General features: G+C 68.2%; 94 protein-coding genes, 5 pseudogenes and 1 riboswitch. Of the genes and pseudogenes, 41 read left to right on the forward strand and 58 right to left on the reverse strand.

Annotated features, from left to right (window positions below; translation table 11 throughout):
* The coding region (locus tag NBG84_RS41035) for an isopeptide-forming domain-containing fimbrial protein (RefSeq protein WP_250918637.1) at positions 1-3,907 on the reverse strand (3,907 nt) is incomplete at its 3' end.
* 289 nt (positions 3,908-4,196) lie between these two features.
* Between NBG84_RS41035 and NBG84_RS08280 the strand changes: the two genes are divergently transcribed.
* On the forward strand, positions 4,197-4,499 hold the full coding sequence (locus NBG84_RS08280) for a hypothetical protein (RefSeq protein WP_250918638.1): 303 nt from the start codon (positions 4,197-4,199) through the stop codon (positions 4,497-4,499).
* A 372-nt stretch (positions 4,500-4,871) separates the two neighbouring features.
* Here NBG84_RS08280 and NBG84_RS08285 read toward each other — a convergent pair whose 3' ends face one another.
* A complete protein-coding gene (locus NBG84_RS08285) occupies positions 4,872-5,525 on the reverse strand; it encodes a DUF7691 family protein (protein ID WP_250918639.1) in 654 nt (217 codons plus the stop codon).
* Between the two features lie 93 nt (positions 5,526-5,618).
* Complete coding sequence (locus NBG84_RS08290; protein ID WP_250918640.1) at positions 5,619-6,086, reverse strand: SRPBCC family protein; 468 nt, start codon at positions 6,084-6,086, stop codon at positions 5,619-5,621.
* A gap of 621 nt (positions 6,087-6,707) precedes the next feature.
* Here NBG84_RS08290 and NBG84_RS08300 point away from each other — a divergent pair.
* Complete coding sequence (locus NBG84_RS08300; RefSeq protein WP_250918641.1) at positions 6,708-7,604, forward strand: aminoglycoside phosphotransferase family protein; 897 nt, start codon at positions 6,708-6,710, stop codon at positions 7,602-7,604.
* Positions 7,605-7,762: 158 nt separating this feature from the next.
* On the opposite strand, the gene NBG84_RS08305 is transcribed toward NBG84_RS08300, so the two are convergent.
* A complete protein-coding gene (locus NBG84_RS08305) occupies positions 7,763-8,092 on the reverse strand; it encodes a hypothetical protein (RefSeq protein ID WP_250918642.1) in 330 nt (109 codons plus the stop codon).
* Between the two features lie 432 nt (positions 8,093-8,524).
* On the opposite strand from NBG84_RS08305, the gene NBG84_RS08310 reads away from it, so the two are divergent.
* Positions 8,525-8,986, forward strand: a complete 462-nt coding sequence (locus NBG84_RS08310) for a hypothetical protein (RefSeq protein WP_250918643.1) — start codon at positions 8,525-8,527, stop codon at positions 8,984-8,986.
* Positions 8,987-9,418: 432 nt separating this feature from the next.
* On the opposite strand, the pseudogene NBG84_RS08315 reads toward NBG84_RS08310, so the two are convergent.
* The 4 genes and pseudogenes from NBG84_RS08315 to NBG84_RS08330 all read right to left on the reverse strand — a co-directional run.
* A pseudogene (locus tag NBG84_RS08315) lies at positions 9,419-9,941 on the reverse strand (VOC family protein); the annotation flags it as partial.
* Between the two features lie 586 nt (positions 9,942-10,527).
* Complete coding sequence (locus NBG84_RS08320) at positions 10,528-11,310, reverse strand: SDR family NAD(P)-dependent oxidoreductase (protein WP_250918644.1); 783 nt, start codon at positions 11,308-11,310, stop codon at positions 10,528-10,530.
* A 25-nt stretch (positions 11,311-11,335) separates the two neighbouring features.
* The gene (locus tag NBG84_RS08325; RefSeq protein WP_250918645.1) at positions 11,336-12,304 is read right to left on the reverse strand and encodes an alpha/beta hydrolase; all 969 of its coding nucleotides are present in this window, start codon (positions 12,302-12,304) and stop codon (positions 11,336-11,338) included.
* Between the two features lie 93 nt (positions 12,305-12,397).
* Complete coding sequence (locus NBG84_RS08330) at positions 12,398-12,715, reverse strand: putative quinol monooxygenase (protein ID WP_250918646.1); 318 nt, start codon at positions 12,713-12,715, stop codon at positions 12,398-12,400.
* A gap of 143 nt (positions 12,716-12,858) precedes the next feature.
* Here NBG84_RS08330 and NBG84_RS08335 point away from each other — a divergent pair, with 143 nt between their 5' ends.
* From NBG84_RS08335 to NBG84_RS08345, 3 genes are all read left to right on the forward strand, one after another.
* Positions 12,859-13,773, forward strand: a complete 915-nt coding sequence (locus NBG84_RS08335) for an AraC family transcriptional regulator (protein ID WP_250918647.1) — start codon at positions 12,859-12,861, stop codon at positions 13,771-13,773.
* 142 nt (positions 13,774-13,915) lie between these two features.
* Positions 13,916-14,137, forward strand: coding sequence for a hypothetical protein (locus NBG84_RS08340; RefSeq protein WP_250918648.1), 222 nt, complete (start codon positions 13,916-13,918; stop codon positions 14,135-14,137).
* A gap of 889 nt (positions 14,138-15,026) precedes the next feature.
* Positions 15,027-17,309, forward strand: coding sequence for an NACHT domain-containing protein (locus tag NBG84_RS08345; protein WP_250918649.1), 2,283 nt, complete (start codon positions 15,027-15,029; stop codon positions 17,307-17,309).
* Positions 17,310-17,624: 315 nt separating this feature from the next.
* Here the strand turns inward: NBG84_RS08345 and NBG84_RS40550 are convergent, their stop codons facing one another.
* A complete protein-coding gene (locus NBG84_RS40550; protein WP_285366481.1) occupies positions 17,625-17,750 on the reverse strand; it encodes a hypothetical protein in 126 nt (41 codons plus the stop codon).
* A gap of 139 nt (positions 17,751-17,889) precedes the next feature.
* Between NBG84_RS40550 and NBG84_RS08350 the strand changes: the two genes are divergently transcribed.
* Positions 17,890-18,762, forward strand: coding sequence for a hypothetical protein (locus tag NBG84_RS08350; RefSeq protein ID WP_250918650.1), 873 nt, complete (start codon positions 17,890-17,892; stop codon positions 18,760-18,762).
* Between the two features lie 361 nt (positions 18,763-19,123).
* Here NBG84_RS08350 and NBG84_RS08355 read toward each other — a convergent pair whose 3' ends face one another.
* The 13 genes and pseudogenes from NBG84_RS08355 to NBG84_RS08415 all read right to left on the reverse strand — a co-directional run bounded on the left by NBG84_RS08355 (position 19,124) and on the right by NBG84_RS08415 (position 35,058).
* Positions 19,124-19,501 carry a hypothetical protein gene (locus NBG84_RS08355; RefSeq protein ID WP_250918651.1) on the reverse strand — a complete coding sequence of 126 codons (378 nt, stop codon included), beginning with the start codon at positions 19,499-19,501 and terminating at the stop codon, positions 19,124-19,126.
* A gap of 765 nt (positions 19,502-20,266) precedes the next feature.
* Positions 20,267-20,872 (reverse strand): GOLPH3/VPS74 family protein, encoded by a 606-nt coding sequence (locus NBG84_RS08360; RefSeq protein WP_250918652.1) that lies wholly within the window; start codon positions 20,870-20,872, stop codon positions 20,267-20,269.
* Positions 20,873-21,892: 1,020 nt separating this feature from the next.
* Entirely contained in the window at positions 21,893-22,381 is a 489-nt protein-coding gene (locus NBG84_RS08365) for a S26 family signal peptidase (RefSeq protein WP_250918653.1), read from the reverse strand.
* Complete coding sequence (locus tag NBG84_RS41040; protein ID WP_250918654.1) at positions 22,378-22,701, reverse strand: ATP-binding cassette domain-containing protein; 324 nt, start codon at positions 22,699-22,701, stop codon at positions 22,378-22,380. The genes NBG84_RS08365 and NBG84_RS41040 overlap by 4 nt, the downstream gene beginning before the upstream one ends.
* Positions 22,698-24,587, reverse strand: a complete 1,890-nt coding sequence (locus NBG84_RS08375; RefSeq protein WP_250918655.1) for an ABC transporter ATP-binding protein — start codon at positions 24,585-24,587, stop codon at positions 22,698-22,700. The genes NBG84_RS41040 and NBG84_RS08375 overlap by 4 nt, the downstream gene beginning before the upstream one ends.
* Positions 24,584-25,129 carry a TlpA family protein disulfide reductase gene (locus tag NBG84_RS08380; protein WP_250918656.1) on the reverse strand — a complete coding sequence of 182 codons (546 nt, stop codon included), beginning with the start codon at positions 25,127-25,129 and terminating at the stop codon, positions 24,584-24,586. Before NBG84_RS08380 ends, NBG84_RS08375 begins: the two co-directional genes overlap by 4 nt.
* Positions 25,130-25,227: 98 nt before the next feature.
* Positions 25,228-25,758, reverse strand: a complete 531-nt coding sequence (locus tag NBG84_RS08385; RefSeq protein ID WP_250918657.1) for a MauE/DoxX family redox-associated membrane protein — start codon at positions 25,756-25,758, stop codon at positions 25,228-25,230.
* Positions 25,755-26,855: a hypothetical protein gene (locus NBG84_RS08390; protein ID WP_250918658.1), complete on the reverse strand. Its 1,101-nt coding sequence runs from the start codon at positions 26,853-26,855 to the stop codon at positions 25,755-25,757. The genes NBG84_RS08385 and NBG84_RS08390 overlap by 4 nt, the downstream gene beginning before the upstream one ends.
* A gap of 826 nt (positions 26,856-27,681) precedes the next feature.
* Positions 27,682-27,753: pseudogene (locus NBG84_RS41360) on the reverse strand (hypothetical protein); the annotation flags it as partial.
* Positions 27,754-28,419: 666 nt separating this feature from the next.
* On the reverse strand, positions 28,420-28,929 hold the full coding sequence (locus NBG84_RS08400) for a VTT domain-containing protein (RefSeq protein ID WP_250918659.1): 510 nt from the start codon (positions 28,927-28,929) through the stop codon (positions 28,420-28,422).
* Between the two features lie 59 nt (positions 28,930-28,988).
* The gene (locus NBG84_RS08405; RefSeq protein ID WP_250918660.1) at positions 28,989-29,789 is read right to left on the reverse strand and encodes an SDR family NAD(P)-dependent oxidoreductase; all 801 of its coding nucleotides are present in this window, start codon (positions 29,787-29,789) and stop codon (positions 28,989-28,991) included.
* 12 nt (positions 29,790-29,801) lie between these two features.
* Positions 29,802-30,740 (reverse strand): helix-turn-helix transcriptional regulator, encoded by a 939-nt coding sequence (locus tag NBG84_RS08410; protein ID WP_250918661.1) that lies wholly within the window; start codon positions 30,738-30,740, stop codon positions 29,802-29,804.
* Positions 30,741-31,248: 508 nt separating this feature from the next.
* On the reverse strand, positions 31,249-35,058 hold the full coding sequence (locus NBG84_RS08415) for an nSTAND1 domain-containing NTPase (protein ID WP_250918662.1): 3,810 nt from the start codon (positions 35,056-35,058) through the stop codon (positions 31,249-31,251).
* Positions 35,059-35,355: 297 nt separating this feature from the next.
* On the opposite strand from NBG84_RS08415, the gene NBG84_RS08420 reads away from it, so the two are divergent.
* A complete protein-coding gene (locus tag NBG84_RS08420; protein ID WP_250918663.1) occupies positions 35,356-35,874 on the forward strand; it encodes a DUF6630 family protein in 519 nt (172 codons plus the stop codon).
* A gap of 550 nt (positions 35,875-36,424) precedes the next feature.
* A complete protein-coding gene (locus tag NBG84_RS08425; RefSeq protein WP_250918664.1) occupies positions 36,425-38,227 on the forward strand; it encodes a cholesterol oxidase substrate-binding domain-containing protein in 1,803 nt (600 codons plus the stop codon).
* A gap of 207 nt (positions 38,228-38,434) precedes the next feature.
* Here the strand turns inward: NBG84_RS08425 and NBG84_RS08430 are convergent, their stop codons facing one another.
* Positions 38,435-38,701: a hypothetical protein gene (locus tag NBG84_RS08430; RefSeq protein WP_250918665.1), complete on the reverse strand. Its 267-nt coding sequence runs from the start codon at positions 38,699-38,701 to the stop codon at positions 38,435-38,437.
* Positions 38,702-39,134: 433 nt separating this feature from the next.
* Here NBG84_RS08430 and NBG84_RS08435 point away from each other — a divergent pair, with 433 nt between their 5' ends.
* Positions 39,135-39,569: an SGNH/GDSL hydrolase family protein gene (locus NBG84_RS08435; protein WP_250918666.1), complete on the forward strand. Its 435-nt coding sequence runs from the start codon at positions 39,135-39,137 to the stop codon at positions 39,567-39,569.
* A 74-nt stretch (positions 39,570-39,643) separates the two neighbouring features.
* Here the strand turns inward: NBG84_RS08435 and NBG84_RS08440 are convergent, their stop codons facing one another.
* The 4 genes and pseudogenes from NBG84_RS08440 to NBG84_RS08450 all read right to left on the reverse strand — a co-directional run bounded on the left by NBG84_RS08440 (position 39,644) and on the right by NBG84_RS08450 (position 41,714).
* Positions 39,644-40,015, reverse strand: a complete 372-nt coding sequence (locus NBG84_RS08440; RefSeq protein WP_250918810.1) for a hypothetical protein — start codon at positions 40,013-40,015, stop codon at positions 39,644-39,646.
* Positions 40,012-40,416, reverse strand: a complete 405-nt coding sequence (locus NBG84_RS08445; protein ID WP_250918811.1) for a hypothetical protein — start codon at positions 40,414-40,416, stop codon at positions 40,012-40,014. Before NBG84_RS08445 ends, NBG84_RS08440 begins: the two co-directional genes overlap by 4 nt.
* A gap of 100 nt (positions 40,417-40,516) precedes the next feature.
* Positions 40,517-40,600 (reverse strand): annotated as a pseudogene (locus tag NBG84_RS41365) (ABC transporter ATP-binding protein); the annotation flags it as partial.
* Between the two features lie 253 nt (positions 40,601-40,853).
* Complete coding sequence (locus NBG84_RS08450; RefSeq protein WP_425608590.1) at positions 40,854-41,714, reverse strand: NAD(P)-dependent oxidoreductase; 861 nt, start codon at positions 41,712-41,714, stop codon at positions 40,854-40,856.
* Between the two features lie 73 nt (positions 41,715-41,787).
* Here NBG84_RS08450 and NBG84_RS08455 point away from each other — a divergent pair, with 73 nt between their 5' ends.
* The gene (locus NBG84_RS08455; RefSeq protein WP_250918668.1) at positions 41,788-42,150 is read left to right on the forward strand and encodes a MerR family transcriptional regulator; all 363 of its coding nucleotides are present in this window, start codon (positions 41,788-41,790) and stop codon (positions 42,148-42,150) included.
* A 104-nt stretch (positions 42,151-42,254) separates the two neighbouring features.
* On the opposite strand, the gene NBG84_RS08460 is transcribed toward NBG84_RS08455, so the two are convergent.
* The 7 genes and pseudogenes from NBG84_RS08460 to NBG84_RS08485 all read right to left on the reverse strand — a co-directional run bounded on the left by NBG84_RS08460 (position 42,255) and on the right by NBG84_RS08485 (position 50,044).
* A complete protein-coding gene (locus tag NBG84_RS08460) occupies positions 42,255-44,567 on the reverse strand; it encodes a coiled-coil domain-containing protein (RefSeq protein ID WP_250918669.1) in 2,313 nt (770 codons plus the stop codon).
* Positions 44,568-45,228: 661 nt separating this feature from the next.
* Positions 45,229-46,284: a helix-turn-helix domain-containing protein gene (locus NBG84_RS08465; RefSeq protein ID WP_250918670.1), complete on the reverse strand. Its 1,056-nt coding sequence runs from the start codon at positions 46,282-46,284 to the stop codon at positions 45,229-45,231.
* Between the two features lie 368 nt (positions 46,285-46,652).
* Complete coding sequence (locus NBG84_RS08470) at positions 46,653-46,886, reverse strand: hypothetical protein (RefSeq protein ID WP_250918671.1); 234 nt, start codon at positions 46,884-46,886, stop codon at positions 46,653-46,655.
* Positions 46,887-47,522: 636 nt separating this feature from the next.
* Positions 47,523-48,179 (reverse strand): hypothetical protein, encoded by a 657-nt coding sequence (locus NBG84_RS08475; protein WP_250918672.1) that lies wholly within the window; start codon positions 48,177-48,179, stop codon positions 47,523-47,525.
* 72 nt (positions 48,180-48,251) lie between these two features.
* Positions 48,252-48,473: pseudogene (locus tag NBG84_RS41495) on the reverse strand (helix-turn-helix domain-containing protein); the annotation flags it as partial.
* 8 nt (positions 48,474-48,481) lie between these two features.
* Positions 48,482-48,643 carry a hypothetical protein gene (locus NBG84_RS08480; RefSeq protein ID WP_250918673.1) on the reverse strand — a complete coding sequence of 54 codons (162 nt, stop codon included), beginning with the start codon at positions 48,641-48,643 and terminating at the stop codon, positions 48,482-48,484.
* A 921-nt stretch (positions 48,644-49,564) separates the two neighbouring features.
* On the reverse strand, positions 49,565-50,044 hold the full coding sequence (locus tag NBG84_RS08485; protein WP_250918674.1) for an ArsI/CadI family heavy metal resistance metalloenzyme: 480 nt from the start codon (positions 50,042-50,044) through the stop codon (positions 49,565-49,567).
* A gap of 80 nt (positions 50,045-50,124) precedes the next feature.
* On the opposite strand from NBG84_RS08485, the gene NBG84_RS08490 reads away from it, so the two are divergent.
* The 4 genes from NBG84_RS08490 to NBG84_RS08505 all read left to right on the forward strand — a co-directional run bounded on the left by NBG84_RS08490 (position 50,125) and on the right by NBG84_RS08505 (position 54,210).
* On the forward strand, positions 50,125-50,514 hold the full coding sequence (locus NBG84_RS08490; RefSeq protein WP_250918675.1) for an ArsR/SmtB family transcription factor: 390 nt from the start codon (positions 50,125-50,127) through the stop codon (positions 50,512-50,514).
* Positions 50,511-51,623: an ACR3 family arsenite efflux transporter gene (arsB, locus tag NBG84_RS08495; protein ID WP_308312031.1), complete on the forward strand. Its 1,113-nt coding sequence runs from the start codon at positions 50,511-50,513 to the stop codon at positions 51,621-51,623. Before NBG84_RS08490 ends, arsB begins: the two co-directional genes overlap by 4 nt.
* Entirely contained in the window at positions 51,616-52,023 is a 408-nt protein-coding gene (locus tag NBG84_RS08500) for an arsenate reductase ArsC (protein WP_250918676.1), read from the forward strand. Before arsB ends, NBG84_RS08500 begins: the two co-directional genes overlap by 8 nt.
* Before the next feature lie 378 nt (positions 52,024-52,401).
* Entirely contained in the window at positions 52,402-54,210 is a 1,809-nt protein-coding gene (locus NBG84_RS08505) for a YVTN family beta-propeller repeat protein (RefSeq protein WP_250918677.1), read from the forward strand.
* 172 nt (positions 54,211-54,382) lie between these two features.
* On the opposite strand, the gene NBG84_RS08510 is transcribed toward NBG84_RS08505, so the two are convergent.
* Positions 54,383-54,844: an Lrp/AsnC family transcriptional regulator gene (locus NBG84_RS08510; protein WP_250918797.1), complete on the reverse strand. Its 462-nt coding sequence runs from the start codon at positions 54,842-54,844 to the stop codon at positions 54,383-54,385.
* A 93-nt stretch (positions 54,845-54,937) separates the two neighbouring features.
* Between NBG84_RS08510 and NBG84_RS08515 the strand changes: the two genes are divergently transcribed.
* The 3 genes from NBG84_RS08515 to NBG84_RS08525 all read left to right on the forward strand — a co-directional run bounded on the left by NBG84_RS08515 (position 54,938) and on the right by NBG84_RS08525 (position 58,111).
* On the forward strand, positions 54,938-55,411 hold the full coding sequence (locus tag NBG84_RS08515; RefSeq protein ID WP_250918678.1) for a rhodanese-like domain-containing protein: 474 nt from the start codon (positions 54,938-54,940) through the stop codon (positions 55,409-55,411).
* 382 nt (positions 55,412-55,793) lie between these two features.
* The gene (locus tag NBG84_RS08520; RefSeq protein WP_250918679.1) at positions 55,794-56,915 is read left to right on the forward strand and encodes an ABC transporter substrate-binding protein; all 1,122 of its coding nucleotides are present in this window, start codon (positions 55,794-55,796) and stop codon (positions 56,913-56,915) included.
* Positions 56,916-57,658: 743 nt separating this feature from the next.
* Positions 57,659-58,111 carry a hypothetical protein gene (locus tag NBG84_RS08525; protein ID WP_250918680.1) on the forward strand — a complete coding sequence of 151 codons (453 nt, stop codon included), beginning with the start codon at positions 57,659-57,661 and terminating at the stop codon, positions 58,109-58,111.
* A 369-nt stretch (positions 58,112-58,480) separates the two neighbouring features.
* On the opposite strand, the gene NBG84_RS08530 is transcribed toward NBG84_RS08525, so the two are convergent.
* Together NBG84_RS08530 and NBG84_RS08535 are read right to left on the reverse strand one after the other, a co-directional pair.
* Positions 58,481-59,026 carry a GNAT family N-acetyltransferase gene (locus NBG84_RS08530; protein ID WP_250918681.1) on the reverse strand — a complete coding sequence of 182 codons (546 nt, stop codon included), beginning with the start codon at positions 59,024-59,026 and terminating at the stop codon, positions 58,481-58,483.
* A 145-nt stretch (positions 59,027-59,171) separates the two neighbouring features.
* A complete protein-coding gene (locus NBG84_RS08535; RefSeq protein ID WP_250918682.1) occupies positions 59,172-59,549 on the reverse strand; it encodes a hypothetical protein in 378 nt (125 codons plus the stop codon).
* A gap of 682 nt (positions 59,550-60,231) precedes the next feature.
* On the opposite strand from NBG84_RS08535, the gene NBG84_RS08540 reads away from it, so the two are divergent.
* Positions 60,232-61,443 carry an MFS transporter gene (locus NBG84_RS08540; protein WP_250918683.1) on the forward strand — a complete coding sequence of 404 codons (1,212 nt, stop codon included), beginning with the start codon at positions 60,232-60,234 and terminating at the stop codon, positions 61,441-61,443.
* A gap of 63 nt (positions 61,444-61,506) precedes the next feature.
* Here NBG84_RS08540 and NBG84_RS08545 read toward each other — a convergent pair whose 3' ends face one another.
* The 4 genes from NBG84_RS08545 to NBG84_RS08555 all read right to left on the reverse strand — a co-directional run bounded on the left by NBG84_RS08545 (position 61,507) and on the right by NBG84_RS08555 (position 65,731).
* On the reverse strand, positions 61,507-62,601 hold the full coding sequence (locus tag NBG84_RS08545; RefSeq protein WP_250918684.1) for a winged helix DNA-binding domain-containing protein: 1,095 nt from the start codon (positions 62,599-62,601) through the stop codon (positions 61,507-61,509).
* A 367-nt stretch (positions 62,602-62,968) separates the two neighbouring features.
* Positions 62,969-63,103, reverse strand: coding sequence for a hypothetical protein (locus NBG84_RS40565; protein WP_285366482.1), 135 nt, complete (start codon positions 63,101-63,103; stop codon positions 62,969-62,971).
* Positions 63,104-63,217: 114 nt separating this feature from the next.
* Positions 63,218-64,345, reverse strand: coding sequence for a DUF2332 domain-containing protein (locus NBG84_RS08550; RefSeq protein ID WP_250918685.1), 1,128 nt, complete (start codon positions 64,343-64,345; stop codon positions 63,218-63,220).
* A 396-nt stretch (positions 64,346-64,741) separates the two neighbouring features.
* Entirely contained in the window at positions 64,742-65,731 is a 990-nt protein-coding gene (locus NBG84_RS08555) for a GlxA family transcriptional regulator (protein ID WP_250918686.1), read from the reverse strand.
* Between the two features lie 71 nt (positions 65,732-65,802).
* On the opposite strand from NBG84_RS08555, the gene NBG84_RS08560 reads away from it, so the two are divergent.
* Positions 65,803-67,101: an MFS transporter gene (locus tag NBG84_RS08560; protein WP_250918687.1), complete on the forward strand. Its 1,299-nt coding sequence runs from the start codon at positions 65,803-65,805 to the stop codon at positions 67,099-67,101.
* 290 nt (positions 67,102-67,391) lie between these two features.
* Here NBG84_RS08560 and NBG84_RS08565 read toward each other — a convergent pair whose 3' ends face one another.
* Positions 67,392-67,877: a hypothetical protein gene (locus NBG84_RS08565; protein ID WP_250918688.1), complete on the reverse strand. Its 486-nt coding sequence runs from the start codon at positions 67,875-67,877 to the stop codon at positions 67,392-67,394.
* A gap of 366 nt (positions 67,878-68,243) precedes the next feature.
* The gene (locus NBG84_RS08570; RefSeq protein WP_250918689.1) at positions 68,244-69,020 is read right to left on the reverse strand and encodes a class I SAM-dependent methyltransferase; all 777 of its coding nucleotides are present in this window, start codon (positions 69,018-69,020) and stop codon (positions 68,244-68,246) included.
* Between the two features lie 577 nt (positions 69,021-69,597).
* Positions 69,598-69,661: riboswitch (guanidine-III (ykkC-III) riboswitch) on the forward strand.
* A 17-nt stretch (positions 69,662-69,678) separates the two neighbouring features.
* On the opposite strand from NBG84_RS08570, the gene NBG84_RS08575 reads away from it, so the two are divergent.
* Positions 69,679-69,993 (forward strand): DMT family transporter, encoded by a 315-nt coding sequence (locus NBG84_RS08575; protein WP_250918690.1) that lies wholly within the window; start codon positions 69,679-69,681, stop codon positions 69,991-69,993.
* Positions 69,993-70,361: a DMT family transporter gene (locus NBG84_RS08580; protein WP_285366483.1), complete on the forward strand. Its 369-nt coding sequence runs from the start codon at positions 69,993-69,995 to the stop codon at positions 70,359-70,361. Before NBG84_RS08575 ends, NBG84_RS08580 begins: the two co-directional genes overlap by 1 nt.
* Before the next feature lie 480 nt (positions 70,362-70,841).
* Here the strand turns inward: NBG84_RS08580 and NBG84_RS08585 are convergent, their stop codons facing one another.
* Both NBG84_RS08585 and NBG84_RS08590 read right to left on the reverse strand, forming a co-directional pair.
* Complete coding sequence (locus NBG84_RS08585) at positions 70,842-71,150, reverse strand: hypothetical protein (RefSeq protein ID WP_250918692.1); 309 nt, start codon at positions 71,148-71,150, stop codon at positions 70,842-70,844.
* A 61-nt stretch (positions 71,151-71,211) separates the two neighbouring features.
* Positions 71,212-71,388 carry a hypothetical protein gene (locus NBG84_RS08590; RefSeq protein ID WP_250918693.1) on the reverse strand — a complete coding sequence of 59 codons (177 nt, stop codon included), beginning with the start codon at positions 71,386-71,388 and terminating at the stop codon, positions 71,212-71,214.
* 466 nt (positions 71,389-71,854) lie between these two features.
* Between NBG84_RS08590 and NBG84_RS08595 the strand changes: the two genes are divergently transcribed.
* Both NBG84_RS08595 and NBG84_RS08600 read left to right on the forward strand, forming a co-directional pair.
* Entirely contained in the window at positions 71,855-74,038 is a 2,184-nt protein-coding gene (locus tag NBG84_RS08595) for a WD40 repeat domain-containing protein (protein ID WP_250918694.1), read from the forward strand.
* 2 nt (positions 74,039-74,040) lie between these two features.
* Positions 74,041-76,323 (forward strand): TIR domain-containing protein, encoded by a 2,283-nt coding sequence (locus NBG84_RS08600; protein WP_250918695.1) that lies wholly within the window; start codon positions 74,041-74,043, stop codon positions 76,321-76,323.
* A gap of 314 nt (positions 76,324-76,637) precedes the next feature.
* Here the strand turns inward: NBG84_RS08600 and NBG84_RS08605 are convergent, their stop codons facing one another.
* The 4 genes from NBG84_RS08605 to NBG84_RS08625 all read right to left on the reverse strand — a co-directional run bounded on the left by NBG84_RS08605 (position 76,638) and on the right by NBG84_RS08625 (position 83,068).
* Complete coding sequence (locus NBG84_RS08605; RefSeq protein ID WP_250918696.1) at positions 76,638-79,217, reverse strand: phosphatidylinositol-specific phospholipase C domain-containing protein; 2,580 nt, start codon at positions 79,215-79,217, stop codon at positions 76,638-76,640.
* Positions 79,218-79,760: 543 nt separating this feature from the next.
* Positions 79,761-81,410: a pyruvate, phosphate dikinase gene (locus tag NBG84_RS08615; RefSeq protein WP_250918697.1), complete on the reverse strand. Its 1,650-nt coding sequence runs from the start codon at positions 81,408-81,410 to the stop codon at positions 79,761-79,763.
* A gap of 74 nt (positions 81,411-81,484) precedes the next feature.
* Entirely contained in the window at positions 81,485-82,117 is a 633-nt protein-coding gene (locus NBG84_RS08620) for a transcriptional regulator (protein ID WP_250918698.1), read from the reverse strand.
* 468 nt (positions 82,118-82,585) lie between these two features.
* On the reverse strand, positions 82,586-83,068 hold the full coding sequence (locus tag NBG84_RS08625; protein ID WP_250918699.1) for a GNAT family N-acetyltransferase: 483 nt from the start codon (positions 83,066-83,068) through the stop codon (positions 82,586-82,588).
* Between the two features lie 1,186 nt (positions 83,069-84,254).
* Here NBG84_RS08625 and NBG84_RS08630 point away from each other — a divergent pair.
* A complete protein-coding gene (locus NBG84_RS08630; protein WP_250918700.1) occupies positions 84,255-84,917 on the forward strand; it encodes a DUF1707 SHOCT-like domain-containing protein in 663 nt (220 codons plus the stop codon).
* Between the two features lie 388 nt (positions 84,918-85,305).
* On the opposite strand, the gene NBG84_RS08635 is transcribed toward NBG84_RS08630, so the two are convergent.
* Positions 85,306-85,863: a TerD family protein gene (locus NBG84_RS08635; RefSeq protein WP_250918701.1), complete on the reverse strand. Its 558-nt coding sequence runs from the start codon at positions 85,861-85,863 to the stop codon at positions 85,306-85,308.
* 337 nt (positions 85,864-86,200) lie between these two features.
* The gene (locus tag NBG84_RS08640) at positions 86,201-88,006 is read right to left on the reverse strand and encodes an MOSC domain-containing protein (protein ID WP_250918702.1); all 1,806 of its coding nucleotides are present in this window, start codon (positions 88,004-88,006) and stop codon (positions 86,201-86,203) included.
* A 736-nt stretch (positions 88,007-88,742) separates the two neighbouring features.
* Between NBG84_RS08640 and NBG84_RS08645 the strand changes: the two genes are divergently transcribed.
* The 7 genes from NBG84_RS08645 (at position 88,743) to NBG84_RS08675 (ending at position 96,127) form a co-directional block, all read left to right on the forward strand.
* Positions 88,743-90,089, forward strand: coding sequence for an ATP-grasp domain-containing protein (locus tag NBG84_RS08645; RefSeq protein WP_250918703.1), 1,347 nt, complete (start codon positions 88,743-88,745; stop codon positions 90,087-90,089).
* A 202-nt stretch (positions 90,090-90,291) separates the two neighbouring features.
* Complete coding sequence (locus NBG84_RS08650) at positions 90,292-91,767, forward strand: amidase (protein WP_250918704.1); 1,476 nt, start codon at positions 90,292-90,294, stop codon at positions 91,765-91,767.
* 73 nt (positions 91,768-91,840) lie between these two features.
* On the forward strand, positions 91,841-92,518 hold the full coding sequence (locus NBG84_RS08655; protein ID WP_250918705.1) for an HAD family hydrolase: 678 nt from the start codon (positions 91,841-91,843) through the stop codon (positions 92,516-92,518).
* 25 nt (positions 92,519-92,543) lie between these two features.
* A complete protein-coding gene (locus tag NBG84_RS08660) occupies positions 92,544-94,061 on the forward strand; it encodes an MFS transporter (RefSeq protein WP_250918706.1) in 1,518 nt (505 codons plus the stop codon).
* Positions 94,062-94,063: 2 nt separating this feature from the next.
* Positions 94,064-94,660, forward strand: a complete 597-nt coding sequence (locus NBG84_RS08665) for an RNA polymerase sigma factor (RefSeq protein ID WP_308312032.1) — start codon at positions 94,064-94,066, stop codon at positions 94,658-94,660.
* The gene (locus tag NBG84_RS08670; protein WP_250918707.1) at positions 94,657-95,487 is read left to right on the forward strand and encodes an MGMT family protein; all 831 of its coding nucleotides are present in this window, start codon (positions 94,657-94,659) and stop codon (positions 95,485-95,487) included. The genes NBG84_RS08665 and NBG84_RS08670 overlap by 4 nt, the downstream gene beginning before the upstream one ends.
* A gap of 40 nt (positions 95,488-95,527) precedes the next feature.
* On the forward strand, positions 95,528-96,127 hold the full coding sequence (locus tag NBG84_RS08675; RefSeq protein WP_250918708.1) for a methylated-DNA--[protein]-cysteine S-methyltransferase: 600 nt from the start codon (positions 95,528-95,530) through the stop codon (positions 96,125-96,127).
* Here NBG84_RS08675 and NBG84_RS08680 read toward each other — a convergent pair.
* The 6 genes from NBG84_RS08680 to NBG84_RS08705 form a co-directional block, all read right to left on the reverse strand.
* The gene (locus NBG84_RS08680) at positions 96,090-96,749 is read right to left on the reverse strand and encodes a LysE family translocator (RefSeq protein WP_250918709.1); all 660 of its coding nucleotides are present in this window, start codon (positions 96,747-96,749) and stop codon (positions 96,090-96,092) included. The two genes, NBG84_RS08675 and NBG84_RS08680, sit on opposite strands and share 38 nt — an antisense overlap.
* 109 nt (positions 96,750-96,858) lie before the next feature.
* Positions 96,859-97,236 carry a Rieske (2Fe-2S) protein gene (locus NBG84_RS08685; RefSeq protein ID WP_308312033.1) on the reverse strand — a complete coding sequence of 126 codons (378 nt, stop codon included), beginning with the start codon at positions 97,234-97,236 and terminating at the stop codon, positions 96,859-96,861.
* Positions 97,188-98,606, reverse strand: a complete 1,419-nt coding sequence (locus NBG84_RS08690) for an iron-containing redox enzyme family protein (protein WP_250918711.1) — start codon at positions 98,604-98,606, stop codon at positions 97,188-97,190. Before NBG84_RS08690 ends, NBG84_RS08685 begins: the two co-directional genes overlap by 49 nt.
* 50 nt (positions 98,607-98,656) lie before the next feature.
* Positions 98,657-99,658, reverse strand: coding sequence for a class I SAM-dependent methyltransferase (locus NBG84_RS08695; protein ID WP_250918712.1), 1,002 nt, complete (start codon positions 99,656-99,658; stop codon positions 98,657-98,659).
* Between the two features lie 408 nt (positions 99,659-100,066).
* On the reverse strand, positions 100,067-100,597 hold the full coding sequence (locus tag NBG84_RS08700) for a flavin reductase family protein (protein WP_250918713.1): 531 nt from the start codon (positions 100,595-100,597) through the stop codon (positions 100,067-100,069).
* A complete protein-coding gene (locus NBG84_RS08705; RefSeq protein WP_250918714.1) occupies positions 100,492-100,902 on the reverse strand; it encodes a hypothetical protein in 411 nt (136 codons plus the stop codon). Before NBG84_RS08705 ends, NBG84_RS08700 begins: the two co-directional genes overlap by 106 nt.
* A 447-nt stretch (positions 100,903-101,349) precedes the next feature.
* Here NBG84_RS08705 and NBG84_RS08710 point away from each other — a divergent pair.
* From NBG84_RS08710 to NBG84_RS08750, 9 genes and pseudogenes are all read left to right on the forward strand, one after another.
* Positions 101,350-102,129, forward strand: a pseudogene (locus NBG84_RS08710) (DJ-1/PfpI family protein).
* A 281-nt stretch (positions 102,130-102,410) separates the two neighbouring features.
* Entirely contained in the window at positions 102,411-103,469 is a 1,059-nt protein-coding gene (locus NBG84_RS41050) for a zinc-dependent alcohol dehydrogenase (RefSeq protein WP_250918715.1), read from the forward strand.
* A complete protein-coding gene (locus tag NBG84_RS08720; protein ID WP_250918716.1) occupies positions 103,466-104,509 on the forward strand; it encodes a DegT/DnrJ/EryC1/StrS family aminotransferase in 1,044 nt (347 codons plus the stop codon). Before NBG84_RS41050 ends, NBG84_RS08720 begins: the two co-directional genes overlap by 4 nt.
* The gene (locus tag NBG84_RS08725) at positions 104,500-105,681 is read left to right on the forward strand and encodes a hypothetical protein (protein ID WP_250918717.1); all 1,182 of its coding nucleotides are present in this window, start codon (positions 104,500-104,502) and stop codon (positions 105,679-105,681) included. Before NBG84_RS08720 ends, NBG84_RS08725 begins: the two co-directional genes overlap by 10 nt.
* Positions 105,678-106,811: an LLM class flavin-dependent oxidoreductase gene (locus NBG84_RS08730; protein WP_250918718.1), complete on the forward strand. Its 1,134-nt coding sequence runs from the start codon at positions 105,678-105,680 to the stop codon at positions 106,809-106,811. Before NBG84_RS08725 ends, NBG84_RS08730 begins: the two co-directional genes overlap by 4 nt.
* On the forward strand, positions 106,804-107,454 hold the full coding sequence (locus NBG84_RS08735) for a deaminase (protein ID WP_250918719.1): 651 nt from the start codon (positions 106,804-106,806) through the stop codon (positions 107,452-107,454). The genes NBG84_RS08730 and NBG84_RS08735 overlap by 8 nt, the downstream gene beginning before the upstream one ends.
* 443 nt (positions 107,455-107,897) lie before the next feature.
* Positions 107,898-108,530, forward strand: coding sequence for an RNA polymerase sigma factor (locus tag NBG84_RS08740; RefSeq protein ID WP_250918720.1), 633 nt, complete (start codon positions 107,898-107,900; stop codon positions 108,528-108,530).
* Positions 108,523-109,500, forward strand: coding sequence for a hypothetical protein (locus NBG84_RS08745; protein WP_250918721.1), 978 nt, complete (start codon positions 108,523-108,525; stop codon positions 109,498-109,500). The genes NBG84_RS08740 and NBG84_RS08745 overlap by 8 nt, the downstream gene beginning before the upstream one ends.
* A 120-nt stretch (positions 109,501-109,620) precedes the next feature.
* The gene (locus NBG84_RS08750; RefSeq protein WP_250918722.1) at positions 109,621-110,097 is read left to right on the forward strand and encodes a DUF5680 domain-containing protein; all 477 of its coding nucleotides are present in this window, start codon (positions 109,621-109,623) and stop codon (positions 110,095-110,097) included.
* A 143-nt stretch (positions 110,098-110,240) separates the two neighbouring features.
* Here NBG84_RS08750 and NBG84_RS08755 read toward each other — a convergent pair.
* A partial coding sequence (locus NBG84_RS08755; RefSeq protein WP_250918723.1) for a toprim domain-containing protein occupies positions 110,241-111,623 on the reverse strand: 1,383 nt, incomplete at its 5' end.

The following is a 111,623-nucleotide window of genomic DNA, read 5'->3' on the forward strand; positions in this document are numbered from 1 at the left end:
GCTCCGAGGAACCGTCGTCGATACTCGCGGAGGCCGACCCCGCGGTGAAGACCGCGTCATCGAGCACACCCGCGAGATCATCGCTGACCACCGCCGGAACACTCTCCGTGTAGTCGGCGGTACCGATGTTCTTCGCCGTGACCGTATACGTCACCGTGTCACCAGCGCTCACCCCGGCAGACGAGATACCCGACGACTTGGTCAGGGTCAGCGCACGCAAACGGTCGGTGTCCGAGGCGTTCGCGGTCAGCGTCTCCGACGCGTCAGCCGGGTCGGGGGCACTGACCCGCGCCGAGTTGACCACGGTGCCAGAAGCGCCAGGCAGCACCTTCACCCTCACCTGGACGGATACGGCGGCTTCGGCGCTGGCCTCGGTGAGGTCACCGCCCGGTGAGGGGACTCCCGCGCGCCCGAGGTCGCCGAGCGTCCAGGTGACGGTGCCACCGGGCCGATCGCCGTAGGCGTCCACCGCGCCCTGGTCAGCGACGGTGCCGCCGCCGGTCGCGGAAACGAACGCCAGCCCGGCCGGCAGGGTGTCCGTCAGTTTCGTACCGGTGATCGTCTCGGCGGGTAGCAGGTTCGCCGCTGTGAGGGTGTAGCTGTACTCGTCGCCCACGGCCACGACATCGCGGCCGTCGGTCTTCGTCAACGAAAGCCCGGTCGTCGCGACTCCGACCTGGGCGCAGCCGGTCGCCTTGTTGTTCGCGGGCGTGGGGTCGTGCATCGGGCCCTCGGCGGAACCGAGTGCGCAGGCCTGTCCCAAGGCGGTGGGCATCACGGGGACCGCGAGGTCCGTGGCGACGCCCTTCTTCAGAGGCTTCGGGTCACCGTCGTCGTCGACCGGGGTGCAGGTCAGCGTCAGCGGTCCGTCGAGCGGGGCGCTGCCCGGTTCGGCGGTGCAGCTCCAACCCTTGGGAGTGAGGCTGGTGACTGTCAGGCCGGTGGGGATCGTGACGGTGACTGTGGCGGCCGTCTCCTGCGATCCACCGCCGTTGGTGACGGTGAACGGCAGCACTCCTACGCGGCCCACCTGCAGCGGCAGTCGGTCCGGGACGCCGACGCTGAGGTCGGCCTCCTGTGTGGACGCGCACACGGGACGCGGCTCGGCGGGCAGGGTCTGGGCGCTGTCGAGGGCGACCGAGTTGCAGGCGACCGCATCGGCTTTGGTGCCGGGGGCGACGGCGGCCACGAAGATGAAGCGCGCCTCCTGGCCGGGGGTGAGGGCGCCCGTCACGCTCGCGCGGATGGCCTTCTTGCCCGCCGGGGTGGGACCCCAGTCGTCGGTGGTCCCGGTGGCGGCGGGGTGGACCTCGGCGCGCTTCGGGTTGGTGGAGGCCGAGTACTCCAACGTCAGGTTGGCGGAGACGTCGGAGACGGTGTCGAGCGTTTCGTCGAAGGTGCTGCCACGCGGAGTCGAGGCCGTTCCGGCACTGGTGCCCCGGTCGCCCTCGTGGGGGAGAACGTCGTAGGCGACGACCTTGTCGAGTGTGGTGTTACCGGTGTTCTTCAGGGTGACCCGGTAGCGGATGTCGGTGGCCGTCGGTGAGACACCCACCAGTTCGTCCGGGTCGGAGAGCCAGGTGCACTCTTGGGGGGCGCCTGGCGTCGGCAGACAGATCTCCTTGGTGGCGCTCAGCCCGTCGGCCGCGGAGACGGTGACGTTCTGGGCGGTGCCGGAGAACCATTCGTCGGTCTTGCCGTCGCCGTCGATGTCCGGGGTGTCCGCGACTGCACCTGCGTAGACCGCTTGGGCATTGGTCCAGGTGTGCCGCGAATCGCCGGCCCAGGCCGTCGCCACGCTCGTGGTTCCGGCAGCGACCAGGTGCGTCGGCTGGGCCATGACCTGCATCGTCGGCCAGGTGGTGTTCTCACCGAAGGACACATCGTTCGGCCAGTTGGCGACGACGACCTCACGCGACTGCCCGCCCACGGTCTTCGTCGTGTAGTCGAAGGACACACCGTCCGGTACGGAACCGGCCGCGAAGGACGCGGAGTCGGGGTTGATCGTCCAGCCGACCGGCGCGATGAACGCGTACTGCGGGGTGATGTCCACGCCACCAGGGATGTTCTGCGTCTCCGCACGAACCTTGAACGTCACGTTCTTGCCCGGTACGGCGTTCCCGCCGCCCTCGACCGTGGCGGGCGAGGCGAACGCGGCCGTGACGCTCGGCCTCTGCCGCGGCGTCTCCTGGAAGCGGATCGTACGGGGGGTGGGGCCCAGTGCCATCACGGCCAGTCCGCTGTCCGGCCATGACATCGTCGCCGTGGCCCTGTTGGTTCGGGTCTCCCCGATCGGAGCCGTCGCGGCGACGTTGTAGTAGAAGTAGGCGTTGAAAGGGCTGCCTCCGGTGTCACTGGGCCGGACGTTCGTCGCCTTGACGGTGCCGCTGGTGACCTTCGCCTTGGTGAACCAGGTGCCGTCGGGGGCGTTGACCGCGCCGTTGGACGTCCCCGTGGCACCGTCGTTCCGCGTCCACTCGACCTTGGCGACCGGTGTTGTGCCGGAGGGCTCGATCCTGTTGACGCGGGCGTCGGGCTGGTCGAGTTCGTCGTCCTGGATCACCGCGACGCCGTCGACGTTCGACTGGTTGTGGGCCGCCACGGTCCAGTAGAACCTGTTGTCCGCGAACGGTGCGAGGCTCGCACCCGGGGTGCAGACGCGGTTCCAGTCGTCCCGCCCGCGGGCGGGACAGGTCATCCCGGCCACGTTCGGCGGGACGTTCACCAGACGAGTCGACCCGCTGGAAGAACTACTCGTACTGTCCTTCGCCAGGCCCGCCCGGGCGAACGGCGAGTGGCACGACACCGTGTGCTGCATCACCTCGGTCGCGGTCTTGGTGGTGCGGTCCGGGTCGAGATAGGTGAGGGACACCGTCATCTCGCTGCTCACGGTCTCTTCGAAGTCGCAGCCGCTGGGGTCATTGGTGAACTTGGCCGCCGGGTAGTTCACGGTCACCTTGCGCGGGTAGGAGTTCCCGCGGGCCGACCAGTTCCGTTTGTCGATGTGGCCCCAGCCTCCCGCCGCGACCGCATCGGGAGCGTCCTTCGTCCCGTGTGACCAGGTGACGGTGTGCGCCGCGCTGTCGTACACACCGCTGCCGGTGCTCGACACATACACCGCACGCGGGTCCAGCTTCTCGACGACGGTGTAGCTGCCCGCGCCGACCCACTCCGAGGAACCCCTGACGCTGCTGCCGTCGAAACGGGTGATCGCGCCCGAGGCCATGTAGAGCTCCCAGGAGACATTGGTCCCGGGCTTGACCGACCCCGGGCTCACCTGGCTCAGGGACGGTTCGGGAACCTTGCTCGTCCAGGTCACCGGCTGTGCGTCGGCCTGGGCGGGCCCGGTGGCGGTCGTCGAGTCCATGGTCGCCGACATCAGGATCTGGAACCCGGAAGGGTAGTACTGGGCCGCGGCCACTGTTGAGTTGTTACCGGACGCGGCGATGCCGTAGACCACGAGGAACGTGCCCGATACGCCGGCACGCAGGTCACCGAGGCTGATCGTCTTTCCCGCTACGTCCGTGCCGCCGACCGACGCGTTCGGCAGCCCGGCCGGAGGCGTCCAGTTCGCATAGGCCAGCAGCCGCCCGTCCTGCAACCCGTTCGGATCGGGCTGCGACGGTGACAACTGCACGGTGGCACCGTCGCAGTCCGCCGCGGCACAGGAGTACGCCACCTTGTACGCGACCTGATTGTCGTGCGTGCCGAAGGAGGCTTGCGCCTGCGGCGCCCCGGTACGGGAGTCGACGGCCTGGACGGAAACATCGAGAACCGCTGTGCCCGCGGCGGCCTTCGCCGTCATCGCGGGTATCAGCAGTCCCGCCACCAGGGCGACGGCAGCCATGGCGGCTATGACCCCACGTCGGCGTATCACCGCCCAGACAGCGCCATTCGGATACGACACCAATTCCTCCTGGAGGATTTTCCGCACGCGGAACGATGTCCGTCATACCTCCAGGAGCGCACCGGATTCGGCGCCGATCGAGCATGCCGAAGAGCACGCTCGGACGGTCGACAGACGGTGACGCGCGAGACCCAAACAGTCCGGAACAACCCATTCCAGTACTGATGAACAGTCAGAAGGTACCCCTCAGATCCCATTACATCAACTATTACGGACATATCTGATTGATGGAAAGACTCGCTTATGCCCGAGAATCGCTCTCGCCGTCCAGCCGCCCCGTTGCGCGCACATGATCACAGGTCAGGCATCCCGCACAGTCGTCGAACTGTTCGACATCCCGCGCCACCGCTGGAGCTTCGGCGGCGTACCCACCGTGGTGAACGCACCGATCGTCTCGATGAACGTGCGTGAAACGGAGCTGAACCTGTCGGGGCTGGGCAACGCCCCCACGCGGCTGATCGCGTCTATCACCGACGCGGTAGTCGAGGTCCTCGGCGAATCCGTCCGACGGCATGTGACCGTGTACGTCGGCGGCGTTCCTGCGGGGCGCTCCGGCTTCGTCGGCGAGTTCGATCCGTCTCCAGCCAGCTGAGCATCAGCCGTGTGTCCGTGCCTGGATTCCTCGTCCGCGTGCCGGTATGCCGTGACGGCGGCTTCCGCGTCGCCCATGGGTCGCGACACCCCGGGGTGGATGGAAGCCCTCCTCTTCATCGGGCCAAGCCCGGAGCGGCCACGGGCGTTCAGGCCGGCCGACCTGGCGCAGAGTGCTCTTCAACCGCCGGTCGATCCTGCGCACCGCCATCCGCGAGTACCGCGGCAATCGCCCCGGTACTTGCGGCAAACGGCCGGGACGCCGCCTTGGGAGTCCAAGTGATCCGGCGTCGCAAGGCGCGAGATGTGAAGCGCTGGGTGATGGGACTCAGCAGAGGGAGCGGAACCAAGTGACTCGGTAGCTCCCTCCTGGTCAGCCCCTGATGGAGAAGAAGATCGTGTCCTGTTTGTACCAGTCGATGTTCTTGGTGGCGTACTCCCACTCGTGGTGCTCGAAATCCAGCTTCTCAATGAGGACTTTGGTGTCGTAGACGAATCCGTCGTCCATCCGGTCCAGAACCGCTCGGTAGGCGTCCGCGGCGGGCTTGGCCTTGGCCAGCGGGAACATACCGATGTGCGGGCCGTCCACGGGATACGGAACGTAGAAGGGGATCTCGTCGGGCGGACCGGAGAACAGATGGTCATGCAGCAGAAGATCGGCGCTCACGCCCAGGCGGCGCAATTCGTCGTCCAAGAGACCGAAAAAGGTGGAGGGCTTGGAGTACACGCCCAGTTCGCCGGGGTCGGAGCCGTTGCGGTCGATGATGTGCTGGAGGGCCTGGTAGTAGGCGGCTGCCGCATACTCGGCGTCTGAGCTGGCGTGTCCGGCTATGAGGTGGTCCAGGGCGTCCGGGATGGACAGGCCCCAGTCGACGCCCTGGCGATCGAGGTCGAGTTGGCTGGCCCGTGCGAGCTCATACATCACATCGAGGTTGCGCTGCTGATCAGATACGAGGTTCCCGGCCGCCCCGAGAAACGCCACCACGTCGGCCTTGTCGGCAGTGGAGTACGAAATGATTCGGCTCATGATCGCCATGGCGCCAGCCAGCACTGACATCAGCCCCGCCCCGCAGGTTCTCGCAGGGCCTCCGGCCTGGTTGGGCCCGCGAAAGCAACTGGGTCAGTTCGTTGCCTCGACGTACAACGCCAGATTGGCCAGTGAGGAAGCGATGCCGGCTTCGTGGTCGGCCTGGTCGATGCCGGGTGGCACGTCCGTGGCAGTGACGGCCACCTCGGTTCCGCCATCGGTGGGGGTGAGCTGCCAGGTCATCGTCATGGTGCCCGCGAATGACGGGTCGTCGGCTTCGAACACCGCTCGCTGTACCACACGCTCTGGCGGCACCAGGTCAGCGAACTCGACATCGACGATATCCGTCGCGTCTGAGGCCTTGCCGGGGTTGTCGGAGGCGTCGAGATAGGTGAGAACCATCCGGAACCCACCACCAGGCCTGGGGTCCCAATGCTCGACCCGCCCGCTCATGCCGTCCGGCGGCAACCAGACCTCAAGGGAATCCCGGTCGAGGAGAGCGCCGTAGACACTCGCTGGTGGTGCCGCGATCACCCGGCTGCCGCGGTCAGTTCTAGCCATGGCCCAACCCTAGGGCAAGAGGTTCCACAAGGGGCATCCTCATCGCCTACGAGTTCAAGGACAGGCTTCTGAGCAGTAAGGATGTGTCTTCCCGAGCCCGCCGCGGAGGGCGACCCACGACTCACTCAATGACCTGCTATCGATCGCTCGGGAGCCCCCTTCGCAACCAAGTCACATCATCTCTGGAGGACTTGGGAACCACCCGGTCGTTCCCCGCTGTTCTGCGATGCTGACGCCATGCCCGGCACCGAGCGTTCCCTGGGCCCCGTCAGCCCGGACGCCCCGATCGCGATATCGAGTCCGCTACTCACCCAATCGTGGCTGGACCTCGCTTCGTCCACTGGGCCGTGGACCCGGCCCTCGTAGCCGGGCTGCCGCCGACCGGGACCTCAGCAATCCGGGCGAGGAGGTGTTCTCGTATCTCGGCCAGTCGAGGCATCCGGGCTGGATCGGGCCGCGGCGTAGAGCATTCGGGCTGGATCGGACCGCGGCATGGAGTATTCGGGCACAGGCTTCTCTGAACCCTGTGGCCGTTCCGTCCCAAAGCCCCAGAGGAATCACAGCGAGATGCTCCGGAGAGCGAGAGACGCTCCGCCTGCTGCCTCACTACAGTGACTTCGCATGTCCCACACCGAGATCGAGATCACCGCAGACCTGGTCCGCGACCTGCTGCAGGAGCAGCATCCAGACCTTGCAAGGCTGGCCATCCGCGAAGTGGCGGGCGGCTGGGGCAACCAGATGTGGCGCCTCGGGGACGAGTTGGCCGTGCGCATGCAGCGCATGGACCCCACCCCGGATCTACAGCTGAAGGAGCGGCGGTGGCTACCCGTGCTGGCCCCGCACCTGCCGCTCCCGGTGCCGACCCCGGTGCGGTTCGGCGAACCGTCCGAGCGCTTCCCCAAGCACTGGACCGTGATGACGTGGGTTCCCGGCGAGCCGCTGGACCACGGCTCGATCAGCCGCGGCACCCACGCGGCCGACACGCTGGCGGGCTTCCTCCAGGCGCTCCATGTGGAGGCGCCCGCCGAGGCGCCGATCGCTACGGACCGCGGTGCCCATCCCAGGCACTGCACGGACGGCTTCGAGAACTTCCTCCAGGCCGTTGGCCCCGAGGACATCGCCGGCGACGTCCGAGCCGTCTGGAACGACGCCGTCGCGGCCCACGCGTGGGAGGGCCCCCCGGTGTGGGTGCACGGTGACCTCCATCCCGCGAACGTCGTCGTCTCGGACGGGACGCTATCGGGCATCGTCGACTTCGGTGACATGTTCGCCGGCGATCCGGCGTGGGACCTCGCCGCTGCATGGGTGCTGCTACCCGCGGGCACAGCTTCACGCTTCTTCGACAGGTACGCGCATGCAGACGAGGCGGCGATCCGGCGCGCCCGCGGGCTGGCCGCTATGAAAAGCCTCTTCCTGATACTCATGGGGCAGAACGGGGATCGAGGCCTTCCCGGCGGCAAGCCGAACTGGGGACCTCTGGGCCGGGCGGCACTTGATCGTGTTCTGAAGGGCGTCTGACGCAGGCACGGGGCAGTCTTGCTATGGAAAGTGGGTGCCAGCGGATCAGGGGCGAGGCCCGGATGCCGAACCCAACGCGGGGCATTGCTCGACCGGGCCCGTACACAACGACAGAGCACACCGAGCCACAAGCCGTCCAACGAGGCATCCGAACAAGCTCAGCCGAGGAAATGGCGGTTGAGGAAGAACAGGCCGGTAGCACCCAGGAGTGCGGTCAGAGTGCCGAACCCAATGAGGGCTGGTGCCCTCTCCACTTCGCGCCGGTGCTTCTTCTTCAACTCCTCATAGGTGGCGAAGCCGCCGCTCCCCGCACAGAGGTGCCCTTCCCTGGGCACCTCTTCGCCGCCGCAATCGATCGAATAGTCATAGTTGTAGTAGGTATATACGGAGACTCCCGCTATGGACAGGCCCACCGGAATCGCGGGGACACAGACAAGTACCGCGAAAAGCACTGCCAGCACGCGTGCTACGGATCGTAACGTCGACATGGGCACCACTCCTGGCAATCTCGATGCGGTAGTCCACGACGCTAGGGGCAATCTGCGCAACCCGTCCCACAGATGGTCTGTTCTCACCCTGCCGAGTGCTTGGAGCACCGCCCAGTGGCACACTCCCGCCGGAGGGAACCCCGCCAAAGAACCGAAGCAGCCGACAACAGTGCTGGCGCGCGCCGGAGCGGCGGTTGCCCCACCCACCGTCTCGCAGACCGCGAGACTCCCAAACAAGATCATCTGATGTTCAAGGACAAGCTCGGCGGTCGCCGCTACCGCTATCGAGTGAGGGACTCAGCAACCGGGCCCCACAGCCGCCGTCTTGTCACTATGGTCCGGCTTGCGGTGGGAACACCCCTCGGGTCCGGGCCCGCCCGCAGTGCACGAGCCGCGCACCGGGAAGGTGCGCCCGGCAATCGGGGAGCATGAATGTCACGACATGGTTGGGGCCGCGCTCTTGCCGCCCTCGCGGTGGTCACCGCGTCGCTGGTCACATCAACGCTGGTGACGACGCCTGCCGCGCACGCGGCCAGTAAGAAGTGGGGCAACATCTACGCCCAGAGTGGCTCCACAAGGCTCGCCACCGCGAACGGAGACTTCGCCAACAACGGGAACGTCTATGCGACGGTCGGCGGCAACTGGTGGGATCTGCGTAACGACAACCGGCCCACGTACCTGAAAGTGGAGTTCTTCTTCAAGAAGGGAGGCAAATGGAGGAGCGCCGGCACCAGCAAGTCCGACCCAACCCACGAGAAGGGTAATGGCCCCATTTCCCGTCGGTTGCGGGCTGATGCGACCGCCGCACGCGCCAATATCCAGGTGTGCGTCAGACGCACAAGTATTGCTCCCGATATCTGCTCGCCCCGAGCCACCCCGTCGTTCAACTACTGACACGACTCCCCCGACATCACACAGCGCTTCTACAGCATCTGAGTGGGCGGAAGCCGTACCCAAGGGGCGACGTCATGGTGATGGTGGTGGCTCCCCGCGCCGGTGTTCGGCCACCAGCGTCAGGTCCACCAGTGTCTTCACCGGACCGTCCGCGCACAGCAGCGCGTCCACGAGTTGGAGCAGCTCGCCCCCGGGACTTCAGGCAGTCGAACAGGTCGTCCAGGGAGTGTGACGCCTTCGCGAGCGCTTCCCCGAGACGAATGTCAGACAGCAGACTCACCCTCACGGCCTTCGTCTTGATCGTGCGTCTCGTTCGGAACACATGATCGGACGAAGGCGGTTCCCACATCCCGAAAACTCTTATGTGAGCGCCGAGTTCGACTTGCCATTCGAGGACCGAGCCGGTGGGAGTGTGCAGAAGTCAGCCGCGCCTTTCACCGGGGTGCTGCTGCGTCCACGGCGTCGGCCGCTGAGCTCGGCGTCCAGGGTCTGCTGGGCAGCGCGCACGGCCTCGGCTTACACGGGATCCTGCAACCGCTCCCACATCTGGCTTTCAGAGAGGTCCTCCACGTGGCTGGTGACCCACCAGATGTTGCCGAAGGGGTCCTTACACACGTCCTCCTCGCTGCCCGAACGCGTCATCGGCCGGGGAAGTGACGAGTCGGCCTCCGGCTTCGAGGGCCTGCGAGAACGTCTTGTCCACGTCGGCCACGAACACGTTCAGCAGACTTGGCACGGCGGGCCAGTCAGCGTGTCGGTCGAAGGCCATCACCATGGTGTCGCCGACTCGGATCTCAGCGTGCCCGATCAAGCCGTCCTCGGTCGCCGCCCGCGACAGTTCCTCCCCGCCGAACACCTGGGGGACGAAGTCGAGGAATCCTCCTGTGCCATCGGTGACCACCCAGGGCGCAATGGTCGTGCAACCCCGCGGGGCGGTGTTGGTCTGCTCAGGCATCGCGGTCCCTTCGAAGGTGTCTGCTGTCAGCAACCTAGAGGCCGTCTAGGCCAAAGTGTGTTCTGGAATCAAAGCCCTCTCAGCTAGGTCAGCTTGGAACCATGCAGACCGACTCGCACCCCTCGACGGGGTGCTTTGTGGCCAGAGGTTTCCGAGAACCAGAGGTTGGAGAACAAGCCTCAGTGCCGGTGGCGCCAGTGCGGATGCGCCCTCAACACCTCGTAGCCCCATGCAGTGCGCTGCTCTGCCACCGTGCGGCACATCGCACGACCGAGCTGTTCGGCGAACTCTGCGGTTCGGTGAGGGTTCCGTTCAGGGTGCGGCGGATGGTGGCGACCTCCCTGGCCGTGCGCATCGGGCGGCCTGTGGTGCGGCGTCTGAAGTCCGTTTGCCAGGCAACCGCCACTGAGCCGTACCCGCCCCTTCGACACAAGCCTCATCCCCCAATACGCACCTGCCACGGCACACACAGGGCTGGCCGCCACGTCTGCCGCGAACACCGCGGGGGTCCTACGCGGCCCCCGCATGAGGGAGGGCGCCCAGCCGCTCGCCAGACGCCCTGCACGGGGATCCTCGGCGATCCTTACTAGAGGTTGTAGCCGCCCGATACCTCGATGTTCTGAGCGGTGACCCAGCGGCTTTCGTCGGAGACCAGTGTGGCGATCATCGCTCCGATGTCGTCGGGTTCGCCGACCCGTCCGAGCGCGGTCTTGGCGGCGAGGGCGGGGACGACCTCGGGGAAACGGGTGAAGGCGTCGTCGGCGATCCGGGTGCGAGTCGAGCCCGGCGAGACGGCGTTGACACGGATGCCGCGTGTGCTGAACTCCTTGGCCATGTACCGGGTCAGAACGTTCAGGCCGCCCTTCATGGACGCGTAGGCCGAGTAGCCGGGTTCCAGGCCAGCCGTCGCCGCCGAGTTGCTGCTCGTGTTGACGATGGCCCCGCCGTCCGCGATCAGGGGCAGCAGCTTCTGTGTCAGGAAGTACGGGCCCTTGAGCAGGACCCCCATGAGCCTGTCGAACATCTCCTCGGTCGTGTCCTCGATCAACGATGTGTGCGCGAAGCCGGCGTTGTTGACCAGGTAGTCGAAGGTGTCGCGCTGCCAGGTGTCGCGCAGCACGTCGGCCACGGTGTCGCGGAAGGGCCCGAAGTAACCGGTCTCGCCGAGGTCCAGTGGCAGTGCGACGGCCGTGCCGCCCTCCTTCTCGATGGCGGCGACCGTCTCCAGCCCGCCTTGCGGGTTGTTGCCGTAGGTGAGGATGATTCCGGTCCCACGCTTGGCGATCTCGATAGCGGCGCTCTGTCCGATGCCGGAACTGGCTCCCGTGACGATGGCGACCTTCATGGCGTTCCTCCAGGGTGTGGTCATGGGTGTTGTGTGCGAGCCGGGAACGCTATGCGGCGAAGGCCGGCCGCAGGGCTCGGGTGAGCCAGTCGGTGCGGGTCCGGCGGGCCGTGGCCGATAGGTGGGCCTGCGGGTACAGCGCGTCGAACCCATGGAAGCCGCCGGCCCAGACGTGTAGTTCGCCCTGGCCGCCCGACGCCCAGATGCGGGTTGCGTAGTCGGTGGCCTCGTCGCGGAAGACCTCGGCGGCGCCGGTGTCGATGTAGGCGGTGGGAAGGCCCGAGAGGTCTCCGGCCAACGAGGGCGACACGTACGCGGGTACCTCGTCGTCGGCGAGGTCACCGAGGACGCAGCGCCATCCGAACTCGTTCATCTCGCGGGTCCAGACTCCGGGCCCGCCGGAGTACTGCAGGCTGGAGGTGCTGGTGTTGCGGTGGTCGAGCATGGGACAGATCAGCATCTGCGCGGCGATCGCCGGGGTGCCGAGATCGCGGGCGAGCAGGGTGACACCGGCGGCGAGTCCGCCGCCCGCGCTGGCACCTGCCACGACGATCCGGGCGGGGTCGATGCCCAGTTCGGTGGCATGCTCGGCGACCCAGAGCAGCCCTTGGTAGCAGTCGTCGACCAAGGCGGTTCCGGTGGCCTCGGGGGCGAGTCGGTAGTCCACGGAAACCACGACCGCGTTGAACTCGTCGAGCCATTCCAGCGGTATGTCGATCTGCGAGAAGCGGTCTCCCATCACCATCCCGCCGCCGTGTATCCAGTAGACGCAGGGCGCCGCGTTGACGCGCTCGGTGTTCGCGGGGCTGAAGACCGACAGAGGAATGGGGGCACCGTCCCTGGCGGGCACGGTGACTTCGCCCCGATCAACGTTGCGGTGCGCGAGAAGCGACTCGACGGGCGTCGCGGGAAGCTGGCGCAGTTGGGCGAGCACCTCGGGGGTGAGCTGGGAGATGAGGGGCATGCCGACTAGCAGCTCACGCAGTTCGGGGTCCAGCTCGGGGCGTGCCGTGGTCATGATCGCTGCCTTTCTCGGGCGGTCTCGGACAGTCGGGCGGAGTGCGCCGCCTCGGTGGCTGAGGGACGGGGTGGCGGGGAAACGACGGGCGGGCTAGAAGGCAGCCTTGCCGCGCACCGGGACGTAGTCGGTGTACTCGGACTCCTCTGCGAGCAGTCCGCCGATCTGCGCCACGATGGCCTGGGCGGCCTCCCCGGCGAAGATCCGATGGTGGTCCTCCTCGCTGGTCCAGCCCTCGGTGACATGCACGACGTCGGGTCGCGACGCGGAACGGGAGACGAGGTAGACGACGCAGTGTTCGCTCGCACCGGGGCTGCTCTCGTTCAGGCCTACGAGCAGCAGGTCGACCAGTCGGTCGCCCATTCCGGGCTTGGCGGTCAGGGTCGCGTTGAAGCCATACGTGGCGATCATGAGGGCCCTCCTCTGCGTGATGGAGTGAAGTGATTCCATTCAACCGAGGTGACCTGCGGAAACGTTAGAACGATGCTCGCTCGTACTTGCACGATCCTCTCGACCACGGGAGCTGGGGTGCCGAATGGTGCTGGAATGGAGGCATGTGCCTCGAAGAGCTCAGAGCCCTGCTGGCCCGACATGCCCGGCCCGACTGGACCACCGCCATCGACGGCGTCCTGATCTCCAAGGTCGACCGGTCGGATCCGCCGGCGCCCTCCATGTCCGGTACGGTGCTGGCGGTCATCGCCCAAGGCGCGAAACGACTCGCACTCGGCGAGCGGGTGTACGCGTACGGTCCCGGGCAGTACCTGGTCACATCCGTCGACCTGCCCGTCACCGGGCAGTTCACCCAAGCCGCCCCCGAACGGCCGGCGCTGGGGTTCGGGCTCACCCTGGAACCCTCGGCGGTAGCCGAACTACTCCTGGAGGCCGGGACCGGACACACTCCCCACCGCGGCGCGGGAGCACCGTCGGGAATCGCCGTCAGTGAGGCTTCGGCTCCACTGCTCGACGCGGTGGTACGGCTGCTGCGCCTGCTCGACGAACCCCACGACCAGACCGTACTGGCCCCACTGATCAAGCGTGAGATCCTGTGGCGCCTGATCACCGGCGAACAGGGAGCGACGGTTCGCCAGTTCGGCCTCGCAGACAGCAGCCTCACCCACGTCTCCCGGGCCGTGCGCTGGATCCGCGAGCACTACGCGCAGCCCTTCCGCGTGGAGGATGTGGCACGGCTGACCAGCATGAGCGTCTCCGCCTTCTACCGCAACTTCCAAGCGGTGACCGCGATGAGCCCCATCCAGTTCCAGAAGCAGATCCGCCTGCAGCAGGCCCGGCTGCTGCTCGCCACCCACCCGAGCGACGTCACCGGAGTCGGTCAGCGCGTCGGCTACGACAACCCCTCACAGTTCAGCCGGGAATACCACCGTCAGTTCGGCGCGCCCCCCAGCCAGGATGCCGCCCGCCTGCGCCACAGTGCGCGCACCCCCACGGACGCCCTTCCCCCAGCGGACTGAACCGTGGAGGAGGACTACGCAAGGGGCATTGAGGATCGTTCTACGGTTTCCGCAGTTCAGCGGGGTTCACTGAGGCAACCGATTCTGCCGGAGGGAAGGAACTGCCCGCCCGCCGATCCCGTCACACCGCAAGGGGCACATCATGAGGGTGACAGACCTCTTGGTCCGCGAGTTTCTGCGCGGTCCGGTCGTGACGGCTTCACCGATCCCCAGTTCGGTCCGCTGGGTCGGACGGCTCGTCGCAGCTGTGCCCGAGCGCGGTGAGCACATCGTGGTGGAGCTCGGTCCTGGCACCGGACCTGCCGCTGAGACGATCCAGCGCAAAGGGGCAGGCCCCGCGGTCGCCATATCGCGGGAGAACTGAACGAGCGGCTCGCCCTCACCGGCTGGGGCGCACCCGCGCACCGCCACCGACCCCAACGCTCTCCTCCTGGAAGCACCACCCCGCCTCCACACTCGCGACCTCGCCGACCACTCGGCCTCGACCCCACCGGCCCCTCGTCGTCCTCACGCGCGTAGTCCGCGTCCCCTCGACCGCAACCCGACCGGTCCCCTCACCCCCGAAACCGGCGACACCCTCACCCACCACCTGACACCCGCCCCGCCCCCCATCCCACCGACCGCCGTGCCGGGCGCGGGGTGAAGTACTCCGTGTTCGGCATCGAGCACGCAGCGCTCGACTCGCTTCTCGTAGCCGACAGACCGCTACATCCGGCCGTTCCCCAGCGGTCGCACTGTCCCTGCTCATACGGGCCGCGACTGGAACCCTGTTCGACGGACGCCACGAACTGACGGCGGACAGCAGCGCCTCCTCGCAGGCGGCTGTCTCGGCAGTGCAACCCCTCGTACGGTTCCCAGAGGCCCTTACCCCGAGGCGCGGGGCCCACCCCGCCACCGATCATCAGCTACGGGCTGAACAGACCGTCGTCGCCTGGGCACGGATCGAGACGGCCGTGTAGCCCTCGCTCGGACACCAGGGAGCAACTAATTCGCCGGCGGGTCTGGAGAGCCGTTTCCTGGCGCTGGTGAACTTCGTTGAGCTGATCGGGTGAACGCCCGAAGGGCCGACGACAAGGGGCGGGTGTGCGGCAGAAGTGGCCTCCGGAAGACGTGTTGGCCTGCTGGAATTTGGTGGATGGTGACTGGCACCTGGTGGCGGGCAAGTCCGTGCTCTCGGTCATCGCGCCCCCACCCCGCGCATCGGCGAACGGTGTTGCGAGTCGGCTGCCGCAGTCCCACACGGTCCGCACTTCATGAGCGGGCCGACGCGGCGCACCGGGCTGGTCTATCTGGCCCTAGCGCTAGCCGGAATGGGAGGGGCTCTGTGGTTTGCCCACAGAGGCCAATCGGGCGCCGGGGGAACAGTGGTCACCTTGCTGCCCTCGCTGGCGGGGTTGTATCTGGCCTGGGCCGGCTTCCGAGTCGCTGCCCGTGCGCAAGCCTCTGCGGAACCCGGTCTGGCGGAAGTTGCCGATCACCTCGCGGCGTCGGTGCGCAGCCAGTGGGAGGACGAGGCACGGGTACGCCGCCTCAACGACCCGTATCCACTGCCGGTTTCCTGGGCACCGGTAGATTCTGGTCTGGTTGAGGACTGGTCGCTTCTGCGGACGACGGCAGCTGGCTGGCCGGGAGGCCCGCAGTCCGACCCGCAGGCATGGGCCGCGGGCCCAGAAGAACTCGCAGGGGCGGACGCGGAGATCACCGACGTACTCCTTCGGCGGGTTCCCACCCGTCGGCTGGCCGTCCTTGGACCCCCTGGCTCGGGCAAGACCATGCTGCTGGTCCGTATGGTGCTGGCTGTGGTCGAGCAGCGTTCCGCAGGTGACGCGGTGCCCGTGTTGTTTCCCCTCGCGTCATGGAATCCTGCCGCGCAGGAGCTGGACGAATGGCTGGTCGAGCGGCTGATCCAGGACTACGTCGGCCTGGGGGAACCGGCCCCGGCATCGCTGAGCGGCATGAGCCGTGCGCAGGCGCTGCTGGATCACCACCTGATCCTGCCGATCTTGGATGGGTTTGACGAGCTGCCCGCTGCGGTCCGCGCCACGGCCCTCGACAAGGTCAACGCGGCGCTGCCCATGGGGCAGGGTGTGGTGCTCTCCAGCCGGGCCGCAGACTACCGCGACGCACTTGCCGTCTCGTCCGCCGTTCCTGTGAAACTAGCCGGAGCAGCGGGTATCGAACTCCAGCCGTTGGAGCCGGAAGTAGTGGGCGCCTACCTCCAACGGGACGCGGGCGGTGAGGGCACCGCCGCAGCCGCCCGCTGGGATCTCCTGCTGGCTGATCTCGGCAGCCAGGCGTCCTCGGCACTGGCACTCCGCACACCGCTGATGCTCTTCCTGGCCCGGACCATCTACAACCCCAGGCCTGGTGAGCACACGGCTGCCCTGCCCGATCCCGCTGAACTGCGTGACACCGGGCGCTTTCCGGACCCGTCCTCCGTGGAAGCCCATCTGTTCGACGCCTTCGTCCCGGCTGCCTACCGTCCGCACCCCCGCTACCCCTGCAGATGGACACCTCGCCAGGTGGAAAGAACGCTCGTCTGGCTGGCTCGGCACCTACAGCACACTCTGGACGGCACAACCGACATCGCCTGGTGGAAACTTCACGATGCCTCACCCTGGCTCGTTCGCCGCGTTGTCTTTGGAATCCTCTTCGGGGTGCTTTGCGGCCTTGAGTTCGGGTACGGCTACGGCTCCGGATTCGCGCTGGGATACGGCCCCTGCGACTACCCCCAACTGTGTCTTGGATACGGTTCGGGAGCCGGTTTCACAGCGGGCCTTGTGCGCGGACTCGAAAGCGCGCTGGTGGCCAGCTTCGTCTTTGCCCTGCTCCCTGGTCTTCTTCGCAAGTCCGCAGCGGTTCTGCTCTCCCGCAGGCGCGGGGGCAGAACCGCCGCCGTGCCTGCGGGAGGGCTGCGATGGTCAACGCTCCGAGCCGGATTCGGGCTGACAGGCGGGCTGGCCGTTGGGCTGGTCACTGCCCTCTACGTCGGCGAGCAATTCGCGGTACTGATGCTGGGTATCGGAGTTCCCACCGCGCTTGTCGTGGCTCTTGCCCTGGGTCTGCGATCGGAATCAGCGAGCGTTGCGACGGCTACCGGGCCCCGAACGCTGCTGGTACGGGACCGCAGTGTCTTCCACGGCCTTGTGATCACCCTCATGCTGGCGATCACAGCAGGTGCCGGGCTGACAGCTGCGCTGGGGATGGATGGAGACGGCACCGCCGCCGTCGCGTTCGATCTGGCGGCCTCACTGGGAATGGAGCCCCGTAAGACCGATGCGCTCGCCTGGGTGCTGACGATCCAGTTCTACGGGCTCGCCTTCTCGTTCTCTGTCGCTGCTACGCACACATCCTGGGGACGTTTCACCTTCACACGGTACGACTTGGCTCTGCGTCAGCGGCTTCCGCGCGACATCATGGCGTTCCTCGCCGACGCCCACGAGCGGAGGGGCGTACTCAGGCAGGTCGGAGGATTCTACGAGTTCAGGCACATCAGCCTGCAATCACGCCTTGCCGACCGACCCCGCTGCCGGTGACCCTCACCCGGCTCCCGCTACCGGTGACCTCCCATTATTCGTGAGGCGGGTGTGTTCCCCGGGCTTGAGGGGCGGGCTCAGGCGTCGCGGGTTCGCGGTGCGGCACAGGTGGCGAGGACGCAGGCGCGTTCGGAGGTCAAGCCGGGGGCGGCAGCCGATCAGGGTCGGCCAGGACTGGGGCGGGGATCTCGCGTAGGAGTTCGTCGAAGGCGGAGACCGGCCAGCTCGGTGACCCGAAAATGGTGAACCTGTTCGAATACTTGAACGGTCCGCGACGGAGACTGAGACCGCAGTGTGTGGCTGTCGCGATGGACGTCATCTGGTCGCGACAACGGCCACCCATGCGTCGCCGGTGTGATCAGCGAGCTCGACGAAGCCGATGACCAGCAGAAACAGCTCAGTGTTGGTGGCGGGAAGCCCGAGCAACCTGAGCCGTGCCAACGCCAGCCATGATGGCCCAACGCTGGCAACTATCGCGACCGGAGCGGAGCACCACGCCCGTTCGGCGGGCTTCGCCACTGTCATCCACGGCGACCAGTCACAGGATGCCGTCCATGCCCGCGGAGCGGACAGTGGGAGTGTGGACGAGGACGAGGTGGCCGACACGCTGTATGCGCTGCGCCCGGACGGGTTCACCGCCAAGCGGGCCGTGTACGTCGCTCGCGCCCGGAAGGAGGGCGACCGGGAGACGGCGCGACGGATTGCTGCACTGCGGAGACCGGTGCTCGCGGCCTGGGCGGCGAACCTCCTCGCCCGTCACGATCACGATGCGACCGAGCGGTTCCTGCAACTGGGGGAGGATCTGCGCGAGGCCCAGCGAGAGCTGGACGGCGCAGCGCTCCGAGAGCTGGGGCACGACCGTCACCGGGTCGTCGCGGCTCTGTCCCGCCAGGCCGCCGACCTCGCCCGCGATGCCGGGCAGCCGATCGCCGAAACCGTACGGCAGGAGGTGGAGCAGATCCTGCGCGCGGTCCTCGCCGACCCGGAGGCGGCAGCCGTGTGGGCGAAGGGAAGGCTGGTCACCGTTCCGCAGCCCCCGGACGGCTTCGGCTCCATCGACCCCGTCCACGCCAGTCGACGGACGAGCAGGCCCTCTGTCCCGGAGTCGGATGGCGCCCGTGCTGTACGCGCGACGGCTGGGCATCAGGAGGGCGACACGGCGGACCGGCGGCTGGCGGAAGCACGCCGGGCATCGGTCGAAGCCGAGGCGGAGGCTGAGCAGCGTCAGCAGGCACTGGAGCTCGCGCAGGCGGAACGGGAGCGGGCAGAGGAAGCCGAGACGGCGGCCAGCGCCGCCGTGGACGACCTGGAGGAGCAGATCCGCCGTGCCCGACGCGATCAGCGCACGGCCCGGACCGCTGCCCGGCGAGCAGCCACCGCCGAGCAGCAGGCCCGTTCGGCAGCGGACCGCGCCCACTCCACCGCCCGGTCGGCAGGCCGTCGATCGACTTGACCAGGCCGCCGGACGCAAGCGCTTCGGGGGCGTTCGCCGGCCGGGTCGCGTTCCTGTGGTTGCGTTCCTGTGCTCGCGCGCCGAGCGGCACGGGCTGCGGCACGACGCCGAGGAGGCGCCTCAAGCCCTCACCCGATACATAGCGGGTGACTACGCGAACCATCCGCCCAGGCAGCCGCGAGGCAGGGAAGGCCAAGGTGCCCCACGCGCCATCCGCAAAGACGTGGTGTGCTCGACCGCGGGGGCTCCCTAGCTTCCTCACCGGCGCGAAGCCCTGGCGTACGGCTGCCCGGGCGCGAGCCGCTGCGGCCACCGAGGAACAGGCCGTGGGGAGCGCAGCAGGTCGCCCTGAGCGAGTGGGTCAGATTCTGATCGTGGGGCTGTAGTAGGTGTCGGCGGTGATCTGCCATCCGAGGGCATAGTCCCTCGACCCGGCGGGGCAGGTGATCGTGCCGGAGAGGTATCCGCCACGCGCGGACAGGTTCTTCTTCAGCTCGTAGACGCGCTGGCCCGAGCTCCCCTGACACGTCACGCCGAACCGGCCCTTGACGGCCTTGTTCGTCTTGTTGACGAAGTTCACCCGAACCTTGTTCGTGGCGACCTTCTCGATGCACCGCGATATCTTCGTGCCTGAGCAGTGCCACACACCGGTGGCGGCAGCGGCTCGGGGTGCGGCCTGGGCTTCGGCGACACTGACAGAGGTCCCCATCAGCGCTATCGCGGCGACGCTCGTGGCCATCATTCGAGCTGTAGTTCTCACGTTTCCCCGTACTTTCCCAGTGTGAACAGGACGTCTCCGACTGGATGTTCCGTGCCGGAGCCGAAACCAACTTCTTCGAGCGGGACGAGTCAATCATGGCGGTCGGCCCGTTCGCGATCGTGTTTCCACACTGCGGCCGGGACTCCCTCCCGACGGCACCTGACAGGGCCACAGGGCCAGGTGACAAGGTCCAGGCTGACACAACGCCACCCATGAGGGCGTCACGGCATCCCTTCTGAGTTCGAACAACTCCGGATTTCGGCGCTGCTGAGAGTGGTGGGCATCTGCTGTCCGGGGCTCGGGTCCTACTCAACTCCCCTGCCGAGTACCGCTCCACTACGGCTGGACGTCGAGGAGGGTGAAGGAAGACGGCCGCACCTGGTCAGGTGTGCGGGCCGGTGGCCCGGGGGCTGGCCGCGGGCGTCCGGACTGGTCTGTTCGGGCGGCGCGTTGTCCGACCTCACGGATCCACCGGTCGGCGCGGAGCGATGGCCTCGGGCGCAGGGCCTCGGGCAGAGGGATGAGCCGTGTTGCCGCCGGGTACCAGCCGAAGGGGGAGTCATCGGTCGCCGGTTGGTAGTACGGACCGTCGCACGCCGAGACGCGGCGCCGGCCGGTCGCGGCGAGGGCTGGCTCGGCGGTGTCTCAGGGGACGCAGTGATCAGACTGCGTCCCGGCTGTTTCCCCTGCTTCGGGGCGGGCGACTGTTCACTCCTGCCGTCGGGCTTGGCCGCGCCCTCCGGCTCACACTCCACGCCAGACATTGGCGAAGGCCGCGCTCTCGATGGACCGCCTCTGGCGTACGGCCTCCAGTTCCATCACCGCGTTGTGGACAGCGGCCACCACGGCCGTCACCGCTTCGTCAGCGAGGCCAGGCTCATCGTCGGATCGTTCGGCCCGGATGCCCACGACCGAGGCAAGGGCGCACAGGACGGGTTCCTTCTCCTCCCAGCGGGAGACCGCCAGGCGGCGCGCGGGAGTATCGACCGGTTCCACACGTCGTGGTCCGAAGGGCGAGGCGCCGCTTCGCTTGCGGGTCAGCTCGCCGTCCTCCTCCAGGGCGGCCTGGTACGCGGCCGCCAGGTCTCGGCCCCGGCGCCATAGCCAGTCCTCGATCCGCTCGTAGGGTGCCTGCTGGATGAGTCCCGCGGCGGCCTCGGCCGCAAGCCGATCGTCCAGTGTCAGCGGCCCCTCCGGCACGATGCGGTCGTCGTCCACCGCGACCGTCCCCGCACCGATGAGATCGATCAGCTCGGCTCCCGCGAGTGCGAGCGACAGGTCACCCTGCCCCACGGAATACTTCGCTCCCGGGTCCAGGGTGATGATGAACAGGTCTCTCGCCGTGGTCATGAGCGGCTCCCCTCGGAGACATCGGCAAAGGTGCGCCCTCGCCACCCGGCTCGTATGGGGGCCCGCCCGGCGGCGGAGGGACTGTCACGATCAGTATCACCCCTCCCTCGCGGCCGAAGCCCATCACCAGGCGGTGGGAGTCTTCGCCGGCGTCCCCACACAAGGGGCCTCGCTGTTCTGGATCCCGGCCGCCCGAGAAGCCGGAACCCTTGTCATCCACCTCGACGCCCGCCGCCGCACCCTGCCTCGGCAAACTGCCGTACGACCTGCTCGACGTCTCGCACAGCCAGCGGGAGACCCCGGGAGGAGGACATGCCCAAACGACGCCGGACGAGCGACAGGGGACCTGAAACCGGGCGGTCTTGTCTTGACCCGTCCCTGGCGACAGACACCGGGATGTACCAGGGCGGACGGGCGATCTACCGGGCCCGGAGCGCCAGGGCCGGCATCCCCGTCACCGTGGCGCTGACCGGCCACAGCCACATCCAGAAACCACCATGGATCAGACCACTGGTCAAGTGGAATGCGTCAGACCGGCCCCACTCCCTCACGTGTGCCAACGCGCGCTCCACGCCTACGACCTGGGCAGACTGACCCAGACAGACATGCAGTAGAACCGTCCCTCCCCCGCACCCCGGCCGGCCGGTCACCACACCGGCCGGCGAGGGGCTGCCCCTCCTTGCCGACAAGACCGCGTTCACGGCCGCGGGCCCGGAAAAGGGCGACCGACCCGACCGCGTCATCTACAGCGCGTCGAACGTAGAACCTCTTGAACGGGCCGTCCCCGCGACGTAGCACCCAGGCCCAGAAGTACGCCCATCATCTCTGCCCCACCGCAGACGGTGGCCCGGGAACACGCCTGGTCCGGTGACTGCGGCGAGGAGTTGGGCGCAGGCTGTGAGGAGGGTCGGTGTTCCGTAGATGGGGGCCGGGGTCAAGGGGGCAGGGCTTGGTGGGGTCGGTGTGCGGCGGTGCCCGGGGCGAGGAGGGCGGTCAGGAGGTTCGCTGCGGCGCGGGGCCTCACCCACCATGCGGATTCGGGTGCATGCTCCCACCTGCGGCATCTGCCGGGGCCGCTCGGCCCAGGACGCGTACCATTACGCCCAGGACCTGGTCCACCGGGCAGGGACCGTGGTACCGGGAGTCGTCGCTGTAGATACTGTCGCCGACCACCGCGAGATGGCCTGCCGGTACTGGTTCAGCGCCGAACGCGTCACCCGCCAGCGCGACCGCCCGCTTGATGAACCACTCGGTGGCCGTCAGGTCCCCGGAGACCGGTGGCCGCTGTCGCCACGAGGTGACCACATCAGGGCAGGCGACCACCACGATGTCATCGCGCCGCAGTCCGCGCCAGCCGCGCCTGATGAGAACCCGGTCACCGTCGGACAGGGTGGGTACCATGCTGTACCCGCGCACGGTGACGGCCACGTAGCGGTGCCGTACCCACCACGCGGCGAGGGCGGCGCCCGCGCAGAGCAGCGCAGCGGGCAGGACGAGGGGCCATGTCATACGATCCTGCCGTCCGAGTCGCGGCGGGCCACCACGTCAGGGGCGTGGGTGGCCGGCATCATGGTCATGGCTGAGACCGGCTGCTCCAGCGCTCCAAGGAGGTACCTCAGGGTGGACCTGCCGGAGCCCGAAGGGCCGGTCAGGGCGACCGTCTGGCCCTCCTCGATCGCCAGGCCCACCTCGTCGCGGGCCCGCACCGGGGTTCCGCGGCCGCTCGCGTACGTCTCGCACAGGCCGCTGACCTCAACCAGGGGGTTCTGCCGGTTCGCCGTGCCCCGGCGGTTCCCCCGCGCCGCCGCCCCGTCCGCAGGGTCGCTCACACCGCCACCTCCTCGTCCTCTGCTGCGTCGTCGGTGTATCCGGATGCCTGGAGCGCGAAGAGCCGTGCGTACTCACCGCGCAGGGCGACGAGTTCGCCGTGGCTGCCGCACTCGCTGATTCTGCCGCCCGCCAGGACCACGATGCGATCCGCTCGGCGAACGGTGCCCAGCCGGTGGGAGATCAGCAGACTGGTCGTACCCGCGCGGTGGGCCCGCATCCGCTCGTGGAGGCTGTGTTCCGCGGCGGCGTCGAGGCCGGCGGTGGGCTCGTCCAGGATGATCAGATCGCGGTCATCGCGCAGCATCGCGCGAGCCAGCGCGAGGCGCTGCCACTGGCCGCCGGACAGGGCCACCCCCACCGACGGCTCGCCCGTCTCCTCGTTGTCGGCCTCGGGGAAGGTGCGGGAGAGCAGCGTGGCGTAGCCGCGCGGCAGTTCGCCGATGAAGTCGTGGGCGTCGGCGCGACGGGCCGCGTCGGCGATCCGTCCGGGGTCGCCGAGATGGCGCAGGTCCCCGATGCCGATGTTGTCCGTCGCCGACAGGTCGTAGGCCACCCGGTCCTGGAACACCGCGCTGATCCGGTCCCGCAGCCGCGCCGGGTCCATCTCGCGGATGTCCGTACCGTCCCAGCGCACGGTGCCCCGCGTCGGGTCGTACAGTCGGCAGACCAGCTTGACCAGAGTGGACTTGCCAGCACCGTTGAGGCCGACGAGGGCGACGGACTCGCCCCTAGTGATCGTCAGGCTCACCCCGCGCAGCACCCAGGGCCCGTCGTCCTGGTAGCGGAACCAGACGTCGTCGAACTCGATGCGGTCCGCGAGTGGCGACAGGGGTACCGGGTCGGGGGGCACCGGCAGATCGACGGGGAGGCGGTTCACATCCACGTAGTGACGGAATGTCAGCAGGCTCTGATAGCCGCCGGTGATGTGGGCGATCATGGTGGACAGCGCTCCCTGTACCCCTGCGGACGCGGTGAGGAAGGCCGATACGTCGCCGACGCCGAACCGCCCTGACAGCGCGCCGTTGACTATCCACACCAGTCCGCCCGCGGCGATGAGCACACTGAGCACCACGGGCGGCGACTGGGAGGCCAGTACCCGCCGCTCGTGCCGCTCCTCCGCGGCGTTGATGTCCCGTGTCTCGGAGTCCATCCGGTCGAGCAGAAAGCCCCCGGCGCCGAACAGCCGCACCTCCTTGACCGCGGAGACGTCCAGCATCAGTCCCTGGTAGAAGACCTGGCGCCGGTTGCGGGGGCTGATCCTCCACAGCAGTGCGGCCTGGCGCCGGGTGAGCGAGATCTGAACCAGCAGCACGGGCACCGCCGCGGCGACGGTGACGACCGTCAGCCACGGGGAGATCGCGGAGAGGACCGCGACCATCCCCAGGACCGCGATGGACTGTTGGACCAGGCCGGACATCGCGGTGGTGATCCCGGCGGGTGCGCTGATCGCCGAGTCCTGGGCCAGCCGCAGCCGGTCCAGGAACTGCGGGTCCTCGAACCGCGACAGACCGATGAAGCGGTTCACCTTTCCGTACAGGCGCTGCTGCGCCAGATGTGCGATGCCGCGCTGGAGCCGGGCCTGGGTGTAGTCCGCCGCGAGCGGCAGTAGGGCCATCAGCGCGGTGACCGCGCCGAGTCCCGTCGCGAGCGCCAAGGGGGAGGGTCCGGATGTGTCCCGGCCGTACTGGAGCGCGTCGAAGAGCCACTTCGTCAGCAGGGTGAGGGCGGGGGGCAGTAGCCCCTGCACCACGGTCAGCAGAAGGTGGCAGACGAAGGCGACCGGGCCGGCGCGCCAGGTCAGCCCCAGCGCGGCGCCCGCGCCGGCGACGAAGCCGCGTGGCCCACCGAGCCGGTGCGCCCCGGGCTCCCCCCGGCCCGCGTTCACGCCGGCGTGCGGTCCAGCACCGGATTGGTGCCGGCGCGGGCATAGGTGACTTTGCCGTCCGGGTCGACCAGCACCGTGGTGGGCGTGCCCATGATCGCGTACTGCGTGGACAGCGGCCCCGCGGCCTCCTCCAGCACCACCATCGCGACCCCGTCGAGCGGGGCTGCGATCTCCCGGGCCTTCTTCTCTTCCCCGGCGATCACCACCACCATCTGCGTGGCGTCCAGGCCGGCGAGCCGGGCGAACTCGGGCAGGTCGGCCGCCGCTGAGACGCAGATGGAACAGTCGGTGGACAGGAACGTCAGTGCCGCTTCCCGGCCTAGGAGGGCGTCCGAGGCCACCCGCGTCCCGTCGGTGGCGACCGCGGTGAAGGCGGGCAGCGGCTCACCCGTCGGAGGGCCGGATTCCACGGTCTCGGGATCGAACAGCCGCTTGCGCTCCTCCTCGTGGCGGCGCAGCCGCCGGATGACTGCGAGGATCAGCACCAGGTTCAGCGCGGTGACGGCTCCCACGAGCAGCAGTCCGATGGACACGTAGACCATGCCACTTCCCTTTCGTCGGGGTGAGTCGGGTATGTCGGGGCATCGCGTGCGGGGGCGGTGTGGTGCGGGTGGGACGGTGCGGGCCGCGCGCCGCTGTGTCAGGGCGCGGCCAGCAGGTCGGCGATGTCGTCGAAGAAGGCGGTCACCACGGTGATCACCACCGCCGCGGCGGCGCACAGGACCACGGCGGGCAGCGCCGGTGAGGTCCACGAGGCGGCTCCGGCTCCCCCCAACCCCAGGGCCGCGAGGCCGAGCAGAGGCGTGTTGCGCACGATGTGCCGTCGGCCCAGCCGTGCGGTGGGACGGCCGAAGCAGGCGCACGACACCTCGGCGCGGGAGACGGTGGCCACCACGGCGGCAGCGGTGAACCCCGCGGTGAGCACGACCGCGGCGATGAACCCGGGCCGTACCGTCTGCACCGGGCCGAGCAGCGCGACGGCGGTGACGCCCTCCACCGCGATCAGGGCGACGGCCGAGGGCCGGGCCAGGCGGCGGGCGCCGGGGCCGACCCGCCGCAGCAGGCCGTCCAGCATGGCCCGGGTCTCCCCGAACGACCGCGCCTTGGCGATCGCGGACACCAGGAGGACCCCGGCGAGCGCGAGCCGCGCCATGAGCACCGCGTATGTCATGCTCGCTCCTTCGCCAGCAGTCGGGCCGTGGGCTTACGCCACTGCATCGGTACGGGGACCAGTCCGGCCGCCGCGGACAGCACCGCGCCCGTGCGGACGATCCGGGCGCCCGGTACGAGCAGGTCGCCCGCTCCGGCGCCCGGCGTCAGCCATGGCGCGGTGATCTCGCCGCGACGCGTCCCGGCAACCGTGCCCAGCAGGCCGATGAGCGTCCCCTTCAGCAGTACCGGCCGGATCGTCGCCTCCTCGCCCCAGCCGACCGCCCGCAGCAGGGCGGATTCGGACGCGCGGTACATCACATCGTCCACGGGCACCGGGGACTGAGGCGCCGTCGTCATGACGACGGCGACATCGGTGGACCGGGCCCGCGCCGAGATGGTCGCGCCCAGCGGCGAACCGGCGGGTGCTCCCTGGAAGGTGAAGGCCGCCGCGACTGGCAGCAGGGTCGTAGAGACGGGCACGACGGTCTGCCGGTAGGACGGGTATGCCTGGTCAACGAGCCATTTCACCGCCACCGTCGCCGTCGAGATGAGTACGAGCGGCGGCTGTTGGAGGTACGCGGCGGGTGAGGGGGCGGGCGACAGCGCGCCCTTGCACACCTCTTGGCGCCCGCCCGGGGGATGGACCGCGAAGTGACGGTTGGTCAGGTCCCGGTGGGCGCGGTTCGCCATCGCCTCCTCCGCTGCGGGGCCGGGCCGGGCCTCTGGCGGATGCGGGGTGATGGAGAAGGTGGCCCGCTTCTCCCTGACGGACGACTGCCCCCGGCCGTACCGCCGGTGCCGGTTCGTTTCGCACGTCCCCCAAGCGCCTTTCGATAGCTGTCGCGCGAGGCCGACAAGGGTCCCGGCGCGTTGCGGCCGGTGTCCGAGCACGGCGAGCGGCGGCGCGACATCCGACCCCGGAACGCGCCGCACGGTGGCGACCTGATTGAGGGTGATGGCGTCGCGGACGTCCGAGATGGAGTTGGGCCGGATCGGCCGCAGGGGCTTCTCCGGCTTCTGCACCGCGTCGTGGCGGCGGACCAGGGTGCCCTGGCCGCGCTTGGAGACGGCGCCGGTGAGGGTCCGCCTGCTGGACTCCGTGGTGGCCGTCAGCACGTTGGCACCGCGATCGGTATCCCGGCGAGGAGAGCCATGGATCTGGCACAGTGAAGCGCCGGATGGCGCCGCATCAGGCGGAACACGGGCCCTCCTCGTCGGGTTGTGGTCAGCGGACGGAAGGACTGGTCAGCAGGTCAGGACACCGCAGTTCTTCCAGGCACCGCAGGTCACAACGGGGCAGGCGCTACCACCCACGCGGCAACACCGCTTCTGCAGCCGGGTGGCTACGCATGCGCCGACCTGGACATAGGCAGTTTGACAAGCGCCGGTCGCACAAACTCCGAGGCACGCGTTGTCGGCGGCTGAAGCCTCGGTCTCGGGGGCCAGTTTGCTCAGCAGGGTGTCGCCGAGTCGGGTCAGGAACGTCACAGGTTCGCCTCTCTCATCGGTCGTGCACCGTGGCGGTTCCGAGTGCCCGGGGGTCATCCCCATGGGTTCTCGGAACCCGGGACGGCACGTCCATCCTGAACGCGTTTTGGAGTAGACCATTCACTCCCCGTCATCACCACAGGCCAATCTGCATTGTGATCCAGGCCACATCGGCAGATTGGCGCGTACCCAACTTCCCTGTCTCAGGGGCCGGTTGTTCCTCCGGCCGTAGCTTTTCACTCTTCCGCAGGTCAGGGCCGAGATGGAGGTGTCGAGTGCGGTCTGTGCGCACTCCGGCTCGGGTCGGGGCCAGCGGCTGAACACACTCCGAATATCACGAGATACCGATGGAGCCTGCGTGATATTCACGCTGGATCCGGCCAATGGCTTCGACCGTCTGGTCGTCCGCGAGGAGAAGGGCGACGACTTGCTGGTCGTCCACCGGTAGCTCCAGCGTCTCGCGGAGTAGTCGAAGCCGCTGCCCGGCCGGGTGGCTGAGCCGGAGAGCGCCGCGTCGCCGCACCACATGACGGTTCAGACGGCGGGTGAAGTCGGGCCCGGCGACTGGGCTGAGCTCAGCCGTGGGCCATCCGGGATTCTCCAGCCCGTACCTCTGTCCCGTGGACCAACCGAATCAAGACTCGAACGGGAACCGCGTCCTCACCGGCACGGCGAGTGCTTCAACGACAGCGGGCTCGCGACCGACTGGTCCGTGGGCAACAAGGACTTCCACGCGCGCGGCACCCTCAACGAGAGTCATGGCAGGGGCAGTCAGATCTCGTTCAGGTTCTGGAGGAAGGGGCGTCTGCGTCAAACCCACCGGGTGGACGAACAACGACGGACAGAGGGCTCGGCCCTGGCACCAGAGGGATCATGGTTCGCGCAACCTCTCGCCATGGTCCCTCCAGCCGTGTCCGGTGATCGCGGACTGGAGCCTTGGACGGGGCAGCTCAGCACCTCGACTACACGATCAGAGCCAGCGCACCCGCGCTTCGGCGGCGGCCGTGGGCGGTTTGAACGGGGCGACGGCCTTCTGGGTGGCGTTGAGAAGCGGTGCCGGAGACGTTCGTGGCGCTGCGCGCCAACGTGCAGGCCCGGCCGCGGAGTGGCTCGGGCGCCGCGGAGCCCTGATCGCCGAGGGCGACCATAGCCGTACGCCTGTTGTCAACGGCCGACCGCCGACCGCCAGCGGTTACTCATCACTGGTCCCAGCGCCACCCGCGCCCCGTGCGGCGAGTGCTCGATGTGTCTCCACCTCCGTGAGCACCCGGTCCAATCGCCGAGAACGGCGCAGCAGAAGGGGGGCCCGAGCCCCGCCGAGGGCGAGGAGTGTGACGGGGACCGGCCGGCCCACCAGAACCGCCACGGCGATCGTCCAGGGCGGGACACCCACCAGCGCGCACATCACCACGGCGGCCCGGGGCGTCCAGGGCAGCAATGCGAGGACCGCCACGGCCCAGACCCCGTACTGTGTGATGAGCCCGCTGACCTCGCGCAACTCCTCTCGCTGGGGGGCCAATCCGCCGATGGTGCTCAGCAGCCATGGCCCTGCCGTCTGGAAGACCAAGGCGGTGAGGAAGGCGCCCGTGGCCGATGCGAGCACGAAGGTGAGCGCGATCATGCGCCAACGTCGCGGGTGGAGCGCCGACAGCCCCATGAGGAGCAGCTGGTTCGGCAGCACCGGCAGGGCGTAGTCACTCATGGGAAAGACGGAGAGCGTCGGGAGGAACCACGGCCTGTGCGCGGCGCCGTCGAGACGTATCAGAAGACGACCCGCGCGGCTGGTGGGGTGTGCCGCGACGACCTTCGGGGCATCAGCCATGGCGCAACGCCCGGTATCCGAGCGAAGGGGCGACCCGCATGAGGGCGGGGAGAAGGCGTGCCTTGCCGATGTAGATCTCCGTCCTGTCCCGGCGGAGGCCGTCGATCACCGCGTGTGCCGCCTGTACCGGGGTGATCTTTCCCCGGCCGCGGCCGGCCGTCATGTCGGTCGACCAGGGGGAGGATCGCGTCGATGACGCGGATGTGCGGGGCCGCGTCATCGCACTGGTAGCGCAGCGCACGGGTGAAGGTCCGCACCCCCGCCTTGGCGGCGCAGTACACCGGAGCCGAGGGTTTGGGGATGACGGCCAGCCCACTGCTGATATTGACGATCGCGGCTGAGGGGTGCTGCTTCAGATGGGGCAGGAGCCCGGTGGAAAGGGTGATGACCGCGTCGAGATTCACGGCGAGCTCACGGCGAAGGAGCGGTCGGATCCGGTGCGGGTCGGAAGTCAGGAAGTCGCTCAGGTTCTGTACGCCCGCGTTGTTGACGACGACGGACAGCCCGGGATGGCGTTGGGGCAGTTCGTCGGTGTAGGCGTCCACGGCTTCGGGGTCCGAGAGGTCGACGGTATCCGTCGACACCAGTGTGCCGTGCTCGGCCGCGAGTTCCGCGAGGCCCTTGGGGTTGCTGCCCACGGCCACGACATGGGCGCCGAATGAGACCAGTTGGCGGGTGAGCTCTCGTCCGATGCCGCGCGCGCCGCCCGTGACGAGCGCGGTTGTGCCGTTGAGTTCCATCGAGTCCTTCTCTTACGGGTGCGTGGTGCGGGTAGGCGCCTGCACCGGCGGTGACAGCCGGAACGCCGCTCGATATGCCGCCGGTGTCATGGCGGTGTGACGTTTGAAGTGGCGGGTGAAGTGAGGCTGGTCGGCGTAGCCGCAGGCGAACCCGACCACACCCACGGGGTGCCGGCTCTGCATGAGGAGTTCGGCGGCGGCCTCGGTGCGTACGGTGGCGATGAGTCCGCTGAAGCCGCCGACTCCGGTGAGCCGCCGCTGGATGCTGCGCACGGGAAGGCGCAGTTCGGTGGCGAGATCGGCAAGCGCCCATCGCCGGGCGAGATCGGCGCGGAGCATTCTGCGGGTCCGCGCTACCGTGTCCTTGCCGGTGTCCGCCGTGCGGACGCGGACGTCACGGGCCGCATCGGACCAGGTGAACCGCCACCAGCCGCTGTCATCGGTGGGTGGTGGTGCGGTGAAGGCGCCGTGTGCCATCACGGTCACGGGCCGGTCGCGGCCCACGGTGACCATCACGTCTCCCGCACCCGTCAGGGACAGCAGTGCGGTGAGCACGCCCAGTACCAGCGCGTCCTCAGCGGGCTCGGGCGGTGCGGAACGCGGCCCCACGTGCTCGGCGACCAACCGCCCGGGACCCTGCTCCACGATCTCCACACGATGGCGGGAGTGGGTGAACCGCTCCAGTCTCTGCCACCGGTGGAACAGATCGTGGGGGTCGACCGCGCTCAGGAGTGCGGAGACGGCGGGATCGGAGGTGTGCGCCGAGAGCAGCGATCCGACCCGGAGCAACGGCAGCAGACCGTACTCCCGGGCCACACCGGTCAGGAAGCGACGCTTCGCATCGAACGGCAGCAGCGCGCCGTCCCCCGTGGGGGCGACGGTGTGTATGCCCTCGGCGGCCAGTGCCCCCTGAACCAGCCCGACCAGCCGGGCGCTCGCGTACTCGTCCATGGACACCCCTTCCTCGACCACCTGGTGAACACGCTACGTCCGCGGGGCTGCGATGTCTTGAACGATCGCGCCACCGCGCACCGGTCGAGCGGGATGTTGCGGAAGGGTGCTGTGATCGCCCTCTGGCCGGCGTTCGAGGGCAGAGGTGACGTTGTGTACGCAAGGGGCGAGACGGGGCAGTGGTCCGCTCGGTGGGAGGCTTCACCATGGTGGGGTCACGGTGAGTGCGCCGGCGGCGGTGTGTGCGCCGACGCAGGCACCCTGCCCTGTCCATCGCTACCGGCGACAAACAGGCGATGAGGTCCAGCGCTACCGGCGATAGGCGGGCGACGAACTCGACGTCGGCCGCGCCTAGCCGCTTGCTACCCGGGGGAGTCCCCGAGATCCCGCACAGGTGTGTTCGTCGAAGCCGTTGCATGACGGTGCCCCAGTCGACCACGGCGGAGTGGCCCACCATGGAAAGGACAACCCCCGCTCGGGGTCATGCCTCCACCCCGGGAGCATCCGCCTAACGGCGGGGCTTTGCGCAGGTAGAGCGGTAGGAAGCCGTTCTGACATTGGCTTTCCAGTCGGTTTCGGACAGGCCGGTGGCGACCCGAGCGCATACGCGGGCGATCAGGCTGGCCGGGTCAAGCCGGTAGTTCTGTGGTGGCATCCTCCCGTAGGTGGCGTGTAGGGCGCGCGAGTCGGAGCTGAAGGAAAGCGCCGAGACGGTGCTGCCCCCGGTGGGCAGGGACATACCGAGCCTTCGGAGGGACGGCACGTCCCACAGCCGCACCGAACCCTCGGAACCGGCGGCCAGGGTGCGGTTGTCCGGTGAGAAGGCCAGTACCTCAGCGGCGTCGGACGGTTCGGCGGGGTCCGCCGGGAATTCGGACAACCGCCGTTGCTTGACCGGGTCCCACAGGGCGACCCGGCCGAATCTGTCAACCGTCGCGAGGAACTTGCCGTCGGGACTGTAGGAGAGGGCATCCACGCGTTCGTAGACCAAGGGCGTGGAGGTCATCCGACCCGATTTCACCTCCAGCAGATTTCCGCTCGCTGACAACACCACACCGTCCCCGGGCCGGGAGGCCAAAGCGCCCCACAACCCCGGGACCGTGCGGATCAGAGTGCGGGTACGAAGATCCCAGTGGTCCGCCGGCAGGGAATCCGACCGGGAAACGAACAGGGACTTGCCGTCCGGTGCGAAGGCGATGTCTACCAGGTGGTGTTGGAAACCGTAGGCTTGCACAGTCCTGCGGATGACGGCCGTGGTCCGACCGGTGCGGACATCGACGACCACCAGGGTCTCCAGGAGAGTGCCCTGCCCTGCCTGGGTCTGCGAGCCGAAGGCAGCGGCACGCCCGTCCTGGCTGAACGCCATGACCACCGGGCATTCTTGGGTCGGTGATGCGGAGGGTGGGGTGCAGGCGTGCGAGAACTCGGTCACCGGGCCGCCTTCGCCGCTGAGCTTGAATCGCAGCCTGCCCGCGCTCGTGGCGACCCGCACCGAGGCCAGGGTGCGGTTGCCCGGGCCGGGGGCGGCCACGATTCTCGTGTCGGACCAGTCGGATGTCACCGCTCCTTCGATACTGAGGGAGCGAACCGTCCTCCCCATCAGATAGCGAATCTGCCGCTGCTCGATGTCGACGACCAACTGCTCCGGACGGTCGTCGAGCACGGCGTACTGGAAGGCGGGGGGTCCCTCGTCCTTGGATATGCGCAGCAGCTGGATCGAGCCCTTGCCCTGTGTCCCCAGATAGTCGCCATCAGAGCTGTGGGCGATCCTGCGATCAGCGGTGTTGATGGTGTTGGTCAGTTGCCTTCCCGAGGCGATGTCCCACACCCGCACACCCGCAAGGCCCTCCTGAGCAAGGCGTTGGCTGCCCTTGGTGAAGCGGAGTGAGAGGTGGCAGGTCCGCACGGGGTCCTTGACGTCCCTGGGCCCACTGGCCTGGGGCGCCCAGGGCGCGTCCACCGGGCGACGGGTGGCCACCTCCCACAATCGGACCTGCCGACCCGCCTCACAGACGGCTACCAGACGGTCGTCGGCACTGACCGCGGTCATTCCCCCCGTCGGCAGAGTGGCCCCAGGTGATACCAGCTGCCAGAGCACCCTCCCGGTCTCCACCTCCCTCAGCTGCACGGTTTCCTTGAAGGGGGGTGTTTTGGAGACGGAGCTGACGACAATGGTCCGGCCGCTGGAGCCGAACTCCGCCATCCTTCCGGGTGCCTTCCAGTCCCCCACCCGGCCCGTCCGGATGTCCCACAGCACTGTGTCCTCGATTCCCACGGCGAGCAGATGCCCATCGGGGCTCATCCCCTGGACGCGTTGGGCATGGGCGCCCAGGCCCGGGAACGTACCGGTGCGGCGGTGGGTGGCGACATCCCAACGGACAACCTCCCGGGTGCCGAGCCTGAGCAGGGATCGGCCGTCGGCCGTGAGGAGGAACCGAACGTGAGGGTCCGCCGCTCCCGGGTCAGGCGCGATGAAGACGTCGTCCTCCTTCTGCGTGGCGGCGGACATCAGGGCCGCGCGGGTTTCGGGCAGGTCCGCGATCCGATGGGCTGCGAGACCGAGCCGCATCGCCGTCTTGGGATCGCTTCGGCGAATGTTCTCGGTGAGTGCGGCGATCCGGCGGGCCTCGTCCCGGACTTCTTCCCGGTTTCGGGACCGGTCCTGCTGCCAGGCGATTCCGCCGACGAGCAGGGCAAGGACCGCGATCAGCGACAGTACGGTCCGCAGCCGACGCAGACGACGCGAGGCGCGGACGGCCGCCTGCTGCTCCTGCCCACGGGCGGCGGTCCCGGCGGTGAGGAAGGCGCCTTCGAGCGGAGTGAGCTGATCCGCGTCGAGGTGTTCCTCCGCCTGGGAGAGGCGGGTGCCCCGGTAGAGGGCGCCTGGGTCGCGCTCCAGGGTGTGCCAGGTGTGTGCGGCCTCGGTGAGAGCGCGATGGATGCGCAGGCGTTCGCGGGCCTCGTCGATCCAGCCCCGCAGTCGCGGCCAGGCGGTGAGGAGGGCCTCATGGGTGAGTTCGAGGCTCTGGTCGTCGAGCGTGACGAGACGGGCCTGGGCGAGGGCCTCGATCAGGCCGTTGCTGTCACCGCTGGTGCGGAACGCGTCGAATTCGCCGCGGGTGAGGGGGCGACGGGTGTCGGGGCTGTCGTCGTGGCCGGGGGCGACCAGACGCAGCAGGAGCTGCCGGAGGGTGTTCTGCTGGGATGCGGTGAGGTGGGTGTAGAGGTTTTCGGCGGTGGTGGCGACCGCTCCGTCAAGGCCCCCGGCCTCCTCGTAGCCGGTGGTGGTGAGGATGCGCCCGCTGCGGCGGTGCCAGGTTTCCAGCAGGGCGTGGGAGAGCAGGGGCAGCGCACCGGGGCGGCCGTTGACGGTGTCGGCGAGACGGGCGGTCAACTCGCGTTCCACGATGAGTCCGGCCGCGGCGGCGGGTTTGACGATGGCGTCGCGAAGTTCGGGCGGCGTCATCGGTGGCACGGGAAGGTGCGCGTCACGCAGCGCGTCGGCGAGGTCGGGGTGTTCGACACAGTGACGGTAGAAGTCGGCACGGGCCGCACACACCACCCGTAGCCGACTGGCGGGGTCACGGGCCTCCAGCAGCATCCGGACGAAAGCATCACGCTCGTCGGGGTCCTGGCAGAGAGTGAAGACCTCCTCGAACTGGTCCACGATCACCAGCACGTCCCCGTCGGGTTCACCACCCTGGCTGGTACGGGTATCGGTGAGGAGATGACGGTGGGTGCGCGCGGGAGAGGGCCCGGGAGTGAGGATGCGAATCCCCGCAAGTGCCGGAGTCGATGCCGTTGTCCTCGGTTCGCGGAGTGCCGGTATCACCGCCGCCCGCAGTAGTGAAGTCTTCCCGCTGCCGGATGGCCCGAACACCATCGCGAAACGTTGCCGAGCGATGAGGTCAAGGACATCCGCGGTGATCTGGTCTCGACCGAAGAACAGGTCGCTGTCGCTGGATTCGTACCGGGCCAGTCCCCGGTAGGGCGACGGCTCCGTCCGGTCGGCCGCGGCGGTGTCCCGCACGGCTGCCCCTGCCGCCCGCCAGCGGGCCTCCCACTCCCCCACATCACCACCGCACGCCCGCACATAGGCCAGCGCCACCTTCAAGCTGGGCAACTCCCGGCCGGACGCCGCCAGCGACAGCGTGGTCACCGAGAAACCCGCCTCGCGCGACAACTCCCGATAGGTCGGCTGACCTGCCTCCGTCCGCAACTTCCGCAACGCATGGGCGAACTCCTGCACCGGCCCCGCCTGTGGATCCACCGGAACCTCACGACGCCCCGCCACCAGCCACTCCCCCGCGTAACTCATCTCATGTGCATGGCCGATCGCCACAGTACGGGACATCAACCCCCGCGGGAAAAGGGGCTCATAGGCCATTGTCCCCATCCCAGAACAGACACGACCGGACAGTCCAGCACCCGATTCCCTCCCTATCGGCGGGCGAACAGAGCGGTCCATCGCCTTGGCGGCCTGGTTCGAGGCGGCCGCCGGAACCTGAGTACCAGCATCAATGTCAGACCTCCGTGTCATGGTGTCCATCGATGCCGAACAGCGCGTCTGCCTCAGACCGTCCGCGGCCGCACGGCTGCTGAAGGAGTGCACACCATGCCCGGAACCGAAACCAGCCGCACTTCGTTGGCAACCGTCGCGGCGCTGCTGGCGCCCGCCGCTCCAGCCGTCGCCGAGCAGGCGCTACATGCGCACGACGACCCCACCGGATATGTCCGCGCGTACGCGGCTCGGCTGGCGGACCGGGGCATTGACGGGCCCGTCCCGGCCCTGGCCTGGATAGCGCTGGTCGACGCGCTCGACGAGCACCGACTGCTCGCGGAGTTCGACTGGAAGGAGGATCCACAGGAGATCCGGGCCCGACTGGGAGGGCTTGTGTCCCGTCCCTCCGTGGACCCCTGGGTGCTGGTCGAGGCCGATGAGATGCTCCTGCCGACGGCGGATTTCCTCCAGGCCTGCGGCCGGCACTACCGCGAGATCGGTGCCGCTCTCGCCGTCCTCGACATCGACTCGGACTGCTACCCGGTGGTGTGTCTACGCGGTTCACGGGCCGAGGAGTTGGTGGCGCTCGCGACCCGTGCGGGCTTCACCGCAGAGGTTCTCGGCGCTCAGTGAACTGAGTGGGAGATGCACCGCAGTCGGCTCAGCCGCGAGGCCGGAGAGGCGATCTCGCTGGACCTGTGGGTTTCCGAGGTCCGGGGCAGCTGGATTGGACCCAGGGTCGGGGGGCCAGAGCCGGCGGTTTCGACTTGGTCTGAGGCCGTGTGGTCGACTCACCGTGCGGACCGTTGGCCTTCTTCTGGCGCGACGCTGGGCTGTGTCCACCCCGGTCCCCCGGTGTAGAACTGCCCGAGGTGCCAGCCCACTGGTTGCTTGGGACGCCTTCCGGGCACGGGTCGGCGTACCGGACCAAGAGCGCACACCGCGATGGGCAACGAGTTCCGTCTGAACCGACGAGTTGTGTTGAACCGACCGACGCGGCTCAGGTGCGGGCGCCCCGGATCCTTGAGCCAGCCGGGATCCGAAGCCTGTTGCCGCGGAGGCGACAACCGCGGATCCTGACCCCGCTCGGTCTACGGACGGCCCGGCCCCTCGCCCACACAGCCGGATTTCAGCAGTTGGTGTACGAACCCTCAATGACGTCCTGATCGCCTACATTCAAACCATGTCTGATCAATCGGAGTCCTCCGCACGTCCTGCCGCCTCCGCCGCTTCTCCTGACCCCTCCGGCCTCTCCCGGCGCGGTGTGCTCCGCGCCGCAGCGGCCGCCGGAGCGTTAGGAATCCCGCTCGGCGCCGCGATAGCCGGGGCTTCCCCGGCCGCCGCGGCGCCCGGCATCGTTCCGAGCGCCGCACCCGGCCTTCCCGCCGGGCTCGTGCCCTACCTCTCCCCCTACGTGAACTGGGCCGGCGAGATCACCCACAGCGGTCTGTGGGCCTGCGCGCCCCGCACCGGGCAGGATCTGGCCGACCTCGCCAACTGGGCCCGTGCCAACGGCTGGCGGCTCCGCGCCCGGGGCAAGTCGCACAACTGGTCGCCCCTGACCATCACCCCCTCCACCGGGCACGACGCAAAAGTCCTCCTGCTCGACACCACCAAGCATCTGACGGCCATGGCACTCACCACCCCGCCCGCCGGCGCCCCCGGCGCGGTACGTGCGCAGGCGGGGGTGACCCTCGAAACGCTGATGGCCTTCCTCGCCGGCCACGGACTGGGCGTCACCAACACTCCTGCCCCGGGGGAGCTGACCCTGGGCGGCACGCTGGCCATCGACGCGCACGGCACCAGCGTCCCCGCGGACGGCGAGTCCGCCCGCCCCGGCCACACCTACGGAAGCCTCAGCAATCTCGTCCTGTCCCTCACCGCGGTTGTCTGGGACGCGGGGCAGGACGCCTATGTCGTGAAGACCTTCCGCCGGGGAACCGACGAGGAGTGCGAGGCGCTGGCCACCCACCTCGGGCGCGGGCTCATCGTGGAGGCCGAGATCCAGGCCGGCGAGGACATCCCGCTGCGCTGCCAAAGCCGCGTCGACCTCACCGCCGACGAGTTGTTCGCCGCACCCGGCAGCGCACTGGCCGCCCGGGGAAACACCTTCGCGGATTTCATGGCCGAGTCGGGACGGGTGGAGGCGATCTGGTTCGCCTTCACCGACCGGCCCTGGCTCAAGGTGTGGAGCCTCAGCCCGCGGCGACCACTCACCTCCAGGCGGGTGTACGCCCCGTACAACTATCCCTTCAGCGACCTCATCCCCACCCCGGTCGCCCGGCTGGCCGGACTTCTCATCGGAGGCTCCTGGTTCCTCGCGCCGGCGCTCGGCGCAGCGCAGTACACGGTGGCGGCGACCGGACTGACCGCGACCCTCGCGAAGGACCTGTGGGGTCCCTCGCACACCCTCCAGTTCTACTTGCGCCCCACAACACTCCGTGAGACGGCCAACGGATACGGGATCCTCACCCGGCGCGCCGATGTCCAGCGCGTTGTCTCCGAGTTCGCCGGCTACTACCGGCAGCAGCTCGCGGACTGGGCCGAGGCGGGCAGATTCCCGATCAACGGGCAGGTGGAGATCAGGGTCAGTGGCCTCGACCAACCCGGCGACTCCGCGGCACCGGGCGCCCGCCCGCCGCTGCTGTCCGTCGCCCGGCCACACCCCGACCACCCGGATTACGACTGCGTGGTGTGGGTGGACGTGCTGACCCAGCCGACCTCGCCCGGAGCCCACGAGTTCTACCGGGAACTGGAACGCTTCCTCATGAGCACCTTCGACGGCACATACGCCCTCGCGCGCGTCGAGTGGTCCAAGGGCTGGGGCTATACGGACACGGCGGCCTGGGCCGACCAGCAGATCATCGAGTCGGCGGTACCCGCTTCGTTCGGCGCCGGGCAGTGGGCCGAAGCCGTCTCCATCCTCGACCGGCTCGATCCCCACCGGGTGTTCGGCAACGCCTTCACGGATCGACTGGTCCGCTGATCTGAGGCCTTCACCTGCCGGGCTGGCCGTCCGGCAGGTGAAGTCCGGTATGACCGTGGTCAGCACCCGCCCGAGGCTACTCTCCGGCGCCCAGAGCGACTCCCGCCCTCCTGCGATCCGTCACCCCGACCCCCACCTCGTGACGCCGAGCCCGCTACCTTGCCGTCCAACGGGGACCGCGACTGCCGTAGCGCGGTGGAGGAACGGTCAGTTGACCTGGATCCACGCTGCGATCGCCAAGGCGAGGGGAGCTGGGAAGGCCAGGGTCCCCAGCAGCAGCATGCGGCTCAGCGTCCTCATTCGCCGTACACCGGGCAGCAACGCCACCCCGACCAACGCGGCCACCGCACCGCCAAGGCACAGCGCACACCGCAACGGCAGGCCACCCATGGGCGCCCCGGCCGCCATACCCCAGACCGTCACCATGGCTACCAGGAATGCCAGCCAGGCCAGCGAACGATCGTGGTCGACCACACCACACCGGTCAGGATCACAACGCCGTTGCGGCGAGGCTCCGGGACCGGCCGGGCTGGGCCATACAGGGTCGCGTAGGTCTGAGGATGCATCCCCCGATCCTCATGGTGAGAGGCCAACTCGGTATGAGGGCGGATACTCAGCCGTCCGCGAACACCTGCTCACCCTGCGAACCGCGACCAGATGCGCGCTGTCTGGTCCTCGTGTACGCGGCCTGACTCCGGCTGCGGCGGTCCCGCTGACGTTCACCAGGGCAGGCTCGTTGTCACCAACCGACCGTGAGGGGCGGTTGGTGACCCCGGTGAGGATGCACCAGCCGTCGAAAACCAGCCTCCACCAACCGTTTCCGCGCCGCGGCGAAGACGTTCAGCCCCCTTGGCACCGCGAACCCGCTCCCCCTCTTCCAACTCCGGCGGAGCACCCGCAGGACCCGGTGCCCAGCAAGATCCTGACCGCCGCACCAGACGTCACCGTGCTGGTGCCCACCTGGTACCCAACAGCAGGGTGGGAGTGCACCAGCGTCAACACCTTCGGCAACGCGCCACCCCGGCTGGTGGAGGACCGCCGGGCCGAGAGCCGCAGAGTCGGCCTGGTGCGCTTCGGCACTCTCGACAACGGAGACCTCGTGGACGGACTCCACCTCACCGACAGCGGCTACGCGAAGACGGCCACCGTCTTCTACGGTGGACTGGCCAGAGCGGCCACCGACAGCTGGATCACCGAGAATGTGAGCGTCCCACCCACACCGGGCGGGATCTCCTATGACCGCGACGCCGATGTCAACGCTGATGGGAGAGCCGACTACCTGGTGATCGGCGCCAACAGCACAGTCCGGTGCGGCCGGTCGAGAGCGCGCGAGCTGGCGTAGAGTCAAGGGGGCGGCCGAAGCCAGTTGCGTTGGCTTCGGCCGCCCGCTGTCGTCAGGCCGGGTAGTCCGGCCGGTCAGGCCAGGCGGCGCAGCCACCAGGAGCAGAAACCGGCCAGCAGCCCGGCGAGTGCGAGGAAGCTCACCGTCTCGATCCGCTGGAAGGCCCAGTACTGGTCGGCGGGCTGGTACTTCACCTTCACATGGAGGTCGGAGGTGGCGAAGCACTCCATGGGGTCGATCCTGGGGGCAGCGCAGCCTTCACTACCGCGGACCTCCTTGCCAGCCGAGTCGACCGCCGGACCGGGCTCGGACACGACCCAGTCGCCCGGCCTGGACACCCCCACCGTCAGATGGGCGTTGTCACCGGAACCCGACAGCTGGATCTGAATCCCGGTCCAGCCGTCTTTCGGGGCGCCGGACCCGCCGCCGGCGCCGGGCTGCCTCACGGCAAGGGAACTGAGTGCGACATCGGCGCTGTCCGGCGCCATGTAGTGCGGGCGGATCGCGAAGGGCACCAGGATCTGGACCGCGCGAGGACCATGTCCTCCAGGTTGAGCGGCTCCAGGACCCAGGAGACGTCGTGGACCGCCTGGTCGGCGCGCACGATGAACGTGCTCTGACGCTCGGTGTCGGTGGCCTGGATGACCCGCATGCCCTGCGGCAGGCTGGCGGCGTCGCGACGGGCGGTGGTGAGCCGGAAGTGGGTGGCGAGGAGCTCGTCGACGTCGCCGGCGACCTGGACGCGGGAGGCGACCAGCGAGATCAGGTGATCGCAGACCCGTTCCGGGTCGGACACCAGGTGCGAGGAGAGCACGACCGTGACACCGTGCTCGGCCGCGAACTCCATCAGGCTCTGCAGGAACTCGCGTCGGGCCTGCGGGGCCAGCGGCGACCGGCTCGTCGAGGATCAGCAGTTCGGGCCGTTTGGCCACTGCGAGGGTCAGGGCCACCTGGGCGCGCTGACCGCCGGAGAGCTTGCCTGCCTTCTGGGCCAGGTCCAGGCCGAGCTGATGTATCCGCTCCTGCGCCAATGCCCATCGAGCGATCCTGCCGGCACGGGGCTCCGGCCTCGCAGGCGATCCATGGCCCTGAGGGCCGCGGGCACCTACGGGTGCCGCTGAGTGGGTCTCAGCTCGTCAAGCGAAGGACCCACTCCGCAGCGAGCCGAAGTCCGTCGGATCCGCCTGCTCGGCCGCACCGACGCCGAAGTGATCGCGCTGGCCGAGCCGCACGGCCTCAGGCCCCTGCGGCTGCCGCGCGGGTGATCCGGCCGTCGCGGGCACGTCATGGCTCGCGGAACTGCTCCACCAGTGCCACGAATCCGCTGGCGCCGTGACCGGCGGTCGCCGCCCGCTCGGCCAGGGCCCTGAGGAGCCTCGGCAGCTCGGCGTTGACGCCGAGCGACTCGCTCTCCTCGACCACATGCGCCATCGCCGCCAGGTGGGTGTCGATGGTGCCGTCGTCGGCCGGGTAGCTGCCGCTGTCGACCTGCCGCGCGTACCCGGGCAGCCAGCCGGCCACCGTGTCGATCGCCGTCTGTGCGATGGGGAGGTACGCCGTGGCGGATACCCCGGCCGTGCCGAGGATCGCGGCACCGTTGAGGAAACCGTCGAGCATGCCCCACATAAGAACGAGCGTCGCCATCTCGTGGGTGGCCGACAGTCCGGGTTCATCGCCGAGGTGAAGGCCCGTACCGAGGCTGCCCAGCGTGGACTCGTGGGCGTCGTACAGCGGTCGCGGCCCACTGTAGGCGAGCACGGCACCGCTTGTGCCGACGGCCTCCGGGACGGCCAGGATCCCGCCGTCGAGGTAGCCGCCGCCGCTGCGCGCCACCTCCTCGGCGAGCGTCCTGGCGCGCGAGGGCGTGCCCGAGGTCAGGTTCACCACGACCCGGCCGTCGAGCGGTCCTTGCAGAACGTCCGCCGCTGCGTCGTAGTCCGACACACAGACCACCACCAGCGGGGAGGCCGCGATCGCGGCCGCCGGGGACTCGGCGAGCAGCGCGCCCCGAGCCACGAGGGCGTCGGCCTTGGCCATCGTGCGGTTCCACACGGTCGTCGGGTGTCCAGCGCTCAAGAACGCCCCGGCGAGGGCGCGGCCCATCAGCCCGAGGCCCAGAACCGTGACGGGTGTGCCAGTGTGCATCATGTGTTCCTTCTCTGATCGGTGGCACAATCGTCAACGTTCACACCGGTATGAAGGTCAAGGGGGATTTCGCGTGCTGATCGGGGAGTTGAGTCGGCGGACCGGGGTGAACACGCACCAACTGCGGTACTACGAGGCACAGGGCCTGCTGGTGCCCGACCGCGACGACAACGGCTACCGCGAGTACGCTGACGACGCCGAGCTGACCGTGACCCAGATCAGAAGGCTGCTCGACGCCGGGCTGTCGACCCAGGAGATCCGGTACCTCCAGCCGTGCGTCACCGGCGCGGCCCCCGATCTGAAGCCCTGCCCAGAGACCCTGGACCTGCTACGGGCGCGCATCGCGGGCGTTGACGAGCAGATCGACACGCTCGTCCAGTCCCGCCAGACGCTGCGGGAGTACCTGGCCGCCACTGAGCGGCGGTTGGCCGGCTAGACGCGTGATGTACATGGCGTTCAGTGCCGCGCGGGCATCCCGTACGGTCGATCCGGGCCTGCCCCGCCCCTCGTCGAAGTCGCAGGAAAGTCGCGGGCAACGTGCTAGCGACTTCGCTTGGCGCGCGAGTCATCACGCCAGAAGGCACGGGAGAACACCTTCTGGGTGTGCTTGGTCTGTGCGCTCCTCAACGTGCTTCGGAACTTCGCCTGACCGGCCGCCTGTTGGACGAGCTTGTTTGCGTCGTCCTTCAGGTCGGCTTCCGACAGTGCGATCACCCAGGTCGCCTGGTCCTCGACCGACCAGGTTTCCACCACTCTGGCGATGATGCAGGCGATGACGTCCGGGGCACGTGGCGTGATCGGATGATCAAGAGCTCGTAGTTGCTTGACCAGCAGTACAAGGTCCCCGGGGTTCTTGTCGGAGAGGCAGCCTCGCACGACAGCGTCCACCCCCTGCGGCAGACACGCCGCGTCAAGGGCGAGCAGCCAGGGCGCCATGTCCGCGCCGACCGCAGCACACGCACGGTCGTAGAGGAAGGCCTCGCGTGTGTAGGCCGCGCCCAGCTTGCTCAATTGATGGAGAAAGCTACCCGCGTGCCCGGTGGGGCGGGCGCAGAGAGTGTGTTGGACCACTACCTCCACCAGGAGCGGCAGCCCGTTCACATGGAGGCAGGTCAGAAGCTGGGCGACCTGCGTGGAACTCCCTGTCGCCGCCGCCATCGTCACCACGGCTTCGGCACCCGGATGTATCTTCCCGAGTTCATGGAAGAGGGGTGCGACCGGGATACACGGGGTGCTCATCGCGGATATCAGGGTCTGAGTGGCCTGATAGTGGTGGTCCGTGGTGTAGAAGTCGGCGATCATCGCGGCGATGTCGGTGACAGACCGACGCTGAAGCGCCTGGTCCACGACTGCCGTGGCCGCCTCGTGCCAACCGGTCCGCTCCAGGGACTGCACCAGACCCAGCACATGTGTCATGGCTCGGCTCTGGGTGGCATCGAGAACCTGCTCGGCGGCGTCGGTTCTCCCCCTGGCCGTGAACAACCTGATGGCCTCCACCACGTCCCTGGCATCGCGCTGGCCTGCTATCGCCAGGTTGAGAGCGTCAGCGTGCACGCGCTGACCAGCGTTGCGTAAGGCGATGTGCAGTTCCACCAGTCTCGGTACGCTCCGGTGTCCGACGGCCCGTGCCAGAGCCGCCACAGACGCCTCCTCAACCCGGGTGTCAAGGGTATCCACCGCCAGGGCGACGACATCCGTCACCGCGCGGACCGCGTAGGCAGCAGCAAGGAGGCTTTCCGCGAGCTCGCCCAGATGCTCCCTGTGTAGTACGAGAGCGAAACCAGCCATGTCCCGGGGGGTGTGCAACTCGACTGACGCACGCAGCAGCGTCGCCACACAGTCCTCAAGCCCCGCGCGCTGCAGTTCCACCGCCAGGGCGGCTGACTCCGCCACTGGTCGCGTCATCAGCAGCGCGGGCAAGGCTGCCTCGGTATGCGCGTGGAGCCCGGCCTGCTGCAGTCCCGCCAAGAGCGCGGCGACCTCCTCTACCCGGCGCGAGCGGCTCACCGATGAGACGAGTTCTCGGGCCATCGCCTGGTGGGTACGGGACTCCAGGTCCTCGATGACCGCGACCAGCTCCTGCACCGACGCCGTACGGTCTGCGGCTTCCAACGCGGCCATCAGCGAGGAGACGCTGCCCGAACCCTCCTCCAACTGGGTCCTGGCATCGAGATCTGCTTCGAGTCGCCGGCACTGTTCTTCCGCTCCGATCAACTCGGCTCGTGTGACCGCGAGCTCCTCCTGCAGGAACAGCATCTCCACCCGCAGGTCCCGACATTCGGCGTGCAACTGCTCGTACTCGCCCTCCCACAGGGCCACCTCGGCCCGGTGCGCTGACTGCTGCGAATCCAGCTGCATCTCCAGACGCCTGCATCGACCGACGGTTTCGGCCAACCGGCCCTCCCGATTGAGTAGCGCCTCCTCCAGCGCACGCTGTCGAGTCTGTATCCGACGAGCCTCCTCGTCCACGGCCTCAAGCTGGTCCTGGAGCTTCTGGACCTCGCTGCTACGCCGATTCGAGGCGAGTGCCGCCCGGTGTGTTTCCTTCAACGCGGCCTCTGCCTGCGCCGTGAGTGGGGCGGATGCCTCACCCACGTCGCCGATCAGAGCCGCCACGAAGTTCCACGGGGGGACCCTGTCCCCGCTGAGATAGCGTGTCACGCAACTCGCGTCGAGATGGCGACGCACACCATAGCGCCGAACACTCACTTCCAAAGCCCCGAAAAGCGCCCTCAAGTCCTCGGCAAGTGCTTGCTTCTCGGCGGGCAGGCCGCTCTTCAAGGGCGCCAACTGGGCTGCCTTGCCACGGCCGCTGGCCTGCGTGGCGCTCGTCTTGGAAGTGCTCTGGGGCATGACTCAGTATCCGCCGCGCCGCCCGCTTCGGCACCCACTTGGCTGTTGTCGCTCCAGTTGGCAACACCCGGGCCCGATGCCACCTGGAGGGGCAACACCTCAGCACCCCACACCACCCCCTCCTGCACCGATCATGGGCACCATCAATGAACGCCGTCGGGTGAACGGCCCCTTCCAACCCCCGACGAGATCAGGAGAACCAGGCATGACCGACACCAGTGACACGCCCCGCGAGCACCCGACACCATCGCCGTGGCATCGTCTCGCGACCCACGTGGTTCTCGGTGCTGCCGGAGCGACCGGCTCCGCAATTGTCACGCTGATCCTGAACTGGATACAGACCCGATAGCCCCAAAGGTGTGACAAGCCGGTCCGAAAAGGCTCCTGGCCGGCTACACCTGGAACCGTCCGCTTGCTGATGATCCAGCCGGTTCCTCACCAACGGCGCCGCTGACACACCGCACCAGGCTGGGGAGTTCCCCAGAACGGTCCCGGCCCGCGCGGAGGACCTGGTCCTCGGTGTCCGACTCGCTGCTGATCAGACCGCCCCAGTGCCGGCCCGCGCACACTTGTCTCTCCGCCCGGTCCTCAAGCCCACCTGCCAGGACTGGTGGTGGTGCGTGCCGGCGGCACGGTCGGACACACGCGCAGGTGCGTCTACTCAGCGGCCGTCGCCCGGGACCTGGTTCCGTGAGGCGGGGTGCGTACCGGTTGGCGGGCGGTTCAGAGCGATGCGGGCGCCCCCGATCCGGGGGTACAGGCAGGCGTACTGAGCGGCCTGGTCGCGGCAGCTCTGCCACCCGATCCTCGTGAGTGACATCTTGACCGCCTCCGGCGTCGACCGCTCCATGAAGACGAAATCCCGTGCCGTCAGGCCACCCCAGATGACGTGCGCCTCTTCGTCGAAGGGCACCCAAACAGAGTTGTGCGTCAGCAGAGTGACCATGGTTCGCCACTGCTGGGCGGTCATTGCCTCGGCGAGGAAGCGCACAAGCCTCCCAGCAGCTGCGGAATGCCGGAACTCGATCGTGTTCTCCAGGTGCGCCGCCGCTCTGGCGGCTTCGTCCGAACTACGTTTGTTCTGAGCGTAGGCGGCGTTGACACCGAAAACGTCTCGCCTCTGGAGTAGGGATCGGTAGATCCCGAGCTCGTGGTTGACGAGTCGACACACAACGCCCGCAGGTCGTCGCAGCAGCTTCGTGATTTCCAGGAGGGCGGGATCGTCAGGATCGACCACTGCCGGCCGGAACCGGAGATGGGCGCGACGGAAGATCCCGTCCAGGTGGCGTGCGATGCTCTTGCGTCGCCTGGCCGCCATGGGGTGGTTGTCGAGCGCCCGGTGCACCATCGCTAGGGGGATACCGAGGGCCTCGGCCAGCCGTAGCGGCAGCGTTCCGTCATCACGGGCTGGCAGTAGGGCTTGGTTCTCGATGTTGCGGTAGGTCGTTCGGCTGATACCGACGTGCCGGGCGAGCTCGGCGGCGGTGAAGCCGGCGTAGCTGCGCAGATCGCTGAGCTGGTTCTGTCCGCGGGTGGGCTGGTGGAGTTCACGGGGAGGGACACCGAAGAGTTGGGCCATCATGAGGATGCGTCCGGGCTCGGGTACCGATGTGCCAGATTCATAGGCCAGCACCCGGGCCTTGGAGGTACCCAGCAGGCGGGCCAAGTCAGCGGCACTGAGCAGCCGGCCCTCCACCTCTCTGCTGGTACGCAGCATGCGCAGAATCCCTGGTTCGAACTTTGCAGTACCTCGCGCCATTTCAGGCTCCCCCCAGCAGGTGACTGGTTGCCCACGGTACCGTTTAGGGGCAATCTGACGCATGGCTATCCACGCAGACGGGTGAAAGTTGGCATCACTGCTGGTCAACAAGCACCCGAGGTATCGTTTAGGGTCAAAATGTGTTCTGCTGCACGCGTACGGCAGGCAGTGTCGTTCCGTCAGCGAGATGCAGGCAATGCGAAGTCCCCCACATGCGGGGGTGTATCAGAAGAGCGCCGAAATGGAGATGGACCCGCGTCCAGGAGTGGAATCTAGAACGCGGGTCCCCGCCGGTTTCGGCACCAGGCGGCGGGTGAGGAGCTAACTCATCCGCCGCTGCTCTTGATCAGTTCCAGGAGCAGATCGGTGACGAGATTCGACATGATCTCGATCACCAACCGGTTCCAGAACTGCCTCGAAGCGATGCCGCGATCCGGCTCGTCGTGATCCCGCTGGTCCGCGGTCGATTCCTCCCGGGCCGCCTCCTCAGGGTTATCATCCTGATTCCACGGTTCCGGAAGTTCATCGTCCGGGTCCTGAGACCTCTCCGAGTCGGCCATCCGAATCGTCCGTCTCCCTTCCTGTTGGGTGCTCGGGCCGGCTGGCCCGCGGGAACCCACCGGATCAAGCGCCGGATGGAAGACGTGTGGGATGAGAGTACCGGGTCAGACGCTGGGCTACGGCTCGCCATAGCCCCCTTCTGTAAGGTCTTTGAATAAATTACGGCCGCAAAGTGCCAAGAACTGAGCGTAGTTGTATTCCGGGTTCGTCCAACTTGTCATTTCTGAGCGGATTCTGACAGTGAGTCTGGGTGGATATGAGGCTTTCACCCCTACCCCCTTGAGGGACCACTCAGGACGGAACCACCTCCTGTTGAGACTGTCGGCGACATCAGCACTTGCACGGTGCATGCCAGGGATCGGAAAGTACGTCAAAGATGGTCAGCCCCTCCACCCCTTCGAGTGTTTGTACTAGAGCACGGCCCCAACCCAATACCCGAATCCGCATCGGAGCCCGCCTTGCGAACTCCGAACTGAGGCCGTCAGCGACAGGAGGGGCTGTGGTTCGGTTGCGGCCCGCCGGTCGCACTATCCACCAAAAGGGATCACTCCAAGACACGGCCTAGGGGCCAATGGGAAGCTCGCTCCCTCCGCTCTCATCGTCGTGGTCGGGTCACCCGTCGATCGGAATGAGCATCACTCCGCCACATCGACAGCGCCCTGCGCGGTCAGCCGCTCACGCAGTACCGCGATACGTTGCGCGACCTCGTCGATCTCCCGCTGAACCGTGCTGGTCGCCGAGTCGGTGGCAGCCAGGTGCTGAAGCAGCTCCCGCCTTCGGGAAACACTCGCGTCATTCTCGAACCACGCGTCGAGAATGTTCCTGTCCTCGCGATGCGGACCAGGTCGACTGTCCGCGAACGCGCGGTACTTGGCCAAGTACTCAGCGCGCTGCTTCACATGGACTGCACGGGCCCTCGTCAGCTGTTTCAACCGCTGCTCGGCAGTCCGCAAGTTCGAACGAAGCTGCTCTCTCGGGTCGCCGCTGCCTACGCCGCGCCGAAGGGCCCGGTCGTACTGAGCGGTCTGATGGGCGCGTTCCCAAGCGCTCTCCCACACACCGGTCTCGACTCCATCAGTCACACTGCATGCCCGAACGAAGGCAATCAGCAGATCTCTGCTGGGAATTGACTGTCCTCTCAGCAACCGGCTGACACTACTGCGGGGCAGACCCCCGAATCGGCCGACGGCTGTCGCCTCCAGTTGGCGAAGTGACGGGCTGCCAGCTCTCCGGTACAGCTCCAGTACCGCGGCACGCAACTGGGCGAAGCTACGGATGTAGTCGGGCAACATCGCCACTGTCCCTTCGTCATCCGCCTTCCTGTATGTGGTGTACCGAGCTCTGCGCCATAAGGCCGCCGCCTTTCGGGGGTCGCCGCCGCAGCCTTGAGCGAACGCCTCCACGACGGTTGAGCTGGGCAGTCTTTCTCCACTCGCCGCGCGGGAGAGCGAGGATGTGCTGTATCCAGTGTGTGCGGCAAGCTGTGCGTAGGTCATCCCAGAGCGCTTGCGCTGGGAACGAAGCCACAGCGCCAGTTCGCGGACAGGCCTGCTCTGGGTGCGCACAGGAGCCTCTCGGCGCCCCATGGCGGGGATCAGCGGCTGTAGTGCGCGGCACCAGTGGTTGTGACGCGTTGGGCGATGGGAATCACTGCCGCGACCACGGCTACGAAACTCCCGGGAGTCAGCGGCACACCAAATCCCGCGACGGCGACGACGATCGTGGTCAACACGGTGATCGGGACGTAGGTGGGCATACCGGCGAACGGCCAGATGCCACTGGGATCCGCGCATCGGGCAACCACAACGGGCCTCTCCTCGTACATATGGCAATGCCTCTCATGGGGCTAAGGACTCCAACTACATGGCTCAACAGGGCGATTGCCGTCGCTCCTGGTGCGTCGTCAGTCTGTCACCACGGCCAACCACCGCATAGCCTGACCAAGTCGACCGCGCCGGATTGGTGCCTCCGCGTCCCGCGACGAGGGCCGAAGGAAATAAACGACTGGAGTCCTGTCAGAAGGGCCACCTGCGGCAATGCCAAAGATTGATGCTTGGCTGTCCCGAATCTCTCTTCCGAGCCAGCCGCGCTTGCTTGAAGACTGTTCAACCGCTGAGCATCAGGTGGACGCCTCCTGGACCTCATGCTCCAGCGCCCGGGGCGCTACGGACTCCAAACAGGGCATCGGGTCGATCGCGTTGCCGCGCGGCCGCCCGAACACGTGGTACGCGCCGAGCGAACTCGGCGGGTACCCGTTCCGTCGGGGCTCCTGTCTCGGTCTACGCGCCGTTGCGGGTGTTCCAGGTCGAGGCAGCGCAGAAAGAGGCCTGCCAGCGCACATCGACGCCCCCGGAGGTCAAGCAGGTGGCAGGCGATCACAGCCATGCCTCCTGAGTGGCCGAGACCACCCAGGAGGCATGATGTCCGCGGGCGTCCACCCAGGCACTGACCCGAAGTGAGGAACAACGGTCACAGCTGGGTCGGGTGCGCGGGGGTAGTCGGGTGGGTGCCGGCGTGGCCTCCCGTGGCGCACGGCCGGTCGGCAACTCGCCGTCGGCGAACGGCGGCCGCAGCGCTACCGCCGCTCTCGACGCCTCCTCCCCACGGTCGCCGGTCTCGCTGCTGCCCGTGACCGGGCGCGATCAGGCTCCCCGGTCACGGCGCCAACCATCCTCGGTCAGCTTCCGCAGGCGCGGGACGCGGCGGCCGGAACCGGTAGGCCCGGTTCCTGGGGGGCGTTGGTGCAGCGGGCGCTGTCGCCGTCAAGTGCGGGTGCCTTGCCCATCTGGTCGGCGTCCGCCTTGACGACATAGACCTCCCAGGGCTCCCGGCCGGGGCCGGTCACCCAGACCTTGTCCTGGACGGCGTAGCAGCAGGAGGTGTCGTTCTCCTCGAAGGTGGCGAGCCCGGCGCCCTGCAGCCGGTCGGCGGCGGCAGTGACCTGGTCGGTGGAGGTGACCTCGACGCCGAGGTGGTCCAGGCGGGTGTCCTGGCCTTTCTCACCCTCGATGAGGACGAGCTTCAAAGGGGGCTCGACGATGGCGAAGTTCGCATAGCCGGGCCGGAGCTTGTTGGGTTCGACGCCGAACAGTTGGGTGTAGAAGGTCACCGAGGCTTCGAGATCGGCGACGTTGAGGGCGAGCTGGATACGGGACATGACTGTCTCCCCGATCGACCTATATTGAAATCTGTCGATACAACCTTGCGTCTTGATTCGAAAAACGTCAACATAGAAGCATGTCGAAACAAGAGCTTCCGGTGATCGACCAGGACACCGCGGCGGAGGGCTGCCGCCCTGGACTGCTGTCGGCGCCACTCGACGAGGACCAGGCGGCCGTACTGGCGAAGGTCTTCAAGGCCCTTGGTGATCCGGTGCGGCTGCGGCTGCTGTCGATGATCGCCTCCCGCGCGGGCGGCGAGGTCTGCGTCTGCGACCTCACTCCGGCGTTCGACCTGTCCCAGCCAACGATCTCCCACCACCTCAAGCTCCTGCGCGAGGCCGGGCTGATCGCCTCCGAACGGCGCGGGACCTGGGTGTACTACCGGCTGCTGCCCGAGATGACCGACAGGCTGGCGGGCATCCTCACCCGTCCCGCCGCACTGGTCGTCCCCGAGCCGGCCGCGTGAGCGCTCCTGCGGTGGCAGGGGCGCCGGTGCCAGCACGGCTCTCCTTCCTCGACCGCTACCTCGCCTTGTGGATCCTCGCCGCGATGGCCGCGGGCCTCGGCCTCGGACGCCTCAGTCCGGGGCTCGGCGACTCGCTGGCCAAGGTGACCGTGGCCGGGGTGTCGCTGCCGATCGCGCTCGGGCTGCTCGTGATGATGTACCCGGTCCTGGCCAAGGTCCGCTACGACCGCCTCGACACCGTCACGCGCGATCGTCGCCTGCTCATCTCCTCGCTGGTGCTGAACTGGATCGTGGGCCCGGCGCTGATGTTCGCCCTCGCTTGGATCTTCCTGCCGGACCTGCACGAGTATCGGACCGGGCTGATCATCGTTGGGCTCGCCCGCTGCATCGCCATGGTCATCATCTGGAACGACCTCGCCTGCGGTGACCGCGAGGCCGCCGCCGTCCTCGTCGCTCTGAACTCCGTCTTCCAGGTGCTGGCCTTCGGCCTGCTCGGCTGGTTCTACCTCGACCTCCTGCCCGGCTGGCTCGGCCTGGCGACCACTGGACTGAACGCCTCCTTCTGGGAGATCGCCCGCGCCGTCCTCATCTTCCTCGGCATCCCGCTCGCCGCCGGGTTCCTCACCCGCCGCGTCAGCGAGAAGACCCGGGGACGCGACTGGTACGAGTCCTCGTTCCTTCCCCGGATCGGACCGTTCGCCCTGTACGGACTGCTGTTCACCATCGTGGTGCTCTTCGCCCTCCAGGGCGAGGCCATCACCTCCCAGCCATGGGACGTCGCCCGCATCGCCCTCCCTCTGCTCGTGTACTTCGCCCTCATGTGGGCCGGGTCCATGGCGCTGGGCCGCGCGGTCGGACTGGACTACCCGAGGGCGACGACACTGGCGTTCACCGCCGCGGGCAACAACTTCGAACTCGCCATCGCGGTCGCCATCGCCACCTTCGGCGCGACCTCCGGGCAGGCTCTCGCAGGCGTGGTCGGGCCGCTGATCGAGGTCCCGGTCCTGATCGGCCTGGTCTATGTCGCCCTCCGCGCCCGCCGCCACTTCCCCCAAGCCGCCACAGCTGCCGATCCAGCCGTCCCCTCCAAAGGCCCCGCCCATGTCTGAGCCCAAGCCCTCGGTGCTGTTCGTCTGCGTCCACAACGCAGGCCGCTCCCAGATGGCCGCCGCCTTCCTCACTCACCTGGCCGGAGACCGGATCGAGGTCCGCTCCGCCGGATCCGCCCCCGCCGACACCGTCAACGCGGCCGTCATCGAGGCGATGGCCGAGACCGGCATCGACATCACCGCCGAGACTCCGAAGATCCTCACCACCGAGGCGGTGCAGGCGTCCGACGTGGTCATCACCATGGGCTGCGGCGACACCTGCCCCGTCTTCCCCGGCAAGCAGTACCTCGACTGGAAGCTGGCGGACCCGGCCGGACAGGGAGTCGACGCCGTCCGACCGATCCGCGACGAGATCGAGGAGCGCGTCCGGCGCCTACTCACCGAGCTCCAGCCGCACTGACACCCCATGCACACCATCGTTCAGATGTACGCACATTCCGACGGGACGCTTCGGAACATCGTGGCGAGGTGGCCGGAATCATGCGGGCCCGCGGGGATAAGTACCGATGTCAACGATTCCGCCCCGGCGCGCGCCGTGACGGTGCCATGCTGAACGCGCTGACGCGGGGCGTTGCGCCGCGTTGGCTGTCGGGCATGTTCAAACCGTTGCGGACCCGTCCTGGGGCGCTGATCAGGGCGGGGCCGTGTGGCCCCAACCCCGGTCATCTTCCCTCTCCGGACTGGTCCGTGGCTGTGTGGCCGCCCCGCCACGGTTTCCCGAGGGGCTGGCCGGTCCCCACCGTCGCGGCGCGGACCAGGGAAGGGGAACACCACCATCATGTCTTCAAGCTCCGCCTTACACCCGGCGTCGCGTGTCGGGCTGCGCCGGCGGTTGACCGCGCTGCTGGCCGCTGGTGCGCTGGTCTGGACCGGGCTCGTGGCAGTGGCCGCCCCGGCCGCGACCGCCACCACAGCGCTCGCAGCCGCTCCGGTGGCGTACATCGCCAACAGCGAGTCGAACAACGTGTCGGTGGTGGATACGGCCACCAACGCGGTCACCGCGACCGTACCCGTCGGCAACAGCCCGTCCGGGGTGGTGGTGACTCCGGACGGCGGCAAGGTCTATGTCACCAACCGCGGCTCCAGTTCGGTGTCGGTGATCGACACGGCCACCAACACCGTCTCCGCGACCGTACCCGTCGGCAACAGCCCGTTCGGAGTGGTGGTGACTCCGAACGGCGGCAAGGTCTACGCCACCAACTACCTCTCCAACTCGGTGTCGGTGATCGACACTGCCACCGACACCGTCACCGCGACCGTACCCGTCGGCGCACAGCCGAACAGCGCCGCATCCGCTCCGGGCGGGGACCACGTCTACGTCAGCAACAGCAACAGCAACAGCGCCTCGGTATCGGTGATCGACACCACCACCGACACCATCGCCGCCAGCATCCCGGTCGACAAACCCAACGGCGTCGCGGTGACTCCTGACGGCACCCGCCTTTACGTCAGCTCGCAGAACGCGGGTGTGGCCGCCGTGATCGACATCGCCACCAGCACCGTCACCACCACCATCCCCGTCGAGAACACTCCCTTCGGCGTCGCGGTGTCCCCGGACGGATCCCGCGCCTACGTGACCAACATCGGCGGCAACAGCACCTCCGTGATCGACACCGCCACCAACACCACCGTGGCCACCGTCCCCGTCGGCTCCACCCCGATCGGCGTCGCGGTAACCCCCGACGGCGGCGAGGTCTACGTCACCAACAGCAACAGCGGCACCGCATCGGTGATCGACACCGCCACCAGCACCGTCACCGCGACCGTACCCGTCGGCAGTGGACCGTACGCCGTGGCGTTCACCCCGGCAGCCACCGCGCCCTCCGCGGACCTGTCCGCGACCGTGACCGACTCGGCCGACCCCGTCAGCCAGGGCGACACCTTCACCTACACCGCCACGGTCACCAACCACGGGCCCGACCCGGCCACCGCGGCAACCGCCGCTCTCGCCCTGTCCGGCGTCGCCCGCACCATCATCTCCGCAAGCTCCTCGCTGGGGTCGTGCACCGTCGCGGCACCGACCGTCGACTGCGCCTTGGGCGCTCTTGCCGTCGGCGCCTCGGCCACCGTCACCGTCACCGTGAAGCCGACCGCGACGGGCACCCTCACCGCCACGGCCACCGGTGCGGCCACCGAAACCGACCCTGACCCGGCCGACAACACCGCGACTCAGTCCACCACCGTCAACGCCCCGCCGACCGCGGACATCGACGTCGACGTCACCGCCCAGCCGAGCCTGGGCATCCTGGTCCCCTATCTCACCTACACCCTGACCGCCCGTGGCCTGGGCCCGAACGCGGTCACCACGGCCACCGTCACCGCCACCCTGCAGCCCGGCGCCACCGCCAGCAACCTGTCCCCCGGATGCAGCACCACGGCCGGAAGCGTCACCTGCGCCTACGGCACCATCGCGAACGGAGCCAGCGCGAGCAAGTCGTTCCGCGTACCGCTGCACCTGCTGTCCCTGGGCCCCGTGAAAGTCACCGGCACACGGACCGCCTCCTCCCCCGTCGACCCCAACCCGGCCAACGACAGCGCCTCCGCCACCTGCAACGTCCTCTCCTTCGTACTGGCCACCTGCCTCTGACCACCCCGGCCCCGGCGGGCAGCCCAACCCGCCGGGGCACCACCCGCCCGCGTTGGCTGAGTCGGCCATGGATGTCTCGCCGCGGCCCATAGTTGCTCGGTGGCATGCGCCATCTGACGGGAGCTGTGACGAGAACAGGGCCGAGTTGGGCGATACGGTCGGTCGCCGTCGTTCAGTCGTTGAGGGCCGTGGCGGTGACGGCGCGGTTCTTCAGGGGGCTGGAGTAGACGACGGTGGTGGTGACGGAACCGAGGCCGGCGATGCGGCCGGTGGTCTCTTCGAGGTGGCGCATGGAGCTGGCGACGACTTTGAGGATGAAGCAGTCGTCGCCGGTGACGTGGTGGGCCTCGATGATCTGTGGGGTGATGGCGATGAGGTCGTGGAAGGGTTTGTAGTTGCTGGTGGGGTAGCGCAGGCGGACAAAGGCCAGGATGTCGAGTCCCAGTCGCTCGGGGTCGACGACGGCGGAGTAGCCGGCGATGATGCCGGCCTCCTCCAGGCGGCGGACTCGTTCGGTGACGGCGCTGGGGGACATGGACACCGCTCGGGCAAGCTCGGCGTAACTGGCCCTGCCATCACTCTGCAGGGCTTCTAGGATGCGCATGTCGGTACTGTCCGGCGAATAGGCGGCCATTCGGCGAATCTGCCAGGGAATCGCCGCCGAATCAAGCTGGTTACCGGTGATCATCACTTCCGGTGTGTACTGGTCGGTCATAGCGTTGCGGACATGCAGAACAACGCAACGAGCGCGGCACTGACGGTGCCGCCCGCGCACCCCGACGCCGCCGTCACCTTCTTCGAGGGACGGCTCTCGTTCCAGGCCGACGTCTCCGACGTGCGCGCCTCCCTGCTGTCCGGGCATGCGGGGTTCGCCCTGATCGACTCCCGCGGCGTTGCGGGCTGGCAGCAAGCGCGCATCCCCGGGGCCCTGCACCTGCCCACCGCCGACATTCCCACCCGGGCGGCCGCTCTGCTGGACCCCGCCCTCCCCGTGATCACCTACTGCTGGGGACCGGGATGCGACGGTGCCACCCGCTCGGCCCTCGCCCTGGCCCGGCTCGGCTACCGCGTCAAGGAGATGATCGGCGGCATCGAGTACTGGATCCGCGAAGGGTTCCCCGTACGGACTCCGGACGGTGTCGAGCAGCGGAAGGCCGATCCACTGACCGCGCCGCCCGGCGCCATCACCTGCGCATGCTGACCCGCACCACATCAGTGGGGGTGTCAGCCGTCCCGCCGCCCGGGGCGGCCTTCCCGCTCTGGCCGACCTGTGCGCGGCCCCATGCCCTTTTCGAGAGGTCCGGCCCCGCCCCGAACGACCCGATTACCCGCCTGGAACCTGCCCTGTTCACCGGGCGCTCGGCTGTGGTGCCCGGAGGCGGAGTCGGGCGCCACTCCAAGACCCGCTGTCTCCCGCCCGATCGCGGGGTGTTGGCGACAGTGGTGGACGCATTGCCCCGCGTGACTGTCCAGGTGCACCAGCTACGGCAAGACCCAAGGAACCCGCACCACCGGGCTTTGCCACCCCGAGACCCCGGCCAACCGCTGACGCAACGTCACAGGACGAAGAGAGACACCCACAGATGAATACGCCACCATCGGCACCTGTTGCGGAGCGGACTGATGGATCATCCATCCGGATCGGGGCTCTCGTTCCGCTGACCCGGCCTGGCTGGGTCGAGGCGGGCCGGCACCTGCTCGCCGGATTGGAGTTGGGCGTTCGCGAGGTCAATGAGGTCGGCGGGATCGGCGGCACACCACTGGAGCTGGTGGTCCGAGACACCGCGGCTGATCCGCGGCGGGCCGCGGCGGCCGTGGACGAACTGACCGGCCTGGGGGTGGCAGCCCTGGCAGCGGAGTATCACAGCGTCGTCGCGCGTGCCGCTGCCGGCCGGGCCGATGCCCTCGGCCTGCCGTTCCTCTGCTCATCAGCAGTTCTCGACGCACTCACCGAGCAGCCCACGCGATGGGTGGCGCGCCTGTCCCCGCCGCAGTCCCACGGCTGGCGGGTCTACGCTGACTTCGTCCTCGGCACGGGCCACCGTCGCATCGCCGTAGCAGCCCAGCCGGGTGTCTACTGGGCAACCGGTAGTCGCATTCTGCGCGACCACTTCGCCGCACGCGGTGGCACCGTCATCGAACTCGACATGAGGGCGCTCACCCCCGCGGACGTGTGCGACGAACTTGCCGACAAGCGGGCGACGGCCCTTCTTCTTCTGGTCGGCCACCCGGATCCGGCAGTACCGATCGTCAAGTCCGTCCGCGGCGACCGGCGCCTCGCCGAGATCCTGATCGGTGCTCCCGCAGGGCAACCGGAGTTCACCGAATGGGCAGCGTCGTTGGGCGACGACGGCGCCGGGGTCCCGTTCCTTCGCTATCTACCCGAACACCTCACCCCACTCGGTGCGCGCATCAAGCGGACCCTCATCGAGCAACTTGGCGAAGCGCCCTCCTTCGTCGCCTTCGAGGGCTTCGACACGGTCACCGTGCTCGCCGATGTGCTGCGGTCTCACGGCACGGACCGGGCCCGCATCGCCGCGTCCTGGCCGCGCGTCGCAGTCGTGGGCACCCGTGGGCAGATCCAGTTCTCCCGCACGCCAGGCAGCAGCGTTTGGCAAGCGGCTGGGGCCCCGATCCAAGTCGTTGATCGAGATCCGGCGGCACCCGATCGCTTTCGGGTCCTTCACACCGTTCACACCGGCTGAGAACGCACGATCGTCCGACGGCCCCGGAAGCATCGAGGACCGGGCCGAGGGCGGCGATCTGGTCCCTCGCACCCGCACGGTTACGCCTGCCGGATCTGACCCTGGCCGCCATGGCGGACCGCGCGGGCCAGGCAGTGGGACATCTGCTGCCAAGAGCGCCGGCACGACCTCGTTGCCCTTGGTGGAGAAGAAGGCGCCGCACCACGGTTCGCCCTGCCGCGTTTCTCGTCGGGGAAGACGTCCGGCGGCGTGCCGCATCGAGCCGGTGGTCGAGCCTCTGCTCGCCGGTCGGCAACCTGGCGTATCGATCCGTATGCCGCCGTACGCAATCGGTCGGCGCAGTCGCCGGTATGGTCACCCGGATCGTGCGAGGCGAGCACGGCCGCCGCTAGTCTGACCTCGGGCAGGGGGTTGATGAGTGCCGTCGGCTCCCGTGCGCATCGGGCCAGCGCGGCCATAGCGTCCGCCTGCACCGCTGGGACAGGGGTAGCGGCCACACCCCATCGAGCCGCGCCACGGAGGCCTGCTGCTCCGCGGGAAGCAGCTCGGCCACGGCCGCGACCACCCGCCCCAGATGTGTTGTTGTTGCCGGCGGGCCCACGGTGAGGTGAGGGCCGCCAGGGAGACAGGGCTTTTGATGGTCATGAACGAGGCGGCCAGGGGCCGCGTGGTGGGAGAGCCTACCGGTCGGGATCCGCGACGAGATCGACGGCTACGTCCTCCAGGACGCCCTCCTCGGGGCGATGCGTGTCATCGTCGCCATCGGCCTTGTCCCCCATGGCATAGGTGTCGGCACAGCCCAGTTGATTGCCAACGACCGCTGTCTTCACTACGGGGACCGGATCGCCCGCAAGCCGGAGAGCCCACTCGACCTGGAGTCCCTGGCCTGCCGGGCCGGCGGGTGCGCCGGCCGCATTGTGGCGATCGAGGCGGTCTGGGACGGCGACACCGTCCACGACTGGTTTGTGCAGCTGCTGGCCATCACCGCTGACCCCGCGGGGCAGGTTCAGATGGCCACCGTCTACAGGTCCACTGCCACTCGATACCTCGGCGAGGACACGGACCACCACCCGCGTCTCCCGGCAGCGGTGGCCGCGGAGCGGGCCGGCGGCGCCCTGGCCGCGCACCTCTCGGTCCCTTTCCACTTCGCCAGCCCGGATGACCCCGACGACCAGGCCCCCCGCTGGCAGTCCTGAGCAACGACAAGGGCCGCTTTACGGACGCCACGCTGCCGAACGAGCGTGACCACTCGAACCGTCGGCGGATTCCGCGTCACGCCCGTTACCGACCGAACTCAGCAACCACAGCCGCGCTCAAGCTCCTTCACCACAACGCTGACATAGTTCATTCGGCCATGTCCGTGTGAGGATCGGGTTCTGCCTCACTTCCATGACGCGGTTACGGACAGCCTGGTCTTTGTAGCCATGCGATGACGGCTCGGATGGGCCCGAAGTCGCGGCTTCGGTGGAGAGACGGCCCAGGGACGCGCGGACCCTTCCGTGCCCCGGACGACACCGAGGACGACGAGGACCGGCGGCCGGCACACCCCCCTTCCGGCCACGAGCTCAACCAGGTGCGACCGAGGGCCATACGCCGAGCCACTGCTCGGCGCCGTAGGCCTCGAACAGCTCCACCTCGGTGAACCCCAGCTTTGCCGCGAGACGCATCGAACGCTTGTTGGCGGTCTGGGTGCGCAGCACCACCGGCTCACCGGGAAAGGCGTCGGCGAACCAGTCGAGCGCCGCCGCGCACGCCTCGGCGCCGAATCCGTGTCCCCACGCCTGGGGTAGGAAGAGGTAGCCGAGCTCGGCCTGCCCGGTTTCCGGACGGGCATGCCCCTGACCCTCAGCGTCGATCCGGTCGAGCTTGACCATGCCGATCATCGATGCGTCGTGTTCGATCACGAAAAGGCCAGGCCGCCGCCGGGCTATCTCGGGCACCTCGCGCTCCAACCCAGCACGCGGTTGAGGGCCACCGAGGTAGGTATGCACCTCCGGCGAGGTGAGCAGGGCGATGAACGCCGCACGATCTCGGGCCTCGGGCTCGCGAAGCACGAGCCGCTCGGTCGTGATGGGGGCAGGTGGCCAGGTGACGGGTCCGAGTTCAGTCATGGCGGGAACCTATCGGGCCCTCCGGGCAACGCGCGCTGACACAACTCGTGAACAGGGCACCGGCTCTTCAACGGACACGGCACGCTGACCTCCGCCCAGGCATACCTCGCGGTCTTCCAGGACGACCTGTGCGGACCCGGGTCTGTCACCAGATGAGGACTCCCCCGCCCATTGCGCTCGCCCGCCTGGTGGCAGCCTCGATGATCGCCAACCGCTCGGAGATCGTGTCCCGGTGTTCTTCGGTCGTTCGCACGGGTTCCGTATCCGCGGCGATCCTCTCCAGGTTCTCGCGGAGCAGCAGGCACTCGCGCAGGAACGCGGGGACCTGCCCGGGTTCGACCTGTAGGTCCCCTTCAGCCAGGATCGGCAGGAAGACGGCTCCGAGCGAGCGCACCACTTCCGCGCCCCACACACGAGTGCGCCAACTCTCGAAGCCCGCGCAGTCCGAGCATCCGTCCGGAACGTCCTGCACCTGACGTTCACCGTCCGCACCGACAACAAAGACATCTACCGACAAGCTCATCAGCGCAGTGGATCACAACATGACCGGGTGCTCCAAGGGGTTTCACCGCCACAGCGCCGGAGTCAGCGCGGTCGGCACACCGCGCCCAAGCCGGTGGAGTGCGGGGAATCCCGCCCGACCGCGAACCCGGCCGACCACAACATCGTCGCGCTAGCCGGGAAGGGCCGCGTCCGTACGGAAGTAGCTGGTCACCGGGTCCGAGAGCTTGGATGTGACGCCGTGATGGAGCATCCCGTACGTCCGCCTTCCCCGGGTACTGAGGGGGCCGCGTCAGGACCTGCTCGACGTCAGTTCGCCAAGCGCGGCGGGCGCGGCTCGTCACCGATCACCTCGCGCAGCGGGTCGTGTTGCGGGGCGAGTGCGACCCGTTGCCGGACCGGTTGCCTCGGGGATGGAGCCATAGCGGCATACGCGCCAGGTCTCGGAGTTCACACCTGAACCGTGGCCATATGTACGCATGCGAGAACCCGTCGGTGTTGCCCATGATCCCCAGACCGCCCGGCCCGCGGACTGCTAGGTTCTCCAGGTGTTCATCGTGATGTTCCTCTGACGGTCCTGGGTCTCTCCCGCCCGGGTTCTGATCCGCTGAGGGTGTGTTCTGTCATGCCCTCCGGACCTCGACAACCGTCAGACTTCGGCTGCCGCGCCTACGACGCCGGTCGCACATCATCGGAGCTCCTTCGTGCTCGCAGTGCTTCTCCTTCCTGGCGCGCTTCGCGCCTTCCTCCCCGCCCTGGTCGGTCGGTCCGCTCTCGCGATGGGCGGTCTCGCTCTCCTCCTCGCCGTCCAAGACCGCACGGGTTCGTATACGCAAGCCGGTTTCGCAACAGCGGCGTTCGGAACAGCCAATGTCATCGCCGCCCCCTGGCGCGCCCGCGCCGTCGATCGATTCGGTCAACGAATCGCGCTCACCACGATGGCGTCAGGCCAAGCTTCAGGGTTCGCCGCCCTCGCGCTCATCACGGAAGCCAAGGGAGCTGCGGATTCCTGGTTCCTCATTCTCAGCGTGGTGGTCGGCCTGGCATCGCCACCCCTGGGGGCTGCGATGCGAATGATCTGGGCGTCCCTCACAACAGCTGGTGACCAGCGAACGAGAGCGTTCAGCATCGACGCGGTGTGCGAAGAGCTCCTCTTCGTCGGTGGCCCCGTCATCATCACCGCGGTCATCATGGCCAGTTCTCCCAGCGTCGGGCTCTGGGTGACCGCGGCGGCGGTTTCCGTCGGCACCGTGGCGATGACGTCCAGCGCTTCGTCGGGGGCGCTTCGTGGAACAGGAAAGGGCGTCGCACGAGGTGATCGCCCGCTGCGGCAGCCGGGTTTCGCACGGGTACTGATCGTCCTCCTGGGTGTCGGTGGTCTACTGGGCGTTGTGGAGATCGCGGCTCCGGCAGTCGCCGCGCAGTGTGATGCTGTCGCGGCTACGGGCTGGCTCCTGGCGGCCTTCGCGGGCGGGAGTGCTCTCGGAGGATTTCTCTATGGGCAGCTGAACCTCAAGGCGGGAATCGGCGGGAGACTGTTCGCCCTCTGCGCCAGCATGGGGCTCGCCGCGGTACTCGTGTCCCAGTTGGACACACTCGGTCTCTTCGCCGCGGGCCTCGCACTCGTCGGCCTCTTCCTCGCCCCGTCTCTGATCACCGGCTACCTCATCGCCGACACCATTGTCCCGGCGACCAGCCGTACGGAGGCGTCGACATGGATCAACACTGCCGTAAACCTCGGCGCATCGCTTGCGTCCGCAGCGGCTGGAATGGTCATCGACGACTCGGGCGCCTGGCTCGCCCTCTTGCTCATGGGAGCGATCGCTCTCGCGCTCGCCTCAGCCGTACCGTTCACGCGGCTGCGCAAGATCGAGCCGGCTGCGGTTCATTCTCCCGAGTGCTGCGAGCACGGCTGACCGACCCGGTCGTAACACGTCGAAGCAGGCGCGTGTTTCGCGATCGAGCCGCCACGACGGGCATCAGTCAGCGGTGTCGAGTTGGATGTGCTCGATGCCTTCCTCCAGGAAGGTGGTCAGGGCCTGGGCTTCAGCGCGGACGTCGTCCTCTTCCTGGACGGTCAGGGGCCGGAGAGGGCTGATGCGGAGCCGGTGGTCGCGTACGGTCCAGGTCGCGCTCACCCGTCCGTCGACGAGCATGGTCCGGTGACCTGCGACGGAGAGACCGAGGTGCGGGGTGTCGATGATCCGGCTGCGGTCGTGGTAGCCGAGGATGGCGTTGTCGAAGGCCGGGAGGAACCGGACCGGGGCGGGGGTGTCGGGGTGGGGGCGGGGTGCGTCGGGCAGATCGAGCAGTTCGCGGCCGCGTTCGTCACGAAAGGCGACGAGTTCCTCTCGGACGGCCTTGATGGCGGCGGGAAGGCCGGCGAGACCGCACCAGGCGCGTAGGTCCGCACTGGCGGCGGGCCCGTAGGCAGCGAGGTAGCGGCGCAGCAGTTGCTGCCCTACGGGGTCGCTGTCGTCGGCTGGCAGAGGGGCGATGTCCCGTTCCAGCCAGGTCGTCAAGGGCAGATTGCGGACGCCGGCCTTGCGGTGCCACAAGCCCCGGGGCGGGAGTTGGGCCATGGGGATGAGCCCGGCGACGAGCAGCTCGCCCAGAGCCCGACGTGGGGGTCCTGGCCAGCGGTCTTCAAGAGCGTCTACGAGCTCGCCCATGGTGCGGGGCCTCTGGTCGGCCACGATGACGCGGCCGGCGGTGGCGACCTCGTCCAGGTCGATGCCGTCCAGTTCGCGCCGGTAGGTTCCCAGGACGCGCTGGCGCAGCATGACGTCGTGGCGGGCCCGCCAGGCGAGTGCGTCGTCGGCGGTGACGAGGTGGACGGTGCGGCGCATCAGATGGGTGCGTACCACCGCGCGCCCGGTCAGTGCGTCGTCCAGTTGCTCGGGCTTGAAGGACGATAGGCGCGACCACAGCCCGATGAACGGTTCCTGGGGCTCTTGCGCCTGGAGCCCGCACAGGTGAGCCACTGTCTCCGGCACCGATGTGTCGCTGCGCTTGAGCAGGTGTTGGCGGGCGAGGGAGGCACGGTTGAGGGCACGCGTGTCAAGGACGGTCATGGCGTTCTCTGGTTTCGGCTCGTTTGCGGGACGGGGGCGGCGCAGCTCTGTGCGGGTGGGCCGGGGGCGACGCACCCCGCGAGTTCAGTTGCGTGGTGGTCGTCACGGACATGGTCTGCTCCTTGCCTTGATGTGTCGACGATGGCCGCTGATGGTCCCCATCCCCCAGTCTCCCGGGCTGCCGGGCTGCCGGGCTGCCGGGTTCCCACCATCACCGAGATATAGGACAGATTCGGTCCGCAACTGCGGAGGTGGGAGGACCGCGACGCGGCCTTCGCCGACTTGCCTTGCTCTTCTGGCGTGCACCTGAGCGAGGGCGGTTCCCTGCTGACATTCGAGGTTCATCGATCCGACTACCGGGGCGCGGCTACCACGTCGGGCAGATCGCCGCCGCCGCGACGCCATCGAAGGAGGCGCGCACATTCTCGTAGCGGTCCATGTCCTGGGCGAGATCGAGGCCTACCAGCGGGGACGGCGCGCGGAGTTGTTCCACAGGGCTCACGCCGCCGGCCCGGTGGAAAACCGGCGGTCGCGGACGGAGCTCATCAACCCCGACAACCGGGTGCGGGTTCCGGCCCCACCCCGCCCAGCTCACTGACTTCACCAGTCGGGAGCCCTACTTCCCTGGCTGGGAATCCGCCAGCCACGCCAGCAAGCGGCCCTGCGACCAGCAGCGGCCCATGGCCTGGGCGTGCAGAGCCGACCGGTCGAGCACCGCCAGGCCGATGATGCTGTGGCCGGAGGCGCGGCGATCGCCGAGTGTCGGGATCGAGGGGGCGACTCCGACCCCCTCCGCTGACACCCACGCCACCGCCCGGCCGGCCGCCGCTTCGTCGAGGCGGTGCAGGAAGCGCAGACGGCTTTCGAGCGGTAGGCGGGACAGCGCCCACGTCGTGGTGACGACAGGCAGAGCGTCCGCGGGCACCTGGGTGAACGCGTCGGGCATCACCTCGATGGCGTCACCCCGCAGCAGCGTTGGAGGGGCCGTCGCTGCCAGCGCGATCTCCGCTTCCAGCCTCGCGGCCCGCTCCGGTTGCCCCGGCCACAGGCAGGCTCGCAACCATCGGGCGTCATCCGCGTCGGTCACGTCGATCGGATCGAGGTCGATGCCCACCCGAGTGACGACCTCGGGCATCGCCCCCGTCGGGAGGGGCAGGCTCCCCACGATCGAAGACGACAGCTGCACTGGGGACGAAGGATCGCCCAGCAGTTGTCCGTTGCTGTACGTGATACCCACGCGATCGACATGGAGATTGAGCCCGGCCGAACAGCCCACGTCGATCAGCCCAACCGAATTCGCGCCTACCCGGCGCGCGGCCTCGGCGATGGCCGGATACAGCACGGCGTAGCGACCGGTCTCGTTGGTCCGCGTCTGCCGGCGCACGGCGATGGCCACGACCGAGTCGGTCATTCTCCGCAATGTGTCGATCGCCGCGCCAGCGGCGGCGTAGCCGTCCGCGGCGGCATAGGCCGCGGCGAGATCCGGGGCGCGTCCGGCGAGGGCGAGGTCGTGCAGCGCGGCGAGGATCACCGTGGGGTGCCGCTTGCGCGCCGGGGCCGACTCGATGGCGCCCAGCGCCTGTTCGGACTCGCTCAGGGCGACGGCGATCCGCTCGTACAGCGGCGATGTTCCAGCGGCGTCGATCTCACCGAAGCGTCGGTACACCTGAGCGAGCGTGCGGACCCTGCCCACGGATACGGCGCCTCCTGCGGTCGGGCCTGAAATCCCGATGATTGTAGCCATGGGAACGAAGCCTTTGACGCTTCACCTGGCACAAGAGCGCCGAGGAGTTCGTCGACCGACCCGCCCGCTACTGCCCGCTCCCTCAAAACCAATGGCGAACGCTCCAACCTGACAGGACACCGCATTCGAGATCAGATGCGTCGAAGGACTCAACGCCGATAGGGGGAGGCGTCGTCCCACTCGTGGACGGCGCAGGTCAGAGTGTTACCGGCTCCCCATCATGGTCGTTCGACTCTTCTGGTCCCAACGGATCGACTCGCCGTACGCACAGGCACGTCGGCCGGAACAGCGAGTCCTCCATGGGCCCGCCTGCTGCTCCCACCGCGCAGCCGTGACAGTGACAGTGACAGTGACCGAGGGAGTGTGGGCCCCGGGACCGAGTCGAAACGCGAGCACCTACCCGGCCTTGTCAGCGCGGAAGGCACGCCGGTAGGCGGCGGGTGTGGTGCGCAGTGCCTCGTGGAAGCGCCGGCGCAGGTTGACGGCTGAGGACAGGCCGACCCGGTGCGCGATGGTCTCCACCGGCAGGTCGGTCTCCTCAAGCAGCGCCCGGGTGGCGGCGATCCGCCGGTCCAGCAGCCAGCGTCCCGGGCTGATGCCCAGTTGCTCGGTGAAGCGCCGGGTCAGCGTGCGGGCCGAGACCTGGGAGCGGACCGCCATCTCGGCGACGCTGACCGGCTGGTCCAGCCGCCCGGTCAGCCACTCGAGCAGCGGGGCCAGCGAGTCGGCGACCGGCCCGGATGTGGGCAGCTCGGCGTACTGCAGTTGACAGCCCTCGCGGTGCGGCGGCATCACCATCTGCCGGGCGATCCGCATCGCGTACGCGGCGCCCTGATCGGCGCTCACCAGGTGCAGGCAGAGGTCCACGCCGGCCGCCGATCCGGCGCTGGTGGCGACATCGCCGTGATCCACGTAGAGCACCGCGGGGTCGACCCTGACCCGCGGGAACCGAGCGGCCAACTCGGCGGCCCTGGCCCAGTGGGTGGCGGCCCGCCGGCCGTCCAGCAGCCCGGCGGCGGCGAGCACGAAGGCACCCGAGCAGATGCCGACGATCCGCACGCCACGTCGGTGCGCCTCACGGACCACCGCGACCACCGCCGGCGCCACCTCGGTGCCGGGCGCCTGCTGCCAGCCGGGGACCAGCACGGTGTCAGCCCGATCCAAGGCGTCCAAGCCCGTGGTGACCAGCAGGTCGTAGCCAGCCTGGGTACGCACCGGACCGGGGTGTTCGGTGCAGACCTCGAACGCGTAGCGGGCGGGGATCGCCGGGCCGTGGTCACCGAACACCTCGGTCGCGCAGGCCAGGGGGAAGGTCGACTGCGGGGGCTGAAGCAGGGCCACCACCCGGTGCGGCGTCCGGGACTTGGGCAGCGAACGAAGCGTCATGGCGCGAAAGTACCCCATCATGTCGTTCAGGACACTGGGGTGACTGTTTGGTCCAAACCAGTATCGGTGCTGTGACCACCGCACCGACGCACACCCAGATGGCCCCGACCGATCCGCCTACGGCCCGTCCCCCGTTGTGGGACCGGCGCTTCACGCTGTTCTTCATCGCCCGCACGATCTCGCTGTTCGGCGACGCGATGATGCCGGTGGCCGCCGCGCTCGCCGTCGGCGCGCTGTACGGAATCTCCGGGGTCGGCTTCGTCCTCGGTACCTGGACCGGGACATTCGTCGTCCTGGTCCTGTTCGGCGGGGTGTTCGCCGACCGGTTCGGCGCGCGTCGGATGATGGTCATCGCGGACCTGGTGCGGGTTCTCAGCCAGGGTGTGCTGGCGGCCGCGTTCTTCGCCGGACCACCGCCGTTCTGGCTGCTGTTGACCATGGCCGCCCTGGCCGGTGCGGCCGTCGCGATGTTCCTGCCGGGGGCGAACGGGATGGTCCCACTGGTCGCCAGCGAGCCGCAGCGCGCCAACGCCACGCTCAAGGTGGCCGACGCGCTCGCCCACCTCATCGGCCCGGCCTTCGCCGGGCTGCTGATCGCGCTGACCAGCGCCGGGACCGTGTACGCGATCGACGCTGCCACCTTCGCTCTCAGCGCCCTCTGCCTGGCGCTGATCCGGCTCGCCCCAGCGGACGCGCCCACGGACACCGCGGCCGACGCCGACGCCGACAGTTCACTCCGCCGCGACCTGCGCCAGGGTTGGCGTGAGTTCCGCGCCCGCACCTGGATGTGGGCGGTGATCCTGATCTGGGTGGGCTACGGCGTACTGGTCTTCGGTCCGCTGATACCGCTCAGCTCAGCGCTGATCGGCGCCAGACTGGGCCCGGACGCCTACGGCCTCGCGGTTTCCTTCCTCGGCATCGGAGCCGTGCTCGGCGGCCTGCTGGCGCTGCGGCTGCGCCCGGCCCGGCCGCTGGCCGCCGGCACGGCGGCGATGGCGCTGTACACCGCCCTGCCGCTCTCCGTGGCGCTCGGCGCCGACCTGCCGGTGCTGCTGGCGAGCCACGTCCTCGGCGGTGGCGCCTTGGCGTTCTGGTCGGTGATGTGGGCCACCAGCGTGCAAACCCACACCCCACCCGCGGTGCTCAACCGCGTGTCCGCGTATGAGCTGGCCGGCTCGGTCTCCGGCATCGCGCTCGGCCAGATACTGGTGGGCCCCGCCATCTCGATGGCCTCCCCGGACCGGCTACTGCTGGTGTCAGCCGGCGCCTGCATGGCGGGCTGCCTGGCACTACTCGCGATCCCAGCGATCCGCACCCTGCGCCCCGCCGCCCCCACGCAGGGCGCCAAGCCGGGGCACCTGACGGGCTGAAGACAGCGACCTCTGATGTCGTTGTGACGCGGTTGCCTGAGGCCTTCATCATGAAGTCGGAGTTCGAGGCTATGCGGGTTCGCGATGCTCCTGCTGGCCGCGGGCGGATGGCTCTGGCCCGATTCGACGCTGGAGCACCTGGAGCGCTGGCTTGTGGTGTGGGGGTACGCGCCTGGCAGGAGGCCCCGGACAGCGGCGGAGACCGACGGCGGTCCGGTCAGGTACGGAAGCCGCCGCCCACTGGTCCGAGCTTGCGGGCGGCGGCGATGGTCACGCTGAGCCGCGCGGTACTACGGGTTCATCGGGTCACCGGTCCCCAGGTCCAGCCACCACACGCCATCGTCGCGTGTCAGATCCAACCGCTGTTGTCTCCCTCCGGCGAACTGGAGGGAAACAGCGGCCTGATTGGGTACGACCGGATCGAACACGACTGCTTCCACTGGCGCGTCGGCATGGGTGCCGTACCGGGATATCAGTTCCTTGGCCGCCTGCTCCTTGCCGGTGTACCACGGCGTACCCAGGCGGGCGATGTCCACGGGGTCACCGGACTCCAGACGCTGGACGTACGCCTTGATGACCAACTCGGCCTCGCGGGCGACTTCGTCCACGTCGGGGTACGTGGACTTCTCGGCGCGCACCGTCACGTCCACCTCGGGTGTGTCACGCAGTGAGTAGGGGGCGGGAGCGCGGAGCAGCCACCAAGCGGTGGCCCCTCCCCCGATACAGAGGGTGAGGACCACGGCCACGATCCACACCCGTCTGGGGAGCTTGGACACGAGTACCATCCTGGCTTGATGCGGACGATGTCAGCCCAGGTGCTCTTCACTCCTTCGCACATGGGTGTCAAAGCGATGGTTCAGCCGGTTCCTGTGGTGTGCGCCCAAGCGCCTGATTCCGCTGTCCGTAGCTCAGGTCAACAGCGGCTGAGGATGGCCAGCACACCCCGCTGGAGCGTCACGGTGGCGGGCGAGCGAACGGCCACGGGTCCATGGCCGGGAGGAGCCATCGAACAGTCCTCCCGCACAGGCCGCGAACGGCCCGAATTCGGAGCCCGCGTGATCAATCTCGACGGTATCGCACTGTCCATGGGATAGGCACCGCCTACAGGTCGCCCGCCGACGGCGAGACGGTGGGATTGTGGTCTACCTGCGGGTGGCTTCGAAGGTCCACACGTCGTCGGACGCAAGCGGCGCGGCACCCGGTCGGTAACCACCATGCACAACGATATCGATGAATCCGGCCCGCTCCAACAGGGCGGTGAACTCGGCCAGTCCGAACCACAGCAGGGAGAAGACCTGAAGCTCGGTCCGCTCCAGCACTCCGTCCTTCCACGACTCGTAGCGGAGCCAGCGGGTCGCACGCTGGGAGACCGGGTCCGCCTCCTTGCGCCACGTCGTGAGGGTGAGCAGCCTCTCGCCGCGCCACCAGTGCCGGACCGGGTCGGTACCGGTGTCGGTCGCGAACGACGGCGGCTCGATGTCGACGATCAGCCGACCGCCAGGGGCCAGGCTGTCGTGCAGGGCGTACAGCGCCGTCATCGCGCTGGCCCGGTCAGGCAGCAGCGCGAACGAGCCGGTAGGGATCACGATCGCCGCATACGCGCCCGGGTCCCGGTGCGTGACCATGTCCGCTTCGAAGACGTCGGCGGTGAGGCCGCGCTCCGCGCAGTTGGCCCGGCACTGCTCCAGCATCGAAGCCGAGGTGTCGTAGCCGCGCACCGTCAGTCCCTGTTCCAGCAGGGGGATCATCATCCGCCCGGTCCCCACGGCTGGCTCCAGGATCGGCCCGGACACGTCTCGCAGCCGGTCCGTGTAGAACTCGACATCCCCGAAAGAGGTCCCGACCGGCTTGTCCACCTCGTAGACCAGCGAGGCAAGAGGTCCATAACTCCATGCAGCGCTGTCGAAACCGGTGTCCATGAAACCCCTTCGGAGAGTGCGGCCCTTCTGCCGGGATCATTCTCCCCAGAGCGGGATGAACACCTATACCCGCCCCCAGTGAAACGCAGGGGCAGCAGAAGCGCCCCACCACGGCGTTGGCCTCGACGACACGGCATCGTCAACAGGCCCCCAGCGACACCCACTCGCCAAGCGGGCTCGTCGCCGGGGCGACTCTGTCCACGAGGCCCGTGAGACCTGTCCGAAGGCGGTCGCCACGACCCGAAGAGCGGTGATACTCGGGCCAGAAAGGGAAGGGCGTCAGCACCCGGTTCCGCCGACAGCAATCGGTCAGCTCCACGCACCCTACGTCGACGCCCCGCACCGGGGTCGAGCTCTCACCCGAGGGCCGACCCTCGTGGGCAGCGCCGTTCCCCATCGGGACGGTGGCCGGTCCTGCCCGACCCCCTGCGGGCGCCCTCGACGGCCGACCTGTCACCGACCTGCCGGGGCTGACGCGCCCGATCGGCGAGTCCCTCGCGGGACCACCGTGACCAGGAGCACGGGTCCTCTCCTCGAACGGGCAGTGAGAGCGCTACTCCGCTGTGCTATACAAGTAGTGAGGCCTTGATAAGGCCTGCGGACGACGGATCAGTACCCGCTCAGCGACAAGACTGGCCATTGGGAGGTCAGTTCCGTCATGGCGTGGTTCATTCTCGTCGTATCTGGAGTGCTGGAGGCCGTCTGGGCCACCGCACTGTCAGCATCCAAGAACTTCAAGCGCCCCATGCCGACCATCGTCTTCGGGGTTTCCCTCGCAGCGAGCATGACAGGTCTGGCATTCGCCATGAAGAGCCTGCCCACGGGGACTGCGTACGCCGTCTGGGTTGGCATCGGGGCGGTACTCACCGCCGTGTGGGCGATGGCGACCGGCCAGGAGCGCGTCTCCACCGGGCGGGTTGTCCTGTTGCTGGGTCTCGTCGGTTGTGTGGTCGGACTGAAGGCGGTCAGCTGATGCCTTGGGCGATTCTTCTCATCAGTGCCGTGTTCGAGGCAGTCTGGGCCACGGCCCTCGGTCTCTCCGACGGACTCAGTAAAACCGGTCCCACCGTTGTCTTCTTCGTCGGTCTGGCGCTCAGCATGGCAGGTCTGGGCTACGCGATGATCCGGATTCCGATCAGCGTCGCCTACTCGGTCTGGATCGGCATCGGGGCTGCCCTGACGGTCCTCTACGCCATGATCACAGGTGAGGAGCCCGCTTCCGTACTCAAGGGCGTGTTCCTCGGCGGGATCATCCTGTGCGTCATCGGCCTGAAGTTCGTCAAGACCAGGCCGGGACCCAAGGCGGAGCAGCAACTACCGGGGGCGCAGAGCCCCCAGTGACCCCAGCCGGATCAGAGGCCGGCCGAAGAGCGCCTTCGGCACCAGCCGGCCTGGGAACTCGGCAGAACCGCGCCCCGGGAAGCCGCCGGGCTGAACCCCACGGGTCAGCTCGGCGGCTTTCCGGCCTTCCCAGAGGCCGTCTTTCCCGGAGGAGGCGGCCCTTCCACAGCACGGGGAGCACGGGCGCCCAGATGTCGTCCGGACGGAGCGGACGCCCCGGTCCCGGCTGTTAGCAGGCCCCGGGGGCAAGAACCAGCGGTCTGCCGTTCGGCTCGGCCGCAGACCCGCTGCGCTCCTGGCCGCTCGCACAACCCAGCGCACCGACCTGGTGACGCTGGGTTGTACGGGAGGCGAGCGGATCACTCCGCGGTGGAAGGTGGGCCGCACGCCCGAAGCCTGCCGACACCGGTCCGAGTACGCCGGTGGGATGCCGGCTGCCATCGTCGGCGTCGCTGCTCTCGATCTCGTACCGGGGCGTGGTCAAGCGAGCCTCACCCCTACGGCGGCCAGGAGCGCGACGGCGAGAGTGTGTCGGCGGACGCGGGCCCGGCGGATGGTGCGGACGGCCGCGATGTCGATGGTGGCGAGCGCGATGTCCACCTGGGCCCTGCCCGAGCCAGGGTCACCTCCCCCGCCGCGCGGCGGGGGGAGCCGGCAGCCCGTCCGATCATCCGGTCCCCGAAGGGCAGCAGTGCGTAGCCGCACCACCACATCCTCAGCTCCGTCGAACGGCTTGGGATCGCCTGCTTCTGTCGGGTGTCCTGCGCCGCCGCCCACCAGTACAGGCACCGCGCACAAGACACGCCTCAGGGCAAGCCCCTAGCCACAGCACAGGACAGGACCTTCTTCGTCACCCTGGGTCCAACGGCGGCTTGGCGCGTACGGTCAGGCCGCCGTCCGGGTTGGCGTGCGCGGTGAACGGTGCCGTGGGGGCGTGCACGATCGAGCGGACGACGGCGAGGCCCGGTGGCAGGAGCAGCGCCGTCACCCGGCGCCGGAGGCCCCGCCCCCCTCGCGGATGACGCATCGGGGGTCGACCCCACCGGCGGTCTCGACCACGAGACTGGAGGCGGGATCATCACCGTGTTCCAGAAGCTGGCGCACGACGAGGGCTAGCGCGTGGTGGTGGTGACGCGCTCCCGTGAGGCGGCAGCCGCCTCGGACGAGGTTTCGCAGCTCAAGCGGGGCAGCTCAGCACACGCTGGACGCGGATCGATCTTCCCGCAGCATGCCGGGGAGGAGCTGGACGCGCCGAAGAAGGCGCGAGGAGCTCGCCAACGACCACCGCGCCCAGCGGGTGGCAACCAGAAGGAGTCATGGCAGGGAGGGGATGAGGACCTCGATCCTCCTTCTTCTCTGTTCGTTCTCCCAACTGCACCGCCCTTGAGGGACGTTCGGGGCTATCGGAATGGTGGCGATTGGCTGATTTCCATGCTGAGTTTGGGCTGTAATGGGACATGCCTGCAAACAGACCAGTACCCAACGTTACGGTTGTGTCCGTAGCGGAGGACTCGGCGATCGAACAGTCGCTGCGGGACTTCCTCGCAGCCGCCGGGGTAACCCTGGTGACCGAGACTCCGGCTGACGCAGTGATCGTTCTCATTTCGGAGAGCGCTGCGGGGGACCCCGAGTGGAAGGCACAGGTCGAGCGGCAGCACGGGGTGCGGCTCGTACCCATGCGGATCGACGGCGTCAGCAGTAGGCGTGCGCCTGCGAAGCTGAGGCCTGTCAACTGGGTGAACCTGGACCCGACAGCGCCTGTCACCGCCTTTGGCACAGTGCTGGCCGCCGTTCTCAGCGACCCCGAGTATGTGCGTGCGCTGCGGAACCTGCGAGCGGAGGCTGAGGCGTGGTTGCGCGGCAACCAGAGCGCTGACGGGCTCATCGGCGACCACGGCCGGGCGTCCAAGGCGCGCGAGTTGCTGAACGTGCTGCGGGAGGACAGGTATATCGACTCCAGCGGCCCCGTCAATGAGTTCGTCGAAGCGTCCTATCGGCATACCCAGAAGGCTCGAACCTGGCGCAGGCGGCGCCGCGTTGCTGGAACGGCCTTTGTGGTCGCCATGGCCATCATCGTAGCCATGGCCGTGTCCCGGGTACTCAGCAGCAAGGGCACGCAGTTCAACGCCTTGGTGACCTACGGCGATCCGGCAAGTGCGCGGGAGATGCCGAGTTGGACGTCGCTGCAGTCCGCCCGGTTGCTCCTGAGCGGGAACGCCAGCCAGAAGGCTCTGGCCCGTCAGACCCTGGCCTCGCTGCTGTCCGTGCCGTGGTCGCTGGGCGGGCCGGTGACAGCCCTGGACGCCGATGACCGCGGGACGCTCGATGGGCTGGCGCTGCTTCCGGGCGGCCGACGTGTGGCCGTCCTGGTGCGCGACGCGTCAAACGGCGCGCACAGCGTCGGTCTGTACGACATCCGCGAAGGGAAGGTGCTGTGGCTGGTCCGCCTGGGAGCCGGATACGCGGATGTCTCCGCGGGAGCCGACGGTCGTACGGTCGTGGCGGTGGGGCGGAAAGGGACGGCGGTCGTCGATCTGGATTCCCGAAAGGTGCGATGGCTGAAGCACGCGGAGAGCGGATACGCGGTCTCTCGTGTGACTGCGAACGATGCCATCGTCGTGGGGCGCAGGAATCAGCTTGTCGTCGGCTCTCTCGACGGCGGAGGGTTTCGCACGGTCGGGACCCGGTACGACAGCCTGTTGTCGCTGGAAAGGAGTACGGATGGTGGCGCTCGGGCGCTGGTCGCACTGTCGCCGGGACGGTACCGGCTCTTGGACGCGCTCACCGGGAAGGTGCTCGCCCAGGCGGATGTCGACACTCCCCTGGTCCCAGCCGGGGCGGTAGGACCCGACCGGGTGTACGCGGTCTTCGCGGGGGCTGACCGCCAACTGTGGCAGATGCGCCCTGGTCGGCCGCCAGCCCCCACCGGCATCGCCACACCCGAGCGCACCGCGCCGATCGGCCTGTTGGGCGGGGGCAGGGTGGTGGTAGGCGGCAAGGACCAGCGGGCCCGCGTGGTGCGGCTGGCCGACGGTAGCGATCTCGGAGTGGTGTGCCGGGACGTACCGCAGTTGACGCATCTGGTGCTGCCCGCGTCGGGAGATCTGCTCGGCTGCTTCGGGGCCCACAACACCACCTTGTGGCAGGCCCCGGCTGGGCCGCGGAGTGCCACCGCGGCCGACTCGCTGCATGGGGAGGATCGAACGGGGAACGCAACTGCCAGCGTACGCGGGGACGGCGGAAGCATCACCGTCGAGCCATCGCGGCGAGCCCCCTTCACGATGCGGCTGTTCGGCACGGACGTGACCGCGGTCCGGTTGTCCGACGACGGGTCTCAGCTGGTGGCCGCCTCGACGTCGGGAGATGTTGCCGTGGTGTCCCTGCGGATGTCGGACGACGTCCCCCGCGTGGTGGCACGGTGGAAGATACCCGGGGGCGGTCCCGTAGCAGCCGTGGGCTGGTCCGCTACCGCGCCGCTCGTGCAGGGACAGCGCGGCGAGGTCTGGACGGCGCCGGCTTGTCCCGGTTGCACCACTGACGAAGGGCTGGTCGCGCGGCTGAGGGAACGGCTGACCGGATGCTGGAGTGAGCGTCAGCTCACCGAAGTCGACGACGACACACGCCGCACTCTGGGCATCCGCGCCTGCCGTGCGCTACCCGCACCGGTGGAGGACTGAAAGTGCAGCATCACGTCTTCATCTCGTACAGCCGACGCGACCAGGCATGGGTCGACCCCCTGGTAGCGGAACTCGCCAGGCGCGGTGTGAAGTACTGGCTCGATCGCGAGGGAATCCCCTTCTCCGTTCCCTGGAGGGAGGAGGTCGAGGACGCCGTGCAGTCCTGTGACCTGTTCCTGGTCTGCGACTCCGACCACTGGCGTACCTCTGATCCCTGCGCGACCGAAGCGGGCTTCGCGGTGCGCTACGGCAAGGTGCGCCTTGAGGTGTCCGTCGGGCAGGACCTCACGCGCGCAGCACAGGAGATAGACCGCACCTGGCGACAAGCGGCCCACGACCATGGCACGGCTACCGAGTTGTTGGTTCGGGCACGGGAGTGGGACCGCGACGGACGTCGGGGAAAGACACTGGTCTCGCGACGTATACGCCGACAGTTCGATGCGCTGCCGAACGTGGCACCGGTCGAAGTGGCCTTCATCAGTGCGAGCCGGCGCCGGAGCAGGCGGAAGGCAGCCGTATCCATGGCCCTGACGCTCGTGGTCCTGGTGGCCTATCTGTCCGGTCGGGTCGCGCCGGAAACCGAGAGGGAAGTCAACAAGCGGCTGGCAGAACAAGCCGCCATATACGTCAGCGTGGGCGCCGCGCTCGCGGCGATCGAGGACGATCCCTACAAGGGGCTGGAGCTGGCCTCCGACCGAGGAGACAACGAGTCGGCAGCGTACGCGACGATCCACGAGGAGGCCTCGGCGGTGAACCTTCCGGACGACGCCTTCACGCTGCCCGAGCCTGCCCGGCAGTTCACCGACCCGACGGTGTCCTCACAGGTCCGCGTCATCGCCCAGGACGGTGATGTCTGGGTACGGAACACCAACGACCGCACACAGCGTTCGGCGCGCCAGATGGCCGACCGGCCAGCGGCCGCGCCGGACGGAGCAGCCCGGAGAAGCGACGTGGAGATACGTCTACAGGCTGGCAGCTCCCGGATCCAGGTACTGCGCGAGGGCGGACTGTGGCGCACCATCGTCCTCGGATCCGCCGCTCGGACCGCCCGGTTGTCACCCGACGCCAGATGGGCGGTGGTCGCCACCGACACCGGGATAGCCCTCGTCGACATCGCCCGGGGCACGGTCCGGGACGTACTGCGCGGCGCACCAGCACCGGTGACCGACCTGGTCTGGACCCAGCGGAGCGAGCGGATCTGGGCGCTGGCGGGCCGCAGCGTCGTCTCCTGGCGGGTCACCGACGGAACGGTCCTCCTCGACCAGCCCGACGAATGGTTCGCGGAGGTCCTCCCAGCACGGGACACTGCACACCTCTGGGTCGCGAGTCGAAACGGCGCTCTCCGACTCATCGAGCGTGACTCGGGAACGATCGTACGGACGGTGCGTGCCAAAGGTCCGATTCACGTCGTCGCCGCTGATCCCAGCGGAAGTATCGCTGCGGTCGTGGACACCGCGTCGAAGCTCCAACTCGTCGAGCTCGACACGGGCACAGCCGAAGCGGTCAACGTCCCCGGTGACTGCCTACCCGGCAGGCCTGTCTTCTCCCCTGACGGACACGCCCTCTACGTACCTTGTCGAGGCGCTGACGTCCTCGTCGTGGACACCCGCTCCCGCCGGAGCACAGGAAGGATCGACGTCCCCGAGCCCGGTGTCGGCGCGGTGGCTCTCGACCGGTCAGGAAACCGTCTCTTCCTGGGTACCGTCGGGGGAGGCGTCTACTCCATCACACCCGGCTCCGGGAAATCCCCGGCCTGGCTCTACCGCGTGGGGTGTGCACCGGACATCGCGGCCATCGCCACCGGTGCCGGTGCGGGTGGCGGGCCACGGCTGTTGCCAGTGGGAGAGGGAACCGGGCTCAGCGGCTGTACCCAGGTCGCCCATGCGCAGGACGGCACGTACGAGTGGAACGCGTTCATGGACTCCCGGCCGGACTCCGTGCTCGCGCTCGCCGCCGCTTTCGACCCGACCGGGAAGGCCTTCGCGATCGGCTACAGCGACGGCTCCGTCGTCCTTCACCCCAGTGACAACGGCATGCCGCGCCGGGTGCTCCCCCGTATCGCCGGAGGGGTACGTTCCATGCTCAGCCTGCCCTCGGCCGAAGCCGACGGAACCACGGGGGATCTCTATGCGGCAACCCGGTCCGGACTGCTGGTCCGTATCCCCTGGTGCCCTTCGTGCCTGAGCAACGAGGCCATGGCGCGCGAGGCCGGACAGCGGCTGCGGCAGGCCGAGTCCCTCGGGTTGTACAAGCCCTCGGCAACCACGTCCATGCCAACTCCCTAGGATTCCCAGCCGCACCTGACCATCCAGGCGTCATCGACTGCCGAGAGGATCTGCCCGCACCTGCTGAGGGGAGTCGATTTCGCACCCGCAACGCAGCGGGCGGGAAGAGTCAGTCGCGAGGTCCGCTGGTGGCGTGGCGAGTCGTCGCCATCGCCCCGAGGCCGTTCGCCCGTCCGTGCGACCCCGTGACACTGGCTGCTCCAGGCCAGTCATTGCGAGGACGCGGTGGGACTGCCGGGCGACGATGAGCGGATGCCCCGCCCTCGGGCGGATTCAACAGGGCGGGGCATCCGGGAGTGCGGAGTCGCGGGTTGTCAGATGCGGACGCGGTGGCCGGGGGCTCCGACGCCGGAGGCGATGGTGCCCTGGTCGGTCCACTTGATGGCGCCCGTGGCGGGGGTGGTGGTGTTGAGGAAGGAACGGATCGCGCCGCTGTCGTCGAGGATCAGGTACTCGGGGCGGGCGTCGCCGCTGACGTTGGCGAAGCGAATCTGCCTGCCGAGCCAGTTGGCCGAGCCCGAGGCGATATAGCCCTTTTCGGCCCAGCCGCCGCGACCGTTGCCGCCGGTGTTGACGAAGGCTCGGGTGGCGCCGTTGTCATCCACGACCAGATAGTCGGCGTAGGCGTCACCACCGACATCGGCGAACCGCACCTGCTCACCCGTCCAAGCCGCCGAGCCGGAGGCGATGGTGCCCTGGTCGGTCCACTTGATGACGTTCGTGGTGACGTTCGTGGTGTTCAGGAACGCCCGGGTGGCGCCGTTGCCGTCCACGACCAGATAGTCGGCGTAGGCGTCACCACCGACATCGGCGAACCGCACCTGCTCACCCGTCCAAGCCGCCGAGCCGGAGGCGATGAGACCCTTGTCGGTCCAGCCACCCCTTCCGTCGCCGCCGAGGTTGACGAACGCGCGCACGGCACCGGTGGGCTCGACGACGAGGTAGTCGGCACGGCCGTCGCCGGCTACGTCGGCGAACCGCACCTGGCTGCCGGTCCAGTCCGTCGAGCCGGAGGCGATGTAGCCCTGCTCGGTCCAGCCGCCCGTCCCGTTGTTGAGCCAGGCTCGGGTGGCACCGTTGCCGTCCACGACCAGGTAGTCGGCCAGCCCGTCGCCGTTGATGTCGACGTCGTAGTCACCGACGCTGGTGGCCCGCTTCGGCGGAGCGGGCTTGACCACGACCGTTTCCTTGATCCAGCCCTTGTGCGCGAGTTCGCGGACGCCACCGAGGAACGCGCTGGCCATCTTGGTGTAGCCGGCGTTGTTGGGGTGCAGGTTGTCGTTCAGGTCGGCGGTGGTCAGCCCGCCCATGCTGACCTGGGTGATCTTGTAGCCCTGGGCGGCGCGGGAGGAGACGATGCCGGGAATCGCCGCGTTGTAGGCGTTGACGCGTGCCTGGACAGCCGGGTCGGTGGCTGGGACCAGGGAGGCGACCACGACCGCTGTGTCGGGCGAGGCGGTGTGGATCTGGTCGATCAGCGCGCCCAGCCGCTGGGGTGCGGTGGCGACCTGGTAGTCGCGGTTCATGTCATTGGTGCCGATGTGCAGGGTGACGACATTCGGCTTCGCCTCGAACAGCCATGCCTCGATCTCGGCCTGGAGCTGGTCGATGCGCCAGCCCGAATGCCCCTCGTGGCGCGTCACTCCGTCGGCGTCGACCTGCGAACCCACGAACTGTGCGGTCACGGCCTCATCAGCGAGCTCAGCTGCCAGGGCTGGCCGGTAGCCGGTCCGGGTGCTGCTGCCCACCCCCAGGGTGATCGAGTCACCGAGCGGCATGACCGCCATGCGCGGCACTTTGGCACGAGGAGGCGGCAGGGTCGCGTTGGCCGCGAGAATGGCGTTGATCAGCCCGCCGCCCGGGAAGTCCATGATCACCGCACCCGTACGGCTCGCGTTGCCTCCCTGCAGGTAGTCCAGGGCGAATTCATTGACTCCCCGGAAGCCGAGCGAGCCGCCGGCCACGGAGTACGGGTAGGCCAGCAGGCTGGAGCCGCTGAGGTAGTTCAGGTAGAGGGCATTCTGGTTGGAGTCGGCGTTGATCCTCGTGAAGTGGTTGCGCGCCTTCTGCCATTTGCCCTCGATCGCATCGAGGCTCGCTACGTAGTCTTCGTCCTGGATGTGGTGAGCTCTGTCCTGATCGGAGTAGAGCTGGGTCAGCCCCAGGTTCCCGAACGGACCACCGTGCGGCCCGCGGAACTGGGTGAGGACGGCCTTGCCCCGCACCTGGCCCAGGTTGGGTACGGCGATGGTGCCCGCCCCGGAGACAGAGGGCTGGTAGAGGACGTCTCTACTGGGGTCGGTATCCCGGTACTTCTCGAAGATTCGCCGCCGGTCGTCCCCGGTGGTGGTGTCCGGCTCGTCCGTGCAGGAGGGCCATGAACCCGTGCACTCCGCCTTGAGGTTCAACAGGACCGTCTCGGAGGGGCGTTCGGCGAGGAACGTCTTCAGTACGAGTAGTACGTCGGAGAAGTTCGCCTCTTGGTAGAAGGCGCCGTGATGGATCGTGAAGTTGTCACCGATGACGCGGACGCGGATGTCGATGGAACGGATACCGGCGTCGAGTTGGGCCCGCAGGGTTGCCCCACTGACGCCGTAGTCCTCCTGCGTGGCCACCAGATCGCCACCCCGGATGGCGAGCGTGTCATGCGTTCCGGGAATCGAGAGCCGCCCCAGCGACACATCGTCGTTGATCTTCCCCATCCAGTCGGGGTGGTGGGCTTCCTTCAGGCTCTGGTAGTAGGGCGTCCGTCTCGCTGCCTCTGCTTCCGCGGGGAACAGCCCTTCCGTCGCCAGGCCGATGGCCATCGTGAAGGCCAGCACCACCGCGGCTCTCTGCCGGAGCCACCGCGCAACAGCCCTCGTGTACCCGGACGGGTGCTGCTGTCGTCCCACCGGATTTCCTCTTCTCCCGGACCGGAACGGTCTTGGTCCAACAGCACCGTCCCCCGACAAACCTGGCACTCTCGTGGACACAAACGCCGCAGCGGCTGTGGACGGCGCCCGTAACACGCCCGCGCACACAGTGGCCACGAGCCCGGTCACACCAGTTCTCGCTCTCATCGCTTCCTCATCTCCAGTGGGGGTGGGACGGCGGCACGCCCGAACCGGGCACGACCGTCCGAGGGATACGCCACCAACGGAGAGGGAGCACACACCCTGGAGGTTGCCTCACCCCGTGAACCTCTGCCCGCGACCACGGCCTCTCCGACCGTGCCCGGCACCGACCCCGATCGGATCGCCGTCGGAGGTCACCGTGCCAGCGCGGGGCTCGCGGCGGCGGTGGCGTTGCGGGCGCGTGACCGACAGGGCCCGCCGATCCACTGACAAACCGCTCAACGAAGCCGGACCTGATGACCGCCTGGGAATCTGGTCGGCGCGGAACGTCACCGATACGCCCCGGCTGTATCGCGACAGGGGCGCCGCATCCCGGCGGTACTACCCAGGGGCCCCGCAGGCATCGCCGCTCCGGAGGAGGGCCTGTGCCGAGGTGAGGCGTTCGGTTTCGTCTCGGTCCGTGGTCGCGTCGCCCGCGACGTCGTCGGCCCAGTCGAGCAACCGGTACAGCTGTGGGTCGGACCCGGACGTGACGACGCGGGGCTCACCGACCACGACCTCTCCCCCGGTCCCGTCAACGGCGATGAGCGTGCCCTCGGGCAGCGTACGTCCGCCTGCCCGGACGCAGCCCTCAGCGACGTCTACGGTGAGGCTCACGGCACCCACGACGGCGGGTTTCCCCATCGACCGAGCCACGACGGCCGCGTGACTGCTCGGGCCGCCGCGAGCGGTGACGACGCCCGCGGCGGCGGCCAGGCCGTGCATGTCGAGCGGGGAGGTCTCCGGACGCATCAGGACGACCGGCCCTCCCGCGGCCAACCGCACCGCGCTGGCGGCGCTGGTCGCCACCTGGCCGACGGCGACTCCCGGGGAGGCACCGAGTCCTCGGGTGAAGAGGTCGTGGGGTTCGGTCGTCGTGATCCGAGGCGTACGCACGTGGGTGAGATCCTGCGGGGAGACCCGCAGCAGCGCCTCGTCGCGGCCGATCGTTCCCGCGTCGGCGAGGTCGACCGCGACCCGGACTGCGGCGCGTCCGATGAACCGCCCGGGTCTCACCTGGAGAATCCACAGTTCGCCCGCCTCGAAGGTGAACTCGACGTAGCACGCGTCGCGATAGTACTCCTCGACCCGGGTCAGGGCGGACAGCAGGCGGCTCCATACCGCGGGCTCTCGGTCGGACAGTTCGCTCAGGGGCTCCGTCAACGATGTGCCCGAGACGACGTCTTCGCCCTGGCGGCCGAACAGGGCCTCCCCGAACGGGACATGCTCCCCGGTGCTGGGATCACGGCTGAACGCGACACCCGTCCCGCTGCGCTGGTCGCGATTGCCGAACACCATCATCTGTACGGTCACGGCGGTGCCGAGGCCGTGGGGGATGCCGTGCAGTTCGCGGTAGGTCTTGGCGCGCGGTGTGTTCCATGACGAGAACACGGCCGCAACGGCCAGTTCCAACTGCCGCGTGGCGTCCTCGGGCACGGTGCCGCCGCCGCGCTCTTCGATGAGGTGCTCAACGACCTGGATGGCCTCGGCGAGACAGCTCGTGTCGGTGTCGTGTCCGCCGAGCACACGGTCGATGCCCGCCAGGCTCCCCGGGCCAACGCCGACGACCCCGGAGGCGAAGCCGGTCAGAAACCTCAGCCGCGAGTCGAGTGCGAACCGCAGGTCGCCCGTTTCGTCGGCCAGGGCGGTGGTCGCCTCGGTGGTGAGCCCGACGTTGAGGACGGTGCTCATCATGCCGGGCATCGACACGCTACCGCCGGAGCGGACCGACACCGCAAGCGGCCGCTCGGGGCCGCCGAGCCTGCGGTGGGTGGCGGCTTCGAGACCGGCTACGGCGGCCGCCAGTTGGGCGTCGAGGCCGCTGGGCAGCCGTCCGGTACGGAGGAAGGCGCGGCACGCCTCCGTGCTGATGACGAAGCCCGGCGGTACGGGCAGTTCCAGACGGCTGAGCACAACAAGACCGTGCGCCTTGCCACCGAGGACATCCGCGGTCTCCTCGACCTCGGCCGAGAGCGGATGAATCCAGGTCATCGCGTTGTCATCTCCTTGTCGCCTTCGCTGGCTCGACCGCGGTTCCTGCGGAATCCGCGGAATGGTGGGAGGGGTCAGTGGCGCGGGATGCCGAGGGTGGCAAGCAGATCCTCGTGTAGTTGGAACCACACGGTGTGATAGGAGGAGGTGCTGTCCGCTATGTACTCCAGGGAGCCGGCCTTCGCCCGGGCAAGGGCGTCGGCGAGCCGCACGGGGTAGCGCTGGAAGCGGAGCAGCGTCGCGGACAGTTCGGCGCAGAGGGGTTCGGCACGCTGGTGGAACTCCATGAACCGGTCGAGCACCCGAGCGTCGTAGGAGGGGTCGCTGTGGTCGTTCATCGTCATGGCGCCGCCTAGGGTGCGCGTCTGCCATGCCGTGCAGAGATCGAGCAGCTCGGGGTTGAGCACCAGGAACCGATCGAATGCCGCGGTCAGTCGAACCCGCGCTCCGGCTGCCGTGACCTCGGCGGCGATCCGCTCGGCGTCGGATGCTCGGCCGTCCTCCGTGAGGTTCCATCCTCCGAAGTCGCCTGCGGTATGGGTGACGAGTCCCGCCACCCCGAGGTCAATCAACTCCGACTCGACGTCGGACTCGGGAAGTCCTGTCGCCCGGGCCACCCCGGGGAGGCTGGAGAAGCCGATACAGCGGAGGGTATGCAGCACCAGCAGGTCCACGCTGGTCGGGTGGGACGAAACGGGCTGGGTCATGGCGCGGCCCCATCGGGTGTGGTGTGGGAGACATCTGCGGTCGTGCGATCGAAGGAGGAGGCTGCATGGGCGCACCGGGTCCTTGAGCCCGGGCGATGATCATGCCGTGCCGTACGGGTACCGCGTACTCGATGGCATCGTCGGCGTCCGGTACGCCAACGGCCCTGCTCGTCGGGGATAGGAACGCAGAGGACAAGACGCAGGCGCGGCCGGGCACCGGGGTGGAACGCTCACCGCTGGCACCGGGCGAATCGACCGGCCCTCCACTGCACGAGGCCGCCGGTCCCGACCATCGTGCCCCCAGGTATCCCCGCTCGGTGGATTCCGCTCTCGCCCCGGCGAGTACGGCCCCGCGCGTGTCCTCCCGCTGCTGAGCCCGGGGCAACCACACGATCCGGACATCAGGCCAAGACCTGCGGGCGCGGAGAGCGCGGCGCGGGGTCTCCCTTTCCGCGGGCATTCCTGATCTCACAAGGCAGTGTGCAACGTTACCGACTGGCTGGTGAAACCGTTGCGCTCATAGAAGCGGATCGCGTCCGCGTTGCTGGAGTACGCGGTCACCTCAGCCAAGTCAGCCCCCTTCTTTTTCGCCCAGGCCGAGAACTGTGCGACCAAACGTGCTCCGAGCCCGCCACCGCGGTGAGCCGGCCGCACATACATGCTCACAAGCGTCGCGACCTGGACCGGTCTCATCGCAGTCCCCTCCACCACGGAGCCAGTGAGGTGACCCACGACCCGCCCGTCATGCTCTGCGACCAGCAGGAGCCTGGCCGGATCATCTATGCCGCTGGCAAAGCGCTCAGATCCGAACTGCCCAGGCCAATCGACGTTCACGCTCGGGTCACTCGTCCCGGCATCCTCCGCGAACAGCGCGCGGCTACCCGCGACCAGTCCATCTGCATCGGCTCTCCGGGCACGGCGAACGATGGCCCCATGCTGTCGATCACTCATACCCCGACACGTTAACCCAACGCGCTGACAGCCAGCTGTCCCCCGCTCCCGGTGGAACAGCGAGAGGTGGGGAACAGGTACTGACGCAGTACGCGCCAGCTCCCTCCCTACCGCTCCTGGAACGGGTGTCACCGGATCGATCGCGTCCAGGACCGGTCCTGCGAACAGTCCCCGCCGGCCTGGCTGGTAGAAGTCGCACTATCCGCATCGCACCCTCCCGCACGGCGGACGGCGGACGGCGTCATGTCACCCAGGTCAGTGAGCGGGGGCGTTGCGGGCCGGGAGAACTGAGCGGTCAACCCCCGCAGTTGTCTCGCGCCAAGGGTGCGGGACCCGAGCGACCCGGTGTCTGTCGTATGGCGCGCACAACGGTCTACGGCGTCCCTTCCGGCACCGCGATCGTGTCCGGGTGCCACCTCACCCGTAGCTCCTTTTCCTCTAGCTCCTTCTCATCGGCGGCGCTCCGGCGTCGGTCAGACCACCGTCGATCCTGGGTTCCCCGGTTCACCGGATCGTTCCCCTGAAACGATCCTGGCCGGCGCCTCGGATCAGCGACCAGGACCGGCCTCACAGGAGGTCGGCGTCCGCGCGGCCGTAGGCCGGCTACTGCGGTGGGCAGTTGCTGCCCGACGGCAAGTGCCAGCCGCACACCCTGACCGCCGGGGGCGCTCCGGCAGGATCGTACTGCTGACGCGGTCGTACTCCCCCGATACTCCTCACCGCCGAGGGCGGCGCCACGGCGCCCGGCAAGCGTGTTGGGCAACCGCGGGGGTCGGCCGGGAGCTGCTGCACCGTAGGTCGCCCTATCCGCACCATCGAGCCAGCCCTACCGAAGGGCTTCGGGCTCCGCCTGCCTCAGCCTTGCCCGGCGGTACGCGAGCCAGGTCGGCCTGACGTTGTCCAGCACCAGCATGTCGGTCTGCGGTCGCCCCGTTGCCGAGGGGTTCTCCAGGTTCCCGACGCACTGGAGCGACGCTGGGAAGACGGCGTGAACTGGTATCCGGCATACGGTTGTTGGAACGATGAGACCTCGGCATCATGGAGTCCGCATGCCGTGAACCGATGCCGCCTATCGCCTCTCCGGGATGGGGTCCAACCGGGAACCATGTCGCGATATAGCGTTAGTCTTCTACTCGCGCCGCTGCCTGCGTCGCGCGGAGACGTTCGACAGAACCAGGACGGAAGCATGTCGGGAGAGATTTCGCCCACAGGGAAGCGCTCCAACCCCGGCTCGCCGTCGCCCGAGCTGCGAGCCTCTCATGCGGACCGGGACCGTGTGGTGGATGTGCTGCGCATCGCGGCGGGGGACGGTCTGCTGACCGCGGACGAGTTGGACGAGCGCCTGGAGGTTGCGCTGTCGGCGCGGACCCTGAACGAACTGGCCACGCTCACCACTGACCTGCCGCCCGTATCGGCTACGGTCGGCGCGCCTGGCGCAGGGGTCAAGGACACAGTCCGGATCGAACAGGCCCACAGCGGCGCGATCGAGCGCGTGGGGCGCTGGGTGGTACCACGGAGGCTGGAGCTCGCGGTGGCGTACTGCGAGGTGAGGCTTGACCTCACTGACGCGGTGATCACGCACGACACCTTGCGGATCGACGTGGGGATGACCGGGAAGACACTGACGCTGGTCACGAGGCCGGGCATCGTGGTCGATATCGATGGTCTGCAGCTGGTACACAGCAAGGTCAAGTACCGTCAGGCTACGACGAATCCCGATACCCCGATCACTCTGCGAGTGGAGCTGGTCGGCCAGAAGGCCTTCGGGCGCGTGGTGGTGCGGCCCCGACGTCGGACGTTCGGGCAGTGGCTGCTGCGCAGGCCCGCGTCCCGTTCTGCACTCGATTGACTCCGTCGATGCGCACTGCCGGAGGGGCGGTCACCGAGCGCTCCCGGAGCACGCGGCGCTCAGGTCCAGCGGGTGCGGGCAAGGCCGTGCAGATCGAACGCACTCAAGGCCGAGGTCGCAGACCTGCTGAGCGGGCCCGCCCCCAGCGAGCGCTGGCCGCGAAGGGCAGTGTCTGTGGTGGCAGTGGTCCCACTCGCCGCTGAAAGCAGTCCATACGCCTGTGGAGCCCCTGCCCCATACACCCCTCACGTCCGCGGGGCGGTAGTGCTCTTCGCCGGAGTGGGCAGGATCCTGTGGCGGCCAGCCCGGGGCCTGACCGCTCCGGCTGGGCCCACGGCTGGCGCCCTGACGCGGCGGGCGGCTGAGACGTCGATGGCTGGGTAGTCGGTCAACCCGACGGCTGGGACGTCGACGCGTGCTCCCCCCACCGAGGGTTGAAGTCAGCTCCCACCACGTCCATATCGGCGTAGCCCTGTCCCACCGCCCGGAACTTCCATCCCCCGTCGCGCCGATAGAACTCTCCGAACGTGAAGATCTTGAGGTCTCCCTCGTCGTGCTCGTCCAGCACGTCATAGCGCACGACCTGGACACCATCAGGTCCGAGTACCTGGACGTGCAGTCCGGGAAGCGCCCTGAAGGGGACGGACGTACGTACCGCAAGAACCATCACCTTGTGTATGTCGGCCCCCAAGGCGCCGAGTTCCACTTCCACCCGCGCGCCGGACAACCCGTCGCCCCACGTCTTGCCGATGTAGCGGACGGCGCCCGACGAGTCGAACTCCCGCACGCAGCTGACCGCCTTGTCGGCCGACTTGCCCCTCTCATCGAGTAGGGCGATCACCAGATCGACACCGAACTCCGCTTCGGCAGTTGGTATGTGGGCCCCCAGCACCCTCAGCTTGGTCGCCGGCACCGGGGCATTCGCACCTCTTGGGAGAATCGTCACGCGGCACATCCTGTCAGTGGGGAACAGCGAAGTCGATGCTGGTAGCCACAGAAAAGACCTGCCCGGCACCGTATCCGGGGAGAGCGCGGCGAGGGCGCTCCTCGCGGTCGCCCTACGACCGGTGGAACACCGCGAACACAACACGCGCGGCCCGCAGCGACGCGTGGGTGGTCCAGCCTCCCAGCACGTATGACTCCACCTCGCGCTGGGTCCGCCCGGCCAGTCCCACGTGAGACACCCCGGGCGAGCGAACGCACCGACCCGAGGCCGCGAGATCAGCGCGGCTGCGGGGGTGACGGCACGCTGGTCGGTGTTCGAGGAGCGGCGAGCGCCGCTGTCAGACATGGATCTCCACGTCCGACGTCGGGACCGAGCAGCACAGCAGCGCTTGACCGGAGGGCGGGAGAACCACGGGCTCGATGAGATAGGCCACCTCGCCTACCACCGGACGGCGGCAGGTACCGCAGGCGCCTGCGCGACAGGCCGTTGGCGGTCGGAGGCCAGCGGACTCAGCCAGGTCGAGAAGGGTCCCGGCGTCGGGTGTCCACTTGGCTCGGATGTCATTGCCGGTGAAGCGCACCTCGAACGGTCCTGGTGCTGGTGGAGTCCGCCGCAGGTGGGCGGTGGCCCGGGGGGAGAAGAACAGTTCGTCGGTGATCGCGCCTTCTTCCACTCCGGCGGCCAGCAGCGCGGCCCTGGTCTGCCGCGTGAATCCGTCAGGCCCGCAGACGAACACCTCCGCTGTACCGTCGGCCGTCAACTTCCCTATGTCGTCGGCAGTCGGCCGGCCCGACCGTGAACCGACCGGGAGCGGGGCGCCGGGGGTGGTCACATAGAGGTGGTGGGTGGCATGGGGCATGTGGGCGAGCAGGTCGATGGTCTCGTTCCACAGCGGGGTTTCGTCAGGTGTACGGACCACGTTGAGGACGGTGACCTGGCGTTGCGGAACTGTGTCGGCGAGCTGTCGTAGCCGTGGGAGCACGGGGGTGATGCCGATGCCCGCGACGGCGAAGAGTACGGGGCGCCCTGCGCTCACGCGAGCGGGTTCCCCACCGTAGGGCCCGGAGAGGAGCAGTCGGGTTCCCAACGTCAGTTCGTGCAGCAGGGACGACATGCGGCCGCCGGCCACCCGCTTCACGCTGACGCGTATCTCACTCGCCTCTGAGCCGGTGACGGTGTAACAGCGCCAGAGCGGACCCTGCGCGTCGGTGGTGTGGAGGCGCAGATGCTGCCCCGGGCCGAAGGCGGGACCGGCCGGGACGGTGAGGTGCAGGGTTGTGACCATCGGACTCTCCGTGGTCCGTCCGGTCAGTACGGCGTGGCGGGGGCGATCCGAAGCGGCGTGCGGGATGGAGGACGGATCGGCGAGGGGGCCTAGGTCAGTGAGGGTGTCCCCGGGGGCAATGGTGCCCCTGCGCACGACTTGGGCGTACACGCCGCAGTAGAGGTGGCCGAACTGGGCGGCCAGCAGCGCCGGGATGTTGAGGTTCCGCTGCCCGGTGCGTGGGTCGACGGCGGTTGCTCCGCAGCGGTCAGTCGCTTGGACTACGGCTAGTTCACTGCCGCCCATCCGAATGCGACGCCCGACCAGGTCGAGTTCGCGCCAGGGGCCCAGCCCGCGTACATACAGATTGGCGCGGAAACGGCGCGGATCGACCCGGACTCCGGCAGCTCGGGACAGTTCGTCGACTGTGTCCAGGTTGATGAGGGACAGGGCTGCGTGCGGCCAGTCCCACAGAGCCGTGCCGGATTGTTCGAGGCGTACGGGGCCGAGGGGCCCGGCGGGGAACCAGTTCTGCAGTCGGGCGTTGGCACTGGCCAGTTCCGCCGAGAGGGGTCGTCCGTCCGCCTGGAGGCGAAGCTCGATCTCCTCCCCCGCCGGAGAGAGGATCCGTAGCGTGTGAGTTCGGTCATCCAACTCCGTGCGATAGCGGGCAAGCTCTTCGTTCTGGGCCAGTCGCAGGAAGGCTCGGCTCTCGATCCAGCCATTGCTGTCGGGGTGCATGGGCAGCGTGCTGTTGCCGATGGCACACACGCGGTCCAGCGGTAGGCCTGAACCCGGAGTCAGCGTCGTCCTGGGCAGGGCGATGCCGGGCATGCCTTTCACGGGGTAGCGGACGATGTCCGTCAAGAGTGCGGTCATGGCTCCTCGGGCCGAGCGGACGGCAGTGTGTGTCGTCGTTGTCGTGAGAACAGCGGTCTGTCGCCCTGGGTGAGAGGTGCGGTACCGCTCGGGAGCGAAGAGCGCTACGCGGACCCCCGAGGGGCCGTGCCGGTGTGGGATTTCGGACTGCTGGATCACTCTGGTGCGGGTGCTGTGCGTGCCTGGGGCCTGGTCGGGCTCTACATCACCCCGGATGCGGGGAGCTGGACATCCTCGACTCCAGGTGGGCTGGCGTGCCCGCCCCCTATCCGCTGGCCAGCGGGTGAGCTGCGAGGACCACCACGCCGGTCAAGCCTTGGAGTCGCTGATTTCCACCGGTCAGGCCGGTGACGACGGCATCGGATGTCGGCCGCCCCCGTACTCAGCCGTTCCCCACGCGCCAGGAGGGGCTTCGCTCCGATCTCGGTGTGTCTATCCGCTGCTGTGGTGGCATCTCCGAATCCCTTGGGAGTGAGTTGTCTACCTTTCTGCTGTTCTTTCCCGTCTGGGCCGCTCCTGCTCTTGAAACCCCACCGAGCGCCGTCGGGTTGCCTGGTGCACCCGAGAGCGCCCCTTGAAGCAGTCGGTGGCCCATGGCGAGCGCTACCCGGCCAGCGCACTCGACGGAAGCTGGGCGCGGCCACAGCCAAGGGCATCGTTCCGGCCCTGGCCAGGACCTCTGCGGGGGTACGTGGGTGATCGGCAACCGCTGCGGAGGCGTTGGTGTTCATCTGGTATGACCCAGGCTCGCTCATCCCATGGGGACGCAGGATCGTCGCTGACCGCTCCACGTCCCGAGGCAGTCGGCAATCCCCCCGGCGGGGTAGTCCGCAGCCCCGCAGTCATTGTTGATCCCTACTCCTCCGGTACCTACTTCGCGCCCGCGTTTCACTCCGCCGGGATACCGACCGTCGCCGTCCTGTCCCGTTCTGAGGTCTTGGAGACCTACGCCGGTACGTGGCGCCCGGAGGACTTCGACGAGGTGATCCACTACCAGGGCGACCTTCCGGACCTCGTCGCCCGTTTGCGCGCCTTGGATCCGCAATGCGTCATCGCCGGCTCCGACCCCGGGGTGGAGTTGGCCGATCTGCTTGCGGCGCAGGTGGTTCCGCGGAAGGCGAACGTGCCGGCCCTGACGTCGGCCCGGCGTGACAAGGGCGCCATGGCGAGGGCGGTGGCGGCGGCCGGGCTGCCTACCATCGCCCAGATCTGCACCGATCGGGCAGAGGATGTCGCGGCGTGGATCGCGCGGGAAGGCCTCGCCGGGCGTGACCTGGTGATCAAGCCGCCACGTAGTGCGAGTACGGACGGCGTGATGCGTCTCGCTCGGGGAACGGGCTGGCGGGAGGCGTTCGGTGCCCAGTTGGGCTACCCGAATCAGTGGGGTGTGGTCAACGATCAGATGCTGGTGATGGAGTACGTCACGGGCACCGAGTTCGTGGTGGACACCTTCAGCTGTGACGGCCGGCACACGGTCACCGATGTCACCCGCTACAGCAAGGTCGACAACGGGGTACACATGGCGGTGTACGACTCCATGGAGTGGCTGGCTCCTGATGATCCGGTAGTGCCGGGACTCGTCGACTACACCGCGGGGGTCTTGGACGCGGTGGGCATGCGTTTCGGCGCGGCACACGTCGAGATCATGCTCACGGACGCCGGCCCGCGGCTCATTGAGCTGAACGCGAGGCCGCACGGCGGTGGTCAGCCGCCGTTCTGCCGCCACGCCACGGGTGACAGTCAGATCGACCGTACGGTGCGGGCTGTCAGGGAGAAGGGCGCGGACGGTATCCCGGCGGGCTACGCGTTGCTGCGGCACATGCTGGTGGTGTTTCTGATCAGCCGCTCTGCCGGGGTGGTGCGCAACGCCGAGGTCTTTGACGCCGTCGAGACGTTGCCGTCCCTGCACCATGCGGCCGTCCAGGTGCGCAACGGTCAGCACATCGGGGTCACCCAGGATCTACTGAACACGCTGTCCCTCGGCTTCATCGTCCTGGCGCACGAGGACCGGGAGCAGCTGTGGGCGGACTACAAGGCGGTGCGGCGGCTGGAGGAGCAGTTGCGACTGGACGCGCCGGTGTAGCGCCGTCGTACCGGGCCGCCCAGCCGTGTCAGCCGTGTCAGCCGTGTCAGCCGTGTCAGCCGTGTCAGCCGTGTCAGCGATGCAACCCGCTGACCTCACTCGGTGTTCCAAGAGACGAGTACGTATCAGTGAGCGGTCGGGTGGCCCAGCGGGCATCGGCCGCGATGCTGGTGGACGTGGGATTTCGAACAAGGGGAGAGCCATGGATGACCTCCGGTCGCTGACCGCGGTGCAGCTCACAGAGCTGATCCGTAGCCGGGCCGTGTCGCCGGTAGAGGTGGTGCGGTCCAGTCTGGAGCGGATTGAGCAGCTCAACCCCGCGGTGAACGCCTTCGTCACCGTATGTGCGGACAAGGCACTGGCCTCCGCGAAGGAGGCTGAGCGGGCGGTGATGTCCGGGGGCGAGTTGGGCCCGCTGCATGGCATACCGATCGGAGTCAAGGACCTCGATCCGGTGGCGGGGGTTCGTCTTACCCGCGGATCCCGGCTGTTCGCGGAGGACCTGGCGCAGGAGACGATCCTGTGTGTCGAACGGCTGGTGGAAGCTGGCGCGATCGTGGTGGGCAAGACGAACACACCGGAGTTCGGCTTCAAGGCGACCACGGACAGTTCCCTGTCCGGGCCGGCGTCCACGCCGTTCAACCTGGCGATGAACGCTGGCGGGTCGTCGGGCGGCAGCGCGGCGGCCGTCGCCACCGGCATGGTGCCTCTGGCACAGGGCTCCGATGCCGGCGGCTCGCTGCGGGTACCGGGCGCGTTCTGCGGTGTGTTCACCATGATGACGACGTTCGGCCGGGTGGCGGTACCGGCTCGGCCCAACGCCTTCCGCCGTCTCAACCCCATGGTCTGCTACGCGCCGTTGGCCAGGACCGTGGAGGACGCGGTCCTGGGCCTTGACCTGATGTCCGGGCCGCATCCGCGGGATCCGTACTCCTTCCCGGTGAATGAGGCGCTGGCTGAGGCTCTGGCGCCATCGCTGGCCGGGATGCGCGTCGCCTACATTCCCGATCTCGGCGGATACCCCGTCGAGCCGGAGGTCGAGGCGGTGGTGCGCTCCGCGCTACCCGCTCTGAAGGAGGCCGGGGCCGAGATCGTGGAGGTGGACTTCCGCCTGCCGCTGCCGCACGCCGAGCTGACCGCGATGTGGCGCCGCTATCTGTCGCTGTGCCACGCGGAGTCCGCCGAGGTCAGTCGGGGGCAGGGCATTGACCTCCTGGGTGAGCAGGGCCAGGTGGTCGACCCGGGGTATCTGGAGAGCGTACGAGTCGGGGCCGCGTTGAGCGCGGTGGACTTCCGCCTCGGTGACCTGGTTCGGACCCAGATCCTGGATGCTTTCGAGGACCTCTTCGACGCTTTCGACCTTGTGGTCAGTCCCGTGAACTGTGTGGCGGGCATTCCCAACGACACCACCCGAACCACGGTCGGCCCTCGTCAGGTCGCCGGCCAGGACGTCGACGAGTATGTCGGCTGGTCGATGACGAGCCCCTTCAACCTGATCGGCAGCCCGGCGGCTACGGTGCCGGTAGGCCGGTCGGCCAACGGTGTTCCGGTGGGCATGCAGATCGCGGCGCGGCGCCATAACGACGCGGCCGTCGTCCGCGGCGCGGCCGCCTGCCAGGAACACCTTCCCTGGCAGCACCTCTACCAGGAACTCGACCCATCGCTGGCAACGCGGTGAAGGCGGCGGTGCGCCCTTCGCCCCGCCCCGTGTACCTGCCGTGGAAAACCCTGATCAAGGATGGTTACCCCTGATGGCTGGCATCTCTCCTCCCAGCGCCGCACCGATCGGTGCCGCTCTCTTCGACCTCGACGGCACACTGGTCGAAACCGAGCACCGCAGCCGTGCTGCCTGGACTCGCCTATTCCACGCCCATGGCTTGGAAGTCGACGCCGCGCTGCTGGCCACCTTCGTCGGGCGGCGGGGCCAGGAGGCGCTGGGCGACCATGTGCACCGATTCCCCGGCAGTACCGTCAACGAGCTCTTCGATGAGGCCGTCGGCTACCTCGGCAGCCCCGACATCCCGCCGCCCTTCCCTGTTCCGGGCGCCGATGTGCTGGTGAAGAAGTTGCACGCTGAGGGCGTGCCGATGGCCGTGGTCACCTCCGGTCTGCGCGAGCACGCCCGCGCGCTCCTGGACCTCGTGGGCGGCGCGGGCCTCTTCACCGCGGTGATCACCGCGGAGGACGTAACCCAGGGAAAGCCGCACCCCGAAGGCTTCTTGGCCGGATGTGCGGCGTTGGGCGTTGAGCCGGCGCGGGCGGTGGCGTTCGAGGACGCCCCGGCCGGTATCGCCGCGGCCAAGGCGGCAGGACTCGCGTGCGTGGCGCTGACTACGACGCACACCGCCGAGGCAATTGCCGCGGCCGACCTGATCGTGCCCGACCTCGCCGGAATCAGTTGGCCACCGCTGCCCATGACGACTGCCTGATCGCTTCTCAAGGAGAGACCTCACCATGCCAAGCAGGCACTCCCATCCGGGCAGCGGCAGCACCGCGAAGGACGCCGCGGTGCCGCAGCCCGGCGGCCCGGGCGGTGAGTCCTCCGTCGCAGCCGTCCATCGGTGGCGGCTCCTTGCGGTACTGCTGGCTGCCCAGTTCATTGCCAATATCGACACCGCGATCGCCAATATCGCCGCGCCCGCGATCCAGGACAGCCTCAACGCCTCCGGTGGGCAGGCGGGTCTCGTGGTCTCCAGCTATGTGGTCGCGTACGCCGTCCTGCTCGTGGCAGGCGCACGACTGGGCGCCAGCCACGGCCATCGGCGGATCTTCCTGGCCGGTCTCGCCGTCTTCACCGTCGCGTCGTTGGCCTGCGCGCTGGCCCCTGACGTGGTGGTACTGATCGTGGCCAGAGTTCTGCAGGGAATCGGCGCCGCGCTGATGGTGCCCCAGGTACTGAGCGGAATCCAGCTGCACTTCACGGGGCATCAGCGGATCAAGGCCCTGGGGTACTACGCGATCGCGCTGTCCGGCGGGGCAGTGGCCGGCCAGGCCCTGGGGGGCGTGCTGATCGCCGCTGACCTGTTCGGCACCAGTTGGCGCCCGATCTTCCTGATCAACGTACCGGCGGGGCTGCTGCTCATCTGGGCGACGCTACGGTCCATGCCGCCCGATGGGAGCGAGAAGACCCAGGACAGCGCGGAGGATGTCGACGTGCGAGGGATGCTGCTCCTCTCGACAGCCGTTCTGCTGCTGATCGTCCCGTTGTTGCTGGGCACTGATGAGGGTTGGCCCGCCTGGACATGGGCGTGCCTGGCCGCCAGTGTTCCGGTGGCGGTTGCCTTCCGATGGGGCCAACGCCGTCGTTCCGCTCTGGGAGGACGGCCGCTGATCGCCGATGAAGTGATCCGTGAACCAGCCGTCCGCTGGTCGCTGGCGGCCCACGGCGTCACCACGATGACCTACTTCGCGCTTCTGTTCGTCCTGGCCATCTATCTCCAGGAAGGTCTGGGCCGGGGACCCGCCTACGCGGGACTGGCCATGGTCTCGTGGGTGGCCGCCTTCGGGCTCGCCGGCCCGCTGCTGGCCCGCGTGCCTGAGCGGCACCGGGCAGCGATGCCGGCACTGGGCTGTATGGTCCTGGCCGTCGGGTACACCGCCGTATGGATCTACCTGGCCACAGGCCACCGCACCGGGCCCGCCCTGTTCGTGCTGCTGGGCATCGGCGGACTCGGACTGGGCATCAGTTCCAATGCCCTGATCGGGCAGATGACGTTCGCGCTACCGGACCGCTACGCGGCCGACCTGTCCGGAGTCATCAGTACGAACGCACAGCTGTCCGGAGCGCTGGGGGTCGCCGCCCTGGGCGGCTGCTACCTGTTCCTGGCGGATGGAGGGTCGGTGGAATCGGCGGCCCGTGCGCTGGAGGCGGTGCTCGGCACCTCGGCCGCGTTATCCGTACTCTCAGCGGTGGCGGCGCAACGAGGCAGCCGGACGAGGGCGGCCACCGGCACCGCGGCGACGCTCCCGTAGCCATGGACGAGATGGGTGAGATGGCAGGAGCGCTGCCCGAACGCCTGGCCGCGGATCTGGACCAGGGGTTCGCCGAGTTGGTCCAGGCACAGGCAACGGGAATCCGTACCTACCTTCTCCGCCTCACCGGGGCGACCGCAGAGGCAGAGGACCTGACGCAGGACACCTTCCTGCGCGCCTACGTAGCTCTGCAGAACTACTCACCCGCGCGCCGCCGGGCACTGCGGCCGAGGGCGTGGCTGATGAGTATCGCCACCAACGTCTGGCGAAACGACATACGCAACAAGAGCCGCCGCCCTGTCTCAGCGGGCCGGGTGGAGGGTGCTGGTGACATCTGGCCGGATGACCGGCCCGGGCCGGATGAGCGAGCGCTGACCTCGGCGGACCGCAAGGTCCTCGTCGACGCCCTCGTACAGCTGCCGGAGCGCTACCGGGTGGCCATCGTGCTGCGGCACGTGGCGGGAATGAGCTACGCGGAGATCGCCGAGGTGCAGGACTGCCCTGTGGGTACCGTCAAGGCCCAGGTGTCCCGGGGCCTGACGGGCCTGCGCGCCCTGCTCATCCCTCAGGAGCAGTCGTCAAAGGAGGTGACAATGTGAACAAGGAACACGGCGGGGACGCGGCCGAGTGGCACGACGCCGCGATGGCCGACTCTCTCTCCGAACTCGCCGATCCGGCCCCGTCTGAGCAAGCGCCTGCGGACTTCGCCCTCTCGATCCTGCGCCGCGCGGGAGTCCCGCCCCGCGCCTACGATGTCTACGCCCTGCTCGACGCCCCCGGCGGAGGGCTGTACGTGGCCAGCGATGGCACCATGCTGACCTGTGCTGCTCTGGGTATCGTGACGCCAGGGCCAGAGGATTTCGAGGCGTACTACCGGGCCCGTACCGGCAGGACCGCGGTCCGCACCACCATAGCGCCCACGGGGGTGCGCACAGCGCTGCGAACCGGCCGGGCCAAGCAGCTCAGCCTCGATCTGTCTCCGCTTTCCGCATCGGAGCAGGCCGCCCTGGCCGTGGTGCGCACCATCCCCCGCGGACAGATGCGGCCGGTCTCCTGGATCGCGCGGGAGGCAACGCTGCCGGACCGGGCCGCAGTCGTCGCCGCCGTTCTCCGCAACCCGCTCCAGCTGATCATCCCCTGCCATCGGGTCGCCTACGACAACGGCCGACCGTGCGACACCGCCTATGGCCCGGCCGTGAGTGACGAGTTGAGGGCGGCCGAGGGCATCGAAGCGGACCATCTGGATTCCCTGGCCCGGCAGCACACGCTCTACCTCGGCAGTGACACCACCCGTATCTACTGCCACCCGACATGTGCCCATGCGCGCCGGATCACCACCTTGCACCAAGTTCCCTTCCGTTCCGCTCACTCCGCCCGTCAGGCGGGCTACCGGCCCTGCAAGAGCTGCCGGCCAGCCGCCGCGTGACCGGATGGGCCGGAATTCATCGCCGTCGAAGGAGAGTCCGTTGAACTCCAGAAGCCTGCCAGCCGGCACCGTGGCCCTCACCGTCCACCGCACTCCACTGGGGCCCGTGGCCTTGGGCGCTTCTGACGAGGCGATCCTGTACTGCGTGCCCGCGCCGCTGGAGCAGGCTCGTAGGCGACTGGGACCCCTGGCACGGGAGTTGATCGAGAATGCCGGCGGTTTCACGCCTTCCCAGGCCCGCCTGCTGTCGCAGGCCCGTAGCGAGATCGACAGCTACCTCCGGCGGGAGCGGTCGTCCTTCACGGTTCCGGTCGACCTGCGCGCGGCGACTCCTTTCAGCCAAGAGGTGATGTTGTCGTTGCAGGCGTTCGTGTCCTACGGGCACACCGCGACATACACGGAAATCGCGACGAAGCTGTTGCGGCCGAAGGCCGCGCGTGCGGTGGGCGGGGCACTCGCAGCCAATCCGGTCTGTGTGATCCTGCCCTGCCACCGGGTTGTTGGTTCCCGGGGGTTGACCGGGTACGCGGGCGGGTTGCCCGCGAAACGCTTCCTGCTGGCACTGGAAAGCGCCGCGCCTGTCACGCCAGAGAATCTACTGGTTACCCCTGCCACAGCAGCCGAACGGCCAGCGCGATGAACACCATGCCCCCAACCGCGTTCGCCACGCGCGGGACCATCGCGTTCGCGGCGCCTCCCGGGCCCCTCCTGCGCACCCGGCGGGCGAAGAGGTGAACCGCTGTGATGAGGAACGCCAGCCACAGTGTGCCCAGCACGAGGTAGACCGCGGCCAGCATGGCGAGGCTGCGGCCGTAAGCAGCTCCGGCAGGGACGAACTGGGGGAGGTAGGCGAGGAAGAACAGTCCGACTTTGGGGTTGCCACCGGTGGACAACAGCCCCAGTGCGACACATCGCCAGACAGTGCGCGGCGGCTCGGTCGGAGTTGGCTCGGGTGCGTTGGGGACCGTGGCGCGCGGCGGCCGGACGGCACCTTGCAGGGCCTTCACACCGAGGACGAACAGCAAGGCCGCCCCCGCCCACACCAAGGCGGTGAACAGCACGGGGACCTGGGTCACCAGCATGGACGCACCGCTGAGCGCGGCCACGGCGTGTCCGGCACCGGCGCCTATCATGCCGACCGCGGCAGCCGTGGCCTGCTGCCACGCGCCCGTACGCAACACCAGATGGGTGACGAGGGCCGCGTCCGGGCCCGGTGTGACGATCACGGCGAGCGAGGTCGTCAGGAACAGCCCAGTGATCATCCGTATGTCTCTCGGTGTCGGTGGTCTGCTGAACGGACATCCAGGGGGGAGCCGATGCGGTGGGCGACAGCGCGGTGTCCGGGTTGTTCCGGCCCGGACACCGCGTGCGTCAGCAGATGGACAGATCAGGGGACAGCGGCCGGTACTCGACCTGGGGTTCGGCACCCGTGTCGAATGCGCCAGCGAAGACCGCGGTGACCAGATCTCCGCGTCGAACCGCTGGTACCTCCTGGCGTAGTCGGCTGAGTGACACTCCACGCTCATGCCATGGGCACACCAACTGCCGACCGTTGGGACCGATGCGGGCCAGATGGAGAGGGCCGCCGCGATGCGGGCAGCGGGCCGGCATGACGAATGCCCCTTGGGCGGTGCGGGCATACACGTACGGCATGCCTGCCACGGTCACGCAGTTACCTCGGCCCGCTGTCGAGAACGTCACTACAGGCACTGGGTGTAGTCCCCCACCGAATGAATCTGATATACGCACTCATCGGATTCGATGATCGCCCCGTGCAGGCGGTTCCTTTCGATGACGGTACCCTCGCCAGCGTGCAGGATCTGATGCGAGTCGAATCCGCTGACGAATTTCATCGTGCCGGAAACTATGTGGCACAGCTCATCGCCCTCGTGGCTATGCGTGTTGGAAAGCTCGCCGTACGGTTCGACGATGTCGGCGAGCGGTGCGGTGACACGGCCACTGGAGATTGCTTCCCAAACGGGGGTGTGGAGCTTCTTGTACTCTGGCCCCTTGTCCATCCAGCGAATCTGGGCTGCGAAATCCTTATCCGTGATGTCCTGGATCACGCGGTACTCTTCGATGCCGCGGACTATCTCCGGGATGATGGCTTCGCCATGGGCTTCGATGAGCGGCAGGATCAGCTTGTCGAGTGCCATCCGACCGTGATGCTGATCGATGTGAACGTGTTCCGTGAAGTACCGCACGTCCGCTCGACCGTCAAAGACCTCGGTGAGCAGGTCAGCCGCCCGTCGGCAGAAGTCCACCAGTGTGGCTTCGGTGTAGTAGAGCGCACCCACATAGCGAAAGAACAGCTCATGGTTCTTCCCCAGGTAGTGGAAGTAGTTGTTCATCATGAGACTGCTTCCGAGATAGTACTGCCAGTACCGGTGGACATCCGACTGGAGATCGACCGATTCCATTGTTCTCTCGAATAACTGACTGTGCTTCGTGTCGTGTACACCGTACCCGTACTCATCAATTATGATCTTGAACCATTCAGACTGTGGAGCACCGTAGTGGCCAAGGACATTGCGCAGCATCGGAGATGCCTCGGACAGAAAATCAGGCGCAAACTGGATCAGCCACATGCGTGCTGCGCGCTCGCGGTCCGAGGAGGAGGAAATAGCCTCCTCAGAGAGCGATGCAGGTGCCGATGCGTCGGCATTCAACGACTCGATGTACTCATTGAAACTCTCCAATGACCACTTTCCGGAAACCTCGACCTCCTGGTCGAGAAACCCGAAAGCGAACCGTTCAAGCGCGGGCCGTATCGTTTCTCCAAGGACACGGTTGGTGGAACTGTAGAACTGCTGGAAGTCCTCCCATTTGTCTTTCAACCCGTTCTTCGGCAGAAACATCAGATCGGCTTCGTACACACTGGTGAGTACCCGCTGCGCGGCCAGACTGCTGTATTCCAGAATCCGGTCCCGCCCCGGCAGACGATCGAAATCGAGGTAGCGCAGCACCTGTGGACGCAGCTGGCGCCGGTAGGGATTGTCTCCGTTCTCCCACTCCTCGTTGTCGAGATAGATCGGGTTACTCGCATACCGCACAACCGCATCACGCAGTGCGTCACCGCGCAGCTCGAACGGCGCATAGGGGAAGGAAGCGTGACTCATGTGTCTGAGTGCCTTTCGTGGGGAGAGATGTGACCGTCCGTCCGGGAATTTCAGGACGCGGTGAGGCTGTAGTCACTCCAGCGCAGCTCGACGCTGCAGGTGCCGCCAGCAACCACCGGTGCCGGCTTCTCCAAGGGGATCAGCGCCTGCATCCAGTGAGACGAGGTATTTTCGGGGGAATTGCTCAGCGTTATGTCCCCGCCGAGATCGAGTTCGAACCAGGTGGCAAGGGCCTGTGCCTCGCCATCCGCGGTCGCCAGGATCGCCAAGGTGCGCCCACCCGGCTCCAGCGGCCCCGATCGCAGATCGAAGGCCGCGAGCTCGACGGCTTCGGACAGCATGAGATGGGGCCAGGTCTGAAGACGCAGCGGGAAGTGCCCTTGCGTGGCCGCGGAATTGATCAGGGAGACGTCGAAACCGTTGGCTTGGCCCGCCCGGTTCAGATTCATCAACGCCGCGCCATTCACCAATCGTCCATACAGGCGGGCCGCGACCGGCATCATGACTCCATCCGAAGCCAGCAAATGCTCGCGAGCGTGCCTCACCGAGGGCAGCAGTCCTTCGCCGATCAGACCGCAGTCGACGATCTCGGAAACCAAGACATCGACCTTGCGGGTGAGATCGCGTCCGACCACCAGTTGTGTCGACCGCTTGTTCAGAACCGTGATGGAATCCGACATGCCGTGTTCCGCGACGATCTGGCGAGCGATTTCCGCCAGCAACGGGTTCTCTTCGCATGTGTAGACATGCGAAGCACCGGCCTTCACAGCGCCCATGGCCAACAGACCGGTTCCGGTGCCTATGTCAAGGACCACCGATCCGGCCGGGATCTGCGCGTGCAGCGCCGCGTTCAGCGCGCTGTTCCGCTCCACATCATTGAGCATGGCGAAATGCCAGCGCGGTACCGTGTTCCTGGCCATTTTCGCAAGAACCGCAGACTGAACCTTCGGATCGAAAATCCCCTGCGGATGGGATAGTATCTCGTATGTCTCACCCAGTAGTTGATTAGCCTCCCGGACCTGTGCCTGCAGCGCGGAGACCACAAGACGCACAGCTGGGCTTACCGTGGAGCCAACCGGATCATTCGCAAGTTCAGCGTTCTTCAGACCTTGAGTGGGAGTGTATCCAGTACCCACAGATTTCCACACGTCCCTTCAGTCATTCGCCATGGACTCATGGTTCGCCTTGCGTTGTCGGACGCGAGAAGGCAACGCAATGGCGCTCAGAAGGGAGTTGGAAAAACCTCGGACTCCCAGCCTCCACCCGTTGATGCTGCATCGCCCCACCGCGACTCGACCTCATGAAGCATGCGATTGAACCAGCAGCAGGGCAAGACTGCCTTTCCTGACTACGCCACCTCCAGTGAGAAAATTCGGACAGGAGGCGTTCGTGGATCGTCGGAGCTGCAACTCTTCCCACCGAAGCGGTGTTCGTGCTCGTTCTGGGAAAATTTGGACTTTTTAGCCGACGTCGGTGCCCGGTGCCACGCTGTTTCGGCCAAGCCGAAATGCCGCCCAAAAATGCAGCCCGACTCGTGCCGACGTCGATGCCCTGGTCGTTTCGCCTGACGAGGGTGCGAAACGAGCTCTGGAAGTTGGGAGCGGAAGGGTGTCATTGGACTGTGCCCATGAGCTGACCCGTCCGACGACGATGAAGTGATCCCCGACGATGCGGCGGTGGAAGGCGCAATCGATGTGCGCGAGCGCGCTGTCGAGCAGTGGAGGCGCCGTTGTGTCCTCTGCTCCATCGAACGCCGTCGAACCTGTCCGCGCCCCTTCGAGCGAACACCCGGACAGCGCTTCTTGATCTGCGGTCAGGACGTTGATCGCAGAGTGTCGGGCCGCCCGGATGAAGGGGGGACTCGGGGAGGCGCAGGGCGGCTCTCCTACCTCATCGCGCTGTCCCCTTCCCCGTCGCGGACCGCCTTGAGCTCCGCGATCAGGGCCGCGTCGCGCATCCCGGGCAGGGTGTACCCCTCGGTTTCGTCCCATGGGACGTCGAGGTCGTCCAGGTGTACGCGCCACTCCGCGTCCGGTATGGCCCGGCGCAGTTCCGCAACGGAATCCAACACATGGGCGATCACCGGCATCAGACGAGCGGGATCGAACGGCATCTTGGTGGACCCGTCCACGATCTCCTGCGGTGCGTCCGCATCCCGGTCGTACAGGTACAGGCTTTCCTCGTCGTCGTACGGGAACGACGCCGTGCGCGCGGCGACGATGCGCGCGACGGAGGCCGACTCGGCATCGGTCAGGGGTGTCGCGCGCTGCGCGCTGTAGTAAAGGGAGACACTCATGGAAGAAGCGTATGACCCAGGTATGACAACGCGGGGCGTGGCGCCGGGACGCTTCCCCGTCAGGATCGAGACCGGCGGAGCCGAACAGCGCTCCCGCCACTGGGGCAGCGGCGTCGGCCGGGCGCGCCCAGGAGGGACCGGGAGTCCGCCCGAGGCGGCGGCGAACACAGCGGGCAGCCCGTGCCGGAGGGCAGGAGGGGCAGTGAGTTCCGCCGACGACCGGCTCCCGCATCCCACCCGCCCGCGCTAGCCCGCAGAGGAGCGACCAGCAACGGTAGGCCCCGCGCTTGCAGGGACCACGCGGCTGAAACACCGGGTCCGGCAGACGGCCCAGATGCGGGCGCCGGCAGGCGGCGTGGATCGGGAGGCGGATTCGCCCGGGAACCCGGCCGGGGTCCGCGCCGACTCCTGAAGCACCAGGCAAAAGGCGAGCGAGAGGGCAGAGGGATGAGTGACAGGCAGGAACACAGCCGCCGCGGGGTGCTGCGGACAGCCGCGGGGGTGACAGTGGGCGCGGGGATCGCCACCAGCGTGTCAGCGGCGCCGGCGGCGGCGAGGGCCGACGGGAGCCGCAAGCCCGGGCAGGTGGAGGTGGCGGTGCTGCTGTACGACGGGTTCACCGCGCTGGACGCGGTGGGGCCGTACGAAGCGCTCTGCCGGGTACCCGGCGTACGGGTGACCACGGTGGCCGTCGAGGCCGGGCTGGTCCGGACGGACACCGGCGAACTGGGGATCGCCGCGGCGAAGTCCCTGCGCCAGGTCCACCGCCCCGATGTCCTGGTGGTACCGGGCGGCGGCCAGCGTGGGACGACGGCCAGTATGGCGGACGCCCGCATCCTCGACTGGATCCGCCGAGTGCACCGGTACAGCACCTGGACCACCTCGATCTGCACCGGTTCGCTGATCCTCGGTGCCGCCGGACTGCTGCGCGGGCGGCCCGCCACCACGTACTGGGCTTCCCGGCCCTATCTGAAGGAGGTCGGGGCGATCTACACACCGGGGCGTTTCGTCGAGTCCTGAAAGATCATCACGGCGGCCGGCGTCTCGGCCGGAATCGATATGGGTCTGCATCTCGCCGCACGGCTCTCGGACGAACGGGTCGGCCGGGCGATGGAGTTGGCGCTGGAGTACGACCCCGAACCGCCGTTCGGCACCGGCAGCCCGGAGAAGGCGGACGCGCAGACGCAGGCACTGGCAATGACGCTCCTCGCCGACTCGGCGACCTGACCGACCCGGTCCGGGCCGCGATGGCAACCGGGCACCTCGCTCCCGGCAGGCTTCAACCGGTGGTTGCGTAAAGGTGGCTGGCTGCCGTCGGCCCGGTCCGCCAGGTGGGATCGGCCAACGGCGGGGGAAGGGGAACGGGCGCGGCCCGATACCCCTCCCCCAGAGGCCGCTCGGCACCGGGTTGCACACGGGTGAAAGCCAGGGGCGGGTGCCCCGCGACTGCGCGCCTCCTCCGCTGGGTAGTGCCATGGACGACCAGCATGCCTAGCAGGAGGTAATCTGTGCCGTTACGTGTGATGTTGACGGCTGCCGAAACGATCCGTTTACAACCGTATAGCGCCGGCGAAATCGACACTTACGGTGTTCGGCTGGAATCGCTGTACTCGGCCATCAGCCATGGCACAGAGCTGATGGCGTACAGCGGGCAGGCGCCCAAATTCTTCTACACCTGGGATGCGGACCTCAGACTGCTCGCTCCGCGCTCGCCGGCGAAAAGCCCCTACCCGATGGCCCTTGGTTACGAAAATGTGGCGAGAGTCGTCCAGGTGGGACCAGAGGCCAGTGGTTTCCCCCTTGGCGCGAGGTACTGGCTGGATGCGCCCCACCAAACCACTCATCTGTTGGACAGCCGGACGATGCCGCCGCACTTCCGCATACCTGATGCGGTCAGTCCTCAGGTCTTCAGCGTTTTCGCCCTGACCAGGGTGGCGCTCGGGGCAGTGCATGACGCCACCCCCCTGATCGGCGACGTCGCACTCGTCACCGGGATGGGCGTGGTCGGGCTGCTCACCGTGCAACTGCTGAGGCTGGCGGGAGTACGCCGGGTGATCGCGGTCGACCCGGACCTCCGCCGGATGGAACTCGCCGTCCGCTTCGGCGCCGAACCAGTCCACGGATCCCAGGAAGAAGTGGCCCACTCCGTGAAACTCCTGGCCGCGGACATTGACTTCGCGGTCGAGGCGTCCGGCCGCTACGAGGCACTCGATGTGGCAGTCCGCTCCGTCCGACCCGGTGGGCGGGTAGTCATCGTGTCGTCCTACGGCAACCAGGACGCTGGCTTGTTCCTCGGCCACGAGTTCCATCGAAACCGCGTCACACTGCTCTCATCCATGACGGTGAACGGCTGCGCCCACCGAGCGGCGCCGCTCTGGGACCTCGACCGGCTGAACGCCGAATCCGCGCACTTGCTGTCCACGGGAGCACTGGATGTCGAGAGCCTCATCTCGGATGTCATGCCGTTCGCCTCGGCCCAGGCGGCGTACCGCCGCCTCACCGGTGACAGACCCCCGCTGAAGATCCTGCTGAACTACGCGAACGCCGACGGCGGGCGCGCGCTGTGAACGAGCGGGAAGCCCTGGAGTTGGCGCTGAGCAGTCTCAACCAGTCGGGCAAGTCGGACCTCGTCGCCCGGTACGAGTCAGAACTCGCGGCGTACTTCGGCACCGCTCACGCGGTGGCGGTGAGCTCGGGCAGCGCGGCGATCGAGGCGACCCTGGTCGCCCTCGGCGCCCGGCCGGGCAAGCGCGTGCTCGTGTCGGCGGCAGCGCCCCTGCCCACGCTGATGCCCATCCTGGCCACCGGCGCGGCGCCGAAGTTCGTCGACTGTCTGCCGCGCAGCCCGGCGATGGACCCCGATCAGGTCGTACCCGCAGTGGACGACAGCGTGGTCGCGGCCGTGGAGGTGCCGCTGTGGGGCTACCCCCTCCAACAGGCCCGGATGCACCGCGCCTTGGCGCAAGCGAAGATCCCCCTGGTCGAGGACGCGTCCCACGCCCATGGGGCACTGACGACCGATGGGCACCATGTCGGCACCCACGGGAGCGCCGGATGCTTCTCCACCCACCACATGAAGATGCTGAGTACCGGCGAGGGCGGATTCATCCTCACGGACTCACCGACGCTGGCCCGTTCCATCCGTAGCTACTGCCGGCTCGCCGACCTGGACGGCGTCCATGACGGCCGCAACTACAAGCCATCGGCGTTCACCGCGGCCATTGGACTGGCCCGGCTCGGCCAACTCGATCACAAGGTCGCGGCGCGCCGGCAGGCCGCGGGCGACACCATGGCTCTACTGGAGCGACTGCCCGTGCAAGAACTCGACACGCACGGCACACCGAACGGCTACAACCTCGTCATCTCACTGCCGGATGCGACCGAGTGGCGTTCCTTCCACCTGGCGTTGGCGGCCGAGGGGATCAGTACCGATCCCGTCACCTATCGCTACTCCGTCGGCTATGCGAAACCGCGCACAGCGCGATGGGCGGTGGGCTGTCCGAACGCGGAGAGCCTGGTCTGGCAACTCGTTCAGCTACCCACGGCGAACGTCACGCCGGAGGCTACGGCAGACGCCGTACTGCGAGCATGGGAGCGATGGGCTTGAAGGTATCCCTGGACTTCGACGGCGTCCTCACCAACCACGGCGAGCTGGACCTACGAGGTATCAACCCGCACGTCTTCTTCAGGTCGCCGAGATCTGTGGCCGCCGCCGGACCGCGACCGGGAGTACGGCAACTGGCGGCACTACTCGACTGTTTCGCTGATGTGGTGATTCTTACCGCGCGACCTCCCGGCCACCGTCCCGCGATCAGGCAGTGGCTGGCCCAGCACATACCGGAGTTGGGGGAATGCACCATCTTCAGCTCCGGCGACCGGCCCAAAGCCGCTGTCGCCGAGGAACTGGCGATCGCACTGCACGTGGACGACGACCCCATGGCCGTCGCTGACGACGCCCGGATCCTGCTGTGGCGTCGAGAGGACCCCGCCCGCATCATGACCGCGGCCGTGGACCGTCTCAACCGGCTGATCGAGACCGGTACGGCGACGAGGGTCGAGGACGCGGCCCGGATCCTCCCGGTAGGGGTGTCGAGTGCGACGCCCGTATTCCGGGTGCTGCTCCGATCTCGGCGAAGCCTCAAGATCCGCGTGTTCGACAGCACCGAGCGGGCCGCTCTGGTCGAGCGGTTCCACCGCGAAGCACCCAGTGAGGATGACGGCGTGCGCGTACCGGGGGTCGTGTCCAGCGCGTCGTTGACGATGACGACGCCGTGGATCGACGGGGACATGGTGCGGGACATCGGGGAGTCGGAGAGGGAGTCGCTGATCCCGCGAGCAGCCAGGTTTCTCGCGGCGCTGCACGCGCGGGGCCCACAGGACTCCGAATCAGCGCGCCTGATCAGTTGTGCGATGGACGTCTTCAACCTGTGCCGGACGCCTGACGGGATCCTCCACCTGATCGATGCCGGGGACTGCACGACCGGTTCACGGTGGCTGGACGTCATGTGGGCCGAGCAACTGCTCTGTGCCTCAGAGGGCGAGAGGGAGAAGCTGGTGACCTGCTACATCAAAGAAGCGGGCCACTGTCCCACGGCCTCAGAGGCGCGGGAAGCCGCCGCCGAGTACTACGGATACCTGCACAGCATCCTGATCAACTCAAAGCGGCTGCACAACGGTTCCGCGAGCGCGTGGCGACGGTGCGACGAGATCGCCCGACTCAGACGCAGACCGGTGACAGCCAGTGCCCTGATCACCCGGGCCCAGGGGCTGCTTCCGTGAAATTCCTCCACTACACCTCCGCGCCATGGCCCGATCTGACCGAGCCGTTGGGCACCTTCCCCCATCCCAACCAGGCCTGCGACCCCGACCGCGCCGGCGAGGTCCTGCGGGACACCCTGGCGCACATGGTCGCCGCGGAGAACGCGGGCTTCGACTGGCTGGGCATGGGCGAGGAACATATGAACGCCTACGGCATGGTGCCGAATCCCACCCAACTCCTCGCCGTCGTCGCGGCCCAGACACGTCGGGCGGGCATCGCGGTGCTTGGAAACCCGCTGCCGCTGCTGAACCCGGTCAGGGTGGCGGAGGAGTACGCGATGATCGATGTGCTCTCCGGTGGGCGGCTGGTCGCAGGCTTCCCCAGAGGAGTGCCGCAGAACTACGCCGCCTACGGAGTGGACATCGCCAACTCCCGCGAAGTCCTCTACGAGGCGATCGACCTGGTGATCGCCGCATGGGAGCGCCCTGAGCCCTTCGCCTGGCAGGGCGAGCACTTCTCCTTCCCGTCGGTGTCCATCTGGCCACGTCCCGTGCAACGACGACCGGAGATCGTGTTGTCCTCCAAGTCGGCGGAGGGCGTACGGATGGCGGCGAGACGCCGCGCGATCATGGCGGAGATCTTCGTACGTGACGCAGCGGTGCTGGACCACTTCGAGACCAGCCGCACGATCTACCTGAGACAGGCAGCAGCGGACGGGTGGTCACCGGGACGCGACCGTTTCGCCCTCAACGTTCCCTGTGTGATAGCGGGCTCGGACACAGCGGCCCAGAAACTGGCCACCGAGGCATTGCGTTACCAGCACACCTGCCTGACCGGATCGTTCGAGGCCCAGAAACAAGCACTCGCGGGCCAGTACTACAAGGAGTCCGCACACCTTCTGGGCCGTCGCTTCGACTCGGTGGAGGATCGCATCGCCTACGGCGGCCTGATCTGCGGGTCGCCAGGGACGGCGGTGGAGCAGATACGCACTCTTCTGCGCCGCCATCCGGTCGGCACACTCGGCCTGCAGACGCAGTTCGGCAACCTCTCCCCGGAACACGTCCATGACAGCATTGTCCTGTTCGGCGCCCGGGTGCGTGACGACATCCTCACCTGGGACGCGGAAAGGACACGGCAAGCGGATGAATGACTTCCCGTCGGACGAGACACTTCGCCAGGTGCTGCGAAGAGCCTGGACGTCCTTCGCCGCCGGCAACCACGGGATCGGCGCGGTCGTGGTGGATTCGGACATGACCGTCGTCGGTTCCGGTCGCAACCAGATCTTCGACACCAGGGGTGGCAGCCTGACACTCAGCGGGTCACCGCTCGCCCACGCTGAGATCAACGCCCTCTACAGCCTGGGAGGGGTCCGCGCGCCTGGGTGCACGCTCGTCACCTCGCTGGCACCGTGCCCCCTGTGTGTGGGTGCGGCGGCGGTCTTCCGGATCTCCGACATTCGCTACCTCGGCCACGATCCGTCCTGCGACGGCGCTGCCGCGGGCACCGCCAGCGGGTCCTGGCGCCTGCCACGCATCACCCACGAGGCCGACTCCAGTTGGTCATTGTGGTGCGAGGTCCTGCCCATGGTGAGTTCGGTTCAGCGCCATGGACGCGACAGCATTCTGCTGCGGTCATACGAGCTCTCGCGCCCAGACCTTCTGGAAGCCGTCCACCGGTTCGCCGACATGTGCCCCCTGGATTCGAAGGGTGTTCGTGGCATTTCCTTCGAGGAAGCGCGTGCTGCTTTTTGGAGTACGTTCTCGGACACTCCGGCCACCCTCCCGCGCGTCTGAGGTGTGTTGGACGACCCCGAAGCACTTCACTCACGCCGTGGCCCCGACTCGGTCCGGTCACGCACCCGGCGATGTGATCCCTGATGAGGTGGCAGGGCCGGTTCGGGCAGCCGGGTCCGCCCAGCTCGGCGGACTCGGTGTGCTCGGTGTGCTCGGTGGGAAGTGGTCTGTGCGCGCGTGGGAGACCACGAAGGACCGCGTGTTCTGGCGACCGGGCCCCATGGTGGCCGCCGATGGGCCAGTCCCGGACAGGCCATTTCCGTACGCCCGTACTACGCGTAGGCCGCGAGCGCGGACCTCTGCCGGACGGGCCAGTCGGTCGTGGCTCATGAGTGGCCCGCGCCGGACCGGTGGGGCTCCGGCGCGGGCCGCCGTGAACCCGGGGCGGGGGTTCGGGCAAGAGGGGGTGTACCCACTCCCACGACGGCAGATGCGGAGACCTTGTGAACGGCCCACCGGGACCGTCCGATCCCCTCGGCCCACCAGAGCCGCCGGATGACGTCTTACTCATCGCGGAGTCCTTGGAACGGCCGGAAGCCTTTGGTCAACTCTTCCCCCGCCACGCGCCCGAGATCCACCGCTATGCGACCCGGCGGCTCGGGGAGGCGGCAGCCGACGACATCACCGCGGACACCTTCCTGACCGCGTTCCGCAGCCGTCGGCACTACGACCTCAGTCGCCCGAGCGCCCGTCCCTGGCTGTACGGCATAGCAGCCAACCTGATCGGCAGGCACCGGCGCACGGAACTGCGGGGTCTGCGCGCGCTGGCCCGCACAGGCTGCGATCCGATCTCGGAGTCCTGGACCGAACGCAGCGACAGCCGGGTCGCGGCCCAGGCCGCGCAGGGTCCGCTGGCAGGGGCCCTGGCCGGGCTGTCGGCGGGTGACCGGCATGTGCTGCTGCTGATCGCCTGGGCGGACCTCACCTATCAGGAGGTCGCCGAGGCGCTCTCCATCCCGGTGGGGACGGTCCGCTCCCGGCTCAACCGGGCTCGCAGAAAGGTGAGGGCGGCTCTCGGCGAGGACCCGACGCGGGCGTACGACTACGAACTCCAGGAGGCAGCCGACTGTGGATGACGACATGACAGCGGTCCGGCGGCTGCGCTCCGACGCACCGACCCCCGATCGGGCCAGGCTCGCCCCGTCCCACCAGCGGGTGCTGGACGGGATCTCCGCGCCCCGGCCGCAGTGGTGGCGGGGCCGGGCGGCCGCCGCACTGGGCGCGGCGGCGGTGACGGTGGCCGCCGTGCTGACGGCACAGCTTCTGTCGCCCGGGGGCGGGTCGACGGCGGGGAGCGCGGACCGGGTGGTGAGCGAGCCGAGGGATGACCAGTGGATCTACCGGAGAACGGTCATCGCCCAGACGAACCTCACCTTCGCCGAGGGCCGCGACCCCACGACGGAGAAGGGGAACGGCCAGGTGCGCACGGTGTCCCCCTTGATCGTCTACGAGGAGTGGACGAACTACAGCAGCGGGCGGCAATACCACAAGGAGCCCGGCGACAAGATCAGACTCAGCAGCGATCCGGCGATGTTCGGATCGCCGAAGAGTCTGCGCAGCAAGGTCGCAGGACTCCCCGATGACCCGGTGAGGCTCCTCAAAGCCCTGAGAGAGCGCATTCCGAGCGATGAGACACCGTCGAGCGGGAAACAAGCGGATTTCGACTATGCCGGAGTCCTCCGGGCCCTCAGGGAGGTCGATCACATCCCCCTGAAGGCGCACGCCTCGATTTTCCGCGCACTCCAGGAGATCCCCGGTGTCGCCATCTCACGGGTACCCGTCAAGGACCTGATGGGGCGACCAGCCCTGGTCGTGTACGGACCTGCCATGAGTGAACAGACCTCCCAGCGGGAGGGGGTGCTGCTCGATCCGACGACGTTCGAGTTCCGCGGAGTGCGCACCGTCCTCCCCGCGGGGGGAAGCATCGACGGCAGGGTCACCAGCGAGGACACGGTGACGAGGTCCCTTGCCGTCGTGACCGCCGTTGTCGACCGCCACGGGCAGGTCCCGGGTGGCACAGCCGACGGGAAGGAAGGCTCCGGGTGACAGCACGGCCGCACCCGGCTCCACGCACAGGTCGACCGGTGCGGCACCGCACCCGCGGTCAGACCCTCGGTGATGCCGCGTGCTCCATCACTGTCAGACCCGGCTGCTAGAAATCCAGGCATGGAAACGCTGACACTCACCTCGGTCGCCCTGGAGTCGTTCATCGTCCGGGCCAAGTCCGCCACCTACGTGGGGGGCGCGGGCAAGGTCGCTCCCATCCGCACCGCGTCGCACGACCTGGAGTACCGGGAGGGCGACCTGGTCTACCGGGACAGCTACTTCGGCGGTACGGACTTCCTCGGCCAGGAGACCGTGCACGGGGCAGACCGCCCGATCTGGGGCATGAACTACTACGGTTACCTACTCACCGACGGCATAGACGCCTTCACCGCGGGCGAGACCATCAAAGCGGCACTGACCGCGCTGTACGCAGAGGGCCGGTTCCTCGGTGGATTCCGCCACACGGCCGGTGGACTGACCTATGTCGACGAGACCGTGGGCGAGGTGAACCGCTTCCGGGGTATCGAACACATCGCCACCGCCGACGGCACCCTGGTGTACGAACTGCGCTACCACGGCGGCCGGATCCTCGACTGATCTTGGCGCGACGGCCGGGGCCGAGCGAAAAGCCGAGCTGTGTCGCGCCAGGGGATCCGAGGTGAATCGACGCAGCTCGGGAGCGATGTCGGGGTATCTGTTGGGTGGCGACGGTGTGGCGCTGCCCGTCGCCGGGTGATGGCTCAGGTGTCGATCCGTGAGCGGTCGAGGGTGGCGGCGGAGCTGGTGATGAACTCCTTGCGGGGCGCGACTTCGTTGCCCATGAGGAGGTCGAAGACCGATTCGGCCGAGTCCAGGTCGCCGATGTTGATCCGGCGCAGGGTGCGGTGTCGGGGGTCCATGGTGGTCTCGGCGAGTTGGTCGGCGTCCATCTCGCCGAGTCCCTTGTAGCGCTGGATCGAGTCCTTGTAGCGGATGTTCTTGCGCTGGTACTCCAGCAGGGTCTGGCGTAGTTCGTTGTCCGAGTAGGTGTAGACGTACTTGTCCTGGCCCTTCTTGGGCTGGACGAGTTCGATGCGGTGCAGGGGGGGCACGGCGGCGAAGACCCGGCCCGCCTCGACCATCGGGCGCATGTAGCGCTGGAAGAGGGTGAGGAGCAGGCAGCGGATGTGGGCGCCGTCCACATCGGCGTCGACGAGGAGGACGATCTTGCCGTAGCGGGCGGCGTCGATGTCGAAGGTGCGCCCGGAGCCGGCTCCTATGACCTGGATGATCGCGCCGCACTCGTTGTTCTTGAGCATGTCGGAGACGGAGGACTTCTGGACGTTGAGGATCTTGCCGCGGATGGGGAGTAGCGCTTGGAACTCGCTGTTGCGGGCGAGCTTGGCGGTGCCGAGGGCGGAGTCGCCTTCGACGATGAAGAGTTCGCTGCGCTCGACGTCGTCGCTGCGGCAGTCGGCGAGTTTCGCGGGGAGCGAGGAGGTCTCCAGTGCGGTCTTGCGGCGCTGGGCTTCCTTGTGTTGGCGTGCGGCGATTCGGGTGCGTGCGGCGGCGACGGCCTTTTCCAGTACCGCGCGGGCCTGTGCCTTGGCGTCGCGTTTGGTGGAGGTGAGGAAGGTTTTCAGTTCCCTGGCCACGACGTGGGCGACGATTCTGTTGGCCGCTGATGTGCCGAGGATCTCCTTGGTCTGGCCTTCGAACTGGGGTTCGGCGAGGCGGACGGTGACGACCGCGGTCAGGCCTTCCAGGGCGTCGTCCTTGACGATGTCGTCCTCGGCGACGCGCAGCATCTTGGCCGAGCGCAGTACCTCGTTCATCGTCTTGGTGACCGAGCGCTCGAAGCCGGAGATGTGGGTGCCGCCCTTGGGGGTGGCGATGATGTTGACGAAGGATCTGACGTTGCTGTCGTAGCCGGTGCCCCAGCGTAGGGCGATGTCCACGCCGAGCTCCCGGGTGACCTCCGTGGGGGTCATATGCCCGCGGTCGTCGAGGACCGGGACGGTCTCCTTGAAGATGCCCGTCCCCGTCAGCCGCAGCACATCACACACCGCCTTGTCCTGCGCCAGGTACTCGCAGAACTCGCTGATACCCCCGTCGAAGCGGAAGATCTCCTGGCTCTTGCCCTC

The organism is Streptomyces albipurpureus (assembly GCF_023701525.1).
GTDB lineage: Bacteria > Actinomycetota > Actinomycetes > Streptomycetales > Streptomycetaceae > Streptomyces > Streptomyces albipurpureus.

Excerpts from the sequence above, each read along its gene's own strand:
- NBG84_RS08475 (WP_250918672.1), bottom strand. The coding sequence starts at position 48,179 with ATGTTGCCCGACTACATCCGTAGCTTCGCCCAGTTGCGTGCCGCGGTA.
- NBG84_RS08515 (WP_250918678.1), top strand. The coding sequence starts at position 54,938 with ATGCAGAACAACGCAACGAGCGCGGCACTGACGGTGCCGCCCGCGCAC.
- NBG84_RS08485 (WP_250918674.1), bottom strand. The coding sequence starts at position 50,044 with ATGTCCCGTATCCAGCTCGCCCTCAACGTCGCCGATCTCGAAGCCTCG.
- NBG84_RS08470 (WP_250918671.1), bottom strand. The coding sequence starts at position 46,886 with ATGGCCGACTCGGAGAGGTCTCAGGACCCGGACGATGAACTTCCGGAA.
- NBG84_RS08660 (WP_250918706.1), top strand. The coding sequence starts at position 92,544 with ATGCCAAGCAGGCACTCCCATCCGGGCAGCGGCAGCACCGCGAAGGAC.
- NBG84_RS08535 (WP_250918682.1), bottom strand. The coding sequence starts at position 59,549 with ATGAGCTTGTCGGTAGATGTCTTTGTTGTCGGTGCGGACGGTGAACGT.
- NBG84_RS08335 (WP_250918647.1), top strand. The coding sequence starts at position 12,859 with ATGTGCCTCGAAGAGCTCAGAGCCCTGCTGGCCCGACATGCCCGGCCC.
- NBG84_RS08400 (WP_250918659.1), bottom strand. The coding sequence starts at position 28,929 with ATGAGTGACTACGCCCTGCCGGTGCTGCCGAACCAGCTGCTCCTCATG.
- NBG84_RS08425 (WP_250918664.1), top strand. The coding sequence starts at position 36,425 with ATGTCTGATCAATCGGAGTCCTCCGCACGTCCTGCCGCCTCCGCCGCT.
- NBG84_RS08310 (WP_250918643.1), top strand. The coding sequence starts at position 8,525 with ATGTCACGACATGGTTGGGGCCGCGCTCTTGCCGCCCTCGCGGTGGTC.
- NBG84_RS08355 (WP_250918651.1), bottom strand. The coding sequence starts at position 19,501 with ATGGCCACGAGCGTCGCCGCGATAGCGCTGATGGGGACCTCTGTCAGT.
- NBG84_RS08465 (WP_250918670.1), bottom strand. The coding sequence starts at position 46,284 with ATGCTGCGTACCAGCAGAGAGGTGGAGGGCCGGCTGCTCAGTGCCGCT.
- NBG84_RS08305 (WP_250918642.1), bottom strand. The coding sequence starts at position 8,092 with ATGTCGACGTTACGATCCGTAGCACGCGTGCTGGCAGTGCTTTTCGCG.
- NBG84_RS08525 (WP_250918680.1), top strand. The coding sequence starts at position 57,659 with ATGCGTGTCATCGTCGCCATCGGCCTTGTCCCCCATGGCATAGGTGTC.
- NBG84_RS08460 (WP_250918669.1), bottom strand. The coding sequence starts at position 44,567 with ATGCCCCAGAGCACTTCCAAGACGAGCGCCACGCAGGCCAGCGGCCGT.
- NBG84_RS08280 (WP_250918638.1), top strand. The coding sequence starts at position 4,197 with ATGATCACAGGTCAGGCATCCCGCACAGTCGTCGAACTGTTCGACATC.
- NBG84_RS08590 (WP_250918693.1), bottom strand. The coding sequence starts at position 71,388 with ATGCGTCATCCGCGAGGGGGGCGGGGCCTCCGGCGCCGGGTGACGGCG.
- NBG84_RS08285 (WP_250918639.1), bottom strand. The coding sequence starts at position 5,525 with ATGAGCCGAATCATTTCGTACTCCACTGCCGACAAGGCCGACGTGGTG.
- NBG84_RS08420 (WP_250918663.1), top strand. The coding sequence starts at position 35,356 with ATGCCCGGAACCGAAACCAGCCGCACTTCGTTGGCAACCGTCGCGGCG.
- NBG84_RS08705 (WP_250918714.1), bottom strand. The coding sequence starts at position 100,902 with ATGAGTGTCTCCCTTTACTACAGCGCGCAGCGCGCGACACCCCTGACC.
- NBG84_RS08750 (WP_250918722.1), top strand. The coding sequence starts at position 109,621 with ATGGAAACGCTGACACTCACCTCGGTCGCCCTGGAGTCGTTCATCGTC.
- NBG84_RS08490 (WP_250918675.1), top strand. The coding sequence starts at position 50,125 with ATGTCGAAACAAGAGCTTCCGGTGATCGACCAGGACACCGCGGCGGAG.
- NBG84_RS08545 (WP_250918684.1), bottom strand. The coding sequence starts at position 62,601 with ATGACCGTCCTTGACACGCGTGCCCTCAACCGTGCCTCCCTCGCCCGC.
- NBG84_RS08725 (WP_250918717.1), top strand. The coding sequence starts at position 104,500 with ATGGGCTTGAAGGTATCCCTGGACTTCGACGGCGTCCTCACCAACCAC.
- NBG84_RS08385 (WP_250918657.1), bottom strand. The coding sequence starts at position 25,758 with ATGACATACGCGGTGCTCATGGCGCGGCTCGCGCTCGCCGGGGTCCTC.
- NBG84_RS08680 (WP_250918709.1), bottom strand. The coding sequence starts at position 96,749 with ATGATCACTGGGCTGTTCCTGACGACCTCGCTCGCCGTGATCGTCACA.
- NBG84_RS08650 (WP_250918704.1), top strand. The coding sequence starts at position 90,292 with ATGGATGACCTCCGGTCGCTGACCGCGGTGCAGCTCACAGAGCTGATC.
- NBG84_RS08445 (WP_250918811.1), bottom strand. The coding sequence starts at position 40,416 with ATGGAGTTCGCGGCCGAGCACGGTGTCACGGTCGTGCTCTCCTCGCAC.
- NBG84_RS08320 (WP_250918644.1), bottom strand. The coding sequence starts at position 11,310 with ATGACCACACCCTGGAGGAACGCCATGAAGGTCGCCATCGTCACGGGA.
- NBG84_RS08655 (WP_250918705.1), top strand. The coding sequence starts at position 91,841 with ATGGCTGGCATCTCTCCTCCCAGCGCCGCACCGATCGGTGCCGCTCTC.
- NBG84_RS08640 (WP_250918702.1), bottom strand. The coding sequence starts at position 88,006 with ATGACCGCACTCTTGACGGACATCGTCCGCTACCCCGTGAAAGGCATG.
- NBG84_RS08380 (WP_250918656.1), bottom strand. The coding sequence starts at position 25,129 with ATGGTCTACGTGTCCATCGGACTGCTGCTCGTGGGAGCCGTCACCGCG.
- NBG84_RS08645 (WP_250918703.1), top strand. The coding sequence starts at position 88,743 with ATGACCCAGGCTCGCTCATCCCATGGGGACGCAGGATCGTCGCTGACC.
- NBG84_RS08360 (WP_250918652.1), bottom strand. The coding sequence starts at position 20,872 with ATGACCACGGCGAGAGACCTGTTCATCATCACCCTGGACCCGGGAGCG.
- NBG84_RS08530 (WP_250918681.1), bottom strand. The coding sequence starts at position 59,026 with ATGACTGAACTCGGACCCGTCACCTGGCCACCTGCCCCCATCACGACC.
- NBG84_RS08330 (WP_250918646.1), bottom strand. The coding sequence starts at position 12,715 with ATGATCGCCACGTATGGCTTCAACGCGACCCTGACCGCCAAGCCCGGA.
- NBG84_RS08505 (WP_250918677.1), top strand. The coding sequence starts at position 52,402 with ATGTCTTCAAGCTCCGCCTTACACCCGGCGTCGCGTGTCGGGCTGCGC.
- NBG84_RS08555 (WP_250918686.1), bottom strand. The coding sequence starts at position 65,731 with ATGACGCTTCGTTCGCTGCCCAAGTCCCGGACGCCGCACCGGGTGGTG.
- NBG84_RS08580 (WP_285366483.1), top strand. The coding sequence starts at position 69,993 with ATGCCTTGGGCGATTCTTCTCATCAGTGCCGTGTTCGAGGCAGTCTGG.
- NBG84_RS08510 (WP_250918797.1), bottom strand. The coding sequence starts at position 54,844 with ATGGCCGCCTATTCGCCGGACAGTACCGACATGCGCATCCTAGAAGCC.
- NBG84_RS08520 (WP_250918679.1), top strand. The coding sequence starts at position 55,794 with ATGAATACGCCACCATCGGCACCTGTTGCGGAGCGGACTGATGGATCA.
- NBG84_RS08735 (WP_250918719.1), top strand. The coding sequence starts at position 106,804 with ATGAATGACTTCCCGTCGGACGAGACACTTCGCCAGGTGCTGCGAAGA.
- NBG84_RS08700 (WP_250918713.1), bottom strand. The coding sequence starts at position 100,597 with ATGGGACGAAACCGAGGGGTACACCCTGCCCGGGATGCGCGACGCGGC.
- NBG84_RS08410 (WP_250918661.1), bottom strand. The coding sequence starts at position 30,740 with ATGGACGAGTACGCGAGCGCCCGGCTGGTCGGGCTGGTTCAGGGGGCA.
- NBG84_RS08570 (WP_250918689.1), bottom strand. The coding sequence starts at position 69,020 with ATGGACACCGGTTTCGACAGCGCTGCATGGAGTTATGGACCTCTTGCC.
- NBG84_RS08415 (WP_250918662.1), bottom strand. The coding sequence starts at position 35,058 with ATGAGTTACGCGGGGGAGTGGCTGGTGGCGGGGCGTCGTGAGGTTCCG.
- NBG84_RS08615 (WP_250918697.1), bottom strand. The coding sequence starts at position 81,410 with ATGACCTGGATTCATCCGCTCTCGGCCGAGGTCGAGGAGACCGCGGAT.
- NBG84_RS08340 (WP_250918648.1), top strand. The coding sequence starts at position 13,916 with ATGAGGGTGACAGACCTCTTGGTCCGCGAGTTTCTGCGCGGTCCGGTC.
- NBG84_RS08480 (WP_250918673.1), bottom strand. The coding sequence starts at position 48,643 with ATGCCCACCTACGTCCCGATCACCGTGTTGACCACGATCGTCGTCGCC.
- NBG84_RS08665 (WP_308312032.1), top strand. The coding sequence starts at position 94,064 with ATGGACGAGATGGGTGAGATGGCAGGAGCGCTGCCCGAACGCCTGGCC.
- NBG84_RS08575 (WP_250918690.1), top strand. The coding sequence starts at position 69,679 with ATGGCGTGGTTCATTCTCGTCGTATCTGGAGTGCTGGAGGCCGTCTGG.
- NBG84_RS08630 (WP_250918700.1), top strand. The coding sequence starts at position 84,255 with ATGTCGGGAGAGATTTCGCCCACAGGGAAGCGCTCCAACCCCGGCTCG.
- NBG84_RS08325 (WP_250918645.1), bottom strand. The coding sequence starts at position 12,304 with ATGACCACGGCACGCCCCGAGCTGGACCCCGAACTGCGTGAGCTGCTA.
- NBG84_RS08550 (WP_250918685.1), bottom strand. The coding sequence starts at position 64,345 with ATGGCTACAATCATCGGGATTTCAGGCCCGACCGCAGGAGGCGCCGTA.
- NBG84_RS08300 (WP_250918641.1), top strand. The coding sequence starts at position 6,708 with ATGTCCCACACCGAGATCGAGATCACCGCAGACCTGGTCCGCGACCTG.
- NBG84_RS08405 (WP_250918660.1), bottom strand. The coding sequence starts at position 29,789 with ATGGAACTCAACGGCACAACCGCGCTCGTCACGGGCGGCGCGCGCGGC.
- NBG84_RS08290 (WP_250918640.1), bottom strand. The coding sequence starts at position 6,086 with ATGGCTAGAACTGACCGCGGCAGCCGGGTGATCGCGGCACCACCAGCG.
- NBG84_RS08345 (WP_250918649.1), top strand. The coding sequence starts at position 15,027 with ATGAGCGGGCCGACGCGGCGCACCGGGCTGGTCTATCTGGCCCTAGCG.
- NBG84_RS08690 (WP_250918711.1), bottom strand. The coding sequence starts at position 98,606 with ATGAGTCACGCTTCCTTCCCCTATGCGCCGTTCGAGCTGCGCGGTGAC.
- NBG84_RS08625 (WP_250918699.1), bottom strand. The coding sequence starts at position 83,068 with ATGAGTGATCGACAGCATGGGGCCATCGTTCGCCGTGCCCGGAGAGCC.
- NBG84_RS08365 (WP_250918653.1), bottom strand. The coding sequence starts at position 22,381 with ATGACATGGCCCCTCGTCCTGCCCGCTGCGCTGCTCTGCGCGGGCGCC.
- NBG84_RS08500 (WP_250918676.1), top strand. The coding sequence starts at position 51,616 with ATGTCTGAGCCCAAGCCCTCGGTGCTGTTCGTCTGCGTCCACAACGCA.
- NBG84_RS08450 (WP_425608590.1), bottom strand. The coding sequence starts at position 41,714 with ATGCACACTGGCACACCCGTCACGGTTCTGGGCCTCGGGCTGATGGGC.
- NBG84_RS08620 (WP_250918698.1), bottom strand. The coding sequence starts at position 82,117 with ATGACCCAGCCCGTTTCGTCCCACCCGACCAGCGTGGACCTGCTGGTG.